Raw genomic sequence first — 112,420 nt, forward strand, 5'->3', positions numbered from 1 at the left:
GTTCGGCCAGCTGCCGAGTCTGCTCGGCGCGCCGGTGCGGGGGTCGATCGCACTGACGAAAGCCCTGCATGTGGTGCTGCATCCGCTCGACTTCGATTGGCGCGCAGCGGTTGTCGGCGTTCTGGCGATGCTGCTGATCATCTCGCTCGCGTACACGAAGTTGCGCACGGTCGCCTCGCTGTTCGCGTTGATCGTGCCGATGATCGTGGTGTTCGGCTTCGGCTGGACCCAGGTCGGTACGGTCGCCGACACCGGCGAGATTCCGACCGGGTTTCCGCTGCCGCACCTGCCGGAGTTGAGTGCGCTGTCGCCGTCGCTGGTCACCGGGGCGCTGGCGGTGACCGTCATCGTGCTGGTGCAGGGCACCGGGGTGGCCGAGTCGTCGCCGAACCCGGGTGGCACGCGGTCCTCGGTCGATCGCGATTTCACCGCGCAAGGCATCGGCAATATCTTCGCCGGGCTGTTCCGTGGGATGCCGGTGGGTGGATCGGTCGGGCAGACAGCGATCAACGTCTCCTCCGGGGCGCGCAGCCGCTGGGGCGGGATGTGGTCGGGTCTGTGGATTCTGGTGATCATGGTCGGGCTGGCCGGGGTGGTCGGCCGGGTGCCGCTGCCGACACTCGCCGCGATTCTGATGGTCGCCGCCGCCCGGTCGATCGATCCCGATCGCCTGATCGCCATCTGGAGCAGTGGTGCGATTTCGCGGACCGCGCTGGTGGTGACCTTTGTCGCCACGCTGCTGTTGCCGGTGACGGCGGCGGTCGGCGTCGGTGTCGCGCTATCGCTGCTGCTGCAACTGAACCAGGAGGCCATCGACTTGAAGGTGGTCCGGTTGCGGGTCGACGGCGACCACCTCGTCGAGGCGAAGGCGCCGCGCACGGTGTCCGACAACGAGATCGTCGTCCTCGATGTCTACGGCAGCCTGTTCTACGCGGGCGCGCGCACGCTGCAAACCAAGCTGCCCGACCCCGGCGGCGCACACGACTCGGTGGTCATTCTGCGATTGCGCGGGCGCACGAGCGTGAGCGCGACCTTCCTGCACGTGATCGGCGACTACGCGCGGCGGCTGGACGCACTCGGCGGGCGCCTCTACCTCAGCGGTATCGACCCACGAATCCGCGACGTCTGGACCGACGATCTGCTGTACGCGCAAGGCGTCCGCATCGAATTCTTCCCGGCGACAAGCACGCTCGGCGAGTCGACACTGGCCGCCTATGCCGATGCCGAGGTTCGGATCCACCGAGACCGGAGGTCATGACCCATGCCTGCCATGCTGAGTTTTCTGGTCCCGCAGGACCAGCGACGATCGTTGGACGAGCTGACCGACAAACTGGATCTGTCGGTGGGCGCGGTCGCGTCGAAGCGGTCGGCGTTCTGGATCATGCTGGTGATGTCGGCGGTGATCGCGATCTCCGGCGTCATCGGTGATTCCACCGCGACCGTGATCGGCGCGATGATCGTGGCGCCGCTGTCGATTCCGATTCTCGGAGTGGCGTTGGGGGTGGTGACCGGTCGTGCGCGGCTGCTCGGCCGGAGTCTGTTGCTGGTCTTGTCGGGGATCGTCGTGGTGGTCGCGCTCGGGTTCCTTTTCGCGCAGTTGCTGCCCAACCCCGTCAATGTCTTGTCCAATGCCCAAGTGGTCGGGCGGACTTCGCCGAAGCTGATGGATCTGACCGCGGCGATGGCGACCGGCCTGGTCGCGGCGATCGCGATCACCCGCCGTGATGTCGGCGATGTGCTGCCGGGGGTGGCGATCGCGATTTCGCTGGTGCCGCCGCTGGGGGTGGTCGGGGTGTGCTTGGGTTCGCGGGCGCCCGCGCTCGCCGGGGGCGCTTTCGTGCTCTTCGCGTCCAATGTGGTCGCGATGATCATCACGTCGACGATCGTGCTGCTCATCGCGGGGTACGCGGGCGATGCCGATCCGGCGACGGTTCGGCGGGGCCGGGCCTACCTCGCGCTCGGTGCGGCCCTGGTGCTGGTGGCGATCCCGATGGTGCTCAATTCGCTGTCCACGTTGTGGGCCGGGCAGATCGCCGATGCGGCCAGGGACTGGCTGGGGGACTCGGCGGACGCGCAGGTCATCGACGTCACTCTGCAAGGTGACATCGCGACGGTCTCGGTGCTCGCTCCCCAGCAGTTGCCACCGCGGGCGCAGTTGCAGCAGAAGGTGAACGATCTCGTTCCGTGGGACCCGAAGGTGGTCATCATCCACACGGTCGGTGGTCGCGTGCAGTAGACACACGAAGACGCCCAGGCAGTGTTGCCAGGGCGTCTTCGGTGGGCCGTTCAGCTGAGCAGTTTGGCCTTCGCGGCCGCGAATTCGGCGTCCGACAGCGCGCCGGAGGAGTGCAACTCGGCCAGCTGGCCGAGCTGGGCGACGGTGTCGTTGCCTGCGCTCGGGGCCGCGGGCGGCGGTGGCGGGGGAGCCTGCTGCGGTGGCGGGGGAGCCGGAGCCTGTTGCTGGGCGTAGGCCTGTTGTTCGGCGGCTCGCCGCGCTCCCCGCCGGTTCACCGCATTCGAGGTCGCAGTGGCGGTACCTGCGACAACGGCGGTCCTGGCCACGGCGCCGAGCAGTCCCGGCCGCCCGATGCGACCCCTTCGAAGTGGCATAGCCGATTCCTTCCTAGATGAGGGCGAGCGCGGCGTCGACGGCATCGCGCGGTACCTGCACGTGCAGCGCGACCTCGCCGTCGGCCGCGCGCACCGCGCCGGCCAGGCGAACCGCCCACGTTTCCTCGAAAACGATGACGACAGCGGTCGTTCCGGGTTCCATCGACGCGCGGACGACGTCGAGGTCGTCGTCGCTGACGAGGTCGATGTCGGCAGCCGTCAGGCCGGTGAGACCCACCACGGCGATGTCGTCGTCGATCTCGCGTTCGGTGATGGTGCCCGCCGCGTCCATGGACAGCACGAGCAGATCGAGCAGCGTGACCGTGCCCTTCGCGACGACCTCGGCCAGCGCCGCCGAGACGGATGTGTCGATGTCGGTGCCGGGAAAGGTGAGCACAAGGAATTCGACCGGTCCGAGCGTTGCTGGTGATCCCATACGCCGAATCATGCCGCTGATCAGGCCTCGGCTGCTTCACCCGATTCGGATGAAAACACCGGTGCAGTTCACCCGGAAAGTGTGAGGCGGGCCGTGCACGGCCCGTTTAGCGTCGTGGCATGGGCTCAGTACTCGGCGGTCTCCTGCCACTCGCGGTCGGTGTGGCGCTGTCGCCGATCCCGATCATCGCGGCGATTCTGATGATCTTGTCGAAGAACGCGGGCGGTGCCGCGAAGGGTTTCGCCGTGGGTTGGGTGGCCGGAATCCTCGTCGTGACCGGCGTGCTGACCTTGCTCGCCGGGACGTTGGGCGGCACGGACAGCGAACCGTCGACGGGCGCCTCGATCGTGAAGATCATTCTCGGTGTCGCGCTGGTGGTCTTGGCGGTGATCCAGTGGCAGGAACGGTCACAGACCGAGGTGCCCGGCTGGATGCAGGCGATCGACACACTCACGCCGGTGAAGGCGCTGGGTTTGGGCGCGCTGCTGTCGGGGGTGAATCCGAAGAATCTGCTGCTGTGTGTTTCGGCGGGTGTCGCGATCGGGTCCGGCGGATTGAGCGCGGGGGGCGAGCTGGTCGCGATCGTGGTGTTCACCCTGCTCGCTTCGGCCACGGTCCTTGCGGTGGTCATCGGCTACATGGTCGCCGCGGGCAAACTCGGTCCGATGCTCGACAGCCTGCGGGAGTGGTTGCAGCTCAACAATCACGCGGTGATGGCGATCGTGCTGCTGATCATGGGTGCGGTGGTGGTCGGCAAGGGCATCGGCGGGCTGTAACGAGGAGGGATCGTGGCGCTGTCATTTCCGGTGTTCGAGTCACTGCACGGCTATCGGCGGGCTTGGCTGCGTCCCGATGTGATCGCCGGTCTCACCGTGTGGGCGGTGCTGGTGCCCGAGGCGCTGGCCTACGCCTCGATCGCCGGGGTGCCGCCGGTCGTCGGTCTGTACGCGGCCGTGCCGTCGCTGGTGCTCTACGCGCTGGCGGGCAGTTCGCGGCACCTGGTGGTCGGCCCGATGTCGGCGACAGCGGCACTGTCGGCGGCGATCATCGCGCCGCTCGCGGGTGCCGACGGCGGCCGCTATCTCGCGCTGACGAGCGCACTCGCCATCGCGACCGGCATCGTCGGGCTGCTGGCGGGGCTCCTGCGGCTCGGCTTCATCGCCGCGTTCATCTCCGAACCTGTGCTCAAGGGCTTCATCGTCGGCCTCGCCCTGGTCATCATCATCGGGCAGGTGCCGAAGTTGCTCGGCATCGACAAACACGAAGGCAACTTCTTCGAGCAGGCGTGGGGGATCATCACCGATCTGGGACAGACGCAGTGGCGGACTGTGACGATCGGCCTGATCAGCCTCGCGCTGGTGCTCGTGCTGCGCCGCTGGCTGCCGTTCGTTCCCGGCGCGTTGGTGGCCGTGCTGTTCGGCATCGTCGCCGTGGCCATTTTCGGACTCGACGACAAGGGTGTCGCGATCGTCGGTCACATCGATGCCGGGTTGCCCGCGCTCGGGCTGCCGTCGGGCGTGACGTTCGACGACTATCTCGACCTGCTCGGTCCGGCTGTCGGCGTACTACTGATCGGCTTCGCCGAGGGTCTCGGCGCCGCGAAAACCTATGCGGCCAAGGCGGGATACCCGATCGACCCGAATCGGGAGCTGATCGGACTCGGAGTCGCCAATCTCGGCTCGGGAGCGAGTTCGGGGATGGTGGTGAACGGCAGCTTGTCCAAGACGGCCGTCAACGGTGGTGCCGGGGCGAAGACCCAGCTCAGCGGGCTCGTGGTGGCCGGGCTCACGCTCATCACCCTGCTGTTTCTGACCGGGCTGTTCGAGAAACTGCCGGATGCCACCTTGGCGGCGGTCGTGATCGCGGCCGTCGTCGAGCTGGTCGATATCGCCGCGATGCGCCGCTTCTACCGGGTCTGGACCACCATGCTCGGCAGCATCTACGGCAAGGCCGCGCGCGCCGACTTCCTCGGCGCGATGGCCGCGATGTTCGGTGTGCTGATCTTCGACACGCTGCCGGGTCTGCTCATCGGCATCGGGGTGGCGATGGTGCTGCTGGTGTACCGGGCCTCGCAACCGCATGTGGCCGTGCTCGGCAAGCACGAGACGCTGTGGGTCGACCTCCACCGGCACCCGGACGCGACGACGCGCCCCGATCTGCTGGTGGTCCGGGTCGAGGCCGGATTGTTCTTCGCCAACTCCGATTTCGTGAAGGACCGGATCGAAGCACTGTGCACCGACCGGACCCGAATGGTCGTCCTCGATGCCGAGACCTCGCCCTCGATCGACGTGACCGCCGCGGCGATGCTGCTCGCCTTGCGTGACACGCTGGCCGCCCGGCGGATCGGGTTCGCGATCGCGCGACCGATCGCCCAGTTCGGTGACGCGCTCGGCTCGGCCGAGCACGGCGACGTCCCGATCCCCATCTATCCCACCGTCGCCGCCGCGACCGCCGCACTGTCCGGGTCGTGATCACGCCCGCCTGCCGAAAGGAACACAGATGAACGGCATTCTGGTCGCCCTCGTCGGAGCGCTGTTGTGCTTCTACGGGATTCGCTCGGTCAACCTCGGTCTGCTCGCGATCGGGTTCGGCCTCGGCTGGCTGATCGCCGACCTGTTCAACGCGAGTTTCTGGTGGCTGCTGTTGGTCGGGCTGATCGGCGCGGTCTCGGTCTGGGTCGTCACCTCGCTCGTATTCCGCTTCGCCGCCTATTTCATCGGCGGTCTCACCGGCGTGATGATCGGCACCAAGCTGGCGACGGTGTTGCAGCCCGGCGACAAGAACGTGGCGTTGAGCATGATCGTCGCCGGCGCGCTGGGTGTGGCCGGGGCGTTCCTGGCGCAGAAGTTCCGGGCCCGCGCACTGCTGTGGTTGACCTCGATCGGCGGCGCCAGCATGATCTGCAGCGGTGTCGCGCGATTCAGTGACTCGCTGTCGTTTCTGCGCTACCCCGAATCGGGCTGGCAGCAGGTCACCTCGACCCTGGTCTGGGTCGGTCTTTCGGTGCTCGGCTGGATCACCCAGCGCCACCTGTTCGCCGAGAAGCTCGGCATCGAGCACCTGGCGGTCGGTGACGACGACGAGCCGGACATGCGCGAGCGCAACGGCGGCTGGCCAGCGAGCTGAGCCGACCGGCCGTGGTGACGCCATCGGCCGGTCGAACCCGATCAGTGCGCGGTGCCGCCGGTGGCCGGAGCGCGACCGTGTCGCCATTGCCGTGGGCTGACACCGTATTTGGCACTGAACCACCGCGAGAAATTGCTCACCGAGGAGAACCCGAGCAGATCACCCACTTCGGTGAGGGAGTGGCGGCGGTTGGCGACCATCCGCTCGGCCGCCGCACCGCGGATATCGTCGACCACCGAGGTGAACGTCGTGCCGTCCAGCGCGAGCTTGCGGTGCACCGTGCGCCGGTCGACCCCGAGGCTGCGCGCCACCTGTTCGACAGTGCACCGGCCCGTCGGCAACAGCAGTTCGACGAGTTCGCGGACCCGGTCGGCGACCGTGGTCTCCTGCGATGGCGCCAGCGCGCCGAGCAGTTGCTGCGCGTAGGCGTGCAGGAGCGGGTCGGCCATCGCGTTCTTCGCGTCGAGATCGCTGCTGTAGGTGAGGATTCCGTCGAAATCCTGACCGAACTCGACGTGCGGGCCGAACATCTTGAGGTAGGTGGTGCGGTCGTGCGGCGCGGGGTGGGAGAAGCACACCTGCATCGGCCGCCAGGTGGGTCCGACGAATCCGCGGAGCAAGCCGTGCAGCACCCCGGTGGTGAGTTCGACGGCCTGCCGGACGGGGACCACGCGGCCGACGGCCACGCTGACCCGAATGGTCGCCATGCCGTTGGCCTCGATGACCTCGGTGTGCAGCGCCTCGTTGTACATGTGCTCGTGGCGCGACAGCAGCCGCAGCGCGCTGCGCACGTCCGATTCCTCGCGGATGACCAGGCTCAACGGGCCGAGGTTGGAGAACCGCCGCAGCTGCGCCAATCGCACACCGAAGTCCTCCTTGCCGGATTCGGCCGCGGAGCGTTCCAGTAGTTCGGCGACGGCTTCGGCCGGAATCCAGCGGTCCTGGGTGCCGAAACCGGCCGGATCGAGTCCGCAGTCACGGATCAGCCGGGCCGGCTCGAGGCCCAGTGATCTGGCCAGTTCGACGTAGTCGTTCAGCGACGCGTACCTGGACAACGGTTTCATCCAGCCCCTCCTCCAATGTCCCGAGATGAATAGTTTCTTGTCCCGTGAGGACAAGAACAGTCGTGTGACCCAGCCTACAGTTAGCTGCATCACACAGGAGGAGATGGCAGTGGCACACGCAATTCGATTCGCTGAAACCGGTGGTCCCGACGTTATGCGGTGGGAGTCGACCGAGGTCGGCGAGCCGGGCCCGGGCGAGGTCCGGATCCGGCACGAGGCGGTAGGGCTCAACTTCGCCGACACCTATTTCCGCACCGGCCTGTATCCGTCAGCGTTGCCGGCGGGCCTCGGCGTGGAGGGGGCAGGCGTCATCGAAGCCGTCGGCCCCGGTGTCGACTTCGCGGCCGGTGACCGCGTCACCTACACCGGCAGCCCGCTCGGCGCGTACAGCACCGAACGGATCATGCCCGCCGAGCACCTGATCGCCCTGCCCGATGCTATCGCGTTCGATACCGCCGCGGCGACCACCATGCGCGGACTCACCACCGCCTACCTGCTGCGCCGCATCACTACGCTGCGCGCGGGCGATACCGTCCTGCTGCACGCCGCGGCGGGCGGGGTCGGCCAGCTGTTCACCCAGTGGGCGAAACTGCTCGGCGTCAGTGTGATCGGCACCGTCTCCAGCGAGGAGAAGGCAGCGGTCGCCCGCGCCAACGGCTGCGATCACGTGGTGATCTACACCCGCGAGGACGTCGCCACCCGGGTGCGCGAAATCACCGATGGCGCAGGCGTTCCCGTGGTCTACGACAGCATCGGCAAGACCACCTACCAGTCCTCGATCGACTCCCTCGCCCGGCGCGGCCTGCTCGTGTGCTTCGGCACCGCCTCGGGTCCGGTGCCGCCGATCGAGCCGATGCAACTGGCAATGAAGGGTTCGCTGTTCGTTACCCGGTCCGCGCTCGCGGACTACATCGCCGATCCGGCCGAACGCGCCGAACTGGCAGGCGAACTGCACGACCATCTCATCGCCGGTCGCCTGCGGGTCGAGATCAACCAGCGCTACGAACTCCCGAACGCCGTGCGGGCGCACCGCGACCTCGAAGCGGGCCGCAGCGTCGGTGCGTCGGTCTTCACGATCTGACGCGTGGAAAGGAACAAGACAATGACTGTTCGAACCGCGATCCAAGCGGTGCCGCTGACCGCGACCATCGGCGCGGAACTGCACGGCGTGAACCTCGCCGAGGCCGCCGTCGACGACGCACTCTTCGCCGAACTGCGCACCCTGCTGCTGCGCCACAAGGTGCTCTTCGTCCGCGATCAGGACATCACCCGTGCCGAACATGTCGCTCTCGCTGAACGTTTCGGCCCGCTCGAAGATCATCCGGCCCTCGGCAGCGATCCAGATCACCCCGGTCTGGTGCGCATCTACAAGGATCTCGACAGCGCGCCCGAGCACTACGAGAACGCCTACCACTGCGATGCCACCTGGCGAGTCAATCCGCCGATGGGCGCTGTGCTGCGCTGCGTGGAGACACCGCCCGTCGGCGGCGACACCATCTGGGTGAACATGGTCGAGGCATACAAGCGGCTGCCGCAGTCGGTGAAATCGCAGATCGCGCATCTGCGGGCCCGGCACAGTATCGAGGCGAGTTTCGGCGCCGCGCTCACCGAGGAGAAGCGACTCGACCTGCACGAACGTTTCCCCGACGCCGAACATCCAGTGGTGCGTATTCACCCGGATACCGGCGAGGACATTCTGTTCGTCAATTCCTTCACGACGCATCTGGTCAACTACCACACGCCGGAGAACATCCGATTCGGCGCCGATTACGCGCCGGGAGCGAGCGAACTGCTCAATTACCTGATGCGCCAGGCGAGTATCCCCGAATACCAGGTGCGCTGGCGCTGGACCGAGAACAGCTTCGCGATCTGGGACAACCGGTGCACCCAGCACTACGCGGTCCAGGACTACTGGCCTGCCGTCCGAAAGATGGAGCGCGCCGGGATCATCGGCGACCGTCCCTTCTGACATTCCCTTTTTCGATAACCCCGCAATTCCGATCGGAGTACCCCCATGCATTTTCACGACGACGCACTATTCCCCGAAAACCAGGAAAAGCTGGTCATCACCGTCGCACCGTACGGCCCGGAATGGGAACTCGACGACTTCCGCGACGACCTGCCGCTGACCATGGACGAGCACGTCCAAGCAGCTGTCGATTGCTACGAAGCCGGCGCCACCGTGCTGCATATCCACGTGCGTGAACTCGACGGCAAGGGCTCCAAGCGCCTGTCGAAGTTCAACGAGCTGCTCGGCCGCCTGCGCGAGGCCGTGCCGGACATGATCCTGCAGGTCGGCGGCTCCATCTCGTTCTCGCCCGAAGGTGAAGGCGCCGACGCGAAATGGCTCGCCGACGACGCCCGGCACATGCTGGCCGAGCTCGATCCCAAGCCGGATCAGGTCACCATCGCGATCAATACCAGTCAGATGAACATCGTCGAACTGATGACCGAGGACGACATCGCGGGCACCTCCTTCGAGCGGCCCGAGGTGTACGAGGCGTACCGCGAGATGTACGTTCCGGCGGGCCCGACCTGGGTTGCCGAACACCTGAAGCGTCTGCAGGCCAACGGTATTCAGCCGCACTTCCAGCTGTCGAGCATCCCGCAGCTCGAGACCGTCGAGCGACTGATCCGGCGCGGCGTCTACACCGGCCCGCTCATGCTCACCTGGGTCGGCATCGGCGGCGGCTTCGACGGTCCCAACCCCTACAACATGATGGAGTTCATCCGCCGCACCCCCGACGGCGCCGTGCTCACCCTGGAGACGCTGATGCGCAGCGTGCTGCCGGTGAACACGATGGCCATCGCGATGGGTCTGCACGCGCGCTGCGGCAACGAGGACACCCTCTGGGGCCGCAAGGGCGAGAAGATGACCTCGGTCCAGCAGGTTCAGCAACTGGTCCGGATCGCGGGCGAGCTCGGTCGTGAGGTCGCCACCGGCAAGGAAGCGCGCGAGATCTACAAGCTCGACGAGCACTACGCCGACGCCGACGAGACGCTCGCCAAGCTCGGGTTCGCCCCGAACCGTCAGCCGGGCCAGGTCGGGTTCACCCACCACGCCTGATCCTCCTGGGGATCACCGTCCCCTTCTCGACAACCCGGTGGACGTCAGCGACGACGTCCACCGGTTCGCAGGAGCACCCATGGACCTCACCATCGCCGCCGCGAACACCGCGCCGGCGCCGAGCCGTTCCTCGTTCATCCGCCACAACTATCCCTGGCTGGTGTTCGCACTCGCCTTCGGCCTACTACTGGCCGACTACATGTCCCGACAAGTGCTGAGCGCGGTCTTTCCGTTCCTGAAAACCGAATGGACGCTGTCGGATTCGCAGTTGGCGTCACTGAGCAGTGTGGTCGCGCTGATGGTCGGGTTGCTCACGCTACCGCTGTCGGTGCTGGCCGACCGGTGGGGTCGGGTCAAGAGCCTGGTGCTGATGGCGGTGGTGTGGAGTGTCGCGACACTGGTATGCGCACTGGCCGACAACTACCCGCAGATGCTGGCCGCGCGCTTCTTCGTCGGCGTCGGTGAGGCCGCGTACGGCAGTGTCGGCATCGCGCTGGTGCTCAGTGTCTTCGCCGCGCACAGGCACGCCGCATTGAGTGGCGCGTTCATGGCCGGTGGTTCGTTCGGATCGGTCCTCGGTGTCGCCGCCGGTGGTGTGATCGCCGTGCATCTGGGTTGGCGGTGGTCGTTCGCGACGATGGCGGTGTTCGGACTGGTGCTGGCCGTGGTGTTCTGGGCGGTGGTCAAGGAGCACCGCAACGCCGAACACGCGGCCGAGCCGGTTCCCGAAGTCGCCTTCCGCGCCCCGATTTCGACCCTGTTCACCAATCCGGCGGTGCTGTGCGCCTATGTGGGCAGCGGGTTGCAGATGTTCACCGCCGCGGTGCTGCTGTCGTGGATGCCCAGCTTCTTCAACCGCTATTACGGGCTGGCGCCGGACCGGGCCGCGGGGCTAGCGGCCGTGATCGTGACCCTCGTCGGCACCGGCATGGTGGTGTGCGGGGTGATCACCGACCGGGTCGGTCGCGTCGAGATGGCGCGGAAGTGGACCACCGCGATCGTGTTCTGTCTGATCTCGCTCGTCACCCTCGGTATCGGCTTCAGCATGAGTACCGGTGCGCCGCAACTGGTTCTGCTCGGCATCGGCGCGTTCTTCTCCGGCGGCTCGGCCGGCCCGACCGTCGCCATGGTCGCCAATCTCACCCACCCCTCGGTCCGTGCGTCGGCATTCGGCACCCTCACCCTCGCCAACAGCTTGCTCGGGCTGGCGCTCGGTCCGTTCGTCGTCGGCGTTCTCGCCGATCACCTCGGGCTGCAGAGCGCACTGCGCGTCACGCCGGTGGTGTCGGTGCTCGCCATCGCGGCCCTGCTTCTCGGTCGCCGCGTGTACCCGATCGGCCTGCGCAAGCTCGCCACCGTCCACGCGGCAGCTCCGCACTGATCACTTCGAAAAGGACTACCGCACAGATGAATTCTCTTCCCGAACCCACTGTCGTTATCGTTCCCGGTCTGCGCGACCACGTCGCCGATCACTGGCAGACGCTGCTCGCCGACACCCTCGACAAGGTGGCCATCGTGCCGCCCCTCGAGCGGGACGGGCTGCGCCTGGCCGCGCGGGTCGCCGCACTCGACGCGGTGCTCGCCGATATCGACGGCCCTGTCGTCCTGGTCGCGCACAGCGCGGGCGTGATGATCACCGTCCACTGGGCGCAGCAGTCCGACCGGCCGGTGCGCGGCGCCTTGCTCGCGACCCCACCGGACTTCGAAACCCCACTGCCACAGGGCTATCCGAACGCCGAGGAACTCACGGCCAACGGCTGGACGCCGATCCCACGGCGGCAGTTGCCGTTCCCCAGCATCGTGGCCGCGAGCAGTACCGATCCCTTGGCCACGACTCGTCGCGTCGCGGGCATGGCCGAGGTGTGGGGGAGCAGGCTGGTCGACCTCGGCGCTGTCGGCCACCTGAATCCGGCGGCGGGCTATGGTCCGTGGCCGCGCGCTCAGGAACTGCTGGACGAGCTCCTGGAGATGACCGGGGAGCTGGCTCGATGACGACAGTGTTCGCCTCGAGATCTTCTGCAACAACTGCGCGACCGACGGCGTCGGACTGGGAATTCTGCTGGCGCAGAAGCGGATCCGTGGGGTCACCGCGTCCTACGTCGGTGAGAACGCGGAGTTCGCGCGCCAGTATCTGTCCGGTGAACTGGAAGCCGAGCCGGCACCCTCGCCGAGAAGCTGCGTGCGGGCGGGACCGGGATTCCGGCCTTCTTCACCGCCGCCGGCGTCGGGACGCCGGTGTTCGACGGGGGATTGCCGCGGCACCACTCATGCCGGGCCGATGACCTTCTTGCGCATGTGCCCATAGACCACCGAGGTGCGGACATTCGCGAGTTCGGGGCGCGTTGTCAGCTTGTCCAGGACCACGCCGTGGAGGTGGTCGGTGTCGCGGACAGCCACGTGCACGAGGAAGTCGTCGTTGCCGGTGAGGACGAACAGCGAGATCACCTCGGGCATCTGTTCCAGAAAAGCCTGGAAGCCCTCGATCACCGCGCGGGTGGGCGGGTGGACGCGCACGGCGATCACGGCCTGCAGTCCGCGGCCGATCGCCGCGAGGTCCGCCTCCGCGTGAAACCCGGTCAGGATGCCGCGTTCGCGCAGCGATCGGATCCGCTCCAGGCAGGTGGACGGGGCGATGTCGAGCGCCATGGCCATGTCCCGATTGGTGCGCCGACCATCCTGCTGGAGCATCCGCACCAACGCCGAATCTAGTTCGTCCATGCTCGCCTCGCTCTGCTGACTTCCGAATCTAGTTCGGAGTCTACGCGTGACGATTGATTTTGTTGCTAGCGTCGCGCCAGTCAGCTGATTTTCGTTCGGCTGCGATGACTCGACGGAAAGGTGCCATCCGGTGCGTGAACGAGGGCCGAGCGGATGGGCGATGGGCGCGGTGGTGGCGGCCGCGCTGTTGTGGAGCAGTTCCTACGCGGTGACCAAAGTGCTGCTGGCCGGCATCGGTCCGCTCAGTATCGGTGCGGTCAGATTCACCCTCGCGGCCGTGCTGCTCGGTGTCATGGTGCGGCTGGACCGCACCCGCGGTGATCGGCCGGACGCTCGGCAGCGGCGACAGCTCTACCTGTGTGGATTGCTCGGTATCACTGTCTATTTCGTCCTCGAGAACGTCGGCGTCGATCTGTCGACGGCGTCCGACGCCTCCCTGATCGTGGCCACGTACCCGCTGATGACGATGCTGCTCGAGCTGGCGATCCTGCGCGTCCGATTGCCGCCGCTGCGGGTGACAGGCGTGCTGGCGGCCACCGTCGGCGCCTTTCTCGTCGTCCACGACGGTGCCAGGGTCGGCGGCGACGCGCGGTGGATCGGAGACATCATCCTGCTGCTCGGCGGGTTGGCCTGGGCCGGATACAACGTGCTCGGCAAGCGGGCGAGTGCGGGACACAGTGCCCTGACCGTCACGTATTACCAGACCATGGCGGGCGCGGGCGGATTCCTGCTGATCGCCCTCCTGGAAGCCGACAGCTGGCAGATGCCGGACATGACCACCTCGTCGTTGCTCGTCTACCTCGCGGTGGCGTGCTCGGTCGGCGGGTTCCTGCTCTACAACTACGGCTTGCGAAGGATGGCGCCGAGCGCCGCCGTGAACATCCTCAACCTGGTCCCGGTCTTCGGCGTACTCGCAGCCGTGATCATCAACGGCGAACCGTTCCGGCCTGCCCAGGCTGTCGGTGGCGTCGTGATCGTCGCCGGGGTCGCGCTGGGGTTGGTCGAGCGAGGATCACCGTCGCCGGCGGCGATACCGGACGAGCTCACCGTGAGTCGGTGACGCGGGCAGTTGCGGCCAGGCTCGCCCCGCCTCGCCGGTTTGTGCTTGGGACACACCGCTCGTCGTTTCGGACGCCTCAGCGACGAAGCCTTCGGGCTAGCGAAGGTGTTAGCGGCGCGTGCCGAAGCTGATCCTTCGGATGTCGACGGTCGGGCCCTGGACGGGTACGACGATGTCTGCAGCTCCTTGAATCTGTGGTGAGGAGTCATCTGTGAAATCCGAGGCGGCTGCCCCTGACTTCGATGACATCACACGCGACACCGGGGTGGACCTGCTCACCGGTCAAGTGCGACTGGGCACGTCATTCGTGGCGGCGATTGTGACGTGGAGGCCCTGGACAGCTTTGTCGTACTGATTGCGGTCGAACAGGAAGGGGCCGAATGCGGTGTAGTCACGTGTGGTGCGGTAGGGCTGTTCGAAGCAGTCCCACACGACAAGGTCGCCGGTCATGCTTATGCGTGTCAGCAGCGGCCAGCAGCCCAATTCCCTGCAACTGCAGGCAAGTACGGGAGTCTTCCGTCTCATGAGGGAAGAGGACCCGTAGAAATGGTCCATCGCCGACTCGAACCGGAAGAACAGGGGAACGAGACCACCGTACGCGTCACCTGCAGGCTCCATGCCAGCGCAGATTTCGACGGTGTCGATGAGATCGGTCAGAGGAATGGTATCGATGCGGGGCATGATCCGGTGGACGTCGGTACGTCCGGGCGGTCCCGGCCGATAGTCGAACCCGATCTCGCTGATGGCTGTCAAACGCTTGCGCTGCAAGCGCTTCCGATCTCGGGTGATCGACCCAACACCCGCACGACGGCGGGCGTCGGGGGTCTGGGCCCTGCGGGGGATCACCGACTGAGGCGCACGACGCCCTTCCCAGTTGAAAGAATCACGGCGTCAATGTATCCAGCGCTCGCTCATCCCGCAACGGTGGAGGCCCTCTGCGGCGCCGACCGGTTCGAAACGCGCGGGTCGCGGCATGGTCAGGCGGTGATTCCCGCTAGGCCGGACGCTTGGGCGGCGGTACGCGGTCAGTCGGACCGAGAGTGTCCAGTCGTACGTCGAAGACGAACGGCACATCGTCGGGGCCAGCGGATTTGGCATGAGAGCGTTCGCGTTGTCCAGGTGCCCGCATGTCCCCGAGCCGGCCGACCATGAAGAGACGCGTCTTACTCAGCCGGCAGCGGTTCGCCGAAGACCCACGGCATCAGCACTACAAGCCAGCCGTCGGGATCCGCGAACAACACTGCGCCGCTCCGCGCCCAATACGGGTTAGCGGGCGCGACCGGCCGGTGACCACGCCCGGTGAGCCGATCCGCCATGCCCCGAAGAGCCTGTTCCCCTCGCAAATACAGCACAAGCTGATTTTCCGGATGAGGTGGAGGTATCGCCGGTGGCGAACCGTGCTGCGTGATCTCCAGCTGCACTCCAGCCCCAGGCAGCCCGAAAACGGCCCCGTCGTATCCATCGTGATCACGCCACTGCGCCAGCACCGCCAATCCGAGATCATCTCGATAGAACGCGACCACCTCGTCAAACCGTGCCGTGGGTCGCGCGAACCGTACCGCCCCTACGCTCAAGTGCTCTGGCCACACATCCAGCGCAACACTGAAATTCGACCGATCCATCCTGGCAGGCAGTGGGATCGTTGACAGCCTGCCAGCGCACGGAACTCGGCAGACACGTCCGCCGTCACTTCTCCCACACGGGGACCGGCGCCAGGCCGAGTCTGGCGCGGGCTCGATCGGTCAGTTCTTGAATCAGTTCTGTTTTCGCGCGGGCGTAGTCCCTCGCTGGCGTGCCTGCATCCACGATCTGCCGCTTCAACTGGGCGTACCGCTCGGCCTCGTGAGGATGGGCACGCAGGTAATCGCGCAACAGACGCTGATTTCTATGAGGCCAGCTCGCCAGGTCGACAACATGCAGGATATGGGTCCTGATGTTGTCACGTATCCGGACATAGATGAGCCGGTCACTTATCCCGTTGAGGTGACGCCGATAGCCCAGTAACGATAGTTGCCCTTCCCGTCGTTCAACTTCGGCCAGCTCAACCGCGGCCGCCATCAGATCTATAACAGGCTTCGCTGCTAGGCCAGAGGCTGCCGTTGAACCGATGTGCTCGACCTCCGCCAACAGATTCGGCCACAGTGTGCGCAGCTCTGAAATCGCGTCCGCTGCCATCCGAGGCCAGGCGGGGTCGTAGTCGACGATGCGAAGATGATCTCCTGACACGTTCCAATCATGCTCGGCCAGGTCATCGTTCGACACCCGTTTCGTGGTTCCCTGGTTTCCGCGCATCTGCGCAACGCGACCCACGCCGGGTTCCGACCCGGGGTCCTGGAGACCTTCCTGCAACCCTGGCTCGGTCCGTCGGGGCAGGCCGCCTACTACCGCCAATACCGCCAGCTGGCCCAGGCCGACACCGAACCGTTCGAGGCGCTGCTCTCAAAAATCGACATCCCGGTCCGACTGCTGTGGGGCAGGCAAGACAGGATTCTGCCTCCGCAGTACGGCCACTGGCTGCACCAGCGCCCCGCAGGCACCGTTGTATTGGATCGAGGATGGTGGACACCTGCTACAAGAAGATGCTCCTGCCCGTCTGCTCGCCCACTTGCTCACCTGATCTGTGCCCTCGGTCTGCGTCCACGTGCTGACCATTGCCGTGCACGGTCGGCAGGGTCACCGACCACGTTGCGCAGTTGCTCGCCGAGTACACGAGGGAGCGCGCTAACACCCCGGCAGGCGATGCAGCAGAGGGCGTCCACCTTTCGCCGCTCACGTATCCGGGTTCGACCACTTTCTGTTCCGGCACCACCCTATCCACGGTGCACCGCACTCCTGTCGCCCAAGATCGGTCCGACCGATCGGCGTCCGATTGCCATTGGTCCGGACTGATCGCTCATCGGCAGATGCGGACGTTCGTGGCCGCGCGCTCAGCGGCATATCGACTACATGCGAGAGGTCAGGAATTCTCGGACCTGCGCGCGGTTGTCGTCCATTTCTCCACGGTGAACGTGTTCCGGCGGTCGATGGGGGTACTGCGCTTACCTGGAAGAGCTGTCACTGTCGCGACCGCCGAGAACGGCGTGTACTGAGAAATAGCCGCCAGTCGAGAACCGAATCAGACAGGAGATGCTCATGCGAGCGACCTATATGTACGGCCCCGGCGATGTCCGGATCATCGAGGTGGCCGACCCGGTCATCGTCGACCCGACCGACGCGGTGGTCCGCATCGTCAGCAGCTGCATCTGTGGTTCGGACCTGCATCCGTACCACTCGATGGCGCCGTCGGCGCAGGGCAGCCCGATGGGGCACGAATGTGTCGGCGTCGTCGAGGACGTCGGGCGTGAGGTGACCACGGTGAAGAAGGGCGATCTGGTGATCACGCCGTTCGCGTGGTCGGACGGGACCTGCGAGTTCTGTCGTGAGGGACTGCAGACGTCGTGCAGGCACGGTGGTTTCTGGGGTGGCGGGAAGGTGGGTGGGTTGCAGGCCGAAGCGGTGCGGGTGCCGCTCGCCGACGGCACGCTCGTGGCGGTGCCGGTGGCGGAGGACTCGCCGCTGATCCCGTCGTTGCTGACGCTGTCCGATGTGTACGGCACGGGGTATCACGCGGCTGTCAAGGCGCGCGTCACGCCGGAAACCACCGTCACGGTGGTCGGTGACGGTGCGGTCGGGCTCATGGCGGTGTTGTCGGCCCGTCAGCTCGGGGCCGAGCAGATCATCCTGATGGGCCGGCACAAGCAGCGCACCGATCTGGGGCGTGAGTTCGGTGCGAGCGAGGTCGTGGCCGCACGCGGCGACGAGGGCATCGCGGCGGTGCGCGAACTCACCGGTGGCGACGGCACGCACGTCGTCATCGAAGCCGTCGGCCACATGCCCGCCTATCAGCAGGCCATCGGTGTGGTCCGGCCGGGCGGCGTGATCAGCCGCGTCGGGGTGCCCCAATATGCCGACGCCCCAGTGGGTTTCGGCACCCTGTTCGGTCCGAACATCACTCTCACCGGCGGCCCCGCTCCGGCCCGTGCCTACATCGACACGCTGCTGCCGGGTGTCCTCGACGGCACCGTCGATCCGGGCAAGGTCTTCGACCGCGAGATCGGGCTCGACGACGTTCCCGAGGGCTACCGCGCGATGGACAACCGCGAAGCCCTCAAAGTCCTGGTCCGGCTCTGACACCGAAAGGAGCGCGACGATGTGCCTCGAGGACTACCGCCGCGCCCAGCCCGGAAGCTGACACTCAGCGGAGCATCTCGGTGCTGACCACCGAGAGCAACCGCAGTTTCTCGTAGCTCTCGGTGCCGGGCGTCGCGGTGTAGACCAGCAACAGGTGGGACTGCTCGGGGTCGAGAAGGGTTTGGCAGTGCAGGTCCATGGTGCCGACCTCGGGGTGCCGGAACCGCTTCACCTCCCGGGGGCGCACGCCGATCTCGTGGATGTGCCACAGGGTGGTGAACTCCGCGGATTCGGCGAGCAGGCGGGTCGCGTAGTGGGCGGCGCGGGAATCGGGGCCGCGCCGGGTGGCGACCTCGCGGAGTCCGGAGACGAACATCCGGGACAGGAACGGGCGGTCCTCTGGTGCGTAGCGGTCGCGTTCGGTGCGGTCGGTGAACCAGCGGTAGCCGATGCTGCGGGCGGGTCCGGTGTAGTGGGTGGTGTCGCCGGTCAGCGCCGTACCGAGCGGTGTCTGGCGCAGTGTCTCGCCGAGCTCGGTGACGATCTCGGCGGGCGTGTCCTGGAGGCGGTCGAGGATCCGCAGCAGACCGGGGCTGATGTGTTCGCTGATCGTGCCACGGGCGGGCGGCGTGTGGCCCGCGAGCCGGAACAGGTGGTCGCGTTCGTCGAGGGACAGGTGCAGGCCCTGGGCGATGGACGCCGTCATCTGTTCCGACGGGTGCGGACCGCGCTCCTGCTCCAGTCGCGCGTAGTAGTCGGTCGACATGTGGCACAGGACGGCGACCTCCTCCCGTCGCAGCCCGCTCGTCCGGCGTCTGTGCCCGCGTGGGAGTCCGACGTCCTCGGGTTGCAACGACTCCCGGCGTCGTCTGAGGAACTCCGCCAGCTCGGCTCGATCGATCACCAGCATCTCCTTCCAGCGTCGAGTTCGGTTCTACCGTCGCGGCCTGCGGGTATCCACTGATCGACAGTCCCTGGATGTCGCCGTGCGACCCGACGATCGTGGACAGCAGTCACCAGCCCAACACCCCGAGGAGCGATATGCCACGCCGACAAGCCGACATCACTGTTCCCGACCTCACCGGTCAGCGCGCCGTGGTCACCGGAGCCAGCGATGGCATGGGGGTCGGGATCGCGGCGCGCCTGGCGGCCGCCGGGGCGGAAGTCGTTCTCCCGGTTCGCAATCAGCGCAAAGGCGAGGCGGCGCTCACCACCGTCCGGGCGGTGACCCCCGACGCGGACGTGTCGCTTCGCGAACTCGATCTGTCCTCGCTGGCCTCGGTCGCCGCGCTCGGCAAGACCCTGCGAGCCGAGGATCGCCCGATCCATCTGCTGATCAACAACGCGGGTGTGATGACCCCACCGGATCGGCAGGTCACCGTCGACGGTGCCGAATTGCAGTTCGGCACCAACCATCTCGGGCACTTCGCGCTCGTCGGACACCTCATGCCCCTGCTCCGTGCCGGGGGCGCGCGAGTCACCTCGCAGGTCAGCGTCGCGGCCAACCAGAACAAGATCAATTGGGACGACCTGAACTGGGAGCGCTCCTATGACGGCAGAGCTGCCTATAGTCAGTCCAAGATCGCCCTCGGTCTTTTCGGGCTCGAACTCGGCAGGCGCAGCCGGGCGAACGGTTGGGGTATCACCAGCAATCTCGCCCACCCCGGCGTCGCACCGACGAATCTCCTCGCCGCCCGGCCCGAGGTCGGGCGCACCACCGACACCACCTCGGTGAAACTCATCCGGTGGCTTTCGGCCCGCGGCATCCTGCTCGGCACCGTCGAGTCCGCGAAACTCCCCGCCCTCTACGCCGCCACCTCGCCCGACGCCGAGACCGAACGCTTCTACGGACCCAGCGGACCGGGGCATCTCGGCGGACCACCGGCGGAGCAGAAACTCTACGGTCGGCTGCGCAGTCACGAAGATGCCCAGCGCATCTGGCAGATCTCCGAAGACCTCACCGGTATCCGAATCCCGGAATGACCCTGGCCCACAGGCAGGTGCTAGTCCTTCGCGAAGACGAAATTGCGCAGCGCCAGGAAACGTAGCCCGCCGACCACGGCCATGATCGCGATCACGGCGCCCGCCTGCGCGGCTTCGCCGAGCTCCGGTGCCAGCGCGTCGAGTCCGGCCAGCGCCGCCGTGCTGATCGCGAGCCCGAGTAGGGCCAGCCCACCGCCCTCCCACTGCGCGGTGAATCCGCCGACCCTGCTGCCCGCCCGGAAGGTGAGTTGCCGGTGCAATTCGTTCGCGATCACCGTGCTCACCAGCGACCCGGCGACATTGGCGACCAGGGGGCCGCTGCCGTGCATGGTCATGAACAGCAGCACGTACGCGACATTGCTGGCGCCGCCGACCAGGGCGAATCGGATCAGCTGGGCGAAGGTGTGGTCGCCGCGCAGGTAGCGCAGCACCAGGGCGAGGTCGATGCGCAGTGCGGGATCGGCGAAGACGCTGGTGGGGAGCATTCCCGGGTGGGTGACCTGCGGAGTCGTCATGTTCGTTCCGATCAAGCGTGCGGATTCGGCCGGGTGGATCCGGCGACGCTTGTGACTATACGTAGATGTATACGTATAAACAAGTTCTGGCGTGCGCGCCGCAGTCGGCGGACACTGGAGGGATGGTGGACAGGGAGCAACGCACGCCCTTTTACGGGGTGGTGCTGATTCTCGCAGCGTTGGGCGCATCCATGGCGGTCAGTTACTACGGGCCGACATGGGTTCGCGTCACCGTCTACATCCTCACGGCGATGGTCGTCTTGGTCGGCGGTGTCATGACGTTCCGGGACTACTCGCACTGACGCTGCGAACGCACTGCGCCCCGGCGGGTGGGGCGAGGTTGAGTGGCGCACCACCGAGGATGGGTGGGCCGCGCGAACCGGCCTTGCCGGTGGTGCGAAGCGCCCGCATCGCGACACGCGCGATGCGGGCTCACCGCTGATGGTCAGGGAACGAGCACGACCGTCTTGCCGGTCAGCCGTCCGGCGCCGGAGTCGGCATGTACCTCGGCCAGTTCGGCGACCGGACGGCGCGCGGCGACGTGCAGTCTGAGCGTGCCCGCATCCACCTTGGTGACGAGTTCGGCCAGCTGAGTCGCGTCGCTGCGGACCCACAGGCTCGCGCTGCGTACGCCTCGGGTGGGATCTTCGGGAATCGGACCGGCGGTGCTGGCCGCCACCCCGCCGTCGGCGATGTAGTTCGTCAGCTGCGCGAGCTCGGCGGGGGAGACTCGCACATGGTTCACCACGACGTCGAACGGGCCGCCGATGACGGCTGGTCCGGCCGCGAGATCGAGGGGGGCGAGGGCCTGGTGGGCGCCGTAGCCGCGAAGCCGGTCGGCGTTCGCGGGCGCGTCCACCGCGGTCACCCGCGCGCCCGCGTCGACGGCTAGCTGCACGACGAGGCTGCCCACCGCGCCTCCTGCCCCGTTGACCAGCACGGTCTGACCCGGTTTCAGTTCGGCGAGTTCGAACACCGTCTGCCACGCGGCCAGGCCGGTCAGTGGCAGCGCGGCGGCGTCGACCAGGTCGATCGTTCGCGGCGCCGGGGTCAGGGACTCGGCCGGGACCAGGACGTATTCGGCGGCGCCACCCGCGGATTCCAGCGGCAACATCGCGACGACCAGGTCACCGACCTCGACGCCGGTCACCTCCGCGCCGAGTTCGGCGACCGTGCCCGCGAGGTCGATGCCCGGTACGTACGGCAGCTCGATCGGGATCATCTCGGCCAGGAAGCCGGCGCGGATGTGGTCGTCGACCGGGTTGAACGACGTGGCCGCCACCCGCACCAGCACCTGCCCGGAGCCGGGGACCGGACGGTCCACGTCCTCGAGGCGCAGAACTTCGCTACTACCGAACTCGTGGAAACGCACTGCTTTCATGACACTGCCTCTTCTGTGGGTTGTTCAGGAAATCTGTACGGAGCGGATGGAGTTGCCCATGACCATGCGGTCGATGGCGCTCACCGCACTGGTCGGATCGTCGGCGGCGCCGACGGTGAGCAACAGCGGCACGAAGTGCTCGGCCGTCGGATGGGCGACCGCGGCGCCGGGTGCCTTGTTCCGGTAGTCGGCGAGTGCGTCGGCATCGCCGCGGGTGAGCGCATCGTCGGCCCATTCGTCGAATGCCGTTGTCTGCGCGGCGAGTTCGGGACGGCCGAAGACGGCGAAGCTGTGCGTCATGAAGCCGGAGCCGAGCACGAGGATGCCTTCGTCGCGCAGCGGCCGCAGGCGTGCGCCGAGCTCTAGGAGGGCGCCGGGATCGAGGCCGGGCATCGACAGCTGCACGACCGGGACGTCCGCCGCTGGGTACATGGCCATGAGTGGGATGAAGGCGCCGTGGTCGAGACCGCGGCCGGTGAACTCGTGCACCGGCGTCCGGCCGAACAGGCCGGTGAGTCGCCGGGCCAGGTCGGTGGCGTCCGGGGTCGCGTAGGGAAGGGTCTTGTAGCGGGGGTGGAAGCCGCTGAAGTCGTAGTACAGCGGGGTGCCTGCCACGGCTCCGGTGATGGTGACCGGCGCGGCTTCCCAATGCGCCGAGACGACGACGATGGCACGAGGTTTGGGCATCGACTGGCTCCAGTCGAAGAGATCGCCGACCCACTGCGGATCGTCGAGGGTGAACGGGGCGCCGTGACTGACGAAGAGGCTGGGTAGGGCGCCGTTGGACGGGCTCCACCGGCGTTGTTCGCGCGCCTGGGGCATGGCCCTTGCGAGCAGGTCGTCGTAGGCCGCGGCTGGTGTCGGGTTCATCGCCAATCCTCTCCATTGCTTGCCTGGGAAAGTAATTTAACTTTCCTGGGCAAGTGAAGACTAGCTTGAGGTGAGTTGCCTAGGCAAGTGAATTCAGTTGCTCAGGCAAGTTGGATGGGTTGTCTTGGCAAGTATGATCAGCTGATGGACACCCAGTCACCCTGGTTAGACGCCGATCAGCAGGACCTGTGGCAAGCGCTGCTCACGGTCGTCACCGCCCTGCCCGCGGCACTCGATCGTCAGCTGCAGCGCGACGCGGGCATCTCCAACTTCGAGTACGGAGTGCTGGCCCGGCTGTCCATGGCCGACGAGGTGACACTTCGGCTCAGTGATCTGGCCAGGGAATGCGACGCCACCCTGCCGCGGCTGTCGAAGGTGATGGACCGCTTCGAAACTCGCGATTGGGTCGCCCGCCGCGCCGACCCCACCGATGGTCGCTACACCCTCGCCACGCTGACCGATACCGGCAGGCGCCAGCTCACCGAGAGCGCACCCGCGCACGTCGCGCAGGTGAAGCGCCTCGTGTTCGACCCGCTCACCGCCGCTCAGCAACGCCATCTCGGCAATGCGCTCACCCGCGTCGCCGCCACCGTGCGCCGAGACCTCGAGGGGTAGCGCGCTCAGGCGGTCGGTTCGCTGTGGTGATCGGCTGCGGTGATGAGCTCGTCGAGCCGGCCCAAGGCTTTCCTCATGGCGGCGATGTGGGTGGCGAGGCGGTCGCGCTCGGCCAGCAGTTCGTCGCGTTGGGTCACGGTGGTGTGGCCGGCGTCCAGGCAGGGCAGCAGGCTGGTGATGGTGCGGCTGCCCAGCCCCGCCGCGTAGAACTGCTGGAAGAAGCGGACCCGCTCGATCGCTTCCTCGGTGTAGACGCGCTGGCCGGACGGGGTGCGCTCGGGGACGAGGGGCTCCTGCTCTTCGTAATACCGCAGGGCGCGCACGCTGGCCTTGCTCTATCCGCAGGTCGTGGCCCAGCGATAGGCTTCCAGACCAATGAATTCCGGCCGCGGAAGTCGTCTCGTCCTATGACGCAACCGCAGAGGAGTCGCCATGCCGTCACATCGATCGCCCGAGCGCTTGGTCACCGTCGGTGATGTCGACCTGTGCGTGACCACGTTCGGCGACCAGCGACGGTCGCCGGTGCTGTTGCCGTGCACGTCGCGGCTGTGCTGGGAAGACCGGTTCTGCGAACGGCTCGCCGGCGCGGGCCGGTTCGTCCTTCGCTACGACATCCGCGATACCGGCCGGTCGACCGCCTACCCGGTCGGCTCGCCCGGTTACACCCTGCGCGACCTGGTCTCGGACCTCGTCGGACTGCTGGACGTCTTCGAACTTCCGCGCGCCCACCTGGTCGGCTTCTCGGTGGCGGGCTGGATCTGCCAGCTCGCCGCCCTCGACCACCCCGACCGCGTGTCGGCTCTGACCCTGATCAACACACGCCCCACCGCACCCGGCCCGGCGGACCCGGACCTACCCGAGCATTCGGACAGGGTCATGAAGTTCTTCACCGAGACATCCCCGCCGGACTGGTCCGACCGGTCCGCGGTGATCGACTACGGCGTCGAACAGGCCCGGGTCCGCGCCGGCGCACACGGATTCGACGAACAGCGGGCGCGGCAGCAGGCGGTCCGGATGGTCGACCGCACCACCGATATGGCCTCCAGCGTGCGCAATCTGGCTTTCGTCGAGGCGGGCGAACGCTGGCGCGAGCGGCTACGCGATCTCACCATCCCGGCCCTCGTCGTCCACGGCACCGACGACCCGTTCTTTCCCTACGGCAACGGGCAGGCCATGGCCCGGGAGATCCCCGGCGCCCAGTTGCTCCCGCTGGACGGCATCGGCCACGAACTCCCGGCCACCACCTGGGATCGTCTGCTCGCCGCCATGCTGGTGCTGCGGCCGCATCGGTGATCGAGAACCGATCGCCGTTGTGACCACCGCGGACGCGACAGGTGTCGTGGTCCAGTATTACGAACTGTTTACGACGACTGTTACACCACTGCAAAGAGCCGGAAATGTTCCCGTAGTGCGACTTTCATCGGTGAGCTTTCGCGTGGTCCTCATCGCGCCACGGTTCGAGGACAAGCTCGGTCGAGCCCTCGGCGCGCCCTTGCGCGGCGTCGGGGGATGACTGCTCGAACCTGATGAGGGGAAGTATGAATATCAACCGAATCCGTGGTGGCGCGAGTGCACTCGGCACCGGCCTGGCTGTGCTCGCACTGGGTGCGCTGGTGGCCGGTACCGCCGGTGCCGACGCCTTCGTCCCACTGCCCGACGGTGAGCGGGTCGGCCACGGTGTCACGGTGAAGCGCACCGGTGAGCACGCCGTGGTTTCCCCGTCGATGGCCGCCAATGGCGCGGGCCGGGTCGCGTGGGTCTCGGCCAACGTGACCGCCGACGTGACGATCACCCCCGAGGGCGAGGCGGGCCCGAACAACGGTCCTTCCGGCGCCGACGGCACCAACAACTCCTCCACGCACGGTGCCTCCCAGCTCAACACCGGCTACATCATCGGCTGCCAGGTCTCGATCGGCGACGACGCGATCGCCGCGGGCCTCTCCGGCGGCATCGACCTGTCCGGCTTCAGCGTCGGCGGTTCGGCCGGCATCGAGCTGGGCCCGGGCGAGGTGAAGTTCGTCCAGCTCGAGAAGAAGGACATCGAGAAGGCGGGCGTCTACTCGATCGAGTACCAGGACGTCGAGATCGAGGTGCAGGGCTGTGCCGGTTACGCGCAGGCCCGCGCCTACACCGTGGTCGAGATCATCGGCGACCACTACTCCAAGACCACCCTCTACGGTGCGCCGTTCAGCATCGGCTGACCTGCCCGAACCAGACATAGATCAGAGGACGAAAAATATGTTCCACCGTAAGAACGCGGCGCGGCTGGCCGGTGTCGCCGGCGCGGCCGCCGTCACCGTCGGGATGCTGTCGACCGGTGCGGCCAACGCCGACACCTTCATTCCGCTGCCCGGCGGCGAGATCGTCAAGACGCTGTCCGACGGCACCACCGTCACGGTCCGGCTGGTCGGCGAGTCGGCCAACATCAACCCGTCCATGGGTTCGACCCCGGTCCACCGCAACGCGTGGGTGTCCGGTAGCGCGCAGGTCGAGGTGTCGGGTAATGCCAAGGGCGGCAAGATCCGTCCCGGCTACGTCGTCGGCTGCCAGGTCAACATCGACGGCGGCGGCGTGGAAGGTGGCGTCGAGGGCGAGAGCGACTGGGCGGGCAAGAAGCCCGGTGTCGGTGCCGATACCGGCGCCGAACTGAGCCTCGGGCCGGGCCAGGCCGAGTCGTTCTACATCCTGGATCTCGAGAAGGCCGACGACTACGGCGACGAGTCGCACAGCAAGGACAACAAGTTCAAGGGTAAGAGCGGCTCGGTGACCTGGGCCGACACCACGATCGGCCTGTCCGGCTGCGGTGGCTACGCCCAGGCGCGTGCCTTCGTGAAGGTGAAGGTCGAGACCGACAATGTGACCTCGGTCGTCACGCTGTGGGGTCAGCCGTTCAGCATCGGCTGATCTGGTCAGTACCCTGTGCGGCCCGGCGCGATGCGCCGGGCCGCACTGCGTTCGGCGGGTATCCGGTCACCGGAATCGGGCGTCGGCCGCTGACAACCGATCGTCGACCGTCAGGGCCGAATACCCCCGACGGCTGTCCTCCTCCGCACCGGCGTCACAGCCGTGACAGCGCCGATTCCGGTGACCTTTGTGCGCGACCTGGCCCGATGGATCGTCGTTCCTGGCACGTGAACGTGACCCTCATCGTTGTCCGCGTGGCAGACGCCTCCGGTAGGGCCGAGAGCGCCACGCGGCGCTCGGCTGCGGCACGCACAGAGAATCGCAGCCGATCATTGCAAGAGTTCCGGTCGCTTCTTTGCGATCTCGTGAAGGGCGGGGATGGTCAGCACGAATCGGGCGCCGCCGGCGGGACTTTCCGTGCAGCGCAGGGTGCCGTGATGGCCGAGCACCGTTTCGCTGACCAGTGCGAGCCCGATGCCGGTGCCCGCGGTCGCGCGGGAGGCGGTGACGAAGCGCTCGAAGATGCGCTCGCGGTTCTCGGGCGCGACGCCGGGGCCCGCGTCGTCGACCGTGACCACGATGTCGGGCCCGTCGCGGTCGACGCGGACACCGGTGACGCCGCCGCCGTGCCGTTCGGCGTTGATGAGCAGATTGACCAGTGCGCGTTCGAGTTCCGTGCGGCGCCCGCGGATCGTTCCCACATCGCCGATGTCGAGCACGTCCGGCGACACGCCACGGCCGACGAGCAGGTGGGTGAGCAGTTCCGCCAGGTCGAGCGGGGTCTGGTCGGAGCGGTGGATGCCCGCTTCCACGCGGGCGAGGGCCAGCATGTCGTCGAGCAGGCCCCGCAGGTACGCGGTTTCCTCGACGAGCAGTCCGAGCGCGGCGCGTGGGCGCTCGGACAGTTCGTCGCGGTGGCCGGTTAGGACCGTCGCGGTGGTGGTGAGAGTGGTCAGCGGGGTGCGCAGTTCGTGGCTGAGATCGGAGACGAGGCGCCGTTCGCGCTCGATCCGCTGCTGTAGTGAGTCGACCATCGCGTTGAACGCGTCGACCGTGGCGGACAGTTCGTCGTCATCGGTGCGCGGTAGTCGCAGTTCGTGCTCGCCGAACGCGATTCTGGATGCCGTGGCGGCCACCTGACGCAGTGGGCTCAGTGCGCGATGAGCCGCCCAGGCGCCGATCGCGGCCGCGATCGTCACGGCCAGTACCGAGCAGGCGAGCAGGATTGTCCGCAGCATCCGGAGGGTGGACTCGAGTTCGAGCAGCGGCGCGAATTCGTAGAGGACGGTGGCGTTGTCGACGACGGTGCCTGCCCGGAGGTAGGGCTGGTTTCCGATCCGGACCCGAGTGGGCTCCTCGCCTACCGCCTCGGCCGCGTCCGGAACGGGCGGCGGTGCGAGTGGGAACTCGAGGTCTGCCCCGACCGTCGACCAGCGATTGTCCCGGTGCAACATCGCGATGGTGCCACTCGGCAGATGCAGCGCCTCGAGGGCTTGATCGCCGCTGAGGTTCGTGCTGCCGAACCGCAGGCGCAACAGCTCGGCGTGCACGCCCACCGCCCGCTCGACGGTGCGCGAGCGCTGCGACTCCATGTAATTGGTGCTGATGGCGTACACCGATCCGGACAGCACAACGGCGACCAGGCTCGCGCCGAGCACGAACGCCGCCGTGACGCGTCCACGCAGTCCGCGCAACCGCGACGGAACCCGGTGCCCGCGTTCAGGATTGGACATCGAGCCGGTAGCCGAGCCCACGGACGGTGACGATCAACCTCGGGTCGGCGGGATCGCGTTCGATCTTGGTGCGCAGCCTGCGTACGTGCACGTCGACGATGCGCTCGTCGCCGAAGAACCCGCGATCCCAGATCTTGTCGAGCAGCACCTGCCTGCTCAGCACCAAGCTGTCGTTCTGGGCCAATTCGCACAGCAACCGGAATTCGGTGAGCGTGAGATGTACGTCCTCGCCTGCCAACCGCAGCGAGCCGCGCTCCGGACACAGGATCAACCTGCGGTGCGCGGCCGCGTCGAGGACGATCTCGGTGACATCGCGATCCGAGGTGTTCCTTGTCCGCCTGCGCAGCGCCCTGATCCGCGCGGAGAGTTCCTTGACCTCGAACGGTTTGGTGACGAAATCGTCGGCCCCCGCCTCGAGTGCGGCGACCACATCATGGGTGTCGTCGCGCGCGCTGACCACGATGATCGGCACGTCGTGCTCGCGACGCACCTCACGGATATAGGTGTAGCCGTCCATTCCGCCGAGCATGAGGTCGACGAGCATCACATCGGGCGCGCCGAGATCGTGGACCTGGTCGAGTGCCTTCTCGGCGGAATCGGCCTCGGCGACGGTGTAACCCTCGTCTTCCATGGCCAGCCGCAGCGACTCCCGTACCCGGGTGTCGTCCTCGACGATCATCAACTGTGCGTTCATGGGTCAATCTCCGTTTGGGCTCAGCTGAGGTAGCCGGCGAGTTGGGGCACGGCGTGGACGATGTGTTGCGCCCAGATCGGTTCGCCGATGGGGGCGAAGTCCCAATCCTGGTGGGGGCGGCGGAGTTTGCCGAGCACCAGACCGGTGTGGGAGCCGCCGCTGTCCAGCCGCAGGCGGATCAGTTCGGTCCCGGTGACATTGTCGGTGACGCGGCAGAAACCATTCTGGACCTGGTCGAATCGCTGCCCCGTGTAGCAGGTCACGATGAACACGATAGTGGTGACATCCGGGGCGAGCCGAGTCAGGTCGACCACGATGACCTCGTTGTCGCCGTCACCGTCGCCGGTGACGCTGTCGCCGAGGTGGCGGACCGCGCGATCGCGTGAGGTGAGTTGCTCGTGGTAGGCGACATCGATGAAGCGGGTGCCGGCGAACAACAGGGCGGCGGCGTTGAGATCGACATCTTTACCGCGCCGCCCGAACATGTTGGGGCGCACGGGATCCCAACCCAACCCCATCGTGACATGGGCAAGACCGCCGTGGCGGGGTACTGGTCCGGTCATAGGTGCTCCTCGTCGAGCGATCGATGGGTTGTGCGCGTGCCGCGCTACCTCAGTGCGGAGTCTGCGGGTGCTGATACACATCGGGGATGCCGTCGCCGTCGTCGTCGCGCGATTCGGCCTCGTCCAGTGCGCGGTAGACCCGGTTGCGCGCGCGCAGCACGATGGTGGCCAGGATCGCCGCGGTCACGGTGCCGAACAGCACGCCGATGCGGACGTGATCGGCCCGGGTGTGGTCGCCGGCGAAGGCGAGTTCGCCGACGAGCAACGACACGGTGAACCCGATGCCGCCGAGCAGTGCCACCCCGGCGACATCGATCCAGGCCAGTTCCGAATCGAGTTCGGCGCGAGTGAGTTTCGCGGTGAGGTAGGTCGTGGCGGTGATGCCGATCAGCTTGCCTGCCACCAGTCCCACGATGATGCCGAGAGTCACCCGGTCACCGAGGGAATCGGTCAGACCGCTGAGCCCGCCCACGGTGACGCCTGCGGCGAAGAACGCGAACACCGGCACCGCGAATCCGGTCGAGAGCGGCCGGATCCGGTGTTCGAAGCGTTCCGCGAGTCCGTGTTCGGCGGATTCGCCGCGCGCGAGGACGACCGGGACGGTGAATCCGAGCAGCACTCCCGCCACCGTGGCGTGCACGCCCGAAAGGTGGACCAACCACCATGCGACCAGTGCCAGTGGGACCAGCAGCCAGGGTGAACTGATCCGCCGTTGCACGGCGAGCGCGAACAGGGCGAGGGGAACGACCGCGGCGGCCAGGTAGGGCAGGTTCAGTTCGCTGGTGTAGAAGATCGCGATCACGGTGACCGCCAGCAGGTCGTCCACGACGGCGAGGGTGAGCAGGAAGGTGCGCAGCGCGGCGGGCAGGTGGGTGTTGATCACCGCCAGCACGGCGAGCGCGAACGCGATGTCGGTCGCGGTGGGAATGGCCCAGCCATCGAGGGTGCCGGGCGGCCCGCTGCGGTTGACCAGCACATAGATCAGCGCCGGGACGGCCATGCCGCCCACCGCCGCGACAACGGGCAGCGCCGCGCGGCGTGGATCGCGCAGATCGCCCGCCACGAATTCACGTTTGAGCTCGAGGCCGACGACGAAGAAGAAGATCGCCAGCAACCCGTCGGCCGCCCACTCGCTCAGCGAGAGGTTCAGGTGCAGCGCGGACGGCCCGATGTGGAAGTCGCGTATCGCTGTGTACGCGCCGGCCCATGGTGTGTTCGCCCAGATCAGCGCGATGATCGCCGCGACGATCAGCAGCACGCCGCCCACGGTTTCGCGCCGCAGCACCGAGGCGATTCGCCGTGCTTCCGGCCAGCTACCTCGGGTGAGAACTGTGCGTCGGGTCGGCGGCGTCATCCAACCACCGACTGGGGGAGGCGGACAGTGAAGCCTGAGTTGCGCGCAAGCAGCAAGAGTGGGTACCCGTCACCGATCGAACCCCACCCGACGGAGCTCGAGCCGGGTTGCCGACCAGACTTCCCGGCGCACCTACCCGTAAAGATGCCGTAAAGATCACTCCGACCGCAAACTGAACGCGCGCCTGCTCGGTCGCGGGCGGTTTGACCACTCCAGCCCCGATGGCTGACCGATGCCAGAGACCCCTGAAAGGACGGACGATGGAAATAGTCAAGCGCCCGCCGCCGCCCACCGGTATTCGCCGCCTGCTGTTCCGGGCCCCCATCTACCTCTACCGACTCCGGCTTGGCTGGCTGTTCGGGGGCAGGCTGCTCCTGCTCGACCACACGGGCCGGGTGTCGGGGAAGCCGCGCCAGGCGGTCATCGAGGTCGTCGAACACGACAGCACCGATGACAGCTACGTCGTCTGTTCCGGTTTCGGCCCCAAAGCCGCGTGGTATCAGAACATCCTCGCGACACCCGACACGAGTATTCGAGTCGGCCTGCGCACCATCCCGGTCACCGCACAGCCGCTCGATGTGGACGAAGGCGGCGAGTTCATGGCTCGGTACGCGCCCCGGCACCCGCGCGCAGCGCGAAAACTGGTGCGGTTCATGGGCTTCGCTGTCGATGGCACACCGCAGGACTACCGCGAGGTCGGACGTCGACTGCCCTTCGTGCGTTTGCGTCCTCGTCCGTGAACGTCGGCGCAAGATGAACATGAATCGCTCGCGGTGACCGGGTTCTATTCGTCTGGGCGCAGGATGTCGTCGAGTTGTTGCTCGAGCCGGTTGAGCGCCGCCCTGGCCGCTTCGAGTTCGGCTTCGAGTCGGGTGATCGCGGACTCATCGATCTGCGAAGCGGGTGGTGGTTCGCCCGGTGGTGCTGTCGGTCTGCCCGGCGGTGGTGGCGCGGCGGGGCTGCCGCCGGGCGCGGTCGCGAGATTGCCGGTCGCGGGACCGAAGACCTGGTCGAGTGCTTCGGCGAGGGTCGGTGCGTAGCCGACTCTGACTCCGCCGGTGCCGGGCTCCCGGTAGCTGACCAATACCCGTGCCAACTGCGGGAAAGTGGATCCGTTCGCGGCAGTCGAGATCCGTTCGGTGAACAGCGGTTCGACGTAGAGGACGCCACCGTCCGCGATCGGCAAGGTGAGCAGGTTGCCGTACTGGATGCGGTTGGAGCGCTCGAGCAGCGTGCGCTCGGACGCCACTCGGGTATCGGAGATCATCGAGTTCTGAATCTGTTGGGGCCCTTGCGTGAGCGTGTCGGTGGGCAACTGCAGAACGCTGAACTTGCCGTAGTTCTCGGGGTCGGAGCGCACAGAGATATAGGCGGACAGGAACTCCCGCTTGAACCCGACCATCGCACTGGCCAGCCGAAACGAGGGCGCCGCATCAGCGGGGTCGCCGAGCAGCACATAGAAGGGCGGCTGCTGCGGATTGGCCTCGACGGTCGGATCGCTCGGCACCGACCAGAAGGCGTTGTTGGTGAAGAACTCTCGTGGCTCGTCCACGTGGTACCGCGCGAGCATGTCGCGCTGGATGGCGAACAGATCCTCCGGGTAGCGGAAATGGGCGCGCAGGTCGTCACTGATCGACGCCGCTGGTTCGACGGTGCCGGGGAACGCCCGCATCCAGGCGGCCAGCACCGGGTCTCGGTCGTCGACCTGGTACAGCGTCACGGTGCCGTCGTAGGCGTCGACGGTCGCCTTGACCGAATTCCGCGCGTAGGAGATCTCGCGGTGAGCCACGTCGCCGTCGCGGGCGAGAGCATCCAGCGAACTCCGAGCGGCGTAGGGGTAGCCGTCGATGCTGGTGTAGGCGTCGATGATCCAGACGATCCGGCCGTCGACAACCGCCGGGTAGGGGTTGTTGTCGACGGTGAGCCACGGTGCCACCAACTCGACGCGCTCACTCGGATCGCGATGGAAGATGATCTTCGAGTCGGGGCCGATCGCCTTGGAGAACAGGATATTTCGTTCGGTATAGGTCGACGCGAAGGCCAGCCGGTTGAGCCAGTTCCCGATCGGAACCCCACCCGCACCCGCGTAGGTGTACTTGGTGGTGTCGGTGTCGTACTCGCGGGGCTCGGTGCCGCCACCGACGATGGCGTAGTCAGGATCGGCCCGCGCGATCACCTCACCGAAATAGATGCGTGGCTGTTCGACCGGGATCACCTGCTGCCCGGCGTGCTGGGAGGCGATATCGCTCACCGCGTAGATCGGGTACCCGCTGTTGCTGGCCGAACTGTCGCCCGATGCTTCCCGCACCGCCGCGTTGACCCGATTCGCCGGTGCCGCGACGAACCCGTCGCCGTGGGTGTAGACGGTATGCCGGTTGACCCAATGCGATTGATTGCCGCTGAGCGCGGTCGGGGTCAGCTCCCTGGCCGCGACGACGTAGTCACGCAGCCTGCCGTCGATGCGGTAGCGGTCGAGGTCCAGATTTTCCGGGAAGCTGTAGAAGTTCTTGAGCTGCTGCTGCTGGGTGAAGGTGCGGGAGAGGATATGCGGGTCGAGCAGCCGGAGATTGGCGATCGTGGTCGCGTCGGCGGCGACCTCGGGAGGCTGCTTCGTGCCGACCCCCGGATACGACTGGTAGTCGACCCGGTCGCTGCCGATCCCGTACGCCTGCCTCGTTGCCGCGATATTGCGTTCGATGTAGGGGCTCTCCAGGTCGGCCGCGTTGGGGCGCACCGAGAACTGTTCCACCGCGAGCGGCCAAACCCCGCCGACCACGATCGAGGACAGCAGCAGCAGGGTGGCGGCCATCGCGGGGAGCCGGAGATCGCGGATCACGACCGCGGAGAAGACCGCCGCGGCACCGATCAGCGCGATCGCCAAGAGCACGAACCGCGCCGGTAGCACGGCGTTGATGTCGGTGTACCCGGCGCCGGCGAACGTCGGTTCCCGCCGGTGACTCGACAACAGCGCATACCGGTCGAGCCAATACGCGCCGGCCTTCAAGACGAAGAACAGCCCGAGGAGCACCGCGAGCTGAACGCGGGCACCATGGCTGAGGCCGACCGACTTGCCGGCGGGCCGGAGCCCGCCGAACAGAAAATGCGTTGCCAGACCGGCAATGAACGCGAAGAACACCGCGACGAACAACCAGCTCAGCACGAGGCGATAGAACGGCAGATCGAAGACGAAGAAGCCGATATCGATTCCGAATTCGGGATCGCGCGCGCCGAACGCCCCGCCGTGCAGAAACAACTGCACCGTCTCCCACCTCGACTGGCCGATGAGACCACAGATCAACCCGAATCCGACCGCGATCCCCGTCCCGATGCGCCCTGGCCACCGGCCGACCACGCGACGGACCTCGGTGAGCGGATCGTCGGCACGTGCGGCGGGCATGAAGACGGGACGTGAGCGGTACGCCGACCACATGGCCAGATAGAGCGCCCCACCGAGGCACCCGCCGATCACCACGAACAGCGACAGCTTGGTGAGCAGCACGGTCAACCAGACACCGCGATAGCCGACCTCGCCGAACCACAACCAGTTGACATAGGTGCCGATCAGGCCCGGCACGACCAGCAGCAACAGGATGAATACCGCACCAGCTACCAGCAGCAGCCGTAGACGCCGGGGCACCTGTTCCGAAACGGAGTCCTCACGTGCGCTCATCCGCCGCTCCTGTGACAACGTCGGGCCGTGCGACCGTCGTCGGCGATCTGGTCCCGATTCTACTCGGCCACGGTGCGCGGTGTCAGCGCCGCGAGATCAGCTGCAGCAGTTGGGATCCAGGACCGTGCAGAGCGCGGACAGGGCGTCACGGCGGGCGCGGTGGATGGTGTTCATTCCGCGTCGTTCGGATTCGACCAGGCCTGCCTTGCGTAGCTGGCCGAGGTGGTGGGAGACGGTGGATTCGCTCAGGCCGACGGTGGCGGCGAGCTCGCCACCGTTCTCCTCGCCGAGTGGGCTGGTGAGCAGCAGTGACAGCAGTCTGACTCTGGCCGGGTCGGCGATCGCCTTGAGTCGCAACGCCACCTCCAGGGCTGCGGCGTCGTCTACGGGCCCCGCCGCGACGGGGGCGCAGCAGACGGGGGCGGACATATCGATCACGGGCAGCGCCTTGGGCATGAGATCGACTCTACCCGCGGTATTGACATATGTCGAAAAGGTGAGCAGACTCGGCGGCACAAGTTATTCGATATATGTCACACAAGTGGAGGTTCGATCATGTCTCGTATCCAGCTGGCCCTCAATGTCGACGACCTCGACACCGCCGTCCAGTTCTACTCGACCCTGTTCGACGCCGAACCGGCCAAGCGCAAGCCCGGCTACGCGAACTTCGCGATCGCCGAGCCGCCGCTCAAGCTCGTGCTGATCGAGAACGCCGGTCAAGGTGGCAGCTTGAATCACCTCGGCGTCGAGGTCGAATCCTCCGAACAGGTGCACGGCGAGATCGCCCGACTCTCCGAAGCGGGTCTGTTCACCGAGGAGCAGATCGCGACCACATGTTGCTTCGCCACTCAGGACAAGGTGTGGGTCACCGGGCCGGGCGCCGAGCGGTGGGAGGTCTACACGGTGCTGGCCGACAGTGAAACCTTCGGCACCGCACCGGAACTCGACCTTGCCGACGCCGAGGCGGTCGACGTCTGCTGTGGCACCGCCGCCGAAGCTGAGAGCGAGGGCGCCTGCTGTGGCAGTGCGGCCAAGACCGAGGCCGTGGCTTCCGGCGCGAGCTGCTGCCGCTGATCCGCCGGGCTCGTTCATCCGGTGTTCGTTTGCTTTCTTGATTAGACATCCGTCAATATCGATATATGTCGAATCAGGATCTGCCGCTGAGCGTGGTCTCGCAGTCGTGCGAGGCCGCGCCCAGTACCCGCCCACCGATGACCGGCCAGACGGCCGCCGAGTTGGCCGTGCTGTTCAAGGCCCTCGCCGACCCGGTCCGGTTGCGGTTGCTGTCGGCGATCGCGTCCCGCGCCGACGGTGAAGCCTGCGTGTGCGACCTGTCGACGGGGATCGACGTCACCCAGCCGACCATCTCCCACCACCTGAAGGTGCTGCGCGAAGCCGGACTGCTGGCCAGCGAGCGCCGGGCTTCCTGGGTGTATTACCGGGTCGTCCCGCAGGCGCTCGCGCGACTGTCGGATGTGCTCGCGACCGAAGCGGGAGCGGTGACCGCATGAGTACCACGACCACCGACCACCCCGCCGTCGTCGGCAAACTGTCGACGCTCGACCGGTTCCTGCCGGTCTGGATCGGCGTCGCGATGGCCGCCGGACTGCTGTTCGGACGCATGATTCCCGGCCTCGGCGACACGCTGAGCGCCGTGGAGATCGACGGCATCTCGCTGCCCATCGCGATCGGGCTGCTGATCATGATGTATCCGGTGCTGGCCAAGGTCCGCTACGACCGCCTCGACTCCGTCACCGGCGACCGCAAACTGCTGATCAGTTCGCTGGTGCTGAACTGGGTACTCGGCCCCGCGCTGATGTTCGCCCTGGCCTGGTTGTTCCTGCCCGACCTGCCTGAATACCGCACCGGTCTGATCATCGTCGGCCTGGCTCGCTGCATCGCCATGGTGATCATCTGGAACGACCTGGCGTGCGGCGACCGCGAAGCCGCCGCGGTGCTGGTTGCCCTGAACTCGGTGTTCCAGGTGGTCATGTTCGCCGTGCTCGGCTGGTTCTACCTCTCGGTCCTGCCCGGCTGGCTCGGCCTCGAACAGACCACCATCGACGTCTCGCCGTGGCAGATCGCGAAGTCGGTGCTGATCTTCCTCGGTATCCCGCTGCTGGCCGGGTTTCTGAGCCGCCGCTTGGGTGAACGCGCCAAGGGCCGCGACTGGTACGAGGCGAAGTTCCTGCCGAGGATCGGCCCGTGGGCGCTGTACGGGCTGCTGTTCACGATTGTGATCCTGTTCGCCCTGCAAGGCGACCAGATCGCCGCCCACCCGCTCGACGTGGTCCGCATCGCGATCCCGCTGCTGGCCTACTTCGCGATCATGTGGGGCGGCGGCTACGCGATGGGCGCGGCCCTCGGCCTCGGTTACGAACGCACCACCACCCTCGCGTTCACCGCGGCGGGCAACAACTTCGAACTGGCCATCGCCGTAGCGATCGCCACCTACGGCGTCACTTCCGGTCAAGCCCTCGCCGGCGTCGTCGGCCCGCTCATCGAGGTCCCCGTCCTCGTCGCACTGGTCTATGTCTCCCTTGCCCTGCGCAAACGGTTCAAGCCGACCGCCGCCACCGCTGTCGCTGCGGGGGTGACGCCGCGATGAGCGCATCCGAATCATCAACTGGGGCACCGACGAACCCTCCGAACGCGGCATCGACGGCATCGGACGCATGCGCCTGGTCCGCGACGACATCGAAACCCGTGTCCGGCATCTCCTCGCCGAACTAGACCTCCCGGCCAGCTGAAAGGCATTGCCCCACATGACCACCAAGCCCAGCGTGTTGTTCGTCTGCGTCCATAACGCAGGTCGCTCCCAGATGGCCGCCGGATTCCTCAACCACCTCGCGGGCGACGCGATCGAGGTCCGCTCGGCGGGCAGCGCGCCCGCCGAGACGATCAACCCGTCCGCCGTCGCGGCGATGGCCGAACTCGGCATCGACATCGCCGATCAGACCCCGAAGATCCTCACCTACGACGCCGTGGAAACCTCCGACGTCGTCATCACCATGGGCTGCGGCGACACCTGCCCGGTCTTCCCCGGCGTCAGCTACCGCAACTGGACACTGGACGATCCGGCGGGCAAAGGCGTGGAGTCGGTTCGCCCGATCCGCGACGAGATCAAAACCCGCATCGAAGCCCTCGTCGCCGAACTACTCCCGCCCCAGGGGTGACATCGCCGGTTCGCGCACGCGCCCGGTAGGGGCGTTCCCGGGTGGACGGTCGGCGTGACGAAGCGGGGGATTCCGGACGCGGTCATCGATGGGTTCGGATCCCCCGAAGTGAGGACTGCGACGCCGGGTCAGAGGCAGTTCGGGTCGGTGTCGAGCAGCGTGGTGTCCAAGGTCGCGAGGATGTCGAGTTGTGGTGTGACCTTGGGTAGTTCGAAGGTGTAGAAGAAGCGGGCCGCGGCGCGCTTGCCGTCGTAGAACGAACCTTCCTTGTCCCCGGTGGCGACGAGCTGTTCGAGCCAGATCCACGCGATCACGACGTGGCCGAAGGATTCGAGGTAGAGCGAGGAGTTGGCGAGCGCGACGGCGGGGTCGCCGGTGGACCACAACCGCATCGTGGTCTCGACGAGCTTGTGCCACGCGGCACCGAGCTGCGCGGCGTGCTCCGCGCCCAGTTCGCTCGCCCGCGCGATGGTCTTCTCGATTTCCGCGCCGAGCAGTGCCAGTCCGGCGCCGCCCCGCATCACTACCTTGCGACCGAGCAGGTCGAGTCCCTGCACGCCGTGGGTGCCCTCGTGGATGGGGTTGAGGCGGTTGTCGCGGTAGAGCTGCTCGACGTCGTAGTCGGTGGTGTAGCCGTAGCCGCCGTGCACCTGGATCGCGAGGCTGTTGGCCTCCAGGCACCACTGCGAGGGCCAGCTCTTGGCGACCGGGGTCAGCACGTCGAGCAGCAAGGCGGCGGCCTCGCGGGCGTCGGACTCCGGCGCGGTGGCCGCGTCGTCGACCAGGCGCGCGCAGTACAGGTTCAACGCCATCGCGCCCTCGACGTAGGACTTCTGGGCCAGCAGCATCCGGCGCACATCGGGGTGCTCGATGATCGGAACAGGCGGCGACAGTGGATCTTTGGCCCCGACAGCCCGGCCCTGCGTGCGAACCTTCGCGTAGGCGAGGGATTTGAGGTAACCGGTGTAGCCGAGGGCGGTGGCCAGCATCCCGACGCCGACCCTGGCCTCGTTCATCATGTGGAACATGTAGGACAGTCCGCGGCCCTCCTCGCCGACGAGGAACCCGACCGCGCCTGCCTTGCCGCGGGGGGAGTGGGTGCCGTCGCCGAAGGCGAGGTGGGTATTGGTCGTACCGCGGTTGCCCATCTTGTGGTTGAGGCCGATCAGGGTGACATCGTTGCGTTCCCCGCCATCGACCAGGTACTTCGGGACGATGAACAGGGAGATGCCTTTGATCCCGGGAGGACCGTCGGGGGTCTTGGCCAGCACGAGATGCACGATGTTGCCGGTGAGTTCGTGATCGCCACCCGAGATCCACATCTTGGTCCCGGTCACCCGATAGGTTCCGTCGTCCTGGCGGGTGGCGCGGGTGGTGATGTCGGCCAGCGAGGAGCCTGCCTGCGGTTCCGACAGGCACATCGTCCCGAAGTAGCGCCCCTCGAGCATCGGCCGCACGTACTCGTCGATCTGGCTCGCGGTGCCGTACTCGGCGAGGAGGTTGGCATTGGCGGTGGTGAGCAGCGCGTAGGACGAGGTGCCCGCGTTCGCGGCTTGCAGCCAGGCCATCGCGGCGCGCGCGATCGTCGCGGGCAGTTGCATGCCGCCGAGTTCTTCGTCGAACTGGCCGGACATGAGCCCGGCCTTGGCGAAGATCTCGAGCGCGTGCGCGACCTCGCCGATCATCTCCACGGTGCCGTCGGGCCGCATGATCGGCTGGTGCTGGTCGGCCTTCTTGTTGTGTGGCGCGAATTCCTTGATCGCGATGTCGGCGCTGAGGTCAAGCACCGCGTCGAAGGTCTCCCGCGAATGCTCTGCGAACCGAGCACGGTTGGTCAGCTGGGTGATATCGAGCCACTCGTAGAGCAGGAACTCGAGATCGCGCTGGCAGAGTACGTCGTCGGTCACGTTCGTCCGTTCTGAGATGCGGAAATAAGCGCTTGCTTAATTTCTATCTTGGCTCCTGGTGCCGCCGGTCGTCAAGCACCTCCACGCTCGGGCCGGTCGACGCGCTGACAGAATCGATCCATGACCGATGTGCCCCAGGCGGAAACCTCACGGGCGGAAGCTACGCGTACCCGCCTGCTCGAGTCCGCCGTCGAGGCCTTCGCGGCGAAGGGCTACTACGGCACGACGACACGCGATATCGCCGCCGCGGCCGGGATGAGCCCGGCCGCGGTCTACATGCATCACAAGTCCAAAGAAGAACTGCTGTACCTGATTTCGCGCGGTGGCCACGAACGGATACTCGACCTGGTCACCGAGGCCGTCGCCGCAGCGGGAACGCCAACTCAGCGGCTGCACGCACTCGTCCACGCCTTCGTCGCCGAGCACGCCGGCCGCCGCACCGTCGCGCGCATCCTGAACTACGAACTGGCCGCGCTCAGTGCCGAGCACCTGGCCGAGATCCGGGGCATCCGGCGAGAAACCGAGCACGCGGTGCGCTCGCTCGTCGCCGACGGGGTCCGCTCCGGCGATTTCGACATCCCCGACCTCAAAATGGCTGTCGTAGCGGTGCTTTCGCTCGGAATCGACATCGCGCGGTGGTATCGCGAAAGCGGGGATTGGTCGGTGAACGAGGTGGCTGACCGGTACGCGGAGATGGCCCTGCGGATCGTCGGAGCGCGGCTGCCGTAGTCCGGCTCGTCTGGTCTGCTCGCCGACATCCCGGGCCGACCCCGGCCTTCGGGCCCGGTTCGCCGAGACCCTTCCTTGCCGTGGAACGCGAGGTCACCGCGAACCTGCCGCACCGACCTGTTCGGAGCGCCAAGCCGCTGAACCGAGCAGACGCAGGCCGTTCAGGCCGACGATGACGGTGGAACCCTCGTGTCCGGCCACGCCCAACGGGAGCGGGAGGTGTCCGATGAGGTCCCAGAGCGACAGGACGACGATGAAGGTGGCCGCGATCGCCAGGTTCGCGATCACGACGCGGCGCGCCCGGCGCGACAGTTCGATGACGGCGGGAATGGTGGTCAGGTCGTCGCCGACGATCACCGCATCGGCGGTCTGCAGGGTCAGGTCCGATCCCGCGCCGCCCATCGCGATCCCGGTGTGCGCGGCGGCCAGTGCGGGAGCGTCGTTGATGCCGTCGCCGATCATGGTCACCCGCCATCCCCGCGACTCCAGATCTCGGAGGGCGGCGACCTTCTCGTGCGGCAGCAATCCGGCGCGCACATCGGTGATGCCGACCTGTTTCGCGATCTGGGCGGCGGTGGCGTGGTTGTCGCCGGTGAGCAAAGTCGGTGCGGCGCCGGTCGATTCGGTGATCGCGGCGACAGCGGCCGCGGCCTCGGGACGCACCTGATCGGTGATGCCGAGGACGGCGATGGGCTCGTGGTCACACAGCACGACCACCGCGGTTCGCCCGTTGCGCTGGAGTTCGGTGACCACCACGCTCGCATGTCGGCCGGCTGTGCTGTCGTGGTGCAGAAGCGCGGCCGGGGATCCGGCCTGGATGAGGCGTTGCTCGACCAAGGCCGAGACGCCGCGGCCGGGCTCGGCGGTGAAGTCGTCGGCGATCGGGAGATCGAGGCTACGGCGGTGGGCGGCCCGCACGATCGCGGCGGCCAGCGGATGCTCGCTGGGATGCTCGGCGGCCGCGGCCAGCCGCAGGACCTGTTCTTCGCTGAGCGGGCCGCCGGGCAATACCCGGATATCAGCGAGTTCGGGGGTGCCCAGGGTCAGGGTGCCGGTTTTGTCGAGCGCGACCCGGGTGGTGGTGCCGAGTTGTTCCATCACGACGGCCGATTTCACCAGCACCCCGTGACGACCCGCGTTCGCGATCGCGGCCAGCAGCGGCGGCATCGTGGCCAGCACCACCGCGCAGGGCGAGGCGACGATCATGAACGTCATGGCGCGCAACAACGTCGGTTGCAACGCCGCGCCGAACAGCAGCGGCACGACGAACACCGCGAGCGTCACCGCGACCATGCCCACCGAATACCGCTGCTCGATCTTCTCGATGAACAACTGCGTCGTGGCCTTGGTCCGGCCTGCCTCCTCGACCAGCGTCGCGATGCGGGCCACGACCGAGTCCTCGGCACGGCGATCCACCCGCACCCGCAGCGAACCGGTGCCGTTGAGGGTGCCCGCGAACACCTCGTCGCCGACCGTTTTGTCCACCGGTATCGACTCGCCCGTGACGGTGGCCTGGTCGACCTCACCGGCCCCGCCGACTACCGACCCGTCGGCGGCGATCCGGTCACCCGGCCGCACCAAGATCACCGCGCCGATTTCCAGATCGGCTGCCCTGACAGTCTGTTCGTGGCCGTCGGAAAGCAGTGTCGCGGTCTCCGGGGCGAGGCCGAGCAGTCCGCGCACCGAGTCCTCGGTCCTGGCCGTGGCGAAGGCTTCGACCGCGCCCGACGTCGCGAAGATCACGATCAGCAGCGCGCCGTCGAGCACCTGTCCGATCGAGGCCGCCCCGATTGCCGCGACCACCATCAGCAGGTCGACATCGAGGGTTTTCTCGCGCAGCGCACGCATCCCGGCCAGCGCGGGCTCCCAGCCGCCGGTGGCGTAGCAGGCCAGATACAGCGCCCACCACAGCCACGACGGCCCACCCGAGAACTGGGTGACCAGGCCGAGCACAAATAGTACGGATGCTGTTGCTGCCCAACGTATTTCGCTCAGTTCGAGCAGTCGGGTGCGGCGCACGGGAACGGCCGCGCGCGGGGTGGCTCGGCGGGTGGGCGTGGCGGTGGGCGTAGCCACAGGTCACCTCCGGAAGTCGGGACAGAACCACCCGAGAATAGCAGTACATATGAAGAGGTTTTCATGAGTGCTGGTGAGCTAAACTTCACGCCATGGGACACGGTGTCGAAGGCCGCGACCGGCCGAGTTCCCGACTCGACGCCGCGTCCGCCGCTCATGTGGCAACCACCTTGCAGGCCCTGGCCACCCCGAGTCGCCTGCTCATCCTCACCGAACTACGCCAAGGCCCGCGCCCGGTCACCGAGCTCGCCGAGGCGGTCGGCATGGAGCAGTCCGCGGTCTCGCATCAACTGCGCTTGCTGCGCAATCTCGGCTTGGTCCACGGCACAAGGGCCGGACGCAGCATCGTGTACAGCCTCTACGACAATCACGTCGCTCAATTGCTGGATGAGGCCGTGTACCACAGCGAACACCTACGTCTTGGCCTCGCGGACCGCCCTGACACAGCAGGCTGAATTTCTACCCCCACACAGAACAGTCCCCGGTAGTCTTCATCGAATTCCTGAGCTCAGTCGTCGCTGACAACTCCGGTTATTCGATTGGCTTGCCGGGGGCTTAGCCAGATCCTGAAAACGAAGTCACCACGGTCGGCAAACGTCTCCGTCGGCAGTGTGGCTCATTTCCGGTGTTCCGGTATCCATCCAGTCTTCTCCTGATTTGCTCGATGTCAATACCTTCGGGCCACTGAATACGGCCGAAATAATCGGCGTCATGAAGGCCGCCCATCGCATTGTGTCGATGGTCGTCGCGGAGGACAGTGGATGTGTCGGTGGTGCCCACCGGGGCACCGCCCTTCCTGCAAGTAGGAGGTGGCCCGTGTACGCACGTTCCAGCACATTTACGGCCCAGCGGTCGTCGATCGACCGCGGTATCGCATACCTCAACAATGCGGTGATGCCGAATATGACCGAGCTCGACGGGTGGGTCGGCATGTCGCTGATGGTGGACAGGGCGACAGGCCGATGTATCGCCACAACCGCGTGGGAATCGGAAACCGCGATGCACGACAGCAGAATGCGCGTCCGATCATTGCGTGATGGTCTGGCCGAAGCGCTGAACGGCCAGGTCGACACAATCGAGGAATGGGAAGTCGCGGTCATGCACCGCGATCACCTGGCCGGCGCGAGTGCCTGCACTCGGTGCACCTGGGTCCAGGTCGACCCGGCCGGAGTCGATTCCGCGATCGAGACATTCAAGTCCGGTCTGCTGCCCCAGCTCGAAAAGATCGAGGGATTCCGCAGCGCCAGCCTGTTCGTCGACCGAGCGACCGGCCGAGGGGTGGGATCGACGGTCTGGGCAAGCAGAGAGGAACTGGACAACAGCCGCGCCCAGGTGGATCGAATCCGGGCCGCGGCGACCAGCACCATGGGCGCCGAAGTTCTCGAGGTCGCGGAGTTCAGGCTCGGCTTCGCCCACCTACGCGTGCCAGAGCTGGTGTAACCGCGAGTTGTCCGTCGAGCGGGGTCCGCTCATTCCTCGGTTTCCCTGTGCGATTCCAGCCGGGTGAGGATCTCCTCGATCCGGTCGCGCACCCAGGGGCCCAACCGGTCGCTGCTCATCGCGGTGGCGACCGGGGCTGGGTCGTCCAGCGGTATCACGTAGCGCCCGTCGTCGGGCAGGTCACGCCACAACAGCCCGGCTTCGATCCGGCCGCGGGGTCCGTATTTCGAGCGGCCCTGCAGCACTTTGATGATCCCGGTGCTGACGGCGGGGGTGGCGAAGAACGCGGCGCTGCGGAAGGGGTCGTAGTCGTCGTCGTTGTCGGCGACGCTGGATACCGCGCGATCGTGCTCGGCCTCCGGTGCGGTGTGGGGGAGCGACAGGCGGATGTTGTCGAGCTTCCCGGCGCCGCAGCGCGGGAGAAGTCCGAGAACGGTGTCGGCCAGAACATACGGATCGCATTCGACGGCATCGAAACCGCCGCTGTGCGCGAGGGTTTCGCCCGGGCGCTGGGTGATCACATAGCCGCGGGCCCGATGCCGGATGGCGTGCACCCGGATGCGCGCCTCGGGATTCTCGAAATCCTGGTCGTTCCACGCGTGCGCGACGACGAAGACGTCCGGTTTGGCGATCGCGCCTGCCAGGGCATCGAGATCGTTGTCGAGCCGGTGTCGTAACTGCTGGCGAACCTGCGCTTTCTCGCGCTCGTAGTCATCTTCGAGACGGGTACGGCTGGTGAAGATGAACGGTGCGGGCAGTTCGCCCCGCCGGACGTCCTCGCAGAGCAGATTGAACTCCAGGTCGGTGAATTCCCAGGTCTGGCTCATGAGTCGGCCACCGGACGCACTCGGTCGGGCGTCGGGCCGATGGCCTCGTCCAGGTGTGCTCTCGAACGGAGAAATCTGGCGGGCTGGTGCCCACCGTTGGCGTTCTGTCCCGCGCCACCGGCGGCGGCGGGCGGCATCATGGGCATACCGCCGGGCGTGGAGTCGGTGCGGGCAGCGGCCGCCACGGCGGGATAGACCGGCGATTCGGCACCGGGCAGTCCCGCACGTGGGTACAGGGCAGTGCTGGATTGCTGGGCAAGAGTTTCCGGTGAACCGATTCCGCCGCCTGCCCCCGCACCGCCTGCGCCCGCACCACCCGCGCCCGAACCGCCCGCGCCCGCGGTTTCGACGGGGGTGAGTCCCGCCGCGGCTGTCAACGCGTCCGGATCGAACTGCCGCAGCATGTCTTGTATCTCCTGTGTGCCAGGGAGCGCGCTCCCGAGCTGGGTGAGCGAATCCAGCCCCTGGGTCAGTGCCGTCCCCAGTTGCCCGAGGAAGTCGCTGCCCGCGGAAGCCAGTGAACTCTGCGAGCTCCCGGCACCCGAGGCCGCGTCCGGCGAAGCGATCCCGGCCCCGGCGGACGACAGGCCGTTCGTGCCGCCGGTCGCCGTCGCGAGCGCCTCCTCGTCCAACGCGGCGGGCAGGTTCTCCAGCACTGAGCGCACTCCGGCCGGATCAACACCGCTGAGCTCCGCGAGCGCGTTCTCGTCGACCACGTCCGGAATGTTGTCCAGAATCGACCGCACCTGTTCCGGTGGCAATCCGGTGAGGTCCGACAAGGTGTCCTCGTCGAGCAGGCCGGGCAGGTTGTCGAGCACCGACTTCACCTGCGCGGGGTCCGCGCCCACCGCCGCGCCGAGAGCGTCGCCCAGTGAGCCCGCGCCCGCACCGGAACCGGCGCCGCCCGAACTCGACGGCTTCGTGCTCGAAGCCCCACCCGCACCGGAGGACCCGCGCGGTAGCGGGACCGAACCGAGGGAGGAGACCTCCGGCATACCGCCACTGGTGACGGATTCCGGCTGTCCGGCGGCTGGCAAGCTGCTGCGGGGGAAGGCCGAACTACCCGATCCGCTGGTCGAACGCGTCGGCGTCGTGGCGCCCTGGGACGCCGCGGTCCCGCCGAGCACCCCCGCGGGAGCGCCGCCCCCACCCGCGCTGCCGCCCGGCGCGTCCGCGCCCGCGGCTTCGTAGCCCGACGGCAGAGCACCGATATCGGGTGCGGCGCCTGCGGTCGGGGTACCGGCTCCGGGCAGCCCTGCCCCCGACCCGGCGCCACTGCTGGATTCCAGCTCCGGCCGGTCGCTGCGATAGCCATCGCCGGGTGTCCGGTTGCCGTCGCCCTGATCGCCGTAGTTACCGTCCTGGCCGCCGTAACCATTGCCCTGGTTGCCGTAGCCGTTTCCCTGGTTGCCGTAACCGTTGCCCGAGGTACCCGAGCCGGAACCGCCCTGTTGTCCGCCACCGTTCTCGTTGCCGCCCGGCGTATTCGGCCCCGCACCCGCGGCGGGCTGAGGGGTGGCGATCGGCCCGTTGACTACCGGCATCATCGACACCGTGTTCTTCATGCCCTCGCCGTAGTGCTTCTGCCACTCCTCGCGATAGCGCCTGGTTACCTGGCCAGGACAGCAATCACCGGCATCGGAGGTCGCGGGCATGCTCAGTTTCGTGAGATGCAACCACTGCGCGGTGTAGTCGAGGTTCTGGCTCATCGCGAGCATCGAGTTGATCAGCGGTTGCACGCCGTCGGTGTAGTTCGTGACCGCGGCCGCCGCGGCAGCAGCGCCCTCGCCCTCCCAGCCGTCGGTTCCCGCCGAGATCACGGTGACGAAGTTGTTCATCCTGCTCAGCAGATCGGTGGACAACGAGTGCCAGGTGCCCGCGGCGGCGAGCACCGGTCGCGGTTCGAGATCGCGCCCGAGCTCGTGCATATCGGTGAAAGTGAGACTGTCCTTGTTCTCGACGCTGGCCGTGACGCTGGTGTCCTTCGCGCCCTGATAGTCCTTCAACGACGAAGGGAAACTCTCGGCGTCCGCATTCACCGTGTGCGTCTCGTTGCCGTTCTGCCAGGTGAAACCGCCGCTCGGCTTGTCGAAAGTGGCCGAGGGGGCACCAGGAGCAGGACTGCCCGGTGCGTACGGGGTCGCCGCGGTCGGCATTCTCAGTTCACCGAGCGCCTTGATGTTGTCCCCGGAATTGTGATCGGTGCCCGTATACATCTTGCCCGCGGCGATGTAGGTGTCGCCCATGTCGGTGACGATCTTCGCGTGGTCGTCGAGAATGGTGTGCAGGCGAGAACCCTTGTTGCTCAATGCCATCGACAGCTGGGTCCCGGAGGTCAGATTGCCGATCGGCGAGAAATTGTTCAGGCGCAGGTCGGTCACCGCGGCGCTCATCCCGAGTAGATCGTCGACCAGGTCGGCGCAGGCTTTCGCCGCGGCCAAAGCTTTCGCCGGGTCGAACGCGAGATATCCCGCTTTCGCCTGATTCGCCAAGCCGGACCACGTGTTCGGTTCGAGGGCCATCGTCGCCTTTCTTCGCCGGGAATCGGATCCCGCTTCGTCTGGTGTCCGCGTGCGGGTGGGTCAGTCGTCGTTGTCAGCGACCGCGGACCGCGGACCACGGGTGCCGGAACCGTCGGTCGGCCACCATGCCGGTTCGGGTGGGACCGTCGGTGGGGCAGGCGCGGTGGGTAACATCGCGCCCAGATCGGGTGCGCCCTCGATGATCTCGGAGAGTTTCGGCAGCGCGTCGCGTCGCTCGAGCAGCGGTGTCATCAGGTCCTTGCCGCGAGCGGCCACGTCGGCGGCCGCGGACTGGACGGCCGCCGTCAGATTCGTGGCGATCTCCTCGAGGCTCAGCTCGAGAACGTCGTCAGCGAATTTCGTGGCGATCAGCAGGCCGTCGGCGTTCACCGTCACCTCGATGCGCTTGTCGCACGCGGTCGCGGTGGCGGTGAGGAGCGCGCGCTCCTTCTGGAGTTCGGCGATGCCGCGGAACTGCTCGCCGAGGCCGTCGAGCATCGTCGCCATGTCCGCGCGTAGTCGGTCGTTCAGCACGGTGCGCTCACACCGTCCCCGCGCCGAAATGCGAGGACTGGTCGGTGCCGGTGAGCATGTCCGCCGCCTCGCGCTGGCCCGTCGACATATCGAGCAGGGTCTTCGCGGCCCCGTCGGCCCCGGCGAGCAAGTTGTCGCGGGCGGCCTGGTACCCCTTGTCGCCGTCGGCGAACTTCTTGCCCCGCTTGTCGTCTCCCCACGGGGCGGTGGTGGCGTCGGATTCCGTTCCGGCGAGGGTATTGCGGAGTTTGTCGGCGGCAGCCGTGACTTTCGTCGACAACTCCGCGGTCAATTCCGCTGCCTTGCGCAGTTTCTGGGGGTCGACCTCGACATTTTCGGCCATCGCGCACTCCCTTCGATATCGGCGGTCTAGAGGGTGAAAGGAACATCGACGTCTGTGGTGCCCGCGGCAGGGTCCGTGCTCACCCAGTCACTCGGCCGCGAGGCGCCGTCGGGTGGCGGTGTGTAGGGCCCTGGCAGTGGCTCCACCGACGGCACCTGTTTCGGGCGGGGCTTGCCGCGGACATCTTTGCCCTCGCCGAGGAACGGTTGGTCGGTCCCGGCCTGGCGCGCACCCGCACCGTCCGGGCCAGGCGGTTCGCCGCCGGTCGGCGGGGGCAGTGCCCCACCTCCGACAAGTCCGTTGTTGCCGGGCGGCGGCTGTCCGCTCGGTCCCCAGCCGTCCACCGACGACTCGAACGAGGTGGGCGGCCTGCCGGTGAAGGTGCCCGACCCGCCGCCGTCGGAAGCCGTCACAAAGCTGGGGGTCGATCCGGACGACGACGATCCCGAAATTGTGCCGACCGCATCGTGATACACCGACTGGCCGCTTTCCGGTGTGCCGGGGCGATAGACATCGTGATACACCGACTGGCCGCTTTCGGGACTGCCGGGGCGATAGACGTCGTGGTACACGGACTGCCCGGAATGGGTTGAGCTACCGGAGGACGAACCACCGTCGCCGCGGCCGGAGTTCGTTCCCGCTACGGTGCCGCCGCTGAACTCTGAGTCGGTACGTGACCCGGCGATCCCGGCGCGGGACGACGAGCCGGCGGACGAGCCGGCCGACGAGCCGGCCGACGAGCCGGCCGACGAGCCGGCCGACGAGCCGGCCGACGAGCCGGAGGACGAGCCATCGGTAACCGGCGGACTGCCGGTAGCGGGTTTCGGCATCCACACGTAGGACCGAATGTCCCCGCGCCCCAGGGGAATCGGCGTTCCCAGGGCGAATCCGCCCCGCGCCCCGCCGACGATGCCGCCGCGCGCGGCACCGCCGACCCAGCCCGCGCCGGAGGAGAACGACGACCAGTCGCCGGTTGCCGCGCCCACCGCCAGGTTCCCGACAGCGGTGCCGACGACACCGGACGTAGCGCCGATCACGGCGCCTCGCCCCACTCGCCCGGCCGCACTGCCGAGGTTCTTGCCTGCGACACTGTCGATGCCTTTTCCGAGATACCGGCCGACCTCGCGGCCCGGGATCACCCCGGCGACACCGGCGAGGACCGACAGCCCGAATTCGCGGCCGTTGAAATGCCGACGCTTACCGGCCGCGAGCTGGCCGACCTGCACTGATCCGTTGATCGTCCCCGTGATGACCGCCGCCTCGATCGCCCGCACACCGTAAACGCCATACCCCTTGGCGGTGGGCATCACCGGCCGCAGCCGCGCCGCCTGGGACCAGAAGTGCCGCTTGACCGTCGGGGCGCCGAGCCTGGCGGCGATCGAGGTGATGATCTTCTGGACGAAATCCTCGAACACCTTGAGAAACGACCGGGTCGTGGTGATCGCGGCCGCCTCCACCGCGGGCGCGGTCGGCGGGAACACCCAAGCCCACAGGATTTCCAGCGCGAGCCAGACCAGGGTCACGATGACGGTGATCTTGGACGCCTGGATCTCGGTACCCATGTCGAACGCGCTGTCGGCGACCGTGTGCATCAGCTGAGCCAGCGCCTCCACTGATTGATCCCCCGCGCGCAGCACGTCGTAGCGGCTGCCCATCGCGGCGCCGCCTTCGCCCTGCGGATAGGCCGCCACGGTGGTCGCCTTGGCCTCGTCGATGCCGGCGAGTAGTGCCTCGATCTCCGCGCTCGCTGTTTTCCATGCCTCCGAGACAGCCCAGCACGCGTCCTCGTCGCCCGCGGGCCAGGTCGTGCCCGCGATCCACGCCAGCCAGTGCAAACCCTCGGGCAGCTGGAGGGTCATGACTGCTCCGCGGTGCTCCGGAGCACTCCTGGTTCGCGCGGCACGGCTGTCTCCTCAGCGGTCGATGTCGTCGGAGTACATCGCAGGAAGTTGAACCCGTAGCGACTGGAAGACGAATTCTGTTCTCGTACAGCATGTATCGGTCTATGGATAACGAAATCTCGCTTCCGGCAACACCGTTCGTTTGCCGATGGGTGGTAGCCTGCGCCCCGACCGAGGAGGTGCCCTATCGTGACCAGAACCGAGGACCCGACCGAGGCCGGATCGACACCGCCGGATGCGGCGAGCCGTCGCATCGCCGCACTGCTGACCGAACTCGGGCCGCAAGCCCGGGAGATCCGCGCGATATTCGTGCTGACGGCCACCGCTGAACTGGCCTCGGTCGTCGCCACCGACGAGCAGGGCCAGCCGGTCCAGATCGTGCCGCCCGCGGAGATCATGGGCCTGGTCCGTGTGCACCGGGAGGCCTCGGCCGTCCGGCCCGACGGCCCCTGGTGGCGCTACCTGCTGGTGGTGTCGGAATCGGGAGACGTGCGCACGGACTACGACTTCGGCGAACAACCATTTCCCGACGAACACCTTTTCCCCGCCGAGGTCTATCGAGCTGATCTCGAGGCCTTCCCGCGACCCCGGTTGCCGGTGTGGCTCGCCGCCCACATCGGGCACGCCGACAGGCAGTCACGACCCGCCGAGGTGGCGGCGCGGGCCGCGCCCGGTGCGGCGGTCGTCGCGGACGAGCTGCCCGCGTTGCCGTCGCTGCTGGCACGGTGGGCAGTGCTGTCGGCGGCCTTCGTTGCGGTCGGATCACCCTGGGGCCCAAGGGTACTGCCCGCGCTCGGCCTGTTCGAGGGCGCCGAGCGCAGTGGCTCTTCGCTCTGGATCCTGCCCGGCGACCGTGCCGTTCTGTCCGGCGGTGTGTGGAACGACCCCGTTCTCGACGCCGTCTACAACAGCGCGGCGCCGATGCCGGACCTCTACGCCGGCGCACCCGCATGGGTGGCGAACGCGACGCTGAACCCGCGCGCGGGCGTGGGCCTGCTGTCCTTCTGCTATTGGTGGGATGGTGGCCGGTGGTATCGCGCCGCCACCCCGTCCACGAGCGACATCTCCGCGGCTGTCCCCGGGGTGTGGAGCAGGGAGAGTGCCGCCGCCATCGTGGCAGCGCTGGTGGCTGACGAACCGAATGCCCAGACCCGCGAGTCAGCGCTCGGCTTGGTCGGCGCCGCCGATCGCCGGGAACTCGGGCGCAACGTCCTCGCGGAGTTCTTCGGCGAGGGCGACATCGACGACGCGTATCTCCAGTTGACCATGGCAGGCATCGCAACCGGCCGATGACCTAACTGTTGCGGGGCGCGGAGGTCTCACATCCCAGCGCAACCGTCACACCCCGACAACCAGCACGATCGCAACCAGGACATCGACGACGGCGCACCATTCGGCGAACGAACGCGCCACGGTCCGGTTGAGCCGAAGATGCACGAAGTCCCACACGCCATGCAGCAGCCAGCAGGCAGCCAGCACGTAGCGCCCGATCTCCGGACTGGCAGCGATCGCGACCACTGCCAGAGCGCCGAAACCGACCATGCCCAGCGCCTGAACGGTGAAATCCTCGCGGCGGCCCAGTTGGCCGTCGATGGCGGCCCAAACCAGCAGTATCAGCGCAATCGCCGCGAACACATACCCGGTCCGGACGATGTCGAATGTGCTCACCACGGTCGACAGGACAAGCAGGCTGATGACGACCGGCCAGGTCAGGGCGGGTCGGCGCCACTTCGCCACGATCAGGTAGATCAGCGGCAGGAGGATCAGAATGTCGCCGAGCTCATCGTCGGCATCCCCGGCCATTCCCGCACCCAGTGCCGCGACCGTCGCCACGCCAAGTACCGTCGGCCAGCGTTCGGTCAGCTTCCCCAGCCAGTGCCTGCGTTCCGGAGTCTCTGTGGTCATCTGAATTCCTCTAGCTCGGGTCCCGGTTCGCGATGAGAAGGGGGAGCACAGTGGCGGTGACGAGACCAGGAGCGTCCGTGGCGTGCACCCGGCCCGCGCTGACTTCCTCGGCGGCACCCTTCAAGACGTAATGGATGACGTTGCGCAGCCAGGGGACAGGTAGATCGGTGCGGAACTCGCCCTGTTCCCGGCCACGGTGAAGCAGTTTGTCCATGCGCTCGGCGTGGCTGTCGTGTAGCTGTTGGATGCGCCCCGCGGGCAAGGTCTCGATCGCGGCGGTCAGCAACGCGGCGGATTCGGCGATCAAATCCCAACTGGCGCCGAGTAAGTGGGTCATGGCGCGTTCGGCGTTCCCGCTGAGATCGACCGACGACAATGTCTCGTCGCCCGCTGCCAGCGCGGCGGTGAGGGCTGCTTCGACCAGCGCGGCGCGGTTGGGGAAATGCCCGTACAGCGTCATCCGCCCCACCCCCGCGTGCTCGGCGATGTCGTCGATGCTCGCCTGTGGATCTTTGCTCAGCTCAGCGCGGGCCGCGGCGACGATGCGGTCGATGCTGCGGCGGGCATCTGCGCGTTTGCGATGAGGCGTGGCAGGGCTCACATCAACAGCATAACTCGTACTGCACCGTACGGGTTAGCGCGAAGCGGATCCGCGGGCATTCATTGCCCGTTGACGCAGCACCCCGAAAAGCGACCGCTCGGTTGTAAATCGGTGGGGTGGAAGAGGATTCGGATCGCAATCCATCCGCGTGGCCACCGCGAATACCCTGCGACAGCGTCAACCCCGCCAGGAACGGAGTCGCGAATGCTGGGAATTCTGTTGCAGCTGGCGGTATTGGCTCTTTTCGCGGGCGTCGCGGTGGGGATCTTCGTGCTGGGGGATCGGGTGCGGCCCGAATCATGGCGGCACGACGACGATTCCGGCGCTGGTTCGATGATGCTGGACATGGTCAACATGTTCTTCGCCGCCATCGTGGCGTTCGTGGTGGTGATCCTCTGGCAGCAGTACGACACCTCGCACGCGCACACCGTGTCGGAGGGCAAGGCCCTGGTGAGCGTGTACGAGTCCGCGAACAGCATGCCCGAGCCGGATCGTGCGAAGATCCGCACCCTGGCGACCGCCTACACCCGGCAGGTGATCGGCGAGGAGTGGCAGGTCATGGACAAACAGCGCCGGCTGAGCCCGTCCACGCAGGCGACGCTCGATGACCTGCGGGAGGCGGTGGATTCCGTGCCTGCCGCCACCGCGGACGCGAAGGCGGACCAGGACGAGGCCGCCACTGCCGTCGCGGCGATCACCGAGGCCCGCTTCGACCGTGGCCTCGACGCCGGTTATCGGTTGCCCGGTTTTCTCTATATCGCCTTGTGGTTCGCCACTGCCATGCTGTTGTTCGGCACCGTCTTCTCCGGTGTCGTGGTCACCAATCGCAGCGTCCTCATGACCGGGTTGTTCGGCCTGGTGATCGGTGCGGTCATTCTGGCTGTCTATCAACTGGATCAGCCGTTCGCGGGCGGTAACCACGTCGCCAAGGACGCCTACGAACTCGCGCTCGAGCGCTTCCATCATCTCGCCGCGGAGACGTCGTCCAGCGGCGACATTCCTCGTTGACCGGGTCGAACAGCGATCAGCACTTGGCTTTCGGAGGCATCGTGGGCGGAAAACGAAGAGTGGTAAGAAGATTCACGACGGTTTCGGCGACCGCGGCGGTGCTCGCTGTCCACTCACCGTACGTCGCGGCTGACGCCGGAATGCCGACGATCGACCAGATCTTCAGCGGCAGTGCGGCTCCGGGCACCGTGGCCCCGAGCGACGCGCAATCCGGTGGGCAGGAGCTGGGGCTCGGCAGCGGCCTCGCGAGCGGACCGGGCCGGTCAGCGGCGCCGACCGGCAGCTCGGCCGGGGTGGTCCCGAATCCGGCAGGCGGGCAAGCTCTCGGCCTCGGCCCGAGTACTCCCAGCGGCATCGATACCGCGCGTGTGGATCCCGCGCCTGGAACGGCACCGGCGACCGAGATCGCCGCCCCGGACACGCTGGGTGGCCTGCTGCTTCCCGACCCCGACGCTGTGCTCCCCGCCTGTGTCGGCAGCGCGGCAGTCGGCAGCGCCGCGCTTGGGTCGGGCATTCTCAGCGGTAGCGGCCTTGGCTCGAGCCTGGTCGGCCTCGGTTCCAGCGCAAGCGTCGGCTCGGGCTCGGCCGGTGCGGGCAGTGTGGCGGTAGGCAGCGCCGCCACCGGCAGCGCCCTGCTGACCTGCATGCTGTTGCTACCGGTCTCAGATCCACCGGAGCCCGGTAGTCCCCTGATCATTCCATTGCCGGCGCCGGAACCGGCCGTCGCGCCTATCCCGGTGCGACTCCCCGAGGTGATCCCACCGACCCTCGCGGCGGTCCCACCGCCGCCGACCCAGCCGCCCCCGGTCGAGTACGCCGCACCTGTTCAGTCACCACCTGCACCTGCACTCACCGCGCTGCAGGTCATGACGGTCATGATCATCACGATCATCGCAGGCGCGCGTGCTCGCCTGCGTGGGCCGAAGTAGGATTCGCGCAGCTCGGCCGCAGCGGTATCCGGCAAGAGCAATGGAATGCCGGCTGAACTACGCCTCCTCGAACTGCGCCTCCTGCCAGATTGAATAACCTGTTGCCGCCAACCTGTCCCGGTCGCTCCGGTCTATCGGCAAGAGTCCTTCGGCGAAAGTGCTGTGGGCGTGACATTTCGAATGTCGGTCGCCCGGTCGAGCGGATATCACCCATAACGTGTGACGCGCGGTACTGATGCCCGACCTAGCGTGAGCCGTATGGGCTAGGTCCTCAGTGATCTGCCTCCGCTGGCGGTGGGTTCCAGAGATTGCGAACACCTGATATTCCGTGACAACAGGAGGCGAGCATGGCGCATTCTTCGCTGCAGGGTCGCTTGGCACGGGTAGGTATGGACGGTGAACTACCGCGACGTGCCGATCTTCCGCTGATCTTCGATGAACTGGACTATCAACTGGCCTGCCAGGTCTACCTGTGGGCCTTGCCGTTGGTGTCTTATGCGCAGTGGCAGACACAGCATCGAGATGTGTTCGGCGCCGGGGACTTCGACCTGGTGCATTACGTGTCCTATCGCGACCGCCTCGGGTTGATCACCGCGAACGGAACCACCCCGTACATCCTGAATTTCATCGATCTCGGAACCACCGGTCCGTTGGTGATCGACGTGCCGCCGGGTCATACCGCCGGAGGATTCTCGGACTTCTGGCAGCGTGAGTTCGGCATTCTCGGTGAGATGGGGCCCGATCAAGGCCGTGGCGGCAAACATTTGATTCTTCCTCCCGGTCACGAAGATCCCGACCTCGACGGCGACTACTTCGTTCATCACGCGACAGGGCTGAACATCATGTTCGGCTTCCGGACCTTGGATCCGGACCCGGACAAGGCGCGCGGTTTGGTCGAGCAAGTGCGTATCCAACCGCTCCATGGCGCCGCCACGCAGACCCGACTGATCTCGCCGCAGGGGCAACCGTGGACCGGGGACCAGCCGCGTGGCCTCGACTATTGGGTTCGCCTGCACGACATCTATCAACGCGAGATCGTCGACGAACGCGACCGCTTCTACCTGGCCATGCTGAAGCAATTGGGGATCGAGAAGGACAAGCCGTTCGAACCCGATGAGCGGATGGCCGCGATTCTGGCCGACGCCACCGCTGCCGGAGAGCTGATGGCGCAGGCGAATACGTTCGCCAAGCGTTTCCCCGGCGCGAAGTACTGGCCCGACCGGCAGTGGGATCTGGTTGTGCAGCTCGATCATTCCGACCAGCGTGGGCCGTACTACGACCAGTTGCTCGAACGCGCCGCGTGGTTCTACGAGGCGGTCAGTTTCTCCGAAGCGATGAAGAGCCAGACACCGGGGGTAGGTCAGGCCTATCTCGGCGCGTACACCGATGCCGAGGGGGACTGGCTCGATGGCGCCAAGTCCTACACGCTGCACATTCCCGCGGACCCGCCGGCGAAACTGTTCTGGTCGGTCACCGTGTACGACACCTGGACTCGCTGCCTCATCGACAACGAGCAGCAGCGCGGAGATCGAGGCTCGCGCGACCCCGACCTCGTGGTGAACGACGACGGATCCGTCGATGTGTTCTTCGGCCCGACACCGCCGACGAGCGGAACGACCAACTGGATCCAAACGATCCCCGGCAAGCACTGGTTCTCCTACTTCCGGTTCTACGGGCCGTTGGAGCCGTACTTCGATCGCAGCTGGAAACTCGGCGATATCGCGCGGTGACGACCTGACCTCCGATCGGGTTCGCTCGGAACTACTCGAAAGAGGCGCGGCATGACCTCGCTGGTGCTTTCGCTGATACCTGTCGCGCTCGGCATCATCATGAGCCCGCTCGCCGTGATCGCCGTAGTGGCCGTGCTGTTCTCACAGCGCGCCCGCGCCAACAGCCTGGCCTATCTGGCCGGGTGGGTCACCGGAATCGTGCTCGCCACCGGCACCGCCTACGCGGTTCTGGCCGCGCTGCACGTACAGGAACGGATAGACCCGCCGCTGTGGTTGTCGATCCTGCATCTGGCGCTCGCCGCGGAGCTGCTGATCGGTGCGTGGTACGTCTACACCAGGGAACGAAAGCGTCTGCGCGCGATGGCACTGGCCCGCGAACCGGGCGAAATAGTCGATGCCGCACCACAATTGCCGAAGATGCTGCAATCCGTCGAACACTTCACCGCGGCCCGCTCGTTTCTGCTCGGCTTCGCTGTATTCGTGCTCAACCCGATCGATGTCTCCTGTGCGATCGTCGCGGCGCTGACATTGCGGTTGAGCGGTACGCCCTTGTCTGTCCAGCTCGGTGTCGCCGTGGTGTTCGTCGTGATCTCCGCGAGCTCGGTCGCGGGCCCGGTCGGATTGTTGGTGATGATGCCGAATCGGGCAGCAGCGCCGTTGCGGGCATTGCGGCAGTGGATCGCTACCAACACGAAGCTCCTCAATGTCGGCTTGCTTGTCCTCATCGCCGTCATGCAGCTCAACAAAGGTATTCAGGGTCTCTGAAACGGACACATCGCGATCGGGGCCAATCCGTTCAACAGGCCGCCTATGCGCCGGTCAGCCCCAGACCGGATGTCTTCAGCGGCACAGACGAGATCCCGTCGATCAGGAAAGCTGAGCGCTGACAGCGACCGCATCCGGGCGTCGATCCACGTTCGGTGGGATCGCGCTTTCTGGCGGGCTCACTGGTGCGCGGACAGGACCGTTCTCATGATGCCGACAGTCGCCGTGATGTCGGGCTCGCGGCCTGCGGCGACATTCGCCCAGACCAGTGCGGTCGCGGTCATGGCCAGGACACCGAAGGTTTCCGGCGGAATCGCCCAACCAGGCACCGGCGAGACTGCCGGTGAGGAGATTGGCCGCGATCGTCCAGTGCTGGGTGACCTCGGCATATGGCAGGGCGATCAGCCGGGCTGGCAGGGCGGTGAGGACCACGATCAGACTCATCGCTTTGTTCACGATCACCGCGTGCAGGGCCGCGAACCCGAACAGCCCGATCAGCAGGGGCAGCCGGAACTCCGCGCCACCGAGGCCGATCAGGCCACCCAGCACACCGATCACCGCGCCGGTGGCGAAGACCAGTAGCAGCGCATCGCGTCGCGTCGCGGCAGCCGATGTCGCCGGGTCCTCGGCTGTCTTGCTCACATGCCGAGACGGTACGGCCCCGGATCGGCCTCACCGCTCCGGCCGGGGCGATGTCAGGATTCGCTGATATCGGGATCCGCGATCGGACCTGGCGTCAGAATTCACCGGTCCGACTTACGGCCTCCGGTGGTCTCCGGTGCGTGGCGGCCGCGGCCGGCATAGGCCATCAGTGGCGCGCGAGCCCATCGATCGATCTCGGCCGGCTTGCGGCGCACCGTAAGTGTTGGTGAACGGCGAGGACCAGCACTCGTTGGCCGACCTTTGCGGAGGTTCCCGCCGGCTGGAAGATCGTCTTCGGTGAAGACAGCGGCGCCGCGCGCGTCGAGAAGAACTGGACGGACATTCGTCTGAAGTCGCCGGGCAACAGTGCGTACTCGGCAGGCGCGGCGAGGTCGCACAGGGTGATGGCGGGCGCGAGCTGCTCGCAGTGCCTTCGGTGAGGTGTTGCTAGGAGTCGCGAGTCCGTGACAAGCGACAGGAAGCTGGCCCAGAATCTTGGCGTACTTTGGTCACAGCCCGTAGCAGCGAGAGTTCACGCCCCGTGACCGGTATTGCCCGGTATCTAGCGCCCGACCGCCCTGGTCGTTGGGCAAACATTGCCACATACCGATGGCCGCAGGTAGTCGTCCTTGGATATCGGTGTGGGACAGGTGCCCCGAACGTAGAGAGACTGCCGTTGTCGGCGTGAGCGGGCGCTGTCTGTGAACGGCACGGCGATCGCCCTGCCTACCGCGTCCGACCGTGTCCAGCAAGCGACAGCGCGGTTAACAGGATGATCAACCTGTTTGCCAAATGATAACAGGACGGTCAACCCGTTTTGTGATAGCGTCGTGAACGTTGAGGGGGTGAGCGGTCAACCGGGTTGTACCGATCCGAAAATGCCGTCATTCCGATGAGTGGGTTAGAAGGGGACCATGTCTCGGCTGGCATTGATATATCTGCTGATCGCAATCGGATGCGAGGTTGCCGCCACGTTGGCCCTCAAGGCCACTGATGGGTTCAAGAACATGGCTCCGATTGCTGTCGTTGTGATCGGGTACGGAGCGGCCTTCTTCGCGTTGAGCCTTACCTTGCGTGAGGTATCGGTCGGAGTTGCCTACGCACTTTGGTCCGCCATCGGCACCGTAATCCTGACTCTACTCGCAGCTGTCATTTACAAACAGCACCTCAGCGTTGTGACAATCGCCGGCATGGCTTTGACAATCGGCGGTGTTGTCCTGATAAATCTCGGAAGTGCGAATTCCCATTAGGGGGGACACTATGAAGGTAATGCGAAAAGCGCAGACGGCCGCGAAGCATATCGCGCTGTCGGTGCAGGGACGATATGCCGATGTGCGCAATGACTACGACAAGGTTGCGTCAACCTACGACGAATACTACTCGCACAACCTCGCCGCTGCCGCCGAGCGATTCACCACCCTCCTGCCCTGGGAGGAGTTGGAGCGGCCGTCACTTCGTGTTGTAGAGTTAGCTGCTGGAACTGGTGCCATAACTCGGCGTCTGGCTGATGCTGTCTCCGTGGATAGCGTACTAACCGCGGTAGATATCTCTGAGGGGATGCTGGCCGAAAACCAAGCCAAAGTACGCGCTGAAGGTCAACAAGTTGAATTTGTCGTCGGTGATGCACTGGAGTATCTTGCCGCGCAGCCGACTGACTCGATTGACGCTCTCATCTGCGCATGGGGTGTCTGCTATATGTCGCACGCGAAGCTGAGGCGAGAACTCGGACGCGTGCTCAAATCGGGGGCATTCATCGGCATTATGGAAAACCGCAAGGGCACCTTGAAGGAGCTCGAGGCGGTCCTTCTGGATGTGCTCATGGCCGATGCCAAATTGTTGCGCCGCGCCGTTAAGCTCGACCTTCCGACCGATCACCGGTACATCGCCCGCAGAATTGCACCGGATGGTAGCCGTGTTGAAACGGGATTCGATGGGGAATCCTCTCGTGTCGTCACAAATGTGGACAGCATTGTTGAGTATGTCACTAAATCGGGTGTGTCGGCGGGATATCTCGATGCCATAGAGCCTGATCTTTTCGACCAGGTGATCCAGGGGCTCCGTGAGCGTATAGAAACCGCCGGGCCACGGAATGTACCAATCGTGCACCGATATTCAGTGGTCACTGCACGCCGTTGAGTTTCGGGCTCGGCGTTTGCATTACAGAAAACAAGGTTCCACCATGACCACGACCGCAACGTCTTCGCATCAGCGCGATATGCCGAAATCTGTGTGGGTCAAGCTAACCGGGCTCCGCGGCATCTGCGCCTTCTACGTTCTTATCAGCCACATTTGGTTCCAAGTGTGGCCTGCTGCCGAACCTCCCCTCGGCTATGGCATACATCCCGATGGTGTCTTGTATTGGCTGACTGGATGGCTATATCACGGACACTACGCAGTGATCGCCTTCATCGTCGTCAGTGGTTACTCGCTGCAAATCGCGCGAATCGGTCGCGGGGATCGATATACAACTGCTGGATTTCTCAAACGCCGTTGTAGGAGAATTCTACCTCCCTACTACGCCGCCATGGCTCTCTCAGCGTTTGTTGGCTTAACGGTGGCGCGAACCGCTACAGGGAGTCAATGGGACATCAGTATTCCAGTAACCTGGAATTCGTTAGTGACCCATGCGCTTCTCCTGCAGGATCTATTCGATTATACAAAGATCAACTACGCACACTGGTCGATCGCCGCCGAATTCCATCTGTATTTGATGTTCCCGTTCTTCATTTGGCTTGTCGGCCGTGTCGGCGACCGGCGGGGTACCGGAATCGTCACATTGGTGGTGGTTGGATTGATCGCCTGCGTGATGTTGACTTCAGATGCTCCCGCCTATTTCTTCGGCTTGATCCTATATTTCTTCCTTGGAATGGTGGCGGCAAACGTCGCAGCGGGAGTCTCCTACAGGACCGAAGCATTCCGAAGGAGACAACTGCTCGTAGCTTCAGGCGGGATTCTAGCGTTTGTAATCGTTTTATCTGTTGCGCTCGGATTCGAGGTGGTAGAGCTGATACTGCCTGTCTTCGATCTCGCAGTCGCGATCGGCATCTGCTTGCTGATTCTTGGATTTCTTCCATCGGATGTTCGATCCGCATCGAATACGACACCTGACGCACTATCTGAATGGGTGTCCGGCCGCTTGGAGGACCTGGGCAAGTTCTCCTACAGCTTGTACCTGATCCATGCCCCTATTGTTGCGATAGCATGGCTGTGTCTGGGGGGGAACGAACTGTCAAAGCCCGTCATGTTCCCATTGTTGCTTGCGGTAGCCATTCCTGTGGCATTGATCGTTTCCTACGTGTTCTACAGAATTTTCGAACGCCCTTTCACACGCTGACACGCGGTATGCCCGGTGGGGCGCTGACCAACTAGGAGTAATACAGTGACTGTTCAATGGATGGAGAAGGAGTACCATGCCTTTCTCGAGTTCAAGAGTGGGCTGCGTGAAGCCGACGGCTCGTTGGCCTATCTGAAGAGCCTTCCGCACGGGAACGTGCACCGGTATTTGTCTCATGATGGCCATGTGGTCAATTTTTCGACCTATGACTACTTGGGGCTCGGTGAGAACGATCAGGTACGTGAATTCGCTAAATCCTGCATCAACAGATACGGAATTTCGACCAGCGCGAGCCGGATGGTTTCTGGTGAGCTAGACCTGCACCGTCAGCTCGAGGATCGGCTATCTGCCTTTCTCGGTACCGAAGACGCGGTGACCTTCGTCAGCGGGCACGCTACGAACGTGATGACGATCGGCTATCTGTTCGGACCGCATGATTTGCTGATCCACGACCAGTATGCGCATAACAGCATCGAAGTCGGTTGCAACCTCGCCGGCGGCGAGATTCGACGATTTCGGCACAACGATGTCGCGGATCTGGAGCAGATCTTGATAGAGGCGGGGCAGAGGCGAAGAGTCGTCGTGTGCATCGAAGGGCTCTACAGTATGGATGGAGATCTACCACCATTGCCCGAAATTATCGAACTGAAGCGCAGATTCGATTTTGTGCTGTACGTCGACGAAGCGCATTCGATCGGAACTATAGGACGCACCGGGCGGGGAGTGACCGAGCACTTCGGGATCGACGTCGGCGAGATCGATGTCTTGATGGGGACGCTGAGCAAGAGTATGGGTAGCTGCGGCGGGTTCATCACCGGCTCGCGGGAGCTGGTGGACTACCTGCGTGTCTCGGGCCCCGGATTCATGTTCAGTACCGGCCTTCCCGCCCCTGCCGCAGGCGCGGCGCTGAAGGCTCTGCAACTTTTGTCCGAGAACCCCAACTATGTCACTGATATTCAGCACAAATCACGTCTGTTCAGCACTAAGCTTCACGGTGGGGCCGGGCAGCAGACGCCGATTATTCCGTTTCTCGTCCGCCACGACTGGGTAAACGACTTCGCTCTGCGCTGTCAGCAGGCAGGGGTAAGAGTCTTCCCCATCTCTTATCCTGCTGTCCCGAAGTCTGCCACGCGAGTTCGGTTCTTCCTCTCGCGTCTGCATACGGATGCTCACCTGCTCGAATCTGCTGAACTGATCAATTTCATCTCAGACGAATTCTCGTCGGAACGGAGTGCTTCGTGAGCTTGAAGATCGGGAAGATCCTACTGCTGGTGACCGATGCCCTGCTCATGCTCTATTGGGTTGCCGTAGCGATAAACATGATTCCTAAGGAGTCGGCCTTCCGGGACTATACCAATCCAATTATGCAGGCTTGGAATTGGTCGTTCTTCCCACTCGATCTGGCTGCGTCGATTTTTGGGTTCGCTGGTGTCTACTTGGTTCGGATCCGTCATCGAATCGGCTGGCTGATCCTGACTATCGGATTGACGCTGACCTTCTGTGCTGGGTTCATGGCTATATCTTTCTGGGCATACTATGGAGACTTCAATGTCAGTTGGTGGATTTCCAACGCTCTATTGATGGTTGTGCCTGCAATTGTGTTTGCAATTCTAGTTTTCGACCGTGCTGCAAGTGAGGAGATCGCCTCCGAGCTGCGAGGCCGAAATGTCGACTCGGGGATCAAGGAAAACGCATGACTACCGAATCCAATCTGTCGGGGCATCGATTGTTCACCAGCGAATCGGTCACCGAGGGGCATCCCGACAAGATATGTGACGCGATAAGTGATGCTGTGCTGGATGCATTGCTGGCCGCCGATCCTAGCGCCCGTGTCGCGGTAGAAACTTTGGTGACCACCGGGCAGGTGCACGTCGTAGGCGAGGTGACAACGACGGCATATGTGGATGTCCCGTCGATCGTTCGCGAGACGATCGTGCAGATCGGGTACGACAGCTCCCAAAAGGGTTTCGATGGACGGACCTGTGGCGTCAATGTGGCCATCGGGGCGCAATCACCCGATATCGCTCAGGGCGTAGATCGTGCATATGAGGCGCGAGTGGACGGTGCCGAAGATGCAGTTGCGCAGCAGGGCGCGGGAGACCAGGGCCTGATGTTCGGCTACGCAACGTCCGAAACGCCGGAGTTCATGCCGCTGCCGGTTGCATTGGCGCACAGGCTTTCTCGCCGCCTATCCGCAGTGCGGAAGAACGGGTCAGTGCCCTATCTCCGGCCGGATGGCAAGACACAGGTCACCGTCGAGTACGACGGTGACGTTCCGATCCGTGTGGACACTGTGGTCATCTCGAGCCAACATGCGCCGGGGATCGACCTGGAGGTGATGTTGGCCGAGGACTTGGTCACTCATGTGATCGATCCTGTGTTCGCTGGGCTACCGAGCACAGTCGACGCAGAGAAGCCTCGGGTTTTCATCAACCCGACCGGAAATTTCGTCATCGGCGGCCCGATGGGTGATGCGGGGCTTACCGGTCGCAAGATCATTGTTGACACCTACGGTGGCATGGCGCGCCACGGTGGGGGCGCGTTTTCCGGGAAGGACCCGTCCAAGGTCGACCGTAGTGCCGCGTACGCAATGCGGTGGGTGGCCAAGAACGCGGTCGCCGCGGGCCTCGCCGAACGGATCGAAGTGCAGGTTGCGTACGCCATTGGCAAGGCCGCCCCTGTTGGTTTGTTCGTCGAGACCTTCGGCTCGGAGCAGTGTGATCCAGCTGCGATCCAAGAGGCTATCTCGAAGGTTTTCGATCTGCGCCCGGGCGCGATCATTCGCGATCTAGATCTTCTGCGTCCTATATACGGACCGACCGCCGCGTACGGGCACTTCGGTCGCACCGACCTGGATCTTCCGTGGGAACGATGTGACCGCGTCGACGAGTTGAAGGCTGCGATCGGATGATCTTCGTGTCCGGGTCCATCGCGACCGACCATCTGATGACGTTCCCAGGAAGGTTCGCGGAGCAATTTCTGCCTGACCAACTCGAGCATGTGTCGCTGAGTTTCCTTGTCGACGACCTGGAGATCCGACGAGGTGGCGTAGGGGGAAACATCAGCTACGGCCTTGGTGCGCTGGGAGATGCGCCGGTGCTGATCGGTGCAGTCGGAGCGGATTTCGGCGACTACGAGACCTGGCTGACCGCACACGGAGTAGATGTCAGCAGTGTGCGCGTGTCCCGGCGCGCGCACACCGCCCGGTTCGTGTGCACAACGGATCGTGACATGGCGCAGTTGGCAAGCTTCTATCCGGGTGCCATGTCCGAGGCTGTGGAAGTCTCGCTCCCAACTGTTGTTGCCCGTCTCGGCCGGCCCAATCTGGTGCTGATCGGCGCCAACGACCCAGCGGCGATGCTCGCGCATACCGAGCAGTGTCGGGAGCTCGGCCTCCCGTTTGCCGCTGATCCATCGCAACAACTGGCTTTTCTGGGCGGCCGGGAGATTCGCGATCTCATCGGCGGCGCCGAATACCTGCTGACCAACGAGTACGAATGGGGCCTTCTGCGGCGAAAGGCAAAGCTCACCGAGTCAGAAGTGCTGGCGCGCATCGGCATTCGAGTTACGACGTTGGGTGCGGACGGCGTCGAGATTGCTCATTCGGGTGGTGACACATTCCGTGTTGCTGCAGTGCCGGAGACCACGAAGGTGGATCCGACCGGCGTCGGGGATGGGTTCCGGGCCGGGTTCCTTTTCGGCCGAGCAGGCGGTCTCACACTGGAGCGATCGGCCCAACTGGGCTCTATCGTGGCTGTGCTCGTGCTCGAATCCGTCGGTCCACAGGAGTGGACGTGGGACACCGAGGTTGCGTTGAAGCGCCTGACAAACGCATACGGGCAGTCAGCGGGAGACGAGATTGCGACACTATGGCCTCGGTGATCGGTCGCCTTTTCGATACCACGCTCCTCGACACGCTCCGGCGGCGTGTCGTCATCGGCGACGGCGCGATGGGCACGATGTTGCAGGCCGCGGATCTGTCGCTCGACGACTTCCGCGGCCTCGAGGGTTGCAACGAGATCCTCAACGACACCCGCCCTGATGTGCTGGCCGAGATCCACCGCGCCTACTTCGCCGCGGGCGCGGATGCGGTGGAGACCAACACCTTCGGCTGCAACCTGCCCAACCTCGCCGACTACGACATCCAGGACCGCATCCGCGATCTGTCCGAGCGCGGCACCCGCATCGCCCGCGATGTCGCCGACGAGATGGGCCCCTCGGCCGACGGCACCCCGCGCTATGTGCTGGGCTCGATGGGCCCCGGAACCAAGCTGCCGACCCTGGGCCACGCCCCGTTCGTCTCGCTGCGTGATGCCTACACCGAAGCCGCGCTCGGCATGCTCGACGGTGGTGCCGATGCCATTCTCATCGAGACCTGCCAGGACCTGCTGCAGGTCAAGGCCGCGATCACCGGTAGCCGCCGGGCGATGATCGCCGCCGGTCGCCGGATCCCGATCATCACCCACGTGACCGTGGAGACCACCGGCACGATGCTGGTCGGCAGTGAGATCGGTGCGGCGCTGACCGCGCTGGAACCGCTCGGCATCGACATGATCGGGCTGAACTGCGCGACCGGTCCGGCGGAGATGAGCGAGCACCTGCGGCACCTGTCGCGGCACGCGAACATCCCGGTGTCGGTGATGCCGAACGCGGGTCTGCCGGTGCTCGGTGCCAACGGCGCGGAGTACCCGCTCACCCCCGAAGAGCTCGCTGTCGCGATGAGCGGGTTCGTCTCCGAGTTCGGGCTCTCGCTGGTCGGTGGCTGCTGTGGCACCACCCCGGAGCACATTCGGCAGGTCGCCGAGGCGGTGCGCGAGGTCGAGAAGACCCTGCCCGCGATCGCCGATCGTCGTCATCCCGAGCACGAACCTGCTGTGTCGAGCATGTACACCGCTGTCCCGTTCGAGCAGGACGCGTCGATCATGATGATCGGTGAGCGCACGAATGCCAACGGCTCCAAGGCTTTCCGTGACGCGATGCTGGCCGCGGACTGGCAGCGCTGCCTCGAGATCGCCAAGGACCAGACCCGCGACGGCGCGCACATGCTCGACCTGTGTGTCGACTACGTGGGCCGCGACGGTGCCGAGGACATGAACGAGCTGGCCTCGCGGCTGGCGACCGCCTCGACGTTGCCGATCATGCTCGACTCCACCGAGGTGCCGGTGTTGCAGGCAGGTCTGCAGCATCTGGGTGGCCGGTGCGCGGTGAACTCGGTGAACTACGAGGACGGCGCGGGCCCGGATTCGCGGTTCCAGCAGATCATGCGGCTGGTCTCCGAGCACGGTGCCGCGGTCGTCGCGTTGACCATCGACGAGGAAGGCCAGGCGCGCACGGCCGATCACAAGGTCGCGATCGCCGAGCGCCTGATCGACGACATCACCGGCAACTGGGGCCTGGCGGAGTCCGACATCATCATCGACACCCTGACCTTCACCCTGGGCACCGGGCAGGAGGAGTCGCGCAAGGACGGCGAGGAGACGATCAAGGCCATCCGCGAGCTCAAGCGCCGCCGCCCGCAGGTGCAGACCACTCTTGGGTTGTCGAATATCTCTTTCGGTCTGAATCCGGCCGCCCGGCAGGTGCTGAACTCGGTGTTCATGCACGAATGTGTCCAGGCGGGGTTGGATTCGGCGATCGTGCACGCGTCGAAGATCCTGCCGATGAGCCGGATCCCCGACGAACACCAGCAGGTCGCCCTCGATCTGATCTATGACCGCCGCACCGAGGACTACGACCCGCTGCAGAAGCTGATGGCGTTGTTCGAGGGTGTCTCGACGGCGTCGTCGAAGGCCTCACGCGCGGAGGAAATGGCGCTGCTGCCGTTGTTCGAACGCCTGGAACGGCGCATCGTCGACGGTGAGCGCAACGGTCTCGGCGACGATCTCGACGAGGCGATGCAGACGGTGCCGCCGCTGCAGATCATCAACGAGACCCTGCTCTCGGGCATGAAGACCGTCGGTGAGCTGTTCGGTTCGGGGCAGATGCAGCTGCCGTTCGTGTTGCAGTCGGCCGAGGTGATGAAAACCGCTGTCGCGCACCTGGAACCGCACATGGAGGCCACCGACGACGCGGGCAAGGGGCGGATCGTGCTGGCCACGGTGAAGGGCGATGTACACGACATCGGCAAGAACCTGGTCGACATCATCTTGTCCAACAACGGCTACGAGGTGGTCAACCTCGGCATCAAGCAGCCGATCGCGACCATCCTCGACGCCGCGCAGGACAAGAAGGCCGACGTGATCGGCATGTCCGGGCTGTTGGTGAAGTCGACGGTGGTGATGAAGGAGAACCTCGGCGAACTCAACACCAAGGGTGTGGCCGAGCAGTTCCCGGTGCTGCTCGGTGGCGCCGCGCTGACTCGTTCCTACGTGGAGAACGACCTGACCGAGGTCTACGACGGCGAGGTCTATTACGCCCGCGACGCGTTCGAGGGCCTGCGGTTGATGGACGAGATCATGACCGTCAAGCGTGGCGGTGGCCTCGACCCGGACAGCCCGGAGGCGATCGCGGCGAAGGAGAAGGCCGCCGAGCGTAAGGCGCGCCATGAGCGGTCCAAGCGGATCGCGGCCGAGCGCAAGGCCACCGAGGCGCCGATCGTGGTGCCCGAGCGCTCCGATGTCGCCGCGGATCTGCCGGTGCCGACGCCGCCGTTCTGGGGCACGCGGGTGATCAAGGGTCTGCCTTTGGCGGAGTACTCGGGGCTGCTCGACGAGCGGGCGCTGTTCCTCGGCCAGTGGGGTCTGCGCGGGCAGCGCAAGGGTGAAGGCCCGACCTATGAGGATCTGGTGGAGACCGAGGGCAGGCCGCGGTTGCGGGCCTGGCTCGATCGCCTGGCCACCGAGGGTGTGCTCCAGCACGCGGCGCTGGTCTACGGGTACTTCCCCGCCGTGTCGGAAGGTGACGAGGTCATCGTGTTGACCGAGCCGAATCCTGATGCACCGCAGCGGTATCGGTTCACGTTCCCGCGTCAGCAGCGTGATCGGTTCCTGTGCATCTCGGACTTCATTCGTTCGCGTGAGCGGGCTCGCGAGACCGGGCAGGTCGATGTGTTGCCGTTCCAGTTGGTGACGATGGGACAGCCGATCGCCGACTTCGCGAACGCGTTGTTCGCCGCCGACAACTATCGCGATTACCTCGAGGTGCACGGTATCGGTGTGCAGCTCACCGAGGCGCTGGCCGAGTACTGGCATCGCCGGGTGCGTGAAGAACTGACCGTCGACGGCAAGTCCGTCGCCGCCGAGGATCCCGCTGATGTGCAGGATTACTTCAAGCTCGGTTACCGGGGTGCGCGGTACTCCTTCGGTTACGGGGCCTGCCCGGACCTGGAAGATCGCGCCAAGTTGGTCGACCTGCTCGACGCGGGCCGGGTCGGGGTGACGTTGTCGGAGGAACTGCAGCTGCACCCGGAGCAGTCCACGGACGCGTTCGTGCTGCTACATCCCGAAGCCAATTATTTCAACGCCTGACCACTGATCAGAGGAGACACCAAATGACGATCGCACTGGACACATCACTCACTCCTGACGTCCGCAACGGCATCGACTTCAAGGTGGCAGACCTCTCGCTGGCCGAATTCGGCCGTAAGGAGATCCGCCTCGCCGAGCACGAGATGCCGGGCCTGATGGCACTGCGTCGTGAATACCACGACGTTCAGCCGCTGAAGGGCGCGCGAATCTCCGGATCGCTGCACATGACGGTCCAGACCGCCGTCCTGATCGAAACCCTCGTAGCGCTGGGCGCCGACGTGCGCTGGGCCTCCTGCAACATCTTCTCCACCCAGGACCACGCCGCCGCCGCCATCGTGGTCGGCCCGAACGGCACCGTCGACGAGCCCAAAGGCATCCCGGTCTTCGCCTGGAAGGGCGAGACGCTCGAAGAGTACTGGTGGGCCGCCGAGCAGATGCTGACCTGGCCCGGCGCCCCGGCCAACATGATCCTCGACGACGGCGGCGACGCGACCATGCTCGTGCTGCGCGGTGCGCAGTTCGAGAAGGCCGGTGTGGTTCCGCCCGCCGACGCCGACCACTCCGCCGAGTACACGGTGTTCCTCGACCTGCTGCGCGAGAGCATCGAGGCCGACAAGACCAAGTGGAGCACCATCGCCGAGTCGGTCAAGGGTGTCACCGAGGAGACCACCACCGGCGTGCTGCGCCTGTACCAGTTCGCCGCCGCGGGTGAGCTGGTGTTCCCGGCGATCAACGTCAACGACTCGGTCACCAAGTCCAAGTTCGACAACAAGTACGGCACCCGCCACTCGCTCATCGACGGCATCAACCGTGGCACCGATGTGCTCATCGGTGGCAAGAAGGTGCTGATCTGCGGTTACGGTGACGTCGGTAAGGGTTGCGCGGAGTCGCTCGCGGGCCAGGGCGCGCGCGTGCAGGTCACCGAGATCGACCCGATCAACGCGCTGCAGGCGCTGATGGACGGCTACGACGTGGTCACCGTCGAGCAGGCGATCGGCGATGCCGACATCGTCATCACCTCGACCGGCAACAAGGACATCATCACCCTCGAGCACATGAAGGCGATGAAGGATCACTCGATCCTGGGCAATATCGGCCACTTCGACAACGAGATCGATATCGCGGCGCTGGAGCGTTCGGGCGCGACCCGGATCAACATCAAGCCGCAGGTCGACGAGTGGACCTTCGATTCGGGCAAGGCGATCATCCTGCTGTCGGAGGGTCGTCTGCTCAACCTCGGCAACGCGACCGGCCACCCGTCGTTCGTGATGTCGAACAGTTTCTCCAACCAGGTGATCGCGCAGGTCGAGCTGTGGACCAAGCCGCAGGAGTACGACAACGAGGTCTACCGCCTGCCCAAGCACCTCGACGAGAAGGTCGCCAAGATCCACGTCGAGGCCCTCGGTGGCACGCTGACCAAGCTCACCAAGGATCAGGCCGAGTACATCAACGTGGACGTGGAAGGCCCGTACAAGCCCGACCACTACCGCTACTGAGATCCCGCCGTTGTCAGCCGAGCCCGATTTCAGGGGCTCGGAAAGCAGCGTAGGCAAGCGATGGTCTCGGTCGAGACCATCGCTGACCTGTTCAGTTGAAGCATTTGGCTGTGTACCGCACCCGGCCACGATCGCTTCGGCAGCGACCAATTACGGACCCGACGCTCCATCAGGCACACCTGTTGAGCGACCCAGAATGTCAGCCCGCTGATCGAACCGGACACGGAGCCGCGAGATGACCGCATTCATTCCGCCCATAGACAATGCCGAAGCTACTGTGGCGCAGCGGCTTCGGCTGAGCAGTACTGGTAAGACGCCGTTTTCGGTCGAGTTTCTGCCGCCGCGGGACTCTGCGGCCGAGGCTCGCCTGTGGCGGACGGTGCGCACCTTCGAGCGCCTGGACCCTGCGTTTGTGTCCGTCACGTACGGAGCAGGCGGGTCAACACGGGAGCACACGGCGCGAATCGCAGGCGAGATTGCGCAGGGGACAACACTGTTGCCTGTCGCTCACCTGACTGCGGTTGGCCATAGTGTCGCAGACCTGAGGGCAGTTATCGGCGCACATGCCGAGGGTGGTGTTCGCAACATCCTTGCGCTGCGTGGTGACCCGCCTGGAGACCCTTTGGGGGACTGGCATAAACACCCGGATGGCCTCGAGTACGCGGAAGAATTAGTCCACCTGGTCGATGAGTGCGGCGACTTCCATGTTGGTGTCGCAGCGTTCCCTGAAGGTCATCACCGCGCAGGCGGGCTAGCCGAGGACACCGAAAACCTCGTACGGAAACTACGCGCAGGCGCCGACTACTCGATCACCCAGATGTTCTTCATCGCCGACGATTACCTACGGCTTCGGGACCGTGTCTCAGCAGCCGATCCTGAGCAGGGCGCCAAACCGATCATTCCGGGGATCATGCCAATCATCTCGGTTCGAAGTGTTGCACGGATGGCCGAGTTGTCTGGGGCTGTTATCCCGGCCGCGATGCTCGCTGACCTGCAACGAGCTGCGGGCACTGGACCGAGCGAGGACGTCGACGCCGTGCGTGCAGTTGGCGTCGAGATAGCCTCGCTGCTGTGCGAACGGCTCATTCGAGAGGGCGTGCCAGCGTTGCACTTCTGCACCCTCAACCAAGCCACGGCGACCTGTGAAATTCTTGACAATCTGAATCTCGCAAGCCGGAGGTAGCGGATCCCGAACGCGGCTCGCGCAGGGTAATGCGGGTGCGGAACCAGCGCGACGGTACAAATCAGGAGGGTCATCCTTCTTGTGCCCCGGGATATATTGCGATAAGATGAACAACTCAAATTTCCTGCTATCTCCCTAGCGAATGCGGTACTGTTTCCGATCTGTTATCGTTGAAGGCGGAACAAATGTTGCAAATGTCTTTGCAGGGGGCAACTTCAAATGACAACAGGTTTAGCTGCTCAGCGTAAAGTGCTGAAGTTCGACTCGACCGTATCGCGAGTATACGTGCATCGGCAGTCGGTAGCGGAGGTATTCCTGACAGACCATCTGCGATTGTCTGAGCATGAATTCGCTGTCGGTGCGCAATGGCCACGAGCGCACGAACTCTATAGGCCGACCGACGGTTCGTACAATATCCTTTTCTATGCGGAGACGCTCAGGCAGGCCGCGATCTATCTGGCACACCGATGCTACGATGTACCGCTCGATCACTGTTTCGTAATGAGCGAGATCGATGTCCAAGGGTTACCGTTCGGTGTCCGTGTCGACGACCACGCAGCCGAGGTCTCTGTAGACGTCAGAATGTCTGGACTGCATTACCGCGATGGGCAACTAGCACGATTCCGGATCGAACTAGAGTTCCGCATCGGCGGCTCGAGAATCGGGTTCGGCAATGGTGCGGCGCAGATTCTGCCGCCCGAAGTATACAAGCGCCTCCGGTGGCGACACCGGCGACCCGACGATGTGGGCGCTCCGATCTGCGGACAACCTTGTGCAGTACCGGCGACTGCTGAATTGCTCCCGAGTAACGTCGTACTCGGCCCCAGGATCGGGCCGTCGGAATGGGAACTGCGGGTCGACGATGCCCATCCGGTGTTGTTCGATCATCCATCAGATCATGTGCCTGGTGCGCTGCTGCTGGAGGCGATATGCCAGGCAGGCCGGGTTCTGACGCAGAATCGGGCTACCGTCGTCGGTCTCGGAGCCACATTCCGGAAGTACGCAGAGCTGGACCGGCCAGTGACCGTCGCAGCCTGCACTGACAGTAGTGGCAAGGTGTCAACTGCGCGTGTCGTCTTCCGGCAGGAGAGCGCTGAGGTCGCAGTCGGCTACGTCTCATTCGCTGAGTCTCGGACGTGACCACGACTCTGCGTGGTTCACGGATGGGGGTACCAACGGGCTGCGCGAATACGGTCGATCTTCGTGCACCGAGACGCGGGCATGATGCCTGGCAAAAGCAGCGACCACATGTCGTCAACACGCAGTTCGAGATCCTCGCGGCCGGTCAGCACCAGCGAAACCAGTTGAACGCCGGTGAATGCCGAGATCACGAAGCGCGAGAGAGATTGCGACGAGACGCTGTCGAGAATGTCGCCCTGGTTGCGGGCACGTTCGACGAGCATCTCGCATGCCTCGATCCAGCTCCGGTAGGGGTCAACCGGGCCTCTTGCGGATGTCAACTCGAGGGTGAGGCGAATGCCGGCCCGGACGATCGGGTCAGTGACGATCTGGCGTGCCATCTCGTGGCACAGCATCACGATCTGCTCGACCGCGGGAGAGTTGCATCGATCGATGTTTTCGACGGCTGCGATAGACCGACAATGCTGCTCTTCTATAACTGCTCTAGCAAGTTCCTCTTTTGTGCGGAAATGAAAGTGCAGTGCACCTCTGGTCGTTCCGGATTGCTCAACGATCATGCCCATACTGGCACCGGCGAAGCCTTCGGTGTCAAAGGTCGAGGCCGCGCCACGGACGATCTGCTGGCGCGTTGCGAGAGCGCGGTCTTGCTGAACCATGCGACCTCCCTTCGTGCTCGTGAGAAAACAGCGGTGAAATCGATATGACAGTATCAGTGCCGGTCGGTCCACGGGGCGGCGCAGTCGGTAGAGTGCCCGTAATAGCCGTTCTTGGTGCAACCGGAATGGTGGGTTCCGCGACAATGCGCGCATTGTCCTTGCGCGGTTTGCGGCACTATGGTGTCGCTCGCAATAGGCCGATATCGAAGAATATGACGTTTTATGAAACAGCAGACATATGTGATCAGGACAGTCTGCGCGGTGCGCTATCCGAAGCGGATGTGATCATTCACGCAGCCTCTTATACTGGACGGGCTCCAGCAGAGTCCGATGCTGTCAATCGAATTGGCGCCGAGAACGTTGCGGCTGTAGCTGCACAATATGGTATATCGAGAATCATCTATGTCAGCACAGTCGGCGTATACGGAATCGGACCGCATCGAGGAGTTGTAGAGAATGAAGTTGTTCCGAATCCCGTAACTCATGTTAGCAAGAGCCGCCTGGCCGCCGAACATATTATCCGCAGGGCCGGTGGGATTGTCGTACGTCCCGGCTTTGTGTACGGCAAGGGTGACCGATGGTTTCTGCCCGGTGTGGCATCGATATTGACCCGTCTGGGTGCATGGATCGACGACGGCGGGAGTCAGATATCTGTCATTTCTATGGATGATCTCGCCGGTATTCTCTGTGATCTCGCAACTATCATCGAGCCTGTCGATGATCTGTACCATGCGTGCGAGCTAGACCCAGTGACTATGCGGAATGTCGGAGAAGTCGCGAATCGAACGTATCCGTTTGAATTACCCAGATCCAGTATCGGGTTCGAAGAAGCTCGACGGAATTGTGTAAATGTAGGCTTGTCTGAACGTGAGATCGACCTGGTAGGACTGGATCACTACTACGATGCGAGCCGAATCTGGGCGGCAACTCGTTCGTCCCCATCGACGCATTTCGATCAGTTAGCTAAGCAAGACACCTGACATGCTGTCCCGACGCGGTGGCACATCCTGAACGGAGACTAAGTCATCAAGGGTTCCTGCGGATGTCGGTCTACATCGTGATTCTTGGCGTGGAGGCTAGGTGAACTAGCTCACGCTTGAACGGCACGGCGGGCCACCGACAACACCGCTCATGGCGCCGCGACACCAACAACACCGCTCGGCCGACTCGCTGGCGGAGCGGTGTTCAATTTCGCGACCAGAATCTGGCTGCAGGCCGCCCAAGTGATGCCGAGATTCGCGACCAACCGACACCAAACTCCACGACCAAAAGCCAATGGGCCGACCTCAAGGAATCGTCTGCGTAAGCACCTGGAGGACGCGGGGTGCATAGATGCGGCGCTTGTAGGTGTTCGGGTTCGCGACTCGGAGTATCCCCAGGTCGATGAGCTGGCCGACGAGCTTGTTCGCTCGGCCGTACGAGATTTTGAGCTCGGTCTCGACTTGGCGCACGGTGAATGACGGGTTCGCGATGGCGAGATCGATCAACGTGTGCGCGCTATCGGCGCGCAATGCCGATCTTCGCACGACTTCTTTCAACTCGCCCTGGACCTTGACGAGGGCGATCATCTGGCGCCGAGTCGATTCCGCGGCCTCTCGCAGACCTTGAGCGAAGAATCGGATGTAGCTGTCCCAGTCGCCTCGAGTGCTGACCGCGAGGAGTCGGTTGTAGTAATCGTCGCGCCTCGCCTCGAACCATGGTGAGACAGTGAGCGTCGGCTCGGTCAGTACCTGGGTGAGCTGGAGGTGCATGACGATCAATAGCCGACCGAGTCGGCCGTTGCCGTCGCGAAAGGGATGGAGTGCCTCGAACTGGTAGTGCGACATCGCTGCCGCGACGACCGGATCGATCGTGGCGGAGTGGTCTCTGCGGATCCAGTCGACGAGGTCCTGGACACCGATACTCAAGGTGTCATCGGGCGGTGGTGGAATGAACCGAGCGGCGTGCACTGGTGCCATCCCGGGGGTCGCGTCGGCTCTGCGACCGATCACGACCTGCCGGTCGCGGAGCCGGCCGGACTCCGACTCCAGCGAAGTTGCTCGCATCAGGATGCCTTGCAGGCTGCTGAGCAGGGATGTGGTCACTGGGCGGTCGTCGGAGATCCAGGAGAACGCGTAGTTGGCCATGCGTACGTAGTTGAGGATTTCCGTTAGTTCGGCAGTCGCCGGAGCCTCTTCGTCGGCGGTCAGCACCTCGGCCAGCGGCGCGTAGGTTCCCTCCAGCGCAGAGGTACTCTGCGCTTCGCGACGCAGTGTCGGAAGCCGGAGAAGTTGCGGGTTCGGTAGCTGGGCGGCTGTGCTGTCGAGTGCCGCCAGAGCCGCTCGCGCTGCGGTCGTTGCGAGAATGGTGGGAACGCTCAGCTCAGGCATGACATCGGGGAGTGGTGCCGCGACGAACGCTTTGTGCTTCCAATCGCCGAAGACCGGATCTGTGCCCCAGATGTCGACGAGTGATCCAGATTCGCTGCTTAGGAACATACTGAGGTCCACCATGTCACTCTATAGGCAATTCAGTGACATGGTTGCTTTCATCATGTCACTTTGAGACAAGTGATTCAGTGGGCATCGACGCTGGTCTCCGCCGTTGCAGTCCCATAGGAGCTCTCGCGGGGTGTCCTTGACCGGCGCCCCTCCAGCCAGGTCCGTTGAGGGATTCACTCTCGTTCTACGGAGTTGGTTCGCTGGCTCCGTGGCGGCCGCGACCACGACGCAGGCACGTGAGCAGGGAAGCAAACACGGCATACGCGCGCATGCGACTGAGGTCTGGGGCGGGACGAGTGGCTCGATCGCCGACGATCACCACGCCGGCGCCGGAGCCCCGATCTGGCCCGAAAGCCAGGAATCTGTGCGCGAGGGGGGACTTGAACCCCCACGTCCGTGGACACCAGAACCTAAATCTGGCGCGTCTGCCAATTTCGCCACTCGCGCTTGGATGTGTACGACCGTCCAAACTCTACCGGGCGAATCGGGCTGTGCGAAGCGTTGGGGCGGCGTGGCGTACTCGTGGGTAACACTACCTGGGATTATAACGATTCGATAAACCTCAATATGAGGGGCACTCATGTTTGAGACTTGGGGTAACGGGTTGGACCTGCGGGTTCAAACATGAGGGCGGGTCATGTTTCAGAAGGTTTTGGTACGTACGTACGGAAATACTCGGGAGTAGGGCTCGGCTGGGCTGGAAACGTGAGGCTTTCCTCATGATTTTGTGCGATTGTGGCTCTCAACAGGCCCGAGGGGCTGCCGGAAACGTGTGCGTGCCGTCGGTGGGCGACACGCCAGGAGAAGGAAGTCGAGCGTCTTGACGATCAACGAGAGCACCGCAATCGGCACGGAAGCGACCACGAAGACCAACGGTCGTGGCTCGGCGAGGGGTGCCCGGGCGGCGCTGCTGGAGCAGCTGCGAACCGGGGCGGGATACGCGTTGGCGTTCGGCGGACAGGGTGCGCAGTGGCTGCGTGAGCTCGAGGAGATCGGGCGCGACAGCGCGCTCGAGCCCGAGCTGACCGCGCTGGTCAATGAGGCGGCCGTGCTGATCGAGCCGGTCGCGACCCAGCTGCTGGTGGTGCGCCCCGGTGGCTTCGACCCGATGGGCTGGGTGCTCGAGAGCGAGCTCGACGAGCCGGAGGAGCCGTCGTCGGCGCCCGCGGACTCGGTGCTGCGCTCGGTGGCAGTCTCCATGCCCGGCGTGCTGTTGGCGCAGCTCGCCGCGACGAGGGCGCTGCGGCTGCAGGGTCTCGACCCGGCCGAGCACGCGCCCGTCGCGATCATCGGACATTCGCAGGGTCTGTTCGCCGCGGCGGCGGTCGAAGCGGGCGGCACGCGTGACGCGGAGCTGCTTGCCATCGCCCAGCTCGTCGGCGCCGCTGCGGGGCTCGTGGCGCGCAGGCGTGGACTGATGCCGGTGGGCGAGCGCTCGCCGATGGTCGCGGTGTCGAACGTGGATCCGGAGCAGTTGCGGGCGATCGTCACCGAGGTCGCCGAGGGAGTCGATCCCGCGATCGCCGCGGTGGTGTCGATTCGCAACGGACGCAGGCGCGTCGTCCTCTCGGGTGCGCCCGCGCAGATCGATCGAGTGCGCACGCGTTGCGCGCAGCTGCACGACGAGCAGACCCGTGAGCGTGAGAGCAAGGCCCGCGGTGGCGCGGTGTTCGCGCCCGTGTTCGAGGACATCACCGTCGACGTCGCCTTCCACCACCCGGCGCTGGCCGAGACCGTCGACCTGGTCGCGGGCTGGGCCCGCCAGTGCGAGCTCGACGCCGACCTCGCCGCCGCCCTGACTCAGCAGGTGCTCGTCGACCCGATCGACTGGGTCGCCACCGTCGACGCCGTGGTCGACGCGGGCGCGCAGTGGATCCTCGATCTCGGCCCCGGCGACCTGCTCTCGCGGGTGACCGGCGGCTCGCTCAAGGGCACCGGTGTCGGCGTGATCGCCGCCGCCACCCGCGCCGGTCAGCGCAGCCTGGTCACCCCCGGCGCCGCACCCGAGCCGTCGACGCCGTGGTCGGCGTTCGCGCCGAAGCCGGTGCGTCTGCCCAACGGCCGCATCGTCGTCGAGACCGCGTTCACCAAGCTCACCGGCCGCTCGCCGATCCTCCTCGCGGGCATGACCCCGACCACTGTCGACGCGAAGATCGTCGCGGCCGCGGCCAATGCGGGCCACTGGGCCGAGCTGGCCGGTGGCGGACAGGTCACCGAGCAGATCTTCGCCGACCGGATGACCGAGCTGCGTCAGCTGCTGCAGCCGGGTCGCGCGGTGCAGTTCAACTCGCTGTTCCTCGATCCCTACCTGTGGAAGCTGCAGCTCGGCGGCAAGCGCCTGGTGCAGAAGGCGCGGGCGGCGGGTGCGCCGATCGACGGCGTGATCGTCACCGCGGGCATCCCCGAACTCGATGACGCCGCGGCGCTGATCGATGAGCTGTCCGAGGCGGGCATCAGCCACGTCGCGTTCAAGCCGGGCACTGTCGCCCAGATCAAGGCCGTCCTGCGCATCGCCGACGCCGTCCCGGACTACCCGGTGATCATGCACATCGAAGGCGGCAAGGCAGGCGGGCACCACTCCTGGGAAGACCTCGACGACCTGCTGCTGGCCACCTACGCCCAGCTGCGCGGCCACGCCAACGTGGTGATCTGCGTCGGTGGCGGCATCGGCACCCCCGAGCGCGCCACCGACTACCTCACCGGCACCTGGTCCACGGTCCACGGCTACCCGCTGATGCCGCTGGACGGCGTGCTCGTCGGCACCGCGGCCATGGCGACCCTGGAGGCCACCACCGCCCCCGAAGTGAAGCAGCTGCTCGTCGACACACCCGGCACCCCCGACTGGGTCGGTGCGGGCACCGCGAGCGGTGGAATGGCCTCCGGGCGCAGCCAATTGGGCGCAGACATCCACGAGATCGACAATGCCGCCTCGCGCACCGGCCGCCTGCTCGACGAGGTCGCCGGCGATGCCGACGCCGTGGCGAGCCGTCGCGCCGAGATCATCGCGGCGCTCGACGCCACCGCCAAACCCTACTTCGGCGATGTCGCCACGATGACCTACCAGCAGTGGCTGGAACGCTATGTGTCCCTGGCCGTTTCGAGCGATGTCCCGATCTCGTTCGATTGCGGCAGCGACATCGGTGACGCGATCCGCGACGCCACCCGCTCGGACTGGCTCGACATCACCTGGCGTGACCGCTTCGCGGAGATGATGCGCCGCACCGAATCCCGGCTCAACCCGGCCGACAGCGGCGAGATCGAAACCCTCTTCGCCGACGACGACGCCTTCGAACACCCGGTGCAGGCACTCTGCGCGCTGAAGAAGCAGTACCCGAGTGTCGCCGACACCGTGCTGCACCCGGCCGACGTGCCGTTCTTCGTCTCCCTGTGCAAGACACCGGGCAAGCCGGTGAACTTCGTTCCCGTCGTCGACGCCGACGTGCGGCGCTGGTGGCGTTCGGATTCGCTGTGGCAGGCCCATGACCCGCGCTACTCGGCCGATCAGGTGTGCGTCATTCCCGGCACCGTCGCCGTCGCCGGCATCACCCGCGTGGACGAGCCGGTCGGCGAACTGCTCGACCGCTTCGAACAGGACACCGCGTACAGCCTGGTCCGGGCCGGTGTCGTCCCCGAGGCAGTCGACTCGCGTCGCGTGGCAGGCGTGGTGGCGGGACCGATCGACACCGTGCTCGCCGCCCCCGACGTGCAGTGGGCCGGTCGCACCACCGTCAACCCCGTGCACCGCCTCGGTGACATCTCGGAGTGGACCTTCGAGCAGGGGAGTGCGGTGCATCACGGCACCGGCGCCACCCTGACCGAAACCACTGGTCCCGAAAGCGAATTCAGCTACGTGGAGCTGACGGTGCCGCTGGCCCGCGACTCCGTGCGGATCCGCATCACCGTGCCCGCGAGTGTGTACTCCGGTGGCGCGCCGGTGATCACCGAGGCCGACGCCGAAACCGCCATGTCGGCGCTGCTCGGCGTGGCCGCCGGGAAGTCGCTGCCCGAGGTGAAAGCCGGTGTGGCACACCTCAATCTGGCGTGGATGCCGGATCTGATCGCCGACCATGCCGGCGTTACCGGCTCGGGCCTGCCCGACACCCTCAGCACCCTCGGTCGCACCGCACCCGACGTGCTCGTCGGCGCCTGCTGGCCCGCGGTGTTCGCGGTACTCGGCGCGGCCCGCACCCCGGTCGGCGGTTCCGTCATCGAGGGCATGCTCGACCTGGTCCACCTCGATCACCAGATCGACCTGCTGAGCGAACTGCCCTCCGAGACAAGCATTCTCGTTGTCCGTGCCGAGGGTGGTGCCGTAGTCGACACCGACATGGGCCGGGTGGTCGAGGTGGTCGTGCACGTCGGCCTGATCCTCGATCAGGGCCTCGACGCGACCCCGCTCGCCCGCCTCGTCGAACGCTTCGCCATCCGCGGCCGCAACGGCGCGGGCGAGCTCACCGATCCGCCGCGCGCGGCCGGTGCGGTGTCCGACACCGCCACCGACACCCCGCGCCGCCGTCGTCGTGACGTGCGGATGGCCGCCCCGCGCGCCATGCACGCCTTCGCCGCGGTCTCCGGCGACCACAACCCGATCCACACCTCCGACGCCGCCGCCAAGCTGGCCGGCCTCGGCAGCCCGATCGTGCACGGCATGTGGCTCTCCGCCGCCGCTCAGCACGCGGTGGTCGCGGTGGATCCCGAAAGTTCCGTTCCCGCACGCACTCTCACGGCATGGACCACCCGGTTCCTCGGCATGGTGCGCCCCGGCGCGACCGTGGACGTGCGGGTGGAGCGGATCGCGGTGGACGCGGGCGCCGAGATCGTCGAGGTCTCCTGCCGCGTCGACGGTGACCTGGTCATGACCGCGACCGGGCGCACCGCCGCCCCGAAGACCGTGTACGCCTTCCCGGGCCAGGGCATCCAGCGCAAGGGGATGGGTCTGGACGCGCTGACCCGCTCGAAGGCGGCCAAGCGGGTGTGGGAGCGTGCCGACGCGCACACCCGCGAAGCCCTCGGTTTCTCGATCCTGGCGGTGGTGCGCGACAACCCGACCTACCTCAAGGCGCGCGGTGTCGAACACCGGCACCCGGACGGTGTGCTGCACCTGACCCAGTTCACCCAGGTCGCCATGGCCACCCTCGGTGTCGCCCAGGTCGCCGAGCTGCGGGAAGCGGGCGCGTTCGTCGAAGGCGCGATGCTGGCCGGTCACTCGGTCGGTGAGTACAACGCGCTCGCCGCCGTCGCCGGTGTGCTGCCCCTGGAGGCCGTGCTCGAGGTGGTGTTCCAGCGTGGCTCGGCCATGCACGAGCTGGTGCCGCGTGATGCGCAGGGCCGCAGCGACTACCGGATGGCCGCCATCCGCCCGTCGCAGATCGGGCTGCCCGACGCCGAGGTGATCGACTTCGTCAACGGCATCGGTGCGGCCACCGGCGAATTCCTCGAGGTGGTGAACCTGAACCTGCGCGGCTCCCAGTACGCCATCGCGGGCACGGTCGCCGGGCTCGAGGCACTCGAGACCGAAATCGACCGCCGCCGTGCCGAATTCGGTGGCAAGCGTGCCTTCATCCTGGTGCCCGGCATCGACGTACCGTTCCACTCCTCGGTGCTGCGCGACGGTGTGCCGGAGTTCCGGCACAAGCTCGAGCAGCTGCTGCCCGCCGAGGTGCACCCGGAAGTCCTGGTCGGACGCTACATCCCGAATCTGGTGCCGCGTCCCTTCTCGCTGGATCGCGAATTCCTCACCGAGATCGCCGAACTCGTGCCGTCGGAGCCCCTGGTGGCCGTACTGGCCGACTTCGACAGCTGGGCGCAGCGCGATGCCGAACTGTGCCGCGTGGTGCTGATCGAGCTGCTGGCCTGGCAGTTCGCCAGCCCGGTGCGCTGGATCGAGACCCAGGACCTGCTGTTCACCGACACCGCGCACGGCGGCCTCGGCGTCGAGCGGTTCGTCGAGATCGGCCTCGGTGCCACCCCGACCGTGGCGAACCTGGCCTCGCAGACGCTGAAGCTGCCCGCGTTCGGCGGGGCGACCGTAGAGGTCGTCAACGTCGAACGTGACGCGGCGGTCGTCTACTCCACCGACACCGATCCGGCCCCCGTCGACGACGACATCGACGAGACCCCGGTCGAGACCCAGGCCGCCCCGACGGCAGCCCCCGTCGCCGCCGCCGCTCCGGTTGCGACCGGCGGCCCGCGCCCCGACGACATCGCCTTCAGCGCCGCCGACGCCACCCGCGTGCTCATCGCGCTGTGGACCAAGCTGCGCATGGACCAGATCGGCCCGGTCGACACCATCGAGGGCCTCTGCGACGGCGTCTCCTCGCGACGCAACCAACTGCTCGTCGACCTCGGCGCCGAACTCTCCCTCGGTGCCATCGACGGTGCGGCCGACGCCGACATGGGCGCACTCGCCGCCACCGTCGAACGTCTGGCTCGCACGTACAAGCCCTTCGGCACCGTGCTCACCGATGCCATCGGCGACCACCTGCGCAAGGTCTTCGGCCCCTCGGGCAAGCGCCCCGCCGCCATCGGCGACCGGGTCAAGAAGGTCTGGGAACTCGGCGACGGCTGGGCCAGCCACGTCACCGCGGAGGTCTCGCTCGGCACCCGCGAAGGTGCCAGTGTGCGCGGCGGCGACCTCGGTGGTCTCGTCGGCGGTGCGCTCAGCGACGCGGCCTCGGTCGACGCCGCCATCGACGCGGCCGTGCAGGCCGTGGCGGCGCGGCGCGGCGTCGCGGTCTCGATGCCCTCGGCGGGTGGCGCGGCAGGCGGCACCGTCGACGCGGCGGCCCTCGGCGAGTTCACCGAGCAGATCACCGGACGCGACGGTGTGCTCGCCACCGCGGCCCGGGTCGTGCTCGAACAGCTCGGCCTCAGCGACAAGATCAGCGCACCCGAGGCGACTCCGGACACTCTCGCGGACCTCGTCTCGGCCGAATTGGGTTCGGACTGGCCACGTTTGGTGGCACCCGCGTTCGATGCTCGCAAGGCCGTACTCATCGACGACCGGTGGGCCACCGCCCGTGAAGACCTCGCGAAGATGTGGCTCGGCGACGACGCCACCACCGCGCAGCAGTCGATCGACGGTTTCGCCGGTGCCGGTGAAGCTGTTGCCGCCCAGGCGAACTGGTGGCGGCAGCGGGCCATGCACGAGGCCCGTTCGGTGCTGGCCGGGGTGTACGCGCAGATCGCGAAGACCGCGCTCGACACCACCGAGCCGGGCCTGTGGTCCGATGACCTCGCCGTGATCACCGGTGCCAGTAAGGGCTCCATCGCGGCAGCGGTCACCGGCAAGCTCCTCTCCGGCGGCGCGACCGTGGTGGTCACCACCTCGGGCCTCAACGACGAGCGGCTGAGGTTCTACCGCTCGCTCTACCGCGACAACGCCCGCCACGGGGCGGCGCTGTGGGTGGTCCCGGCCAATATGGCCTCCTACCAGGACCTCGACGCGCTGATCGAGTGGGTCGGCACCGAACAGGTCGACAACGCGGGCGGCGCCAAGATCAAGGTCAAGGACGCGATGACCCCGACGATGCTGCTGCCCTTCGCGGCTCCGCGCGTCGCCGGTGACCTCGCCGACGCGGGCGCCCGCGCCGAAATGGAAATGCGCGTGCTGCTGTGGTCGGTGGAACGGCTGATCGGCGGCCTGTCCGCCCTCGGCGCCGACCACGACGTGGACGCGAAACTGCATGTGGTGCTGCCCGGTTCGCCCAACCGCGGCCTCTTCGGCGGCGACGGCGCCTACGGCGAATCCAAGGCCGCCCTCGACGCGGTGGTGTTGAAGTGGAAGGCCGAGAAGTCCTGGGCCGAACGCGTCACCCTGGTGCACGCGCTGATCGGCTGGGTGCGCGGCACCGGGCTGATGGGCCACAACGACCCCATGGTCGAGGCCGTCGAGAAGGCGGGCGTGCACACCTGGTCGACCGCCGAGATGGCCGACGAACTGCTCAAGTGGTGCACCTCGCGTGCCCGTCAGGTGACGATCACCGGCCCGCAGCAGATCGACCTCACCGGCGGTCTGGCGCGCGCCAAGCTCGACCTGCCCGCGCTCGCCAAGCAGGCGCAGGAGGCCGCTGCCGAGAAGATCGAAGAAGCCGCCACCGCCGCGACGATCGCCGCGCTGCCCGCCCCGCCCACACTGAGTTCGGCACTGCCCGTGCCGGATTGGGCTCCGGTGACCGCGGAACTGAGCGACATGGTCGTCATCGTCGGTGCGGGTGAGCTCGGCCCGTACGGCTCCTCGCGCACCCGCTTCGAGATGGAGGTCGAAGACAAACTGTCGGCCGCCGGCGTGCTCGAACTGGCCTGGACCACCGGCCTGATCCGCTGGGAGAACGAACCCAAGCCCGGCTGGTACGACACCGAATCCGGCGACTTCGTGCCGGAAGCCGATGTCGCGGAGCGCTACCACGACACCGTCGTCGAACGCTGCGGTGTGCGTCGCTACGAAGACGACGGCGCCATGCTCGACAACGCGGCTCCGCTGCTCACCTCGGTGTTCCTCGATCAGGATCTGTCGTTCACCGTCGCCAACGAGGCCGAGGCACGCGCCTTCGCCACCGCCGATCCCGAGCACACGGTGATCACCCCGGTCGAGGGCTCCGGCGACTGGACCGTGACTCGCAAGGCGGGCACCGAGATCCGGGTGCCGCGCAAGGCGAAGCTTTCCCGGGTGGTCGGCGGCCAGATCCCGACCGGCTGGGATCCCACCATCTGGGGCGTCTCGGCCGACATGGCCGCCTCGATCGACCGGGTCGCGCTGTGGAACATCGTCTGCACCGTCGACGCGTTCGTCGGCGCGGGCTTCAGCCCCGACGAGCTGATGAGCTGGGTGCACCCGAGTCTGGTGGCCAACACCCAGGGCACCGGCATGGGCGGCATGTCCTCGATGCGCTCGCTCTACGTCGACAACCTGCTCGGCGAACCGCGCCCGAACGACATCCTGCAGGAAGCACTGCCCAACGTCGCCCTGGCGCACGTGGTGCAGTCCTACGTCGGCAGCTACGGCGCCATGGTGCACCCGGTCGCGGCCTGCGCCACGGCGGCGGTATCCGTCGAGGAGGGCGTCGACAAGATCCGGCTCGGCAAGGCCGAGGTCGTGGTCGCCGGTGGCTTCGACGACCTGGGTATCGAGGGCATCGTCGGCTTCGGTGACATGTCGGCCACCGCTGACTCGGCGAGCATGCGCGCCAAGGGAATCAGCGACCGCTACTTCTCCCGCGCCAACGATCGTCGCCGCGGCGGGTTCGTCGAATCGCAGGGTGGCGGCACCGTGCTGCTGGCCCGCGGTGACGTGGCCGTGGAGATGGGGCTGCCGGTGCTCGGCGTCGTCGCCTTCGCCCAGTCCTTCGCCGACGGCGTGCACACCTCCATCCCGGCGCCGGGTCTCGGTGCGCTGGGTGCGGGGCGAGGCGGCAGTGAGTCACGACTGGCGGCCGAGCTGCGCAAGCTCGGCGTGACCCCCGACGACATCGCGGTGATCTCCAAGCACGACACCTCCACCGCGGCCAACGATCCCAACGAGTCGGAGCTGCACGAGCGGCTGGCGGGCGCGCTGGGTCGCACCGAGGGCGCACCGCTGTTCGTGGTATCGCAGAAGAGCCTCACCGGCCACGCCAAGGGTGGCGCGGCGGCGTTCCAGCTGATCGGCCTGTGCCAGGTGCTGGAAAACGGTGTGGTGCCGCCGAACCGGAGCCTGGATTGTGTCGACGAGAAGATGGCGGGCTACCCGCACTTGGTGTGGGCGCGTGAGCCGCTGCGCTTCGGCGAGAAGTTCGCCCTGAAGGCGGGTCTGGTGACCTCGCTCGGCTTCGGTCACGTATCCGGGCTGCTCGCGGTGGTTCACCCGCAGGCGTTCCTCGCCGCGATCGAACCGGCCGCGCGGGCGGAGTACCAGGAGCGGGCGCAGACGCGTCAGCTCGCGGGCAGGCAGCGGTTCGCCGAGGCCATGTGCGGCGGGTCGGCACTGTACGAGAAGCCGGCCGATCGTCGACTGGGCGCCGATGGCACGCCGGCCAAGCAGATCCGTCAGCTCGAGGCCGACATGCTGCTCTCGCCGCAGGCTCGTCTCGACAGCGACGGTGTCTACAGCGCGAGCGGATGGGGTTGCGGCACCGGGCAAATCGCCCCGCAGCCGACCGAAGCGTCGTAGGCTGCCGCTTTGTGACGATTCTCGGTATCGGCTTGGACTTGGTGACCATCTCCGAGTTCTCCGAACAGCTGCAACGGCCCGGGTCGACCATGCTCAGGGAGACATTCACCGCTGGTGAACGTCGCTACTGCCAGAGCAAGCAAACCGACCCGGCCCGCAGCTTCGCCGCACGCTGGGCCGCGAAGGAGGCGGTGCTCAAAGCCTGGGCATCGTCTCGCTTCGCCCGCAGTCCCCAGATCGGCGACAACCCGTATCCACTGATCGAAGTGGTCAATGACGCCTGGGGCAGGCCAAGCATCAAATTGCACGGCCTCGCCGCGGAATTCCTGCCCCGGGCGCGAGTACACCTGTCGCTGACCCACGACGGTGACACCGCCGCGGCGATGGTGGTGCTGGAAGACCCGGGTGAACTGGCCGATCTGATCGACGGCCGGAACTGAGGAATCGCGAACCGCTACTGCTCTTCGGCGGTTCGCGATTCTTTTTCCGCGACAAGCAAGTACGCCACCATCAGCCGCTTGAGTTCGGCGACGGCGTCGGTGTTCGATTGATCTTCCTGCACCGAGAAGTTCAGCATCGAGTACACGACGTGCACCAGCACCTCGGCCATCATCGTGCGCCGGGCACGCGGCGTGCGCGGTGTCAGCGGCCGCAGCATCTGCGAGACCACCGCGGCGAATTCCTTCTCGTGCAGCGCGCCCGTCGCCCGGGTGGAGGGGGTCGACTGCATCGCCAACCACACCTCGCGCCGCGACGGGTCGGTGGTCCACAGGTTCGCCATGTGGTCGACGAACTGGTTCATATGCCGCAACCAGTCCAGCGAGGGCACTTCACCGTGGAAGTCGGCCAGCTCACGGGAAACCGCAACAAGGTCTTGCCGATTGAGCTCGCAGACGATCACGTACTTGTTGGCGAAGAACTGGTACAGCGTGCCGATCGGCACCTCGGCGCGTTGCGCGACCTCTTCACAGGTGAACGATTCGAATCCCACCTCGGTCAGCAGTTCACGCGAGGAGGCCAGCAGCGCGTCGAATTTGCGCTTGCTGCGCTCCTGGGTCGGCCGCTTGCGCGGCATCAACTCCTGCGGGTCGTCCTGCAACTCCAGCGCAGGGTCCGGACGGCTCTGCGGTGACCGGGCCTGCGCGTGTACTTCCACCCATCCAGGCTAGCGGTATACACACATCCGCGATACGACTCTGTCGACAGCGTGTCAACAACTGGCTCATATCCCGACCCATCCACGCCCTGACCGGTGACGAATCATCAGATAAGTGTGCGTCTATCTGCATGCTTATTCGCGGCTGGACAGCTCACGCCGCACCAGACCTACCGCGAAGAGACGGACCCTGTGCGGTCCCGTCCCGCACCGTTTCGCACAGGGGAAGGGCAAGACTTGTGGCAGCAGGATCTGTGGTAACCCTCGGCGTCAGCACCGAGCGGGGAGCCGTGCACGCGGTGGCGTTCGCGGACTCGGGCGTCACCCTCACGGATCGGATGCTGCTGCGGCGCACCGTCCGTGCCGGTGGCGACGGAAAGGCCGAAATGGCGGCCGCGGTGCACTCCGCGCTGGACGCGATAGCCGCCGAACTCGACGACGAGCACGAGATCGCCGGGGTGGCAGTGAGTTACCGCGACGCGAATGAGCGACGCGCGATCGTCACCCGCCTGGCGGAGACCGAATGGGGTACCGCCTCGCTGGTTTCGGCGAAGTCGGCACACCTGTTCGTGGCCGGTGCGATGACCTGGCTCGACGAATTCGACAATCTGCTGGTCTACGAGGCAGTGCCCGGCCACCAGGCGATGACGCTGATCGACCCGGGTCGCCACCGCGTTCTCGCCGCCTACTCGCAAACCGGCGCGCCGACACCTGATGCCTTGCGCGCGGGGGTGTCGGCGGCGTGGGACCAGTTCGAGGCGGCGTCGGTGAAGCCCGGTGCGGTGGTGCTGATCGGTTCGTCGGCGGACGCGCCCGCCGTGCGCGACGCGGTCGCCGGATTCGGGGTGCCCGTGCTGCCCTGCCGGTTGGCGCCGTTCGCGCCCGCCGCCGGTGCCGCGCTGGTCGCGCTCGGCGACACGGTCGTGGTGCCGATCTCGGTCGGCACCCGGTCCAAGCGGGGGACCGCGATGGTCGCCGCGGCGGCGAGTGTCCTCGCCGGCGGGCTCGTCGCGGGTGGTTCGTATGCGGTGATGAACAGTGGCCCGCCCGCGGTCGACAACACCGCCGTGTCGTCGGAGCCCGGTGTCGCGTCGGCGCCGATGATTCCGCAAGCCCCCCAGACACATGAAGCCGCCTCGGTCGAGACCGGCTCGAGTGGCGGTGTCGGCTCGGGCAGCGGGTTGCAGGTGAGCCCGGCCGAGGAGTCGACCCTCGCGCCGTACGAGACGATGTCGCCGAATCCGCAACTGGTGAACCCGGGTGAGTTCCCCCTCGACTACCCGACCCAGCTGTACGGCGACGCACCACAGGAGGATCCGCTCCCGCTCGAACCCGCTGTGCCCGCGGTTCCGCAGATTCCGGCCGCCGCGCCGACCCTGCCCGGCACCGGTATTCCGCTCGGGATGCAGCCCGCGCAGGCGCCCGTGCCGGACGGCCCGCACACGGCGTCCGCCGACTGATCGGCTGAACAACGAAGGGGCAGCGTACGCGCTGCCCCTTCGTCGTTCTCAGACGCTGGACTGCCGCCGGAACAGCGTCCCCGCCGCGATGTAGCCGACGAGCCCGATGCCCGCACACCACAGCACCGCGAGTATCCAGCTGTTCCCGATCGGCGTGCCCATCAGCAACCCACGCAACGTTTCGATCACCGGGGTCACCGGCTGATTCTCGGCGTACCAGTGCAGCCACGTCGGCATCGACGAAGTCGGCACGAACGCCGAACTCACATACGGCAGGAACATGAACACGAACGTGAAACCGTTGGCCGCCTCCGGACTCCGTGCGACCAAGCCAAGCGCGGCGGCCAACCAGGACAGCGCGAACACGAACATCGCGAGCACGCCGAATACGCCGAGCCAGCGCAGCGGATCGGTGGTCGGCCGGAAACCGAGCACTACCGCCACCCCGATCACGATCGCCGAGGTGATCAGGTTGCGGAGCACGCTCTCGGCGACATGCCCGGTGAGCACCGCGGACCGGGCGATGGCCATGGTGCGGAACCGGTCGATGATGCCCTCGGCCACGTCGATGGACAGCGCGATCGCTGTCGTGGACGAGCCGAAACTCGCACACAGCAGGATGATTCCGGGTACCACGTAGTCGATGTAGGCGCCGGGACCCACGTCCATGGCGCCGCCGAAGACGAACACGAACATCAGCAGGATCATTACCGGCAGCACCACCGTCATGATCATGCTGTCGGGACTGCGCAGGGTGTGGCGGATATTGCGGTCCAGCATCGTGGCCGAATCCTGCAGGGTACGAGTGGCGTTCATGCCGCGACCTCGGTTCGGCCAGGCTGACCGGTCAACGCGAAGAACACGTCGTCGAGGTCAGGAGTATGGACGGTCAACTGCTCGATCGCGATATCGAGCTCGGCGAAACGGTCGAGTAGCCGCTTGATCTCGATGGCGCTGCCGTCGGACGGCACCTGCAAGGTCAGTTGGTCGGGGTCGGGATGGGCGCCCGCGGCCGTGTCGAGCGCACGTGTCGCGGCGGTCAGCAGTCCACGGTCGGTGAAGCGGAACTGGATGTGTCCGCCCGGCACCAGGCGTTTGAGTTCGGCCGGGGTGCCGTCGGCGACGATCCGGCCGCCGTCGAGCACGGCGATCCGGTCGGCGAGCTGATCGGCCTCCTCCAGGTACTGCGTGGTGAGCAGGATCGTGGTCCCCTCGGCCGCCAATTCCCTGATGGCGGACCACAGATCGCGCCTGCTCCGTGGGTCCAGGCCGGTGGTCGGCTCGTCGAGGAAGACCATGCGCGGCTTGCCCATCAGGCTCATCGCGAGGTCGAGCCTGCGCCGCATGCCGCCCGAGTAGGAGGCGACCGGCTTGTCAGCGGCGTCGACGAGGTCGAAACGGGCGAGGAGTTCGTCGCCGCGTCGCCGGGTCTCATCCTTGCCGAGGTGCAGCAGCCTGCCGGTGAGGCGCAGGTTCTCGGTGCCGGTGAGGACGCCGTCGACGGAGGAGTTCTGGCCGGTGACGCCGATCAGCCGCCGGATCGTATCGGGGGCTTTCGCCAGGTCGTGTTCGAAGAGTTCTACGTCGCCGCGATCGGGCTTGGAGAGGGTGGCCAGGATGCGGACCAGGGTGGTCTTGCCCGCGCCATTGGGCCCGAGCAGGGCGAAGACGGTCCCCGCGCGAACGTCCAAGTCGAGGTCGTCCAGGACGACGTGCGCACCGAAGGCTTTGTGCAATCGACGGATCGAGAGGGCGGGCGGTTGGTCGGGTGTCATGAGTTCGCTCCGATCGAGAAACTGTTTATGTAATAAACACAGTTTATAGGCTAAACAGTTCTTGAGCGCAAGAGCCCGCGGGTTACAGTCGACGTGAGCAGAGGAGGCAGATGACGTCCGGCGACAGGGCACTACCGAAAGCGGTCGAGCTGATGTGGGGCCGCGAACAGCCCGGCGGCCGGGGGCCGAAACGGGCGCTCACCCTGGATCAGATCCTCGACGCCGCGACCGAAGTGGCCGATGCGGAGGGTTTCGCGGCGCTGTCGATGAACCGGGTCGCCAAGCAGCTCGGCTTCACGGCCATGTCGCTGTACCGGTACGTCGACAGCAAGAACACGCTGGTCGACCTGCTGATGGATCGCGTGGTCGGCCCGCCCCCCGAGATCGTCGCCGGGACACCGTGGCGGACGGGCCTCGAGCAGTGGGCGCGCGCCGAGTTCGAGCGTCTGGGCCGTCATTCGTGGTGGTTGGACATCCCGCTGAGCAGGCCGCCGATGGGGCCGAACAATATGGCCTGGCTCGAAACCGCGCTGCAGGTGCTCGCGCAGGCGAGCGCGCCGGATCCGGTCAAGCTGCAGCTGGTGCTGAACGTGTCGATGTTCGTGGTCGGTAAGCGGCGCTTCCTCCGGGACCTCCAGGAGGAAGAGGGCGGCGACTTCGCCTCGGTGATGGCCAGGGTGCTCGACCCGCAGCGCTTTCCCTCGGTGTCGGCCGCCCTCTCCAGCGCCGCGTTCGACGATGACGATATCGACTGGGAGATAGCCGATTTCGAATTCGGCCTGGCTCGATTGCTGGACGGTTACGAGGTCTTCATCGCCACGTTCGGCGACTAGACCGACAGATCGCGGCGCAGCTTGGCGACGTGCCCGGTGGCCCGGACGTTGTACTGGGCGACCTCGATCTTGCCCTTTTCGTCGACCACGAACGTCGAGCGGATCACACCGGTCACGGTCTTGCCGTACATCATCTTCTCGCCGAAGGCGCCCCATTCTTTGAGCACCTCGCGCTCGGGGTCCGAGAGCAGCGGGAAGGTCAGGCCCTCGTTGTCGCGGAACTTGGCCAGCTTGGCGGGCTTGTCGGGCGAGATGCCGACGACGTCGAGGCCGGCGCCGCCCAGCTCGGCCAGATTGTCGCGGAAATCGCAGGCCTGCTTGGTGCAGCCGGGCGTGCTGGCGGCGGGGTAGAAATAGACGATCACCTTGCGGCCGCGGTAGTCCGAGAGCGACACGTCGTTGCCGTCGGCGTCGGGCAGCGTGAATTCGGGGGCGGTGTCTCCGGGGGAGAGGCGCTGGTTGTCGGTCACCACCGCACGGTAACCGACCGGTCCGACACGGCGCATGGATAGACTCGGTGACGAGCAGCAGACATTTACCTGGAGGTGACGGTGGCCAAGGACGACACCGACCGGATCGAACGCGAGATCGAGATCGCGCGTACCCGGTTGGCGACCACGCTCGACGAACTGGCGGTGCGCGCGGATCCGCAACGGATCGCGGACGACACCAAGACGATGGTGGTCGCCAAGTTCAACGAGCCGAAGGTCAAATACACGCTGATCGGAGCGGGCGCCCTCGTGGCCGGCCTGGTCCTGATCAAGATCTTCCGCCGCTGAATCAGCTGGCTGGACAATAAAAACACCCGATGTGCCAACGAGTCACATCGGGTGTTTTTTGTGTCGTTACTGCGTGGGGCAGGCCAGGCCGTCGCCGTCGGGGTCCAGGTGCGGCGAGTAGCCCGCCTCACCGCGGAACAGCGGCGCGCGGCCGGCGGCCATCGCGTCGTCGCAGCTGCGGAACGCGCCACCGGCGGAACCGGACTGGACCAGGTTGGCCGAGCCGGTCGCGCCGAGAATGGAGTCGAAGCTCGACGATCCGGTGCCCGCCGAGCCCGCGAACGGGTTGGCGCTGGCGACGGGAGCGGCGATCAGGGCGAGCCCTACGGCGGCAAGGCTGACGGTGAGCCGACGAACGTTCATGAATTCCTCTATGTCTGCTGCGGTTCGGGTGTGGTCACGGCCACGATGTGGCCGGTAGCCCCGTCCACCTTTGTGACGGGGCGACCGATTGTCAACCGCACGCGACCCGAGGATTCGACGCGAGTCGCGGTCGGTTATTCACCCAGCCTGCGTCCGGTCAGGTGTTCGGCCGGGATGGTGCCCATTCGGCCCGCGTTGAAATCCTCCATCGCCTCGATGATTTCCTCGCGAGTGTTCATCACGAACGGCCCGTATTGAATCACCGGTTCGCGCAACGGAGTTCCGCCGAGCAAGAGGACCTCGAGGTCGCCGGTGGAGCTGTGCTGGGTGCGATCGGCGGTCAGCGTGATGGCATCGCCTTTGCCGAAGACCACCAGCTGCCCGGCGCTGATCGGCCTGCGATCGACGCCGACCGTGCCGCTGCCCGACAGCACATAGGCCATCGCGGTGAAGTCCTTGGGCCACGGTGTCGCCAGCTGGGCGCCGGGTACGAGCGAGGCGTGGGCGTAGGCGATCGGGGTGTAGGTGGAACCGGGGCCGGCGAAGCCGGCGAACTCACCGGCGATGAGGCGCACGAGCGCACCACCATCGTGTGAGCTGACCAGCGTCAGTTCGCTCGCACGCAGATCCTGGTAGCGCGGGGTGGCGAACTTGTTCGAGCGCGGCAGGTTGACCCACAGCTGGATTCCGTGGAACGTGCCGCCGGAGATCACCAGCTTCTCCTCGGGCAGTTCGTCGTGCAGCATGCCCGAGCCCGCGGTCATCCACTGTGTATCGCCCTCGCCGATGGTGCCGCCACCACCTTGGGAATCGTGGTGGACCATGGTGCCGTCGAGCATGTACGTCACGGTCTCGAAACCGCGGTGAGGATGCCACGGTGCGCCCTTGGCCTCGTACGGCTCGTAGGCCACCGGGCCCATCTGGTCGAGCAGGATGAACGGGTCGGCCGAGCGCAGGTCGACGCTGGGGAACGGCCGGGTCACCTCGAATCCGGCGCCCTCCTGCTGGCGCGCGGCGATGACGATCTGGCGCACCGGGCGCTGGGTCTCGGTGACATCGGGGCGCGGCAGCCGGGGCAGCACCATGATGTCGTCGACGGTGATAGCTGGCATGGGGTGCCTCCTGGAAGCTGTTCGTTTGGTTTCCATGTCAACCAACTACGGCCTAGAATCATTCCCGTGCCCCGATGGTTGTCCGAAGAAGAGCAGCAGACCTGGCAGTCCTACATTCTCATGCGTCAGCGACTCGACGCCGTGCTGGCCGCCGGGCTGGGCGAACACGGACTGTCGATGCCCGACTACGAGCTGTTGGTCCCGCTGTCGGCGGCGCCCGGCGGATGTCTGCGGGCCAAGGAGCTGGCCGCCGAGGTCTGCTGGGACAAGTCCAGATTGTCCAAACAACTGGCCCGGATGGCGGCGCGTGGACTCGTCGATCGAGTGCCCGCCGAGGATGATGCCCGCGGAATCGTCGTCTCGCTGACCGACGCCGGCCGCCAGGTGCTGCGCGAGGCCGCGCCCGAGCATGTCGAATTGGTGCGGGAGCTGTTCGTCGACCGGATGACAGACGCGGAGAGCGCGGCGCTGCGTTCGCTCGCGGAGAAGGTGATCGTGGCGAGCGAGAGCCGTAGCGCTGCGCCGAGTTGACGATGGTCGCGGTCGGTGCGTGGTTGCCGTCGCGGTAAGTTGAGCTATGCCTCTCGCTGCTCTCAACGGCATCCAGCTCAACTACGACGTCACCGGTTCGGGACCACTTGTCCTGCTCGTGATGGGTAGCGGGAGTCCTGGTCGGGTCTGGCGCACCTATCAGGTGCCCGCCCTGGTCAAGGCGGGGTTCGCCGTTGCCACCGTCGACAATCGGGGGATCGCGCCGTCGTCGGAGTCGGCGGCCGGGATCACCATGGCGCAGCTGGTCGGGGACACCGCCGCGCTGATCGAGCACCTCGGGGCGCCGGCGCATGTGGTCGGTACCTCGATGGGGTCGCGGATCGTCGCCGAACTCGCGCTCGCTCGGCCGGAACTGCTGCGCAAGGCCGTGATGTTCGCCGCCACCGCGCGGCCGAATCCCGTGACGAGCACCCTCAGCAAGGGCGAGCAGGCGTTGTACGACAAGGGGATTCAGTTGCCGCCGGAGTACGCGGCCGCGGTGAAGGCGATGCAGAATCTGTCGCCGCACACCCTGGCCGATCCGGCCAAGGCGCAGGAGTGGCTCGATATCTTCGAATTCACCGCGGGGAAGGGAACTCCCGGGACGCGGGCGCAGGCGGGGATGGATCGGTCGCAGGATCGGCGCGCGGCCTACCGGGCGATCTCGGTGCCCAGTTTGGTGGTCGGGTTCGCCGATGATCAGATGGTGCCGCCGCGGTTCTGTCAGGAGGTCGCCGAGGCGATCCCGACGGCCACCTATGCCGAGATCGAACGGTGTGGGCACTACGGGTATCTAGAGCGACCCGATGAGGTCAATCGCGTACTGATCGAATTCCTTTCCGCTGCTCGCTAATTCACAAGGATCTGCTCATGGGTGACTGGCTGAACTGTCCCGCTTGCGATGACAAGCACATCTACAAGGAGATGAACGGGACGTGGGTGTGTACCAGCTGCGCCAACATGTGGGGTCTGTCCGTGGTCCCGGACCCCGAATAACCGTCAGCGGGTAATCAGAGTTGACGCCGCGGCCGCGGCGATCGCGGTGGCGACGGCGGTGAGGGCGGGGGAGTGCAGCTTCCACTGCTGCCAGTACAGCGGGACGTCGATGTGAGCGTCCCCGTCGATGTTCACCAAAGTGCCTGCGGTGCGGTCTTTCTCGATATGCAGGTCGGGCAGCATGCCCCAGCCGAGGCCGAGTCGTACCGCGTCGACGAACGCGCTCGACGACGGCACGTAGTGACCGGGTGGGTCGACCTGGCGACGAGCGCGGCGGCGTAGCTGACGGAATTGGAGATCGTCCTTGCGATCGAAGTGCACGATGGGGGCGTGGGTGTAGGCGGCCGGGGTCGGGCCGTCCGGAAACCAGGTGCGGACGAATTGTGGTGTCGCAGTGGGGCGGTAGCGCATCGCGCCGAGCGGGGTCACGGTGCAGCCCTGGACCGGTGTCGCGGTCGCGGTGATCGCGGCCGTCACCGTGCCGTCGCGCAGCAACCGGGTGGTGTGTTCCTCGTCCTCGCGATGCAGGTCGAAGGTGATGCCCACGGGCACGCTCGCGAGCGCGGGCATCACCCAGGATTCGAGCGAGTCGGCGTTGACGGCGATCGGGATGCGGATCGGCCGGTCGGCGGGCCGGTCGGCATCGCCGAGTTCGCGCGCGGTGTCGCCCGCGAGCAACTCCACCTGCCGGGCCAGGCGCAGCACGGCGAGCCCGGATTCGGTGGGGCGCACCGGTTTCGAGCGTTGCACCAACACGCGTCCGGCTGATTCCTCCAGCGCCTTGATTCGCTGGCTGACCGCCGACGGGGTGAGGTTGAGGCGGCGTGCGGCCGCGTCGAAGGTGCCCTCGGTGAGGACAGCATTGAGAGCACGCAGTTGGTCCAGTTGGAGGTCCACCTAAGCAACTCTAATGGTTGTGAAGAATCATTAGCTGGACTGAAAATTGACGATCTCTTAGCGTCGATACTGTGACGGCATCATCGGCGGCGCTGGCCGCCCTCTCCGGATTGGGCTTCGGCCTCTCGCTCATCGTGGCCATCGGCGCCCAGAACGCCTTCGTGCTGCGCCAGGGCGTGCGCGGGCAGCATGTGTTGCCGGTGATCGCGGTGTGCGCGGTGTCCGACATCGTGCTGATCGGCGCGGGAGTGGCCGGGTTCGGGAGGGTTGTCGAGTCGTTTCCGGCGGTGCTGACCATTGCCCGGTACGCGGGGGCGGCGTTTCTGATCGGCTACGCGCTGCTGGCGGCTCGCCGCGCACTCGGTTCGTCGGCTTTGATCGCCGAAGCGGCGGGTGCCTCGGTGGCCGTCGGCGCGTCCGTTCTCACCTGTCTCGCGCTGACCTGGCTCAATCCGCACGTGTATCTCGACACGCTGGTCCTGCTCGGGTCCTTCGCCAGCACCTACGCGTCGCCTGACCGCTGGTTCCTGGCCGCGGGTGCCATGCTCGCCAGCGTGCTCTGGTTCGTCGCCCTCGGCTACGGTGCGCGCCGGCTCGGTCCGCTTTTCGCGCGCCCGATCGCCTGGCGGGTCCTGGATTCGCTGATCGCGGTGATCATGCTCGTCCTGGCCGTCGGGCTGTTGCTCGCCTGAGCCGCTAGGACTCCGCTGCCCATGGCTTGACCGGCGGTTTCACCCACAGCAGCTTCTCGTCGGCGTGCGTGCGCACCGCGCCGGAGTGCTCGGGGTTGCGGGCCGCCCAGGCGTCCTTCTGGTCGAGGAGGTCGGCGACCACCTGCCAGGTCTCGCCAGTGCTCGGTGGGTTGGTGTCGGCGGCGCGGGCCAGCTTGCGCAGGGTCGCGGCGGGCAGGGCCAGGAGTTCGGCGCTGCGAATGTCACGTGACCACGCGTAGGCGGCCATGCGGCGGGCCTTGGCGACGCGGCTGGCGGTAGCCGCGTCGGAATGCGCGTGATCGGGTGCCTGATCGGCGCTGTCTGGCACGAGGGCGATTCTACGACGAACGCCCGCGCTTCCGGTCGACACGATAACCGGGGCGCGGGCGTTCGCCCGTCAGGTGGTCTTATGAGGCGCTTTCGCGCCTTGTCCGCTCAGTAGGCGGAGTTGACGTTGTCCATCGAGCCGTAGCGGTTGGCCGCGTAGTTGCAGGCCGCGACGATGTTGGACACCGGGTTCCAGACGTCGAAGGGGGTGCCCTCGACGTGGAAGGACGCGAAGGTGGGGTCGATCACCTGGAGCAGGCCCTTGGAGGGGATGCCCATCGCGGCGTTGGAGTCCCAGAGGTTGATCGCCTGGGGGTTGCCGGTCGACTCGCGCATGATGTTGCGGTGGATGCCCTCGTAGCTGCCGGGGATGCCCTTGGCGGCCATGATGTCGAGCGCCTCACGGATCCAGCCGTCGAGGTTGTTCTCGTAGACCTTCGGCGCGGGGGCGGGTTCCGGCATCGGGGCGGGAACGGCCTCGGGAGCAGGCGCGGGGACGGCTTCCGGCGCGGGGGCCGGTGCCGGGATGGCCTGGATGGCGGGTGCGGCGGCAGCGGGGATGTTCTCCGCCTGCTCGACGACCATGGCGGCACGCTCGGGGACGCTGTCGTCGGCGAACGAGACGGCGGAGGACGCGGCTACGGCGACCAGGCCGACCGCGGCGACCGCCACGGTGAACGCCTCACGGCGCGAGCGACGGCCGATAACGGTGCTGAGCTTGTCTTTGTTGAGCATGTCTTTTCTGTTCCTTCATCTCTGTCTGGCGACGCAGGCCCTGCAAAGGGCGCGATGGATCGCGCAGCGCGCACGGGAGTACACGCCGGTCAGGCGATGCGTTGTTTCTGTCTGTATGGGGAAGGTGCGACACTGTCGGGGGACGAACGCTCGATGGCTGTTCATCGCTGGCGTCGCACGGTGCTCCACAGCTGGCTGCGGGGAGACCACGCGCTGTTCGGTGCTATCGGAGGTTGGATACTTCCGGGCTAACCAAACCGCAGGTCCGTTTGTGACCTGATGACAGAATGGTCACGACTGGTTAACGCAAGGTAAACGGAACTTGAACGGCAAACGCTGCCGATCTTGTTTTCTTGCCGGGCGGTTGCAGAATCGTTATGTACGCAGGAGGTTTAGAACTCCGAACTGCGTGGTCGCCGTCACAAAAAAAGTTTGCCCGAATCGGGTTTTACGAGGGTTTGCGCAGCTCGGGGGAGTCTGAATCGGGTGCTGAGCGTTCGAGCGCTGGCTTGTCCGTGGCAATCCGATAACGAGATCGTGACTGTTGTCCGGCGGGCGGCCCGCAGCGCAACGACCGCATCCCGGCGGTTGTGGTAACTGCCGGGATGCGGTCTGTTCGGGATAGGGCGGAGGGGAGCTGCTCGGTTAGATGCCGAAGGGGGCTGCGTAGCGGACGGTGCCGCTGGGCAGCTGTTCGGAGCCGAGGCTCAGTGCCATCAATGCCTCGTCGGGGACATCGATACTGAGCCGGATGCCGTACTCCGAGGCGCGGGTGAACCCGAACCGCGGGTAGTAGGTCGGATGTCCGAGAACGATCACGAAGTGCTCGCCCGCCTGCTCAGCGGCCTCGAGCGCGGCACGGATGGCAGCGGAGCCCGCCCCGGTCCTGTGGTATTCGGGCAGCACGGCGCACGGTCCCAGGCAGAGCGCCGGGGTGTCGTCGACGTGACAGCGGGTCAGCAATGCGTAACCGACGGGCTCGCCGTCGAGTCCGGCACTGAGGATCGACAAGCTGCCTATCCACGCCGGATCGGCGCGCAGAGCGTCGACGAGGTCGGCCTCCTCGGCGGTGTCGAACGCGGCGAGGTTGATCTTGCGGATCGCGCGATGTCGCCGTCGGTCTCGGCGCGGGTGGTCCAGTTGTTCTGAGTGCTCAAAACAGTTTTCTCCGTTTCGGGTCGATGAGCACCCGCCGCCGGGCAGCGGCAGCAACTCGCGATGCACGGTGGTGTGCCGGCCTTTGCCGTCGCCGGCCCGAACTTCGTTGGTATCCATATGCTCTCGACCGAGCAGGGCGTTGGCGAGCGTGGACTTTCCCGCACCCGACGGGCCGAGCAAGACCGTGGTCCCGGTCACCACCGTCGACAGAAGGTCTAGACCTGTACCTGTCGTGGCGCTGGTGGTGACGATGTCCACGCCGGGTGCCAGCGAGGTGAGCGCGGCCACGGCCGCGTCGAGATCGTCGACGACGTCGGCCTTGGTGAGTACGACGACCGGTTTCGCACCGCTGTCCCAGGCCAGCGCGAGTAGCCGCTCGACCCGGCCCGCGTTCAGCGGTGCCGCGAGCGAGGCAGCGATGGCGACGGTGTCGACGTTGGCAGCCAAGACCTGCTGGTGGGAGGTTCGATCCGACGAGGCCCGGGTGATCGCGCTGCGCCGTGGCAGCAGCGCCACCAGTTCCGGCTCCGGCTCCAGCCGCAGCGCTGCCCAGTCGCCTGTGCACACAGTATGGGCGGGGTCGAGGGAGACCACGGCCGCGCTGGCCGCGCGGACGGGACCCGACGCGGTCAATGTGTCACAGCGGCCGCGGTCGACCCGCACCACGCGAGCCGGAACGAGACCAGCAATCGCGTGCGCTACGAACAGCGCGGCGAACGAGTCGTCCCAACCGAGAGCGGATAGATCGGATGAGGACGGAGAAGATGAATACATAGTGAGACCCTTGGGAAAGGGGCCCCGGCTTGAACGCCGAACCGGCTGCGAGCCGATTGGCTCGCGCCGCTATCGGCGAGGGAAGTCCGTCAGACCGGGGCCCGGGACGTGAGGATGGTCCGGGCGCTGCACAGGGCAGCGGTCTTCACCGCGAACATCAACTCACCTCCCAATCTCTCGCACCACGTCGAACTCGGACGCATGATCTTAACACCGCACCGTCAGCCGCCGAATCCGCCGTCGATGTTCAAGCTGGCGCCCGTGATGTAGGCCGCCTCGGGCCCGGCGAGGAAGGAAACGAAAGCGCCGACCTCCGCCGTGGTCCCGAATCGGTCGACCGCCATCACGCCGAGCATGGCCGACGCGGCAGGCCCATCGGCCGGGTTGGCGTCGGTGTCGACCGGGCCCGGCTGCACGTTGTTGATGGTGATTCCGCGCGGGGCGAGCTCGCGGGCGAGTCCGCGGGTCAGGCTCGACAGTGCGCCCTTGGTCATGGCGTAGATCGACCCGCCGGGGAACGGCATGCGGTCGGCGTTGATGCTGCCGATGTTGATGATCCGCCCGCCTTCGCCCAAGTGTGCCAGCGATTCCCGGATCGCGACGATCGCCGACCGCACGTTGACTGCCAGCATCGCGTCGATCTGAGTCATCGTCAGCTCGGTGATCTCGGTGAAGCTTCCGACGCCGGCGTTGTTGACCAGGATGTCGAGCCCGCCGAACCGGTCGACCGTGTGCGCGACCGCGGACACGACATCCTCTTCGGCCAGGCTGTCCGCGCGGATCGCGTGGGCGACGCCCCCTGTCGCGGCCACGGCGGTGACTACGTCGTGCGCGCTCTCCTTGGCGTTCGCGTAGGTGAATGCCACCCGTGCCCCGTCGGCGGCCAATCGGGCGACGATGCCCGCGCCGACGCCCCTGGATCCGCCTGTCACCAGCGCGGTCTTGCCTTCGAGTGGTCCTGTCGCCATGTGCGTCATCCTTGATTTTCGAGTTATGGAGTGTTCCCTCAAAAATTGCAGACGCGTCTGGACTTTGTCAATTATTGAATGCTCCCTCCATAACTGCTACGGTCGAGAGATGGCCAGGCCGAGGAAGTTCGACGAGCAGACTGTGCTCACTGCCGCGCGATCGAGGTTCTGGCGCGATGGCTACGCCGCCACGTCGGTCCAGGACCTGACGGACGCGACCGGGGTCGGGACGCAGAGCCTGTACGGGGCGTTCGGCAACAAGCACGACTTGTTCGTCCGGATTCTGGAGGACTACTGCGCCCGTCAGTCCGCTGGACTCGAGGGCGCTCTTGCTGCCGACCCGAGCCCATGGCACGCAGTCGCCTCGGCGGTCACCTTCGAGGACGGCGGCCGCCTGGAGCTACCACCGCAAGGCTGCCTGATGGCCAACAGCGCCGCGGCGCTGAGCTCACAAGACGAGCAGGTCAGGGCGATGGCCTGCCAGGCCTATAACGGCACGCTCGAACTGTTCGTTCGGCAGCTCGGTCTGGCTGAGGAGGCGGGTGAAATCGATGCCGACATCGATGCGGAGCAGACTGCCCGCGCACTGATCGCTGTCATGCAGGGAATCGAATTCCTGCACAAGTCAGGCATCGGTGACGACGAGCTACAGCGTGCGAAGAGCGCGGTGCTGCAGATGATCGACCGCGCCTTCGCGCGCTGACACCATTTCCGGGGAAGGCACCGTGACAACTATCGGCATCATCGGCGCAGGCGAGGTCGGGAGCCAGATCGCCCGTGCGGCCATCGCGAACGGCTACGACATCGTCATCGCCAACTCCCGCGGACCCGAGACCCTCCGTGACCTGATCGCCGAACTCGGTCCGTCGGCGCGCGCCGCGGGTGCGGCCGAGGCCGCGGCGGCCGGTGACTTCGTCGTGGTGGCTGTCCCGCTCGAGCTGGTCAACAACATGCCCGTCGACCAGCTCGCGGGAAAGATCGTCCTCGACACGAACAACTACATGGCGTGGCGCGACGGCCGGTTCCCGGCGGTCGAATCAGGCGCGAAGACGGTGCACGAGCTGCGCCAGGATCACCTGCCGACGTCCAAGGTGGTCAAGGCTTTCACGCATATCCAGGCGCCGCGCATCACCACAGCGGGTCGACCTGCGGGGACTCCGGGGCGGCTGGCGTTGTCGGCGTCGAGTGACTTTCCCGAGGCGGTGGATCTCGTGACACGGCTGTACGACCAATTCGGCTTCGACACCGTCGACAACAGCCCGCTCGGCGAATCCTGGCGTAGCGGTCCTGGCCAGCCCGCGTGGGTCGCGCACGAGTCCCAGACGCGTGCGGAACTGATTGCCAATCTCGCCGCCGCGCGACGAAATATCTTGGCCTGAAGGCTGATTCGGCAAGAAGCCGCCGACGGCAAGTGGTGCGGAGGGCCTGATCTACGAGGCATCAAGTCTTGTTACGGCGTCGAGCTCGGCGACGACAGCCGCGGTGGCCTCGGGTGCTATCTCGATCAGGTGCCTGATCGGAACGTGCCAGTCGGTGATCCGCAAGGCCCGTGCCACCGCATGCGTGCGGCGACGCGAATCCTGAGTCGCCGTTGCCGCGAGGAGAGCTTGGGCATGCTCGTCAGGGGTGGCGAGGATATCGATGGATTCGGCGATGGATTCTGCTCGGTCGACGTCGCCGATCTTGGCTGCGGCTTCCGCCACCGACACCAGAATCCGCGCCTGTGTGTAGCGGTTGCTGATGGAGTGGGCGAGGGCCTCGGCTCGCCCGATCAACGCGCTGACTCGATCGGCATCACCGGTCATGGCGAGGGACTCCGCCACCGACACCAGCGCGCTCGCTTGCTGGTGGGCGTCGGTAATGGCGTTGGCGACAACCTCGGCCCGTCCGATGAAGTCGCGTGCGCGGTCGACATCACCGATGCTGGCTACGGCATCAGCCACCAACCCCAGGACGCGCACAGCTCTCGCTTGCTCGAGGTTGTTGCGAATGGCGCTGCTGGTGTGAACGGCGTGGGCGATCGTTTCGGCACGTGCGATCAACGCGTCTGCTCGATCGACATCGCCGGCCGTAGCTACCGCGTCAGCCATCGACACCAGAACGCGCGCCTGCTGCTCGGTGTCGGACAGGGAGTCGGCGAGAGTTCCGGCGCCGTCGAGGTCGCCGGTCTCGGCGGCGGTTCGGGCGCGGTCGAAGTCGAGGGTCCTAGCTGCTACCCGGACAGATGACTCCAGACTCCTCGCCCGTTGGTAGCGGTTTTGCTGTGCGGACAGCGTAAGGGTGCGGGCGATGTCCGCAGCGCGCGCGATCAACGCTTCCGCTCGGTCGAATTCACCGGCCTTCCAACGATTTCACCCACCGACTTCAGTGCCGTCGCCTGCGTGTAGAGATCGGCGATGGACTCGGCGACGGCCGTAGCTCGGTCGAATTCGCCGGTCTTCGCGATGGCGATGGCCACCCAAGACAAGGCCTGTTTCTTTTCGTCATGGCTGGTGATCGTGCGGCTCATGGCATCGGCGCGGGCGATCAGCGCGCGTGCTCCATCGCGATCACCAGCATCGATCGCGGCGGCGGCCACCGAAGTCAAGGTATGTACGGTGCGTTCCTGCCGGGACGGGTCGGGGATCGAGCGGGCGATGGCTTCGGCGCGCGTGATCAGTGCGGCTGCGCGATCGAAATCGCCGGCCCTCGTGGCGGTTTCAGCCACCGACGCCAATGCCCATACCTTGTGTCTGACCACGCCGATGGAGTTGGCGATCGACTCGGCGCGGGCGAAGTCGCCGACCCTGGCAGCACCGTCAGCCACCGACACCAGCACCCGCGCCTGCTGGCCGAGCATCAGCCAGGAGTCGGCGGGGATCGAGTGGGCGATCATGTGGGCGCGCGTGATCAGGGCGGCCGCGCGATCGAAATCGCCGGCTTTCGCTGCGGTTTCCGCTACCGACACCAGCACCCACGCCCGCAGTTCGAGCTTGGTCAGGGAATCGGCGATGGTCTCGGCGCGTGTGATCAATGTCGCCGCCCGGCGGAGGTCACCTGCCCTGGCTACTGCTCCGGCCGCCGACGCCAGTCCCTTCGCTTGCCAATAGTCGTAGTCGATGGAGTCGGCGATGGTTTGGGCGCGGTCAGCGTCACCTGCCTCAACCGCGGCTTCGACCAGCAACACCAGCGCCCGTGCCCGGCGCTCGGGGTCGGTGATGGCGTTGGCGACGGCCTCAGCCTGCTCGGGATCACCGGCTTTCGCGGTGGCGACGGCCACCGACACCAGAGTCGACGCGTGTGCATAGCGGTCAGTGATGGAACGGGCGATGGTTTCGGCGCGCACAATCGAGGCGGCCGCTCGGTCGAGGTCACCGGCCTTGACCGCGGCCTCAGCTACCGACGTCAGCGCGTACGCCTGCTCCCTTGGCTGGGTAATGGAGTCGGCGATGGTCTCGGCGCGCGCGATCAGGGTGGACGCGCGATCGATGCCGCCGGCGGCTGCTATGACCCCGGCCACCACTGCCAGCGCCGACGCCCGATACTCGGGGTCGGTGATGGAGTCGGCGATGGTTTCGGCGCGGTCGAGGTCACCGTATTCGGCGGTCGCTTCGGCTACCGACGCCAGCGACCGGGGGTCTTGATTCTTCGTCTGCTGGTCGGTTTGGGAACGGGCGATGGCCTCGGCCCGGTCGACCTGCCCCAAAAGTGCCCATACGACGGGAAATCCGGGCGCAGTCGTGCTGTTCTGGTCGCGGAGATGAGTGCGGTGGATGGCCAGACGCACCATCGCGATCAGCTCGGGGTCCTGCTGAGCAGCGACGGAATCCTGGCTCGTGAGGATCTCGGTGAACGCTGCGGCGTCACCGCCGGACAGCTCGAGCAGGCGCTGTCGGCGTGCGAGATCGGTACCGCACATGACCATTCGGGCCACATCGTCGGTCGTTTGCAGCATGGTGAAATAGCGACGCAGCAGAAATTCCGGTGTGGATGGTGGCCAGTGTTCGTCGCGGTAGCTCTGCGCCCACTCGTGCAGTCGGTCGCGGCTCGCGGCCATCAGCTGGGTACCGAGGCGTCGTTGGGCGATCTCGACCAGGGTCTCGTGGGCGAGTGTGTACACCGGATCGGCAGGGTTGTCGCCGTCCGTGGCGGTGACGGCCCGGAAACCCCACCCGGTCATGTCGTCGAGCAGCGGGTGGATCTCGGACGGTGCCAGGTCGGTGAGTTCTTCGAGTTCGCCGATGGTGAGACCGTTGGCCGCGGTGATCAGTGCGAGCAGCGCGCGGTGGCGGGCGGGCCCGTTCAGCAGGCTTTCGAGTTCGGTGACGGCCAGTTCGCGGATGTCGGCGGCGAACGCGGAGTCGGGGAGCTGGTAGCGCGAAGCGGCGGCCAGTGGGTGGTCGTGGGTGATGGGCAGGCGTGCTCCGCGCCGACTCGAGATGATGACGCGGAGGTTGCCGCAGACCTGTGTGGGCAGCAGGCTGATGATCGGCGGGTGTCCGCGGTCCTCGTCGAGGCCATCGACCACCAGCACCAGCTGTCGTCCGGCGGCGGCTTCGCGGTCGGCGGCGACGGTGAGCAGTTCGGCGCGCAGGCCGTCGCGGTGGACCGCCGCGGTGAGAATCTGATCCCGGCGGTCGGGTAGCAAGATGGCGAGCTGGTCGAGGACCGCGGTGGTGAAGGCGGTGTGGTCACGCTGGGCTGAGAGCCGATTGGTGACGAAGAACCCGATCACGGTGAGATCCGGTGGCGGGTTCAGCACGAACGTCGACAGCAACGCAGTCTTGCCCGCCCACGGTGCGCCCTGAACCCACAGGTATGGCTGGTCGCCGCGGCAGAATTCGGCCAGCATCGCCAGCTCGCCGTCACGGCGTGGTTCGTCGTCCTCCGGCGTGGTCACCAGCGGCCGGCCGTGATTGTCGCTGTCAGTGCGGGATTCACGGCGAATGGCAGCGACTCGTGAATCGATCCGGCGTGCACAGAGGCAATATAGCTGGATGCGTGCTGGACCGCGCCACAACGATACGGCTGCAGTGGATCTCGATCCCGGTGGCTATTTCTTGGCGGCGGCCCGGTTCGACAGGGAAACGAAGGAAGCCCCTGACCGTTGGACCTGGTCAAGGGCTTCCTGTTGTGCGCCATCAGGGACTTGAACCCCGAACCCGCTGATTAAGAGTCATGCGGAATAGCGCTATCCAGGCATTTCAGAGAAATTCGCCGCAGCAAAACGCCAGGTCATGGGTGTAGTTGCAGGGTGTAGATCGCAGTTGCGTGCGAATAGATGTGGGTAGTATTTATGGGTAGTAGGAAATGGGTAGTTGCCAATAACTGCCCAGTAATTCATCCGGGTAATTAATCCGGAAAACCCATTCATCCCCAGAGAGAACCAGTGACCAAGCTGATCCGCCGCGTCCCCAACGGTGCACCGAGTTGCACCTTCGACAAGACCAAGAAGGTGTACCGGGCACGACAGAAGAACCCGACCGGCGGACCCCGGCTCGAAGCCACATCCACCGACTACAGCCAGGCCCTCGACAAGCTGCGCGTGATGTACAACCGCGCACTGTCGGGCCTCTCGCCGACCGGCGAACGCGGATCGGTCGAGGAGTGGATGCGCACCTGGCTCACCGACATCGTCGCCCGCAGGTCTGCACCCAAGACCGTCTCGTCCTACAAGTCCGTCATCAACCACCACATCATCGAGCTGATCGGCGACATCCAGCTGCGCCGCCTCACCGTCGACGACCTCGACAACATGTATGACGCGATCGTGATCCGCGTCCGTGAAGGCAGCTCGGGTCGCTACGACGGCATCTCCACCTCGCGGCTGGCACACCGCATCATGCACGCGAGCCTGCGCGATGCCCTCAAGCGTGAACGTGTCGACCGTTCCGTCGCCGAGATTGCGACACCGCCGAAGGCGCTGCCGTCCAACCGACGCGCCATGACAGCGACCCAGGCGATGAACCTGCTACGGACCGCCTACGACAGCCAGAGCGACTTCACCGTCGTCCTGGCAGTGCTGCTGTTTACGGGCGTACGCATGGGTGAAAGCCTCGGACTGACCTGGGACCGCGTCGACCTCCCCACCAACGCCGAAGGCACCAACGGCACAGTCGACGTCACCTGGCAGCTCCAGAGCTTCCACAAGCTGCACGGCTGCGGCGATGAACACCCCGACAACGGCTGGCCCTGCCGCAAGATCCGCGGCTTCCGGTGCCCGGACGGATACTTCGATTTCCGGCCCGACTACAAAGTCCATCACCTCGTCGACTCCCTGTTCCTCTCACGCCCCAAGTCCTCGGCTTCGATCCGCAAGCTGCCCCTGACTCCTCAGCTCGCCGCGTTCCTCACTGTTCAAGCCCGCAAGACTCGCGGCGTCCCAGGCAACCGCCACAACCTCGTGTTCTTCGATCCTCGATACGAAGAAGCCCGTCCGATTCCACCCCGCTATGGATGGCAGATGTTCAAGGACGCCGTCATCGCCGCCGGCCTGCCGCGCGACCTCGTCGTCCACGAAACCCGCCACACCACCGTCACCCTGCTCACCGAAGCAGGCGTCCACCCGCAAACCATCCAGAAAATCTGTGGCCACGCCACCCTCGGCACCACCGACATTTACACCCACGTCGACCACGAGATCGCCTCAGCCGCACTCAACAAGCTCGACGAAATGATGAACCTCGGGCTACCCGGCCCGACCGTGCTCAAGCTGAGCGCGTAACCGAAATAGAAACCCCCGCAGACACCGTCAAAGCTTCTGCGGGGGCTCTCACACCAGGGAAAGGTACTCCCCGGCATGTTCAATTCTATCCACAGCACCCTGTCCAAAACGCGATGGGTGCACGTCTCAACAGCCTCCACTGTCGTCGTCAACCTGGGCGCATTCGCGATGTCGGTGGTCGCATTGACAGACCTCGCCGGATCGCACGGCGTACCCGACTACCAGGCATGGCTCCTGCCCATCGTCCTCGAAGGCCTTGTCCTCGCAGCCACCGCAGGTACCGTTAGCCTCTCGGGCAAAAGCGCGGCCTACGCCTGGGTGCTGATGATCCTGTCGATGCTCACCTCGGCCACCGGCAACGTCGTACACGCCTACCTCGGCGCTGGCAGCGTGACCAACCTCGACTCCGTCGTAGCCATGGTCATCGCTGCGATCCCACCGCTGTGGCTGCTGCTGTCCACCCATCTGACCGTCCTGCTCGTCAACGACTCCAAGCGGACCGCCCACGCGGCGTTGCACACCGAGCTGCTCACGTTCGAGGCCGCCGCAGCGGCAACGACCGTCGTGCCCGAAGTTGAACAGAGCACGGTTCGCCCATCGCTCGTGAAGCGTGACCTACCAATCGTGGCGGCCGACAACGTTGCACCGGAGGTGATCGAGGCAGTCCTCGCGACCGCTTGACTGCGCCCGGCCGGTCAACCCAGCACCACCCCGCGAACGCAGGTCGCGCAACCGCAGACACCTCGAGTGCCTGTGCGTCGCGTACCGGCGGGCCTCGGCGTGCCCATGGGTGGACCGGCCGGTTACGTTCCCATTCGTTCCGACCGGCCACGCACCCATCTCCGGTCAGTGTCGCCCCCGCGCACTGACCCGATTGTCCGAACTCGAAACAATGAAGCCGGGGAGTCGTCGGGAGTGCCTCCGCCGGAGCCTTGACGCGCAATACTGTTCACGCCGTGCACCATTCGTGGTGTACCGCATCCGACTGCACAAGGCAGGTGTCGATGAACCACGCAGACGAGCACACGGCGATGTCGCCAGATCAGACGCAGCAACTCCGCGCCGCGGCGAAGCGCTCAAGCGCTCCACACGCTGAGCGAGTGGTGGACCTGGCGATCGCTGGCATCCGCCGCGACATGACCTATGGCGACCTTGAGCGAAAAGTCGCCGAGGCCAGCCGACGAACTGTGCCTATCCCGCCCTCGCTTCTCGAGCATCTCGCCGATCAGGCGGCAAGCAAGTAGGGCCCGAAATGGCCCCGTGCCTGCGCAGACGTCGAACTAATCGCACAAGGAATCACATCGGAAGAATCCGACCGGAAAACCACTAGAGGATAATCAGCGGCTCTCGTCGGCTGGTGTAAGGGCGTGCGCTGGGCACCATTGCTGCATCTGGAGTTGCCCGTGACCGTTGCCTGTCACGAGCGTGAACACCACCAGGGCTATCCACCGGCCGTCGTTGAGCTGGACCCAGGCGTAGAGCCACCCCGGAACGTCGTTCGCCAGGCGTAGGCCTCCCAGACGAACCCTCATCGGCACCTTTTCGACTCCGATGTGCCTGGGCCGCGTCGGAATCGCAACGCTGGCGGCGACCCGTACCCGCTGCGGCGGGTCTACGACACGCCACGGTGCGGGTGAGGAGTCGACCGGCCATTTCTCGAACACATGTGCGAATCTACCCCCGCGACGCAACAGCGTCGACGGGCACCTCGACGTGCCATAAATCGGCAGTGAAGGATGTACAGCATGACCACTATGACCTGCGACGTGTGCGATGAACCTGGCGACGTTGCGCTCATCCAGCCCGGCGATACGACCGCGGACGGCCCGACGGCGTTGTGTGCAGAACACCTCACCCGGTTCTCGATCGCCCTGCTGCTGAGCCGATCGCCCGAGCTGGCTGATCGTTTCCCGCGAGAGTTCCTGCCGGAGTAGCTGACTCGATCCGGCCGGTACCGCCGATTCGGCCTACACTGCCGTTATGAGCGACCGGGATATCACCGCGCGGATTCGACTGGTCGCTACAGCTCTCCCCGCCGTAGCTGGACTGACGGTCGCAGCCGTTGTCCTCGTGGCCGCCCCGGTCGACCGGCCAGCTGACCGGCTCCTGCTGGTTGCGCTGATCGGGGTGATCATGACGGCCTTCGGAGGGCTGGCGCACATCGTCGCCAATCGCCGGTAGCGTTGCGCGGCCGACCCGGGCGCTGGTCCGGCCCGAAGGGGATGGGCCGAACCAGCATGCGCTTGGGTATACGGCCGGAGGCGCAGCACATCCTCGCCCAGTGCGAGTGCATAGCGAGACTACAGCGCTACCGCTGTTCCCACCATTCCCGCTCCGCTTCCTGGCCACTTCGCCATTCACTCACCCGATAATGGTTGATCGGCGGTGGTCCGGGTGCTGGCGGCAGCGGTTCATCCCACGTCACGTGGACGGGATACCAGCGTGTAGTACCGACATCCACATTCATTTCACGCCACTGCATCCACACGTACGCGGGGTCGGTCCCATTGTCGACCGACACTTGGTGTTGCTGTTCAGCTTTCAAAGTGCCGAGCAGCTGATTGGTCCGTTCTCCGCGGACCTTGACGTTATGCCTGATGCCCCGAGCGATGTTGACCAGGGTGTATGAGGTCTGGCCTTCTGCGGACCTTGTCCGGTAGATCTTCCAAACCGGATTGTCGATTCGCCTCGTGTTCAGCGCCTGCTCAGCAGCAAAGGCCTGACGGCGGGAATACAGAAGAGCGGCAACCGCGACGGTGACCCCAATTACCGCGACGAGTACTCCAACCACAGCGGCAATGTCTGAGGTGGACACACGGCGACCCTAGCCGTTCAGGGATTGTCTCGTCGCGACTTCACCGTAGAAGTGTTCCGACCTCGGAGTGTCGCGTCACGGCGCGTCATATGCTGCCGAAACCATCTGCGCCACCCATGTCTGCGGCACCGGTGTGAAGTGGTGGGCGTCGACCCCAACATGTAACTGTCGGCCTCGGACTCGGGCGTCCGAGTGGGTGTGGCCGTGTAGCAGCCATTGGCCGATGTCGGGCACTCGCCATTCTTCGAACCGGTTCTCCTCGGTGTGGTCGCCCTCCGGGTCGTGCCGGAATGGGAAGTGGGACAGCCAAACCCGGCTGCCTGCGATCTTGTGGACCGCGGTCTGCTGTACCGAGTCGAAGGCATGTAGAAGGTATTCGGCCTGCCACTTAGCTGCCCTGCTTCGCATCGGGTGGCAGCCGTCGTGGTTGCCGGTGATCAGGTGCTTGGTCCCGTTACGCGCCGAAAGCCAGTTCAGCGCGGCCAGTTCATTCTTCTTTCCGCCGATGCTGATATCACCGAGGACCCACACCTGATCTTTCGGTCCGACAGCGCGATCCCAGCGACGAGCCAGGTCAGCGTCCTGGCTTTCGGTGCTGGGGTAGCCGCGGGTCTCGGCGGCCCAGGCGTGCCCGATGTGAAGGTCGGAGGTGTAGAAGGTCTTCACGCGGCGACTCCGTCGAGGTTGGCGCGGCGAATCCGGTGTAGTAGATCCACGATCGGTGCTGGGTCGGCCTCGGTCGGCACGGCCGGGGTGGTGGTGTCGAACAGGTCAACGAACATGCCCAGTAGGTATTTGAGCGACATCGCCTCGGGGTCGTTGCGCACCGATGTGCCGAACTCCATCAGCCTGTCCGAGTCGCGGACCTGGACGGTGAGGCGACCGTCCCGGTACAGCTCGTAGCCCTGCTCGAGCAGTCTGGCGATGTGGCGGGCATGCTTCTCGCGGCGGCGGTCGGATGTGCTCTCGGGTGCCTGGCCGCGGCGAACGAGCTTGCCCCATTGGCTGGTCGCGTATCCGAGGTAGGCATTCCGGATCCGTTCGGCCCCAAGAAAATTCGTCCGTAGTCCGATCAACTCGTCACCGAACGGGGTCCGTACGAGGTGGTTGTCGAGCCACAACAGATCCATCGCGGACGGATTGCAGGACAACAGCAGGCCCATTGCTTTGCCGACCTCGTGGTAGGTCGCATCGTCCCCGTTGCGGCCTTTCACCGTCAGCTCGGCGCGAGTAGGTGGATACAGGCCGTGGAACAGGACGGTCGGCGCGACGTAGATTCCGGCATAGTCGGTATCTGAGTCAGGCCCGGCAAGCCCGAAGGCCTGCGACCCGACGACACCTTCCAGAAGAAGTTTCACCGCGGTCAGCCCTTCACGCACAGGACCTGGCGCAGCGTGTGCTGCACCTCGATCAGGTCGGTCTGGGCGGCAATGACCTGGTCGATGTCCTTGTAGGCAGCGGGGATCTCGTCGACGACGCCAGCGTCCTTGCGGGACTCGACACCTTCGGTCTGGGCGATCAGGTCTTCCACGGTGAACTGGCGCTTGGCGGCCGAGCGGGACATTCGGCGGCCGGCACCGTGGGAGGCGGACTGGAACGAGGCAGGATTGCCCTTGCCGCGCACGACGTAGGAGCGGGTGCCCATAGACCCGGGGATCAACGCCAGGTCTCCAGCACCTGCGCGCACGGCGCCCTTGCGGGTCACCAGCATCGGCACACCGTCGATCTCCTCTTCGGAGACGTAATTGTGATGACAGGACACCGGAGCATCGAAACCGACAGGGCGGTCACCGAATTCGGCGCGGATGGACTCGCAGACCAGGGCGAGCATGACCGCGCGGTTACGGGCGGCGTACTCCTGGGCCCATGTCAGATCGTGGCGGTAGGCCACCATCTCCGGTGTGCCAGCGAGGAATACAGCCAGGTCGCGGTCGGGCAGGTCCTGGTTGTGCGGCAGGTCCCGGGCAATCTTGGTGTGCCGTTCGGCCAGCTCCTTGCCGATGTTGCGTGACCCGGAGTGCAGCAGCACCCACACGGCATCGTCCTGGTCGAGGCAAACTTCGATGAAGTGATTCCCCGAGCCGAGGGAACCGATCTGCTTGCGTGCTCGGGATTCGAGCTGCTGCACACCGGGATGCAGGTCGGAGAACTTGGACCAGAAACGCTGCCAGAGGACCGGCGAGGCGAGACGCCGGGCACCGAGAGGCAGGCGCTTCACATCGACGGCATCTTCGTGGCTATGGAATCCGACCGGCACCGCGGCCTCGATCCGGCTGCGCAGCGAGCGCAGGTCGTCGGGCAGGTCGGCAGCGGTCAGGTCGGTGCGAACTGCTTCCATGCCGCAGCCGATGTCGACGCCAACAGCGGCAGGGGAGACTGCGTCGGGCATGGCGATGACCGAGCCGACGGTGGCACCTTTGCCCAGGTGGACATCGGGCATGACCCGCACACCGTGGACCCAGGGAAGCGCGGCGATGTTGCGCAGCTGGGCGGCGGCCTGGGGCTCGATCTCGTGCTCGTGGGCCCACATCAGGGTGGGGGCTTTGGCTCCGGCCAGTGCAACGGGAAACATTGTGGTGCAGTCCTTTTCAGTAGTCGGGTTCGGTTGGCTCGACGAGCAGTGCGTCGGGTGTGGCGCTGACTTCGACGTTGACGCCGAGGTCCGAGAGCATGGCCACGGCGTATTCGCCGTCGACGAGTTCGTTGGCGAACAGCTTCACCAGCTGCCAGGTGGTGTTGTTGGGTTCGTCGCCCCACATCTGTTGCAGCTCACCGAAGGTGAGGGGATCGTCGTAGCCGACAAGTCGGAAGTCGGGGTCCTCGATGTGATAGCGGTAGCTGCCGTCGGGCTCGGG

The 112,420-nt window shown here is 66.0% G+C and carries 108 protein-coding genes, 1 tRNA gene and 3 pseudogenes (2 of these 112 only partly in view); 62 read left to right on the top strand and 50 right to left on the bottom strand.

The genetic code is table 11. The annotated features are described in order from the left end of the window. Positions 1-1,258: the 3' portion of a SulP family inorganic anion transporter gene (locus ACWZHB_RS00285; protein ID WP_427905920.1), read on the top strand. It extends 374 nt beyond the left edge of the window; only the last 1,258 of its 1,632 coding nucleotides appear in the window; its start codon lies beyond the left edge, outside the window; its stop codon occupies positions 1,256-1,258. A 12-nt stretch (positions 1,259-1,270) separates the two neighbouring features. Continuing rightward, positions 1,271-2,236, top strand: a complete 966-nt coding sequence (locus ACWZHB_RS00290; RefSeq protein WP_427909043.1) for a DUF389 domain-containing protein — start codon at positions 1,271-1,273, stop codon at positions 2,234-2,236. A 50-nt stretch (positions 2,237-2,286) separates the two neighbouring features. On the opposite strand, the gene ACWZHB_RS00295 is transcribed toward ACWZHB_RS00290, so the two are convergent. Together ACWZHB_RS00295 and ACWZHB_RS00300 are read right to left on the bottom strand one after the other, a co-directional pair. After that, positions 2,287-2,610 (bottom strand): SHOCT domain-containing protein, encoded by a 324-nt coding sequence (locus ACWZHB_RS00295; RefSeq protein ID WP_427905921.1) that lies wholly within the window; start codon positions 2,608-2,610, stop codon positions 2,287-2,289. A 13-nt stretch (positions 2,611-2,623) separates the two neighbouring features. Continuing rightward, entirely contained in the window at positions 2,624-3,046 is a 423-nt protein-coding gene (locus ACWZHB_RS00300) for a DUF6325 family protein (protein WP_427905922.1), read from the bottom strand. Positions 3,047-3,165: 119 nt separating this feature from the next. Here ACWZHB_RS00300 and ACWZHB_RS00305 point away from each other — a divergent pair, with 119 nt between their 5' ends. From ACWZHB_RS00305 to ACWZHB_RS00315, 3 genes are read left to right on the top strand one after another with little or no spacing between them, the layout of a single operon-like run. Next, a complete protein-coding gene (locus tag ACWZHB_RS00305; RefSeq protein WP_427905923.1) occupies positions 3,166-3,822 on the top strand; it encodes a GAP family protein in 657 nt (218 codons plus the stop codon). A 12-nt stretch (positions 3,823-3,834) separates the two neighbouring features. After that, positions 3,835-5,517 (top strand): SulP family inorganic anion transporter, encoded by a 1,683-nt coding sequence (locus ACWZHB_RS00310; RefSeq protein ID WP_427905924.1) that lies wholly within the window; start codon positions 3,835-3,837, stop codon positions 5,515-5,517. A gap of 28 nt (positions 5,518-5,545) precedes the next feature. Beyond that, entirely contained in the window at positions 5,546-6,172 is a 627-nt protein-coding gene (locus ACWZHB_RS00315) for a DUF4203 domain-containing protein (RefSeq protein ID WP_427905925.1), read from the top strand. Between the two features lie 41 nt (positions 6,173-6,213). Here the strand turns inward: ACWZHB_RS00315 and ACWZHB_RS00320 are convergent, their stop codons facing one another. Continuing rightward, complete coding sequence (locus ACWZHB_RS00320) at positions 6,214-7,236, bottom strand: AraC family transcriptional regulator (protein WP_427905926.1); 1,023 nt, start codon at positions 7,234-7,236, stop codon at positions 6,214-6,216. A gap of 109 nt (positions 7,237-7,345) precedes the next feature. On the opposite strand from ACWZHB_RS00320, the gene ACWZHB_RS00325 reads away from it, so the two are divergent. From ACWZHB_RS00325 to ACWZHB_RS00350, 6 genes and pseudogenes are all read left to right on the top strand, one after another. Further along, a complete protein-coding gene (locus ACWZHB_RS00325) occupies positions 7,346-8,317 on the top strand; it encodes a quinone oxidoreductase family protein (RefSeq protein ID WP_427905927.1) in 972 nt (323 codons plus the stop codon). 21 nt (positions 8,318-8,338) lie between these two features. Continuing rightward, a complete protein-coding gene (locus ACWZHB_RS00330) occupies positions 8,339-9,205 on the top strand; it encodes a TauD/TfdA dioxygenase family protein (protein WP_266298080.1) in 867 nt (288 codons plus the stop codon). 45 nt (positions 9,206-9,250) lie between these two features. Further along, positions 9,251-10,303 (top strand): BKACE family enzyme, encoded by a 1,053-nt coding sequence (locus ACWZHB_RS00335; RefSeq protein WP_427905928.1) that lies wholly within the window; start codon positions 9,251-9,253, stop codon positions 10,301-10,303. 79 nt (positions 10,304-10,382) lie between these two features. Then, positions 10,383-11,684: an MFS transporter gene (locus ACWZHB_RS00340; RefSeq protein WP_427905929.1), complete on the top strand. Its 1,302-nt coding sequence runs from the start codon at positions 10,383-10,385 to the stop codon at positions 11,682-11,684. Between the two features lie 26 nt (positions 11,685-11,710). Further along, the gene (locus ACWZHB_RS00345) at positions 11,711-12,295 is read left to right on the top strand and encodes an RBBP9/YdeN family alpha/beta hydrolase (RefSeq protein ID WP_427905930.1); all 585 of its coding nucleotides are present in this window, start codon (positions 11,711-11,713) and stop codon (positions 12,293-12,295) included. A gap of 1 nt (position 12,296) precedes the next feature. After that, positions 12,297-12,664 (top strand): annotated as a pseudogene (locus tag ACWZHB_RS00350) (CoA-transferase); the annotation flags it as partial. Here the strand turns inward: ACWZHB_RS00350 and ACWZHB_RS00355 are convergent. Further along, positions 12,569-13,021 (bottom strand): Lrp/AsnC family transcriptional regulator, encoded by a 453-nt coding sequence (locus ACWZHB_RS00355; RefSeq protein WP_427905931.1) that lies wholly within the window; start codon positions 13,019-13,021, stop codon positions 12,569-12,571. The pseudogene ACWZHB_RS00350 and the gene ACWZHB_RS00355 overlap by 96 nt on opposite strands. Before the next feature lie 130 nt (positions 13,022-13,151). Here ACWZHB_RS00355 and ACWZHB_RS00360 point away from each other — a divergent pair, with 130 nt between their 5' ends. After that, on the top strand, positions 13,152-14,081 hold the full coding sequence (locus ACWZHB_RS00360; protein WP_427905932.1) for a DMT family transporter: 930 nt from the start codon (positions 13,152-13,154) through the stop codon (positions 14,079-14,081). A gap of 282 nt (positions 14,082-14,363) precedes the next feature. Here the strand turns inward: ACWZHB_RS00360 and ACWZHB_RS00365 are convergent, their stop codons facing one another. The 3 genes from ACWZHB_RS00365 to ACWZHB_RS00375 form a co-directional block, all read right to left on the bottom strand. Continuing rightward, positions 14,364-14,849 (bottom strand): hypothetical protein, encoded by a 486-nt coding sequence (locus ACWZHB_RS00365; protein ID WP_427905933.1) that lies wholly within the window; start codon positions 14,847-14,849, stop codon positions 14,364-14,366. 395 nt (positions 14,850-15,244) lie between these two features. Next, positions 15,245-15,703: a VOC family protein gene (locus ACWZHB_RS00370; RefSeq protein ID WP_427905934.1), complete on the bottom strand. Its 459-nt coding sequence runs from the start codon at positions 15,701-15,703 to the stop codon at positions 15,245-15,247. Between the two features lie 64 nt (positions 15,704-15,767). Next, entirely contained in the window at positions 15,768-16,343 is a 576-nt protein-coding gene (locus tag ACWZHB_RS00375; RefSeq protein ID WP_427905935.1) for a GrpB family protein, read from the bottom strand. Between the two features lie 870 nt (positions 16,344-17,213). Between ACWZHB_RS00375 and ACWZHB_RS00380 the strand changes: the two genes are divergently transcribed. Further along, on the top strand, positions 17,214-18,251 hold the full coding sequence (locus tag ACWZHB_RS00380; protein ID WP_427905936.1) for a zinc-binding dehydrogenase: 1,038 nt from the start codon (positions 17,214-17,216) through the stop codon (positions 18,249-18,251). Positions 18,252-18,315: 64 nt separating this feature from the next. On the opposite strand, the gene ACWZHB_RS00385 is transcribed toward ACWZHB_RS00380, so the two are convergent. Continuing rightward, complete coding sequence (locus ACWZHB_RS00385) at positions 18,316-19,155, bottom strand: helix-turn-helix transcriptional regulator (RefSeq protein WP_427905937.1); 840 nt, start codon at positions 19,153-19,155, stop codon at positions 18,316-18,318. Positions 19,156-19,292: 137 nt separating this feature from the next. On the opposite strand from ACWZHB_RS00385, the gene ACWZHB_RS00390 reads away from it, so the two are divergent. Further along, a complete protein-coding gene (locus ACWZHB_RS00390) occupies positions 19,293-20,234 on the top strand; it encodes an SDR family oxidoreductase (RefSeq protein WP_427905938.1) in 942 nt (313 codons plus the stop codon). Between the two features lie 20 nt (positions 20,235-20,254). Here ACWZHB_RS00390 and ACWZHB_RS00395 read toward each other — a convergent pair whose 3' ends face one another. After that, the gene (locus ACWZHB_RS00395; protein WP_427905939.1) at positions 20,255-20,749 is read right to left on the bottom strand and encodes a GtrA family protein; all 495 of its coding nucleotides are present in this window, start codon (positions 20,747-20,749) and stop codon (positions 20,255-20,257) included. 122 nt (positions 20,750-20,871) lie between these two features. Here ACWZHB_RS00395 and ACWZHB_RS00400 point away from each other — a divergent pair, with 122 nt between their 5' ends. Continuing rightward, positions 20,872-21,051: a hypothetical protein gene (locus tag ACWZHB_RS00400; RefSeq protein ID WP_266298104.1), complete on the top strand. Its 180-nt coding sequence runs from the start codon at positions 20,872-20,874 to the stop codon at positions 21,049-21,051. 143 nt (positions 21,052-21,194) lie between these two features. On the opposite strand, the gene ACWZHB_RS00405 is transcribed toward ACWZHB_RS00400, so the two are convergent. Both ACWZHB_RS00405 and ACWZHB_RS00410 read right to left on the bottom strand, forming a co-directional pair. Beyond that, entirely contained in the window at positions 21,195-22,130 is a 936-nt protein-coding gene (locus tag ACWZHB_RS00405; RefSeq protein WP_427905940.1) for an NADP-dependent oxidoreductase, read from the bottom strand. A 24-nt stretch (positions 22,131-22,154) separates the two neighbouring features. Beyond that, entirely contained in the window at positions 22,155-23,000 is an 846-nt protein-coding gene (locus ACWZHB_RS00410) for a dioxygenase family protein (protein WP_427905941.1), read from the bottom strand. Positions 23,001-23,144: 144 nt separating this feature from the next. Between ACWZHB_RS00410 and ACWZHB_RS00415 the strand changes: the two genes are divergently transcribed. After that, the gene (locus ACWZHB_RS00415; protein WP_427905942.1) at positions 23,145-23,615 is read left to right on the top strand and encodes a MarR family winged helix-turn-helix transcriptional regulator; all 471 of its coding nucleotides are present in this window, start codon (positions 23,145-23,147) and stop codon (positions 23,613-23,615) included. Positions 23,616-23,620: 5 nt separating this feature from the next. On the opposite strand, the gene ACWZHB_RS00420 is transcribed toward ACWZHB_RS00415, so the two are convergent. Next, the gene (locus ACWZHB_RS00420; protein WP_427905943.1) at positions 23,621-23,938 is read right to left on the bottom strand and encodes a MerR family transcriptional regulator; all 318 of its coding nucleotides are present in this window, start codon (positions 23,936-23,938) and stop codon (positions 23,621-23,623) included. Positions 23,939-24,047: 109 nt separating this feature from the next. Here ACWZHB_RS00420 and ACWZHB_RS00425 point away from each other — a divergent pair, with 109 nt between their 5' ends. From ACWZHB_RS00425 to ACWZHB_RS00435, 3 genes are all read left to right on the top strand, one after another. Next, positions 24,048-24,908 carry an alpha/beta fold hydrolase gene (locus ACWZHB_RS00425; protein WP_427905944.1) on the top strand — a complete coding sequence of 287 codons (861 nt, stop codon included), beginning with the start codon at positions 24,048-24,050 and terminating at the stop codon, positions 24,906-24,908. A 245-nt stretch (positions 24,909-25,153) separates the two neighbouring features. Beyond that, entirely contained in the window at positions 25,154-25,816 is a 663-nt protein-coding gene (locus ACWZHB_RS00430) for an MspA family porin (protein WP_427905945.1), read from the top strand. A gap of 37 nt (positions 25,817-25,853) precedes the next feature. Next, complete coding sequence (locus ACWZHB_RS00435) at positions 25,854-26,519, top strand: MspA family porin (RefSeq protein ID WP_427905946.1); 666 nt, start codon at positions 25,854-25,856, stop codon at positions 26,517-26,519. Positions 26,520-26,848: 329 nt separating this feature from the next. Here ACWZHB_RS00435 and ACWZHB_RS00440 read toward each other — a convergent pair whose 3' ends face one another. The 4 genes from ACWZHB_RS00440 to nhaA are packed head-to-tail and all read right to left on the bottom strand — an operon-like array spanning position 26,849 to position 30,863. Then, on the bottom strand, positions 26,849-28,252 hold the full coding sequence (locus ACWZHB_RS00440) for a sensor histidine kinase (protein WP_427905947.1): 1,404 nt from the start codon (positions 28,250-28,252) through the stop codon (positions 26,849-26,851). Beyond that, the gene (locus ACWZHB_RS00445) at positions 28,239-28,946 is read right to left on the bottom strand and encodes a response regulator transcription factor (protein WP_427905948.1); all 708 of its coding nucleotides are present in this window, start codon (positions 28,944-28,946) and stop codon (positions 28,239-28,241) included. Before ACWZHB_RS00445 ends, ACWZHB_RS00440 begins: the two co-directional genes overlap by 14 nt. A 20-nt stretch (positions 28,947-28,966) precedes the next feature. Then, a complete protein-coding gene (locus tag ACWZHB_RS00450; RefSeq protein ID WP_427905949.1) occupies positions 28,967-29,509 on the bottom strand; it encodes a TerD family protein in 543 nt (180 codons plus the stop codon). Positions 29,510-29,558: 49 nt separating this feature from the next. Beyond that, positions 29,559-30,863, bottom strand: coding sequence for a Na+/H+ antiporter NhaA (gene nhaA, locus ACWZHB_RS00455; RefSeq protein WP_427905950.1), 1,305 nt, complete (start codon positions 30,861-30,863; stop codon positions 29,559-29,561). 260 nt (positions 30,864-31,123) lie between these two features. On the opposite strand from nhaA, the gene ACWZHB_RS00460 reads away from it, so the two are divergent. Further along, positions 31,124-31,603 carry a nitroreductase family deazaflavin-dependent oxidoreductase gene (locus ACWZHB_RS00460; RefSeq protein ID WP_427905951.1) on the top strand — a complete coding sequence of 160 codons (480 nt, stop codon included), beginning with the start codon at positions 31,124-31,126 and terminating at the stop codon, positions 31,601-31,603. Positions 31,604-31,647: 44 nt separating this feature from the next. Here the strand turns inward: ACWZHB_RS00460 and ACWZHB_RS00465 are convergent, their stop codons facing one another. Then, positions 31,648-34,533 carry a UPF0182 family protein gene (locus ACWZHB_RS00465; RefSeq protein WP_427905952.1) on the bottom strand — a complete coding sequence of 962 codons (2,886 nt, stop codon included), beginning with the start codon at positions 34,531-34,533 and terminating at the stop codon, positions 31,648-31,650. Positions 34,534-34,629: 96 nt separating this feature from the next. After that, positions 34,630-34,989, bottom strand: coding sequence for an Rv2640c family ArsR-like transcriptional regulator (locus ACWZHB_RS00470; RefSeq protein ID WP_427905953.1), 360 nt, complete (start codon positions 34,987-34,989; stop codon positions 34,630-34,632). A gap of 99 nt (positions 34,990-35,088) precedes the next feature. Between ACWZHB_RS00470 and ACWZHB_RS00475 the strand changes: the two genes are divergently transcribed. The 5 genes and pseudogenes from ACWZHB_RS00475 (at position 35,089) to ACWZHB_RS00495 (ending at position 37,709) form a co-directional block, all read left to right on the top strand. Then, complete coding sequence (locus ACWZHB_RS00475) at positions 35,089-35,607, top strand: ArsI/CadI family heavy metal resistance metalloenzyme (protein WP_427905954.1); 519 nt, start codon at positions 35,089-35,091, stop codon at positions 35,605-35,607. Between the two features lie 65 nt (positions 35,608-35,672). Beyond that, positions 35,673-36,044, top strand: a complete 372-nt coding sequence (locus ACWZHB_RS00480) for an ArsR/SmtB family transcription factor (RefSeq protein WP_427905955.1) — start codon at positions 35,673-35,675, stop codon at positions 36,042-36,044. After that, positions 36,041-37,141, top strand: coding sequence for an ACR3 family arsenite efflux transporter (arsB, locus tag ACWZHB_RS00485; protein WP_427905956.1), 1,101 nt, complete (start codon positions 36,041-36,043; stop codon positions 37,139-37,141). Before ACWZHB_RS00480 ends, arsB begins: the two co-directional genes overlap by 4 nt. A 4-nt stretch (positions 37,142-37,145) precedes the next feature. Next, positions 37,146-37,283, top strand: a pseudogene (locus tag ACWZHB_RS00490) (low molecular weight phosphatase family protein); the annotation flags it as partial. A gap of 15 nt (positions 37,284-37,298) precedes the next feature. Continuing rightward, the gene (locus ACWZHB_RS00495; protein ID WP_427905957.1) at positions 37,299-37,709 is read left to right on the top strand and encodes an arsenate reductase ArsC; all 411 of its coding nucleotides are present in this window, start codon (positions 37,299-37,301) and stop codon (positions 37,707-37,709) included. 128 nt (positions 37,710-37,837) lie between these two features. On the opposite strand, the gene ACWZHB_RS00500 is transcribed toward ACWZHB_RS00495, so the two are convergent. Beyond that, positions 37,838-39,616, bottom strand: coding sequence for an acyl-CoA dehydrogenase (locus ACWZHB_RS00500; protein ID WP_427905958.1), 1,779 nt, complete (start codon positions 39,614-39,616; stop codon positions 37,838-37,840). Positions 39,617-39,736: 120 nt separating this feature from the next. Between ACWZHB_RS00500 and ACWZHB_RS00505 the strand changes: the two genes are divergently transcribed. After that, positions 39,737-40,345: a TetR family transcriptional regulator gene (locus ACWZHB_RS00505; RefSeq protein ID WP_427905959.1), complete on the top strand. Its 609-nt coding sequence runs from the start codon at positions 39,737-39,739 to the stop codon at positions 40,343-40,345. 93 nt (positions 40,346-40,438) lie between these two features. Here ACWZHB_RS00505 and ACWZHB_RS00510 read toward each other — a convergent pair whose 3' ends face one another. Continuing rightward, a complete protein-coding gene (locus ACWZHB_RS00510) occupies positions 40,439-42,421 on the bottom strand; it encodes a heavy metal translocating P-type ATPase (RefSeq protein WP_427905960.1) in 1,983 nt (660 codons plus the stop codon). 92 nt (positions 42,422-42,513) lie between these two features. Between ACWZHB_RS00510 and ACWZHB_RS00515 the strand changes: the two genes are divergently transcribed. Further along, complete coding sequence (locus ACWZHB_RS00515; protein ID WP_427905961.1) at positions 42,514-42,876, top strand: ArsR/SmtB family transcription factor; 363 nt, start codon at positions 42,514-42,516, stop codon at positions 42,874-42,876. Positions 42,877-43,237: 361 nt separating this feature from the next. After that, positions 43,238-43,861, top strand: coding sequence for a hypothetical protein (locus ACWZHB_RS00520; RefSeq protein WP_427905962.1), 624 nt, complete (start codon positions 43,238-43,240; stop codon positions 43,859-43,861). A gap of 29 nt (positions 43,862-43,890) precedes the next feature. Here the strand turns inward: ACWZHB_RS00520 and ACWZHB_RS00525 are convergent, their stop codons facing one another. Genes ACWZHB_RS00525 through ACWZHB_RS00545 form a run of 5 tightly spaced genes read right to left on the bottom strand, consistent with a single transcriptional unit; the run spans position 43,891 to position 49,946 of the window. Continuing rightward, positions 43,891-44,688 (bottom strand): ESX secretion-associated protein EspG, encoded by a 798-nt coding sequence (locus tag ACWZHB_RS00525; RefSeq protein ID WP_427905963.1) that lies wholly within the window; start codon positions 44,686-44,688, stop codon positions 43,891-43,893. Further along, a complete protein-coding gene (locus ACWZHB_RS00530) occupies positions 44,685-47,210 on the bottom strand; it encodes a PPE domain-containing protein (RefSeq protein ID WP_427905964.1) in 2,526 nt (841 codons plus the stop codon). The genes ACWZHB_RS00525 and ACWZHB_RS00530 overlap by 4 nt, the downstream gene beginning before the upstream one ends. A 60-nt stretch (positions 47,211-47,270) precedes the next feature. Further along, positions 47,271-47,744 (bottom strand): YbaB/EbfC family nucleoid-associated protein, encoded by a 474-nt coding sequence (locus ACWZHB_RS00535; RefSeq protein WP_427905965.1) that lies wholly within the window; start codon positions 47,742-47,744, stop codon positions 47,271-47,273. Positions 47,745-47,751: 7 nt separating this feature from the next. Further along, entirely contained in the window at positions 47,752-48,087 is a 336-nt protein-coding gene (locus tag ACWZHB_RS00540) for a hypothetical protein (RefSeq protein ID WP_427905966.1), read from the bottom strand. Between the two features lie 26 nt (positions 48,088-48,113). Continuing rightward, complete coding sequence (locus ACWZHB_RS00545; RefSeq protein ID WP_427905967.1) at positions 48,114-49,946, bottom strand: WXG100-like domain-containing protein; 1,833 nt, start codon at positions 49,944-49,946, stop codon at positions 48,114-48,116. 231 nt (positions 49,947-50,177) lie between these two features. Here ACWZHB_RS00545 and ACWZHB_RS00550 point away from each other — a divergent pair, with 231 nt between their 5' ends. Next, complete coding sequence (locus ACWZHB_RS00550) at positions 50,178-51,281, top strand: hypothetical protein (protein WP_427905968.1); 1,104 nt, start codon at positions 50,178-50,180, stop codon at positions 51,279-51,281. Positions 51,282-51,326: 45 nt separating this feature from the next. On the opposite strand, the gene ACWZHB_RS00555 is transcribed toward ACWZHB_RS00550, so the two are convergent. Further along, positions 51,327-51,821: a hypothetical protein gene (locus ACWZHB_RS00555; RefSeq protein WP_427905969.1), complete on the bottom strand. Its 495-nt coding sequence runs from the start codon at positions 51,819-51,821 to the stop codon at positions 51,327-51,329. 82 nt (positions 51,822-51,903) lie between these two features. Further along, on the bottom strand, positions 51,904-52,494 hold the full coding sequence (locus tag ACWZHB_RS00560) for a TetR/AcrR family transcriptional regulator (protein WP_427905970.1): 591 nt from the start codon (positions 52,492-52,494) through the stop codon (positions 51,904-51,906). A gap of 204 nt (positions 52,495-52,698) precedes the next feature. On the opposite strand from ACWZHB_RS00560, the gene ACWZHB_RS00565 reads away from it, so the two are divergent. The 4 genes from ACWZHB_RS00565 to ACWZHB_RS00580 all read left to right on the top strand — a co-directional run bounded on the left by ACWZHB_RS00565 (position 52,699) and on the right by ACWZHB_RS00580 (position 56,926). Continuing rightward, positions 52,699-53,502, top strand: a complete 804-nt coding sequence (locus ACWZHB_RS00565; protein ID WP_427905971.1) for a bestrophin-like domain — start codon at positions 52,699-52,701, stop codon at positions 53,500-53,502. A gap of 59 nt (positions 53,503-53,561) precedes the next feature. After that, entirely contained in the window at positions 53,562-54,431 is an 870-nt protein-coding gene (locus ACWZHB_RS00570) for a hypothetical protein (RefSeq protein WP_427905972.1), read from the top strand. A gap of 347 nt (positions 54,432-54,778) precedes the next feature. Next, complete coding sequence (locus ACWZHB_RS00575; RefSeq protein ID WP_427905973.1) at positions 54,779-56,161, top strand: DUF1254 domain-containing protein; 1,383 nt, start codon at positions 54,779-54,781, stop codon at positions 56,159-56,161. Positions 56,162-56,212: 51 nt separating this feature from the next. Beyond that, the gene (locus tag ACWZHB_RS00580) at positions 56,213-56,926 is read left to right on the top strand and encodes a GAP family protein (RefSeq protein ID WP_427905974.1); all 714 of its coding nucleotides are present in this window, start codon (positions 56,213-56,215) and stop codon (positions 56,924-56,926) included. 102 nt (positions 56,927-57,028) lie between these two features. Here the strand turns inward: ACWZHB_RS00580 and ACWZHB_RS00585 are convergent, their stop codons facing one another. After that, positions 57,029-57,568, bottom strand: coding sequence for a TSUP family transporter (locus tag ACWZHB_RS00585; RefSeq protein WP_427905975.1), 540 nt, complete (start codon positions 57,566-57,568; stop codon positions 57,029-57,031). 220 nt (positions 57,569-57,788) lie between these two features. Here ACWZHB_RS00585 and ACWZHB_RS00590 point away from each other — a divergent pair. The 12 genes and pseudogenes from ACWZHB_RS00590 to ACWZHB_RS00645 all read left to right on the top strand — a co-directional run bounded on the left by ACWZHB_RS00590 (position 57,789) and on the right by ACWZHB_RS00645 (position 72,187). After that, positions 57,789-58,008 (top strand): annotated as a pseudogene (locus tag ACWZHB_RS00590) (MbtH family NRPS accessory protein). A 474-nt stretch (positions 58,009-58,482) separates the two neighbouring features. Further along, positions 58,483-58,818, top strand: coding sequence for a DMT family transporter (locus tag ACWZHB_RS00595; RefSeq protein ID WP_427905976.1), 336 nt, complete (start codon positions 58,483-58,485; stop codon positions 58,816-58,818). Positions 58,819-58,837: 19 nt separating this feature from the next. Further along, complete coding sequence (locus ACWZHB_RS00600) at positions 58,838-59,704, top strand: class I SAM-dependent methyltransferase (RefSeq protein WP_427905977.1); 867 nt, start codon at positions 58,838-58,840, stop codon at positions 59,702-59,704. A gap of 43 nt (positions 59,705-59,747) precedes the next feature. Further along, positions 59,748-60,902, top strand: coding sequence for an acyltransferase family protein (locus ACWZHB_RS00605; RefSeq protein ID WP_427905978.1), 1,155 nt, complete (start codon positions 59,748-59,750; stop codon positions 60,900-60,902). Between the two features lie 45 nt (positions 60,903-60,947). Then, entirely contained in the window at positions 60,948-62,144 is a 1,197-nt protein-coding gene (locus ACWZHB_RS00610) for an aminotransferase class I/II-fold pyridoxal phosphate-dependent enzyme (protein WP_427905979.1), read from the top strand. After that, positions 62,141-62,599 carry a DUF5360 family protein gene (locus tag ACWZHB_RS00615; RefSeq protein ID WP_427905980.1) on the top strand — a complete coding sequence of 153 codons (459 nt, stop codon included), beginning with the start codon at positions 62,141-62,143 and terminating at the stop codon, positions 62,597-62,599. The genes ACWZHB_RS00610 and ACWZHB_RS00615 overlap by 4 nt, the downstream gene beginning before the upstream one ends. Then, positions 62,596-63,813: a methionine adenosyltransferase gene (gene metK / locus ACWZHB_RS00620; protein WP_427905981.1), complete on the top strand. Its 1,218-nt coding sequence runs from the start codon at positions 62,596-62,598 to the stop codon at positions 63,811-63,813. The genes ACWZHB_RS00615 and metK overlap by 4 nt, the downstream gene beginning before the upstream one ends. After that, positions 63,810-64,784: a carbohydrate kinase family protein gene (locus ACWZHB_RS00625; RefSeq protein WP_427905982.1), complete on the top strand. Its 975-nt coding sequence runs from the start codon at positions 63,810-63,812 to the stop codon at positions 64,782-64,784. Before metK ends, ACWZHB_RS00625 begins: the two co-directional genes overlap by 4 nt. Then, positions 64,781-68,368, top strand: a complete 3,588-nt coding sequence (metH, locus tag ACWZHB_RS00630) for a methionine synthase (protein ID WP_427905983.1) — start codon at positions 64,781-64,783, stop codon at positions 68,366-68,368. Before ACWZHB_RS00625 ends, metH begins: the two co-directional genes overlap by 4 nt. A 23-nt stretch (positions 68,369-68,391) precedes the next feature. Further along, the gene (gene ahcY, locus ACWZHB_RS00635; protein WP_427905984.1) at positions 68,392-69,864 is read left to right on the top strand and encodes an adenosylhomocysteinase; all 1,473 of its coding nucleotides are present in this window, start codon (positions 68,392-68,394) and stop codon (positions 69,862-69,864) included. 235 nt (positions 69,865-70,099) lie between these two features. Beyond that, positions 70,100-71,047 (top strand): methylenetetrahydrofolate reductase [NAD(P)H], encoded by a 948-nt coding sequence (gene metF, locus ACWZHB_RS00640; RefSeq protein ID WP_427905985.1) that lies wholly within the window; start codon positions 70,100-70,102, stop codon positions 71,045-71,047. A 219-nt stretch (positions 71,048-71,266) separates the two neighbouring features. Beyond that, entirely contained in the window at positions 71,267-72,187 is a 921-nt protein-coding gene (locus ACWZHB_RS00645; RefSeq protein ID WP_427905986.1) for a ScbA/BarX family gamma-butyrolactone biosynthesis protein, read from the top strand. Positions 72,188-72,204: 17 nt separating this feature from the next. Here ACWZHB_RS00645 and ACWZHB_RS00650 read toward each other — a convergent pair whose 3' ends face one another. Beyond that, entirely contained in the window at positions 72,205-72,843 is a 639-nt protein-coding gene (locus ACWZHB_RS00650; protein ID WP_427905987.1) for a ScbR family autoregulator-binding transcription factor, read from the bottom strand. A gap of 44 nt (positions 72,844-72,887) precedes the next feature. Between ACWZHB_RS00650 and ACWZHB_RS00655 the strand changes: the two genes are divergently transcribed. Continuing rightward, positions 72,888-73,823 (top strand): NAD-dependent epimerase/dehydratase family protein, encoded by a 936-nt coding sequence (locus ACWZHB_RS00655; RefSeq protein WP_427905988.1) that lies wholly within the window; start codon positions 72,888-72,890, stop codon positions 73,821-73,823. 306 nt (positions 73,824-74,129) lie between these two features. Here ACWZHB_RS00655 and ACWZHB_RS00660 read toward each other — a convergent pair whose 3' ends face one another. Continuing rightward, positions 74,130-75,320: a Fic family protein gene (locus ACWZHB_RS00660; RefSeq protein ID WP_427905989.1), complete on the bottom strand. Its 1,191-nt coding sequence runs from the start codon at positions 75,318-75,320 to the stop codon at positions 74,130-74,132. A gap of 368 nt (positions 75,321-75,688) precedes the next feature. Next, positions 75,689-75,770: transfer RNA gene (locus ACWZHB_RS00665), tRNA-Leu, on the bottom strand. Between the two features lie 373 nt (positions 75,771-76,143). Between ACWZHB_RS00665 and ACWZHB_RS00670 the strand changes: the two genes are divergently transcribed. Together ACWZHB_RS00670 and acpS are read left to right on the top strand one after the other, a co-directional pair. Next, complete coding sequence (locus ACWZHB_RS00670) at positions 76,144-85,470, top strand: fatty acid synthase subunit beta domain-containing protein (RefSeq protein ID WP_427905990.1); 9,327 nt, start codon at positions 76,144-76,146, stop codon at positions 85,468-85,470. 11 nt (positions 85,471-85,481) lie between these two features. Next, positions 85,482-85,910, top strand: coding sequence for a holo-ACP synthase AcpS (gene acpS, locus ACWZHB_RS00675; protein WP_427905991.1), 429 nt, complete (start codon positions 85,482-85,484; stop codon positions 85,908-85,910). Between the two features lie 14 nt (positions 85,911-85,924). On the opposite strand, the gene ACWZHB_RS00680 is transcribed toward acpS, so the two are convergent. Continuing rightward, complete coding sequence (locus ACWZHB_RS00680; protein ID WP_427909044.1) at positions 85,925-86,545, bottom strand: TetR family transcriptional regulator; 621 nt, start codon at positions 86,543-86,545, stop codon at positions 85,925-85,927. A gap of 320 nt (positions 86,546-86,865) precedes the next feature. On the opposite strand from ACWZHB_RS00680, the gene ACWZHB_RS00685 reads away from it, so the two are divergent. Beyond that, entirely contained in the window at positions 86,866-88,086 is a 1,221-nt protein-coding gene (locus ACWZHB_RS00685; RefSeq protein ID WP_427905992.1) for a hypothetical protein, read from the top strand. A gap of 48 nt (positions 88,087-88,134) precedes the next feature. Here ACWZHB_RS00685 and ACWZHB_RS00690 read toward each other — a convergent pair whose 3' ends face one another. Together ACWZHB_RS00690 and ACWZHB_RS00695 are read right to left on the bottom strand one after the other, a co-directional pair. Continuing rightward, positions 88,135-88,902, bottom strand: coding sequence for an ABC transporter permease (locus ACWZHB_RS00690; RefSeq protein ID WP_427905993.1), 768 nt, complete (start codon positions 88,900-88,902; stop codon positions 88,135-88,137). After that, positions 88,899-89,861: an ATP-binding cassette domain-containing protein gene (locus ACWZHB_RS00695; RefSeq protein WP_427905994.1), complete on the bottom strand. Its 963-nt coding sequence runs from the start codon at positions 89,859-89,861 to the stop codon at positions 88,899-88,901. Before ACWZHB_RS00695 ends, ACWZHB_RS00690 begins: the two co-directional genes overlap by 4 nt. Before the next feature lie 110 nt (positions 89,862-89,971). Between ACWZHB_RS00695 and ACWZHB_RS00700 the strand changes: the two genes are divergently transcribed. Next, positions 89,972-90,694, top strand: coding sequence for a TetR/AcrR family transcriptional regulator (locus ACWZHB_RS00700; RefSeq protein WP_427905995.1), 723 nt, complete (start codon positions 89,972-89,974; stop codon positions 90,692-90,694). Here ACWZHB_RS00700 and bcp read toward each other — a convergent pair. Beyond that, a complete protein-coding gene (bcp, locus tag ACWZHB_RS00705) occupies positions 90,691-91,164 on the bottom strand; it encodes a thioredoxin-dependent thiol peroxidase (protein WP_427905996.1) in 474 nt (157 codons plus the stop codon). The genes ACWZHB_RS00700 and bcp overlap by 4 nt on opposite strands. Before the next feature lie 75 nt (positions 91,165-91,239). Here bcp and ACWZHB_RS00710 point away from each other — a divergent pair, with 75 nt between their 5' ends. Continuing rightward, on the top strand, positions 91,240-91,473 hold the full coding sequence (locus ACWZHB_RS00710; RefSeq protein ID WP_427905997.1) for a DUF3618 domain-containing protein: 234 nt from the start codon (positions 91,240-91,242) through the stop codon (positions 91,471-91,473). Positions 91,474-91,539: 66 nt separating this feature from the next. Here ACWZHB_RS00710 and ACWZHB_RS00715 read toward each other — a convergent pair whose 3' ends face one another. Continuing rightward, positions 91,540-91,836 carry an excalibur calcium-binding domain-containing protein gene (locus ACWZHB_RS00715; RefSeq protein ID WP_266298247.1) on the bottom strand — a complete coding sequence of 99 codons (297 nt, stop codon included), beginning with the start codon at positions 91,834-91,836 and terminating at the stop codon, positions 91,540-91,542. A 134-nt stretch (positions 91,837-91,970) separates the two neighbouring features. Further along, positions 91,971-92,948 carry a pirin family protein gene (locus ACWZHB_RS00720; protein WP_427905998.1) on the bottom strand — a complete coding sequence of 326 codons (978 nt, stop codon included), beginning with the start codon at positions 92,946-92,948 and terminating at the stop codon, positions 91,971-91,973. A gap of 66 nt (positions 92,949-93,014) precedes the next feature. Here ACWZHB_RS00720 and ACWZHB_RS00725 point away from each other — a divergent pair, with 66 nt between their 5' ends. The 3 genes from ACWZHB_RS00725 to ACWZHB_RS00735 are packed head-to-tail and all read left to right on the top strand — an operon-like array spanning position 93,015 to position 94,475. Further along, on the top strand, positions 93,015-93,479 hold the full coding sequence (locus ACWZHB_RS00725; protein WP_427905999.1) for a MarR family winged helix-turn-helix transcriptional regulator: 465 nt from the start codon (positions 93,015-93,017) through the stop codon (positions 93,477-93,479). A gap of 46 nt (positions 93,480-93,525) precedes the next feature. Beyond that, entirely contained in the window at positions 93,526-94,332 is an 807-nt protein-coding gene (locus ACWZHB_RS00730; protein ID WP_427906000.1) for an alpha/beta fold hydrolase, read from the top strand. A 17-nt stretch (positions 94,333-94,349) separates the two neighbouring features. Continuing rightward, positions 94,350-94,475 carry an eL43 family ribosomal protein gene (locus ACWZHB_RS00735; protein WP_427906001.1) on the top strand — a complete coding sequence of 42 codons (126 nt, stop codon included), beginning with the start codon at positions 94,350-94,352 and terminating at the stop codon, positions 94,473-94,475. Between the two features lie 3 nt (positions 94,476-94,478). Here the strand turns inward: ACWZHB_RS00735 and ACWZHB_RS00740 are convergent, their stop codons facing one another. Continuing rightward, a complete protein-coding gene (locus tag ACWZHB_RS00740; RefSeq protein WP_427906002.1) occupies positions 94,479-95,372 on the bottom strand; it encodes a LysR family transcriptional regulator ArgP in 894 nt (297 codons plus the stop codon). A 71-nt stretch (positions 95,373-95,443) separates the two neighbouring features. Between ACWZHB_RS00740 and ACWZHB_RS00745 the strand changes: the two genes are divergently transcribed. Beyond that, positions 95,444-96,064, top strand: coding sequence for a LysE/ArgO family amino acid transporter (locus tag ACWZHB_RS00745; protein ID WP_427906003.1), 621 nt, complete (start codon positions 95,444-95,446; stop codon positions 96,062-96,064). 4 nt (positions 96,065-96,068) lie between these two features. Here the strand turns inward: ACWZHB_RS00745 and ACWZHB_RS00750 are convergent, their stop codons facing one another. The 4 genes from ACWZHB_RS00750 to ACWZHB_RS00765 all read right to left on the bottom strand — a co-directional run bounded on the left by ACWZHB_RS00750 (position 96,069) and on the right by ACWZHB_RS00765 (position 100,047). After that, the gene (locus ACWZHB_RS00750) at positions 96,069-96,413 is read right to left on the bottom strand and encodes a hypothetical protein (RefSeq protein ID WP_427906004.1); all 345 of its coding nucleotides are present in this window, start codon (positions 96,411-96,413) and stop codon (positions 96,069-96,071) included. A gap of 107 nt (positions 96,414-96,520) precedes the next feature. Further along, positions 96,521-97,147: a transglycosylase SLT domain-containing protein gene (locus tag ACWZHB_RS00755; RefSeq protein ID WP_427906005.1), complete on the bottom strand. Its 627-nt coding sequence runs from the start codon at positions 97,145-97,147 to the stop codon at positions 96,521-96,523. Positions 97,148-97,792: 645 nt separating this feature from the next. Next, on the bottom strand, positions 97,793-99,079 hold the full coding sequence (locus ACWZHB_RS00760) for a GNAT family N-acetyltransferase (RefSeq protein ID WP_427906006.1): 1,287 nt from the start codon (positions 99,077-99,079) through the stop codon (positions 97,793-97,795). A gap of 221 nt (positions 99,080-99,300) precedes the next feature. Then, positions 99,301-100,047 carry an SDR family oxidoreductase gene (locus ACWZHB_RS00765; RefSeq protein WP_427906007.1) on the bottom strand — a complete coding sequence of 249 codons (747 nt, stop codon included), beginning with the start codon at positions 100,045-100,047 and terminating at the stop codon, positions 99,301-99,303. A 142-nt stretch (positions 100,048-100,189) separates the two neighbouring features. Here ACWZHB_RS00765 and ACWZHB_RS00770 point away from each other — a divergent pair, with 142 nt between their 5' ends. Then, positions 100,190-100,750, top strand: coding sequence for a TetR/AcrR family transcriptional regulator (locus ACWZHB_RS00770; protein WP_427906008.1), 561 nt, complete (start codon positions 100,190-100,192; stop codon positions 100,748-100,750). A gap of 22 nt (positions 100,751-100,772) precedes the next feature. Further along, positions 100,773-101,426 (top strand): NADPH-dependent F420 reductase, encoded by a 654-nt coding sequence (locus ACWZHB_RS00775; protein WP_427906009.1) that lies wholly within the window; start codon positions 100,773-100,775, stop codon positions 101,424-101,426. A 51-nt stretch (positions 101,427-101,477) separates the two neighbouring features. Here the strand turns inward: ACWZHB_RS00775 and ACWZHB_RS00780 are convergent, their stop codons facing one another. Together ACWZHB_RS00780 and ACWZHB_RS00785 are read right to left on the bottom strand one after the other, a co-directional pair. Then, positions 101,478-102,359: a hypothetical protein gene (locus ACWZHB_RS00780; RefSeq protein WP_427906010.1), complete on the bottom strand. Its 882-nt coding sequence runs from the start codon at positions 102,357-102,359 to the stop codon at positions 101,478-101,480. Beyond that, positions 102,356-104,926 carry a P-loop domain-containing protein gene (locus tag ACWZHB_RS00785; protein WP_427906011.1) on the bottom strand — a complete coding sequence of 857 codons (2,571 nt, stop codon included), beginning with the start codon at positions 104,924-104,926 and terminating at the stop codon, positions 102,356-102,358. Before ACWZHB_RS00785 ends, ACWZHB_RS00780 begins: the two co-directional genes overlap by 4 nt. Positions 104,927-105,415: 489 nt before the next feature. Here ACWZHB_RS00785 and ACWZHB_RS00790 point away from each other — a divergent pair, with 489 nt between their 5' ends. The 3 genes from ACWZHB_RS00790 (at position 105,416) to ACWZHB_RS00800 (ending at position 107,994) form a co-directional block, all read left to right on the top strand. Then, a complete protein-coding gene (locus tag ACWZHB_RS00790) occupies positions 105,416-106,750 on the top strand; it encodes a site-specific integrase (RefSeq protein WP_427906012.1) in 1,335 nt (444 codons plus the stop codon). A gap of 75 nt (positions 106,751-106,825) precedes the next feature. Beyond that, the gene (locus ACWZHB_RS00795) at positions 106,826-107,431 is read left to right on the top strand and encodes a DUF2637 domain-containing protein (RefSeq protein ID WP_427906013.1); all 606 of its coding nucleotides are present in this window, start codon (positions 106,826-106,828) and stop codon (positions 107,429-107,431) included. Positions 107,432-107,754: 323 nt separating this feature from the next. After that, the gene (locus ACWZHB_RS00800) at positions 107,755-107,994 is read left to right on the top strand and encodes a hypothetical protein (RefSeq protein ID WP_427906014.1); all 240 of its coding nucleotides are present in this window, start codon (positions 107,755-107,757) and stop codon (positions 107,992-107,994) included. 93 nt (positions 107,995-108,087) lie between these two features. On the opposite strand, the gene ACWZHB_RS00805 is transcribed toward ACWZHB_RS00800, so the two are convergent. Beyond that, on the bottom strand, positions 108,088-108,282 hold the full coding sequence (locus tag ACWZHB_RS00805) for a hypothetical protein (RefSeq protein ID WP_427906015.1): 195 nt from the start codon (positions 108,280-108,282) through the stop codon (positions 108,088-108,090). Between the two features lie 213 nt (positions 108,283-108,495). Here ACWZHB_RS00805 and ACWZHB_RS00810 point away from each other — a divergent pair, with 213 nt between their 5' ends. Then, a complete protein-coding gene (locus ACWZHB_RS00810; RefSeq protein WP_427906016.1) occupies positions 108,496-108,684 on the top strand; it encodes a hypothetical protein in 189 nt (62 codons plus the stop codon). Positions 108,685-108,730: 46 nt separating this feature from the next. Then, positions 108,731-108,931 carry a hypothetical protein gene (locus ACWZHB_RS00815; protein WP_427906017.1) on the top strand — a complete coding sequence of 67 codons (201 nt, stop codon included), beginning with the start codon at positions 108,731-108,733 and terminating at the stop codon, positions 108,929-108,931. A gap of 127 nt (positions 108,932-109,058) precedes the next feature. Here ACWZHB_RS00815 and ACWZHB_RS00820 read toward each other — a convergent pair whose 3' ends face one another. From ACWZHB_RS00820 to ACWZHB_RS00840, 5 genes are all read right to left on the bottom strand, one after another. Beyond that, the gene (locus tag ACWZHB_RS00820) at positions 109,059-109,565 is read right to left on the bottom strand and encodes a hypothetical protein (protein ID WP_427906018.1); all 507 of its coding nucleotides are present in this window, start codon (positions 109,563-109,565) and stop codon (positions 109,059-109,061) included. A gap of 75 nt (positions 109,566-109,640) precedes the next feature. Then, on the bottom strand, positions 109,641-110,231 hold the full coding sequence (locus ACWZHB_RS00825; protein ID WP_427906019.1) for a metallophosphoesterase: 591 nt from the start codon (positions 110,229-110,231) through the stop codon (positions 109,641-109,643). Further along, on the bottom strand, positions 110,228-110,923 hold the full coding sequence (locus tag ACWZHB_RS00830) for a nucleotidyltransferase domain-containing protein (RefSeq protein ID WP_427906020.1): 696 nt from the start codon (positions 110,921-110,923) through the stop codon (positions 110,228-110,230). Before ACWZHB_RS00830 ends, ACWZHB_RS00825 begins: the two co-directional genes overlap by 4 nt. Positions 110,924-110,928: 5 nt before the next feature. Next, on the bottom strand, positions 110,929-112,137 hold the full coding sequence (locus tag ACWZHB_RS00835) for an RtcB family protein (protein WP_427906021.1): 1,209 nt from the start codon (positions 112,135-112,137) through the stop codon (positions 110,929-110,931). Positions 112,138-112,153: 16 nt separating this feature from the next. Continuing rightward, positions 112,154-112,420 carry the 3' portion of a hypothetical protein gene (locus tag ACWZHB_RS00840; protein ID WP_427906022.1) on the bottom strand. 183 nt of this gene lie beyond the right edge of the window, so 267 of the gene's 450 nt are visible here — the last part of the coding sequence; its start codon lies beyond the right edge, outside the window — the gene reads right to left on this strand; the stop codon is at positions 112,154-112,156.

It is taken from the genome of Nocardia sp. FBN12, assembly GCF_054031145.1.

What these genes read in the sequence shown, in the direction of transcription:
- ACWZHB_RS00410 (WP_427905941.1), bottom strand. Translation starts at nt 23,000, where the DNA reads ATGAACCCGACACCAGCCGCGGCCTACGACGACCTGCTCGCAAGGGCC.
- ACWZHB_RS00815 (WP_427906017.1), top strand. Translation starts at nt 108,731, where the DNA reads ATGAGCGACCGGGATATCACCGCGCGGATTCGACTGGTCGCTACAGCT.
- ACWZHB_RS00345 (WP_427905930.1), top strand. Translation starts at nt 11,711, where the DNA reads ATGAATTCTCTTCCCGAACCCACTGTCGTTATCGTTCCCGGTCTGCGC.
- nhaA (WP_427905950.1), bottom strand. Translation starts at nt 30,863, where the DNA reads ATGACGCCGCCGACCCGACGCACAGTTCTCACCCGAGGTAGCTGGCCG.
- ahcY (WP_427905984.1), top strand. Translation starts at nt 68,392, where the DNA reads ATGACGATCGCACTGGACACATCACTCACTCCTGACGTCCGCAACGGC.
- ACWZHB_RS00370 (WP_427905934.1), bottom strand. Translation starts at nt 15,703, where the DNA reads ATGGATCGGTCGAATTTCAGTGTTGCGCTGGATGTGTGGCCAGAGCAC.
- ACWZHB_RS00835 (WP_427906021.1), bottom strand. Translation starts at nt 112,137, where the DNA reads ATGTTTCCCGTTGCACTGGCCGGAGCCAAAGCCCCCACCCTGATGTGG.
- ACWZHB_RS00355 (WP_427905931.1), bottom strand. Translation starts at nt 13,021, where the DNA reads ATGGACGAACTAGATTCGGCGTTGGTGCGGATGCTCCAGCAGGATGGT.
- ACWZHB_RS00545 (WP_427905967.1), bottom strand. Translation starts at nt 49,946, where the DNA reads ATGACCCTCCAGCTGCCCGAGGGTTTGCACTGGCTGGCGTGGATCGCG.
- ACWZHB_RS00495 (WP_427905957.1), top strand. Translation starts at nt 37,299, where the DNA reads ATGACCACCAAGCCCAGCGTGTTGTTCGTCTGCGTCCATAACGCAGGT.
- ACWZHB_RS00540 (WP_427905966.1), bottom strand. Translation starts at nt 48,087, where the DNA reads ATGGCCGAAAATGTCGAGGTCGACCCCCAGAAACTGCGCAAGGCAGCG.
- ACWZHB_RS00295 (WP_427905921.1), bottom strand. Translation starts at nt 2,610, where the DNA reads ATGCCACTTCGAAGGGGTCGCATCGGGCGGCCGGGACTGCTCGGCGCC.
- ACWZHB_RS00395 (WP_427905939.1), bottom strand. Translation starts at nt 20,749, where the DNA reads ATGACGACTCCGCAGGTCACCCACCCGGGAATGCTCCCCACCAGCGTC.
- ACWZHB_RS00440 (WP_427905947.1), bottom strand. Translation starts at nt 28,252, where the DNA reads ATGTCCAATCCTGAACGCGGGCACCGGGTTCCGTCGCGGTTGCGCGGA.
- ACWZHB_RS00415 (WP_427905942.1), top strand. Translation starts at nt 23,145, where the DNA reads ATGGACACCCAGTCACCCTGGTTAGACGCCGATCAGCAGGACCTGTGG.
- ACWZHB_RS00730 (WP_427906000.1), top strand. Translation starts at nt 93,526, where the DNA reads ATGCCTCTCGCTGCTCTCAACGGCATCCAGCTCAACTACGACGTCACC.
- ACWZHB_RS00755 (WP_427906005.1), bottom strand. Translation starts at nt 97,147, where the DNA reads ATGCTCAACAAAGACAAGCTCAGCACCGTTATCGGCCGTCGCTCGCGC.
- ACWZHB_RS00465 (WP_427905952.1), bottom strand. Translation starts at nt 34,533, where the DNA reads ATGAGCGCACGTGAGGACTCCGTTTCGGAACAGGTGCCCCGGCGTCTA.
- ACWZHB_RS00600 (WP_427905977.1), top strand. Translation starts at nt 58,838, where the DNA reads ATGCGAAAAGCGCAGACGGCCGCGAAGCATATCGCGCTGTCGGTGCAG.
- ACWZHB_RS00645 (WP_427905986.1), top strand. Translation starts at nt 71,267, where the DNA reads ATGACAACAGGTTTAGCTGCTCAGCGTAAAGTGCTGAAGTTCGACTCG.
- ACWZHB_RS00795 (WP_427906013.1), top strand. Translation starts at nt 106,826, where the DNA reads ATGTTCAATTCTATCCACAGCACCCTGTCCAAAACGCGATGGGTGCAC.
- ACWZHB_RS00575 (WP_427905973.1), top strand. Translation starts at nt 54,779, where the DNA reads ATGGCGCATTCTTCGCTGCAGGGTCGCTTGGCACGGGTAGGTATGGAC.
- ACWZHB_RS00315 (WP_427905925.1), top strand. Translation starts at nt 5,546, where the DNA reads ATGAACGGCATTCTGGTCGCCCTCGTCGGAGCGCTGTTGTGCTTCTAC.
- ACWZHB_RS00700 (WP_427905995.1), top strand. Translation starts at nt 89,972, where the DNA reads ATGACGTCCGGCGACAGGGCACTACCGAAAGCGGTCGAGCTGATGTGG.
- ACWZHB_RS00300 (WP_427905922.1), bottom strand. Translation starts at nt 3,046, where the DNA reads ATGGGATCACCAGCAACGCTCGGACCGGTCGAATTCCTTGTGCTCACC.
- ACWZHB_RS00595 (WP_427905976.1), top strand. Translation starts at nt 58,483, where the DNA reads ATGTCTCGGCTGGCATTGATATATCTGCTGATCGCAATCGGATGCGAG.
- ACWZHB_RS00305 (WP_427905923.1), top strand. Translation starts at nt 3,166, where the DNA reads ATGGGCTCAGTACTCGGCGGTCTCCTGCCACTCGCGGTCGGTGTGGCG.
- ACWZHB_RS00760 (WP_427906006.1), bottom strand. Translation starts at nt 99,079, where the DNA reads ATGTATTCATCTTCTCCGTCCTCATCCGATCTATCCGCTCTCGGTTGG.
- ACWZHB_RS00470 (WP_427905953.1), bottom strand. Translation starts at nt 34,989, where the DNA reads ATGCCCAAGGCGCTGCCCGTGATCGATATGTCCGCCCCCGTCTGCTGC.
- ACWZHB_RS00765 (WP_427906007.1), bottom strand. Translation starts at nt 100,047, where the DNA reads ATGGCGACAGGACCACTCGAAGGCAAGACCGCGCTGGTGACAGGCGGA.
- ACWZHB_RS00565 (WP_427905971.1), top strand. Translation starts at nt 52,699, where the DNA reads ATGCTGGGAATTCTGTTGCAGCTGGCGGTATTGGCTCTTTTCGCGGGC.
- ACWZHB_RS00800 (WP_427906014.1), top strand. Translation starts at nt 107,755, where the DNA reads ATGAACCACGCAGACGAGCACACGGCGATGTCGCCAGATCAGACGCAG.
- ACWZHB_RS00505 (WP_427905959.1), top strand. Translation starts at nt 39,737, where the DNA reads ATGACCGATGTGCCCCAGGCGGAAACCTCACGGGCGGAAGCTACGCGT.
- ACWZHB_RS00400 (WP_266298104.1), top strand. Translation starts at nt 20,872, where the DNA reads ATGGTGGACAGGGAGCAACGCACGCCCTTTTACGGGGTGGTGCTGATT.
- ACWZHB_RS00625 (WP_427905982.1), top strand. Translation starts at nt 63,810, where the DNA reads ATGATCTTCGTGTCCGGGTCCATCGCGACCGACCATCTGATGACGTTC.
- ACWZHB_RS00720 (WP_427905998.1), bottom strand. Translation starts at nt 92,948, where the DNA reads ATGCCAGCTATCACCGTCGACGACATCATGGTGCTGCCCCGGCTGCCG.
- ACWZHB_RS00380 (WP_427905936.1), top strand. Translation starts at nt 17,214, where the DNA reads ATGCGAGCGACCTATATGTACGGCCCCGGCGATGTCCGGATCATCGAG.
- ACWZHB_RS00475 (WP_427905954.1), top strand. Translation starts at nt 35,089, where the DNA reads ATGTCTCGTATCCAGCTGGCCCTCAATGTCGACGACCTCGACACCGCC.
- ACWZHB_RS00525 (WP_427905963.1), bottom strand. Translation starts at nt 44,688, where the DNA reads ATGAGCCAGACCTGGGAATTCACCGACCTGGAGTTCAATCTGCTCTGC.
- ACWZHB_RS00450 (WP_427905949.1), bottom strand. Translation starts at nt 29,509, where the DNA reads ATGACCGGACCAGTACCCCGCCACGGCGGTCTTGCCCATGTCACGATG.
- ACWZHB_RS00515 (WP_427905961.1), top strand. Translation starts at nt 42,514, where the DNA reads ATGGGACACGGTGTCGAAGGCCGCGACCGGCCGAGTTCCCGACTCGAC.
- ACWZHB_RS00605 (WP_427905978.1), top strand. Translation starts at nt 59,748, where the DNA reads ATGACCACGACCGCAACGTCTTCGCATCAGCGCGATATGCCGAAATCT.
- metF (WP_427905985.1), top strand. Translation starts at nt 70,100, where the DNA reads ATGACCGCATTCATTCCGCCCATAGACAATGCCGAAGCTACTGTGGCG.
- ACWZHB_RS00655 (WP_427905988.1), top strand. Translation starts at nt 72,888, where the DNA reads ATGACAGTATCAGTGCCGGTCGGTCCACGGGGCGGCGCAGTCGGTAGA.
- ACWZHB_RS00810 (WP_427906016.1), top strand. Translation starts at nt 108,496, where the DNA reads ATGACCACTATGACCTGCGACGTGTGCGATGAACCTGGCGACGTTGCG.
- ACWZHB_RS00530 (WP_427905964.1), bottom strand. Translation starts at nt 47,210, where the DNA reads ATGGCCCTCGAACCGAACACGTGGTCCGGCTTGGCGAATCAGGCGAAA.
- ACWZHB_RS00320 (WP_427905926.1), bottom strand. Translation starts at nt 7,236, where the DNA reads ATGAAACCGTTGTCCAGGTACGCGTCGCTGAACGACTACGTCGAACTG.
- ACWZHB_RS00340 (WP_427905929.1), top strand. Translation starts at nt 10,383, where the DNA reads ATGGACCTCACCATCGCCGCCGCGAACACCGCGCCGGCGCCGAGCCGT.
- ACWZHB_RS00650 (WP_427905987.1), bottom strand. Translation starts at nt 72,843, where the DNA reads ATGGTTCAGCAAGACCGCGCTCTCGCAACGCGCCAGCAGATCGTCCGT.
- ACWZHB_RS00425 (WP_427905944.1), top strand. Translation starts at nt 24,048, where the DNA reads ATGCCGTCACATCGATCGCCCGAGCGCTTGGTCACCGTCGGTGATGTC.
- ACWZHB_RS00680 (WP_427909044.1), bottom strand. Translation starts at nt 86,545, where the DNA reads ATGCCGCGCAAGCGGCCGACCCAGGAGCGCAGCAAGCGCAAATTCGAC.
- arsB (WP_427905956.1), top strand. Translation starts at nt 36,041, where the DNA reads ATGAGTACCACGACCACCGACCACCCCGCCGTCGTCGGCAAACTGTCG.
- ACWZHB_RS00390 (WP_427905938.1), top strand. Translation starts at nt 19,293, where the DNA reads ATGCCACGCCGACAAGCCGACATCACTGTTCCCGACCTCACCGGTCAG.
- ACWZHB_RS00660 (WP_427905989.1), bottom strand. Translation starts at nt 75,320, where the DNA reads ATGTTCCTAAGCAGCGAATCTGGATCACTCGTCGACATCTGGGGCACA.
- ACWZHB_RS00715 (WP_266298247.1), bottom strand. Translation starts at nt 91,836, where the DNA reads ATGAACGTTCGTCGGCTCACCGTCAGCCTTGCCGCCGTAGGGCTCGCC.
- ACWZHB_RS00735 (WP_427906001.1), top strand. Translation starts at nt 94,350, where the DNA reads ATGGGTGACTGGCTGAACTGTCCCGCTTGCGATGACAAGCACATCTAC.
- ACWZHB_RS00460 (WP_427905951.1), top strand. Translation starts at nt 31,124, where the DNA reads ATGGAAATAGTCAAGCGCCCGCCGCCGCCCACCGGTATTCGCCGCCTG.
- ACWZHB_RS00290 (WP_427909043.1), top strand. Translation starts at nt 1,271, where the DNA reads ATGCTGAGTTTTCTGGTCCCGCAGGACCAGCGACGATCGTTGGACGAG.
- ACWZHB_RS00330 (WP_266298080.1), top strand. Translation starts at nt 8,339, where the DNA reads ATGACTGTTCGAACCGCGATCCAAGCGGTGCCGCTGACCGCGACCATC.
- ACWZHB_RS00580 (WP_427905974.1), top strand. Translation starts at nt 56,213, where the DNA reads ATGACCTCGCTGGTGCTTTCGCTGATACCTGTCGCGCTCGGCATCATC.
- ACWZHB_RS00335 (WP_427905928.1), top strand. Translation starts at nt 9,251, where the DNA reads ATGCATTTTCACGACGACGCACTATTCCCCGAAAACCAGGAAAAGCTG.
- ACWZHB_RS00690 (WP_427905993.1), bottom strand. Translation starts at nt 88,902, where the DNA reads ATGAACGCCACTCGTACCCTGCAGGATTCGGCCACGATGCTGGACCGC.
- ACWZHB_RS00430 (WP_427905945.1), top strand. Translation starts at nt 25,154, where the DNA reads ATGAATATCAACCGAATCCGTGGTGGCGCGAGTGCACTCGGCACCGGC.
- ACWZHB_RS00405 (WP_427905940.1), bottom strand. Translation starts at nt 22,130, where the DNA reads ATGAAAGCAGTGCGTTTCCACGAGTTCGGTAGTAGCGAAGTTCTGCGC.
- ACWZHB_RS00435 (WP_427905946.1), top strand. Translation starts at nt 25,854, where the DNA reads ATGTTCCACCGTAAGAACGCGGCGCGGCTGGCCGGTGTCGCCGGCGCG.
- metK (WP_427905981.1), top strand. Translation starts at nt 62,596, where the DNA reads ATGACTACCGAATCCAATCTGTCGGGGCATCGATTGTTCACCAGCGAA.
- ACWZHB_RS00480 (WP_427905955.1), top strand. Translation starts at nt 35,673, where the DNA reads ATGTCGAATCAGGATCTGCCGCTGAGCGTGGTCTCGCAGTCGTGCGAG.
- ACWZHB_RS00445 (WP_427905948.1), bottom strand. Translation starts at nt 28,946, where the DNA reads ATGAACGCACAGTTGATGATCGTCGAGGACGACACCCGGGTACGGGAG.
- ACWZHB_RS00695 (WP_427905994.1), bottom strand. Translation starts at nt 89,861, where the DNA reads ATGACACCCGACCAACCGCCCGCCCTCTCGATCCGTCGATTGCACAAA.
- ACWZHB_RS00805 (WP_427906015.1), bottom strand. Translation starts at nt 108,282, where the DNA reads ATGAGGGTTCGTCTGGGAGGCCTACGCCTGGCGAACGACGTTCCGGGG.